Source organism: Microcoleus sp. SVA1B4 (assembly GCF_036700545.1).
Classification (GTDB): domain Bacteria; phylum Cyanobacteriota; class Cyanobacteriia; order Cyanobacteriales; family Microcoleaceae; genus Microcoleus.
The window spans coordinates 6,975-122,317 of record NZ_JAUBPB010000003.1; the positions used below are offsets into that span (position 1 = coordinate 6,975).

Here is a 115,343-nt window from a genome sequence, read left to right on the forward strand (position 1 = left end):
ATCCCAAGACTGCGATCAAAATCAACTCGGTTTTTAGAGTTCGTACCTCAGATATTGATATGTGACGTTCGGTAGATTGTACGATCACCAAATCCCAAGACTGCGATCAAAATCAACTCGGTTTTTAGAGTTCGTACCTCAGATATTGATATGTGACGTTCGGTAGATCGCAAAGCATTAGGACGATTTTGTTCAGAGCAGCACGATTTGACAGAGCAATGCCGAGCAGAGGTACAGCCGATAATCTGCTAACAACTCACGCTCACTTGATTGTTTACTCCATGCTATCGGCTGTACCTGTCTGTACGTAACGACAGATGCGGGTTCGATCCGCAGTAGCAAGTCAGCGGATTTGGTCTGGGTGGAATGTGGCAGCGGGTCGAGCAGATTAGCGCTCAGCTAAAGCCGCAGGAGCCTCACGCTGTACCCTCTTAGGGTCAGCGTTGAGAGGAATGCGGGTCAAAGAGGGGGGTTCAACACCCCCTTCTTTGACAATTTCTTTTGTAATGTTCGTAGGAATTCTCTAAACACATCGCTTTGGGTTCGAGATGTTAACTCGCAATACTTGACCAGAACCTCTTTTTCTTCTGAAGTAAGCCTAAACGTTGTTGTTTCTGTTTGTTTCACGATTGTATTTACATTAAATATGCAGTACAATTGTCTCATGAAACTAGCCTACCAGTTCAAACTACTGCCAACGTCCGACCAAAGACGCCGTATGAGCAAATGGCTCGATATGCTACGGCATCAATACAATTTTTTGTTGGCAGACAGATTTGATTGGTTTGAAATGAACAGGTGTTCAGTTAATGCCTGTCCACTGGTATGCAGTATTGCATCCCCAAGGGAACATCCTGAGTATTACGGACAGAAACGCTCACTTGTGTCTCTCAAGACAGAAAGAGAATGGTACAAAGATATCCATGCCGATGTCTTGCAGGACATGGTGAAGCGAGTAGACCTGGCATTTGCTCGTTTTATCAAAGGTGATATCAATGGTAAGCGGAGCGGGAAGCCTCGATTTAAAGGCAAAAACCGCTATCGCACTTTCGCTTATCAGCGAGTGAAGTCTGACTGCATCCAAGGGAATCGAATTGAACTTCCCAAGCTAGGAAAAATCAAATTCATTCAACATCGCCCTATTCCTGACAGTTTTGTCATTAAGAGAGCATTGGTTACTCTCAAAGCAGATGGTTGGTATGCGACACTGACTCTAGAAGATGCATCAGTCCCTGACACTCCTACTATTGGCATTGAACCGACTGAAACTAACAGTATTGGCGTTGACGCGGGATTGGAATATTTTGCCGTCTGCTCAGACGGCACGATGGTAGAACCTCCTAAATTTTATCGGCAAGCCGAAGAGAAATTAGCCAAACTGCAAACCAAAAGAGAGCTAAGAAAAAAAGGTTCTACTGCACGTCGCAAACTTGGGTCACGCATTGCAAAGTTACATCAACAGGTAGCTAGACAACGCAAACAATGGCATTTTGAGCTTGCAGGTGAGTTGGTCAACAAGGCTGAGGTTATCTTTGTAGAAGACCTTAAAGTTTCCAATATGGCAAAACGCAACAAACCCAAGCAAGATGAATCGGGTAAGTTTTTGCCTAATGGTCAATCCGCAAAGTCCGGGTTGAACAAGAGTTTTGCTGATGCGGGGATAGCTGGGTTCTTGAACGAAATCCTTCCGTACAAGGCCCAAAGAGCTGGGCGGTTGGTCGTGAAAGTTAATCCTGCTGGAACATCTCAACATTGTGCAATGTGCCTCAACAGAGTTTCAAAGGAGTTAAGTGATAGGTGGCATGAATGCTCTTGTGGTACATCCATGCCTCGTGACCTGAACTCTGGAATTCTAATAAAGAAAGTGGGGTTGGGCGTTCGCCTCACTATAAAACGCGAATCCGGGAATTCTCGGAGGAGAAGCCCACACTCTAGTCTTTGATTGAGTGTGGGAGTACGTCACTTGGAGATTCAGAGCGAACTGGGAGGGGGAACAAAGGTTATTATTGTTGTATCTGTTAGGATTATCCCAATTTAGTAAAAACAGGAGTGCGAGCCGGAGTTCTCTTTCGCGAGATAGAAATGCAAGCGAGCAGGATGCTTGCACTCCTAAAAAACGCTCTTAGGTTAAAACACTGACTGAGAAAATTCAGGTAAATGGCAATGTGTTTATCTAAATCTAAGTATAAAGTTAGAACGACGGAGTGAAAGGGTGCAACTATGTCTTATAGCGAATTTTCCCTAGATGATATTAAAAATAAACTCGGGTTGACAATTCGAGAAGTCTCTGAAGTTATTACGGCTGTAGAACCGATAGAACCCAGTCAGCTTTTAAAGGAAACCTTAGCAGAAAATATTCCCTTAGCCTTGGGAATCGACACGGAAAAAGCGCGCTCTGAGATGATTGTCGCTCCGGTATTGATTGAACTCCGCAGGCGCTGCGATCGTCAAATCAGCCTGTTTTCCGGTACGGAATTCAATATCGATCGAGTCAAAGGACTCAACGGTGTCTGTGACTTTATGATTAGCCATTCACCAGAACAATTATCTTTAAACGCCCCTGTGTTTACACTTGTCGAAGCCAAGAATGACAATATCAAATCGGGAATTGGCCAGTGCATTGCTGAAATGTTGGCAGCCCAGATGTTTAATGTTCAAAAAAACAACAGTATTTCTTGTGTTTATGGTGCCGTTACAACCGGCAGTATTTGGAAGTTTATGAAACTCGAAAAAAGTACGGTTTATATTGAAACAACAGAGCATTTTATTGAAAATATTCAACTCATTCTAGGTATTTTAATGCAAATTGTTCAGTTGACTCGCCCAACCCTTCCGTGCCTTTGAAGTTCCCTAGTACATTGTACGCTCGCACCGTCCCAAGACTGCGATCGAAGTTAACTCGGCGGTTAGATCCCATACCTCAGATATCGATATATGACGTTCCGTGTTTCAGTCGAGCGATCAAACTTAAATTCTTTTCAACAATCTTCCCCGTACTAAACTTGACGATAATCTGCTCGTCAGACTAAATATTAACTTGCTGTTTCAACGTGGGGCCCAACGGTGGTTTACCGCGATGCTCTCATATATCGATATCTGATGCCGACTCTCGATATATGATACTTAAATCATCTACTTAATTCAAAACCATGCAAATTCGACTAGCAGTCATCAGCAATGCTGGCGGCACTGGCAAAACCACACTTTCAGTTCACCTCGCCTACGAACTGGGGTTAAGGGGTTTGAAAGTAGCCATTATGGATCTCGACCCCCAAGGCTCCCTGACCCTTTTTTGCGGTCTAAATCCGCCAGAGCCAGAACACACACTGTCCGCCATAATGCGAGAAAGCTTCAACGGCTCTTGGCCTCTTACTCCTACCTGGAGTTCCCACACCAATAATGTAACCGTTTGTCAAGGCGGAATGACGCTGACACAAACAGCAGACGAGTTAGTTCTGCACAAACGTGGCGCTTATCTTCTAGGCGATTGCCTGAGCGACTATCCAATGGATCACGACCTAATTATCTTCGACTGCCCCGCTACCCTCGGCCCCTTGCCCTTAATGGCACTAACTGCTTGCACTCATATAATAGTGCCCGTACAGCTCGAACCAAAATCAATTCAAGGAGCAGCTCACCTGCTGGAGTGGTACTATCACCATTGCAAACAATTACGCCTCAAGCCGCAACCAGAAATCTTAGGGTTTGTACCCAACCAATACGATACGAAACGAGCCGTCCACCGACAACTTTTAGAGTCCTTGCCAGCCCAGCTAGAGCAGATGAATATCCGCGTTTTTCCACCTATTCGGGACAGTGCAGAATTTGTTAATGCCAGCGGTCAAGGGTTGCCATTACACCTTTATCGCCCGCTTCACCCAGCTTTAGGCGATTTCAAAGAAATTGTTAAGCACCTGGCTACTTTAATGGGAAATGGAGTTGCTCCGGCTATTGCCAAAAAAGGAAAAAAAAAGAAATAGTGTTTGATTCACAGTCACAACTTGCGCCGGCGAAAACGAATCCTTCGTTTTTGGCTTATAGCCATGAACTGACTTCTTCCAATCCCCAATTTAAAATCTAAAATCGCTATGGCTACCCGTAAAGCTCCCGACTTGGGAAATTATTTTTCATCCGCCAAGCAGTCAATGCACCTCTCTGAAGCTGAATCCGAGATTCAGGAACTCAAAGCAGAAATTGAAGAACTGCGAAAATCGGGTTCAACGGAATTGGAATCTCAATTGACTGCACTGCGAGAACAACTAGAATCCGCCAGCGGTATCCTCTCCATTTCACTCTTACAAATTCAGCCTAATCCTGAACAACCCAGACAGACATTTTTGGCGGAAAGTATCGAGTCCATGTCCCGTTCCCTCGCTAGTGACGGACAACTGCAACCCATTATCTTGATTCAACGGGGGGATTTGGTGATATTCGATGGAGAGCGGCGCTGGCGCAGCGCTAAAAATCTGGGCTGGGAAACTTTACAAGCTGTGATCGTTCCAGAACCCGCGGCTTTGCACCGCAAAGCACTGCTGACTTCCCTGCACCGGGAAGATCTCAATCCCCTCGATAAAGCAGAAGCTATTGTGCGGGAGTTGTCTGAAAATACGGGTTTGGAAGCTGCAACTATCCCCCGCATTCTCTCGACAGTGGTGCGACGCTTGAACGCGCAAAAACGGATGAACTTGGTTTCCGAGTTGGTGACGGTGGCACCTGACGAGCAGCAACAGGGTTTGGCAGCTTTGGGTTTGGATGAACAAGAGTTGGCCGTTTTGCGGACACTGTTGGATTTGCAGCTCAATCCCGCTTCTATCGATGCCAACATTTTCCCGATGCTGTCTTTGGCTGATGACCTTAAGACTGCTATCAGGCAATTAGGACTTAAAGGGGTTCATGCAATGGCTCTTTCTAAACTCTCTGCTAAAAATTTAGTCTTGCCAGAGGAAGAAGCGCAGCCGATTAGAGTTCAAGCAACCGATCGAGTTATTGCCGAGAAATTGTCGGTGACTCAAACTCGTAAATTGGTGCAAGAAATTATCAATTCTAATCTGGATGATTTCCCAGGGGCAGCCCGCCAATTCAAGCAGGTTAAGTTGGCAGCCGGGAATTTGAAAAAGCTGTCACCGCAAGTGTTGGAGCAAGCTGAGGTTGAACAACTGGTGGAGTTGCAGGAGGTTTTGCGCCAAAAGCTGGCGGAAATTGAGGCGGTTTTGAAACAAAATACTGAGAAATAACGGCAAAGTTTCGATCGGTCTGCTTGCTAAAATCGATCGAGTGGAAACACTCGCCGTTTTCATCGCTCCGTATGCCTCTAATCTTGGCAAACCAGGGTACGAGAAAACCGCTGAGATACCAGCGGGAAGGGGGTTGGTTGATGATTTCTGCGGCGTGGGCTTCGTCGTCGGGGATGGGGCCGATCAGGTCGAGTTGTAAAGCGTTGATTAGGTGTTGGCGGACTTCGGCGGGGGTTGTCATATAGCAGTTAGTAGAGTGCGTCAGACCCCAATATTTTCTCACATTACCGATATTTTTTTACCTGAGGCGCGCTACCAATAAAATGTTGTCGCCGACAAATTAGGTAAAAAACCCGGTTTCTTTAGCAGCACGGGCATTGTTTTTATGCGGTAATAAGGACTTGCGGCGGTGACAGAAAAGCTAAGATGATATCGTTTTGAGGAATGCCTTCCTCAATTAAATTTTGGGTAATGCCGCATTCCATACCGTCATATTCAATATAGATTTTACCAGCTTCCAACGTGATATAAATGAGGTTTCCTCTGATTCGCCGCCCCCGATCCCAACCAACTTGCATCAAGGCGTAGCGATCGTGAGTTTCGTCAAACACGGGATCAAGTCGGATCTCTCCGTGAGAAGGCTTTAATTGGGCATATTTCCCGATTACCTGTTTGACAATTTCTCGGTATGTGGTTGGATTATCCGTTAAGTTATCCATTGTTGAACCTCTATTTTTTCTAAATCGATTACTACCAAATTTAAGGGTATTTCTGTAATGGCGAGTTCGCCAATAGGTTCGCTGAAAATACTGAGATTCCTGTTGTGATTCGGGAACTGACAGACGCAGAGGCCCTGCAATTTGCACTCGTCGGGAAGTACACTCCAGAGAGTTTCCGAACCAATCGCCTCCCCTTGCTGAACCTGCCAGATGATGTGATTGGAGCGCTGCGGAAAGGACGGATTGAGTATACCAAAGCCAGAGCGATCGCCCGAATTAAGGATAGCTCAGAGCGCTCCCAATTGTTAGAAGAGGCGATCGCTCTCGACCTCTCTCTGACCCAAATCAAACAGCGCATGGCCGATTTAAAAGCCAAAAGTATAGGGGAGGCGACTGCACCGGATCGATCGCTTAAAAGCCGCGTAGATGCAGCTTATGACAGAGTGAAGAAGTCTACACTGTGCCTTGCGGGTACAATGTAGGCTTCTGTTGTTTTAGGAAAACTCCAAAAACGCTCTAAATTCCTTGGGCTAAACACGCCTTTGAGGCGGTTTTTATGGGTTTAAAGCGAACGACCTCAAAAAAGAGCTTTTCGAGGCGTAAGGTTGCTGCAATCCGATCGGCTGCTGGTGTCCGAAATAAGGCAGTGCCTACTACATCCGAAACAGCACACCTAGCACCCAGTGCATCCGAAACAGTAAATCTAGCGTCCACTACATCCAAAACAGCACACCTAGCACCCAGTTACGATCATGCTTCCAGTCTGGGGCGCGACCTCTCAGATCGACAAAGGCAAAAACGCTCAGTTGAGGCTTATGCTAACAAATGTTTCTCGGCGTTTTATGGCAGCGTTGATGATAAAAAGCCTCTCAAAACAATTGATGTATTTGACTGCGCTGCACGTCGATTTCCGAATGCAGCGCATATATGGCTTGAGCGACTTGAAAGTATCTCAAAGGCGAGTATAGTGGATATTTTTCATCGAATTCCTAACACTCGTATCTCACCGATTGCAGCCGAGTTTGCCCAAAAGATTCTTGAATTCAATCAACACAGACTGCTTAACTTGAGGAAAACGCTACCGTGAAAACACACTCAACGCTTTTTTTGGCTTGGCAAGATCCAAACACCCCTTCCTGGTTTCCCATTGGCAGGCTAACATTTGATGGAACCAACTACGAATTTACCTACACGCAAGGCGTTTTAGAAGCTCAACAGAAGTGCGGTTTTGAACCCTTACCCTCGTTTCCGCGCTTAGGTGAAGTATATACATCAACCTACTTATTTCCCGTATTTGCTAATCGGTTGATGCCGAAAAATCGCCCCGATTACTCAAGTTTTCTTCACTGGCTAAATCTGACTCAAAATGAAAGCGATCCAATTGCCATGTTAGCTCGTAGCGGTGGGCGGCGAGAAACAGATACTCTAACTGTTTTTCTCATTCCTGAGCCAGATTCAGAAGGGCGGTATCGCCTTCACTTTTTCTTGCACGGACTGCGGTATTTGCCACCCTGTGCAATTGAGCGAATTAACCGTTTAGAGACAGGAGAAAAGTTGTGGTTGACTCACGAATTTCAAAACCCCTATGATTCTAAAGCATTGACTTTAAATACAGAAGACCACCAGATCGTCGGGTATTGTCCGCGATATTTGAATAGTGAGATTTTTGAAGTTCTATTGAGGAATCCCAGTTTGGTAGAGGTGCGCGTAGAGCGTGTCAATCAACCGCCGACACCACTCCAGTTTCGCCTGCTGTGTAATATAACTGCTCAAGACTCTAATGACTTTTGCCCCTTTTCAAGTTATGAATATCAGCCGCTCAGCAGTTCTTGGGTACTGGAAAACCCCCGCAACTTCGAGTTAGACTCCTCTTGCCAAAGTTGAGCCAAACCATTCATCACCGCAAGTCGCTCAGGAGCCTTTTCGCAATCCGGCTTGCTCGATCAGCGCTTTCTTCCCCAATCCGGTCTCACCGGAGTGCTACTGAAGTGGGGACTTATAGCAATTTAGTATCAATTGCTACCTTCTGCACCAAATATCCGAGAGATCCCGACTGCTAAAAGCCGATCGACTTCTCGCGAGCGATCGCCCTCAAGATCTCAAAGCGGTTCTATACTGGGCTTTTTTCTTGTTGGTGCAAAGATTCGGCTTCTTCACGAAGTTGGGCAAGCGCTTCTTCGGATAAGTTTTCAAGCATTGAATTTAGCTGCTTTTTATTACCATTTTCGGGGCTGCTGGTGGCGAGAGATTGTGTCGGCATCAAGCGAGGATTCGCGCTGTAAAAAATTTTCAAATAGCTGAAAAAATGTATCAAGCGCTTGGAATTCATCTTCTGAATACAAAAGGATAATTCGCGCCCAAGACTGGGTAGATGGCTGGTTAAATTGTTTTTCAATCCAGTCTTTAAATTCTGCAAATTCTTGTTCCTTTTCAGTAACAGGAATTCCGAGTTGGCGACAGGCTAAAGTGTAACCCTCTAAAAAAGCTTGCAGACTAAAGATAGAACGCTTGCCGAGATAAAGGGCGGTTCTAGTTTTGATTTTATCTAAAAGCTGATCAAAATTGTTTTCTGCTGTAATTGGGGGTGTAGCTTGAGGATTTTTCCAGGCATATTCTTTGAGGGATGGCAGGGTGGATTAATTGTCGAAAAAATAAACTAAGCTGATTGGGCTATTTGTTGATGCTACGTGAAGGATTTAACTGGTTGATCTCGGTTATAAAAACCGAAAAGCAACTCACTGATATTTTCAAGTTGGTTAGCCATAAATCTTAAAGCTTGAGGAAGAGTATTCGTACCACTCATCCGAACTCTCTTATACTAAAAGTGGAATAATAGTGAGGAAGGCGTTAAGAGATATGGAATATTGAGCAAATTTACTGCACTCTTTGACTTGATGGCTTCCGAGTGAGGGTAACAAAAGCGATCGCCGCAAGAGTGAGAAATGAGCTATGACAAAACCCCAGAGGTATCCCGACAATTGGCACTCTTATTGCGCTCTCCGTGAAAGAAAGTGCGCTCTGGCGCTGTACTAAATGCAACCAACAATGCCTCCGACCCGGTAAGAAAAGTGGCTTAACCAAGTCCGAACGATGTTCCCTAACTTTGACAGTGCACCACCGCAACCGGATACCGGAGGACAATCGCCCAGAAAACTTCATAGGCCTTTGTACTGCGTGTCATCTTTCTTACCACAACCGCGGGCAATCCAACGTCTCGCCTGGACAATTATCGCTGTTCCCCGATGATGACATTGATTGGAATATAATGGGTGGTTCTCTGGAATCGGCACGAGGCGATTTATCAGCTCGTAATCCGCCTCCATTAGTTTGACAAGCTCGAAGGCGGTCATGCAATCGAGCGAGTATAATAAACTTAACAGATCGCTACTCACTACCCCACAAAACTTCTAATTAAGCTACCTCCCATTAAAAAATAACCTATGACATACACCCCATCCAAACTACTTAGCTTTGAGGAGTTTATTGCCCTATATGGGGATAATACACGATATGAACTCATTGATGGAGAACTCAGAGATATGGAACCTACTGGTCCTCACGAAGCGGTTGCAGGTAGTATTGCTGGTAGAATTTACGTAGAAATTTTTCGTGGTAATTTCAATTGGTTGGTTCCAAAAACTTGTTTAATAAAACCCCTATACGCTGAGGCCACAGCACTGCGTCCTGATGTAGTTGTTTTAGATAAAGCAGAACTTAGTAGTGAACCCCTTTGGCAAAAAGAACCAGTGATTTGTAAAGATAGTACAATTAAGCTTGTTGCCGAAGTTGTCAGCACTAATTGGCAAGATGATTATGCAAGAAAAGTGGAAGAATACGCTTTCTTGAAGATTGCAGAATATTGGATTGTGGACTTTCGAGGCTTGGGGGGTTTGCAATTTATCGGCAATCCCAAGCAACCTACTTTCACGGTCTGCCAGTTGATTGATGGAGTTTACCAGCAGCAACAATATCGCTTGGGAGAGCCGATTTCTTCTTACCTCTTTCCCAATTTACAATTGCAACTTGACGACATTATGCCGACTTAAAATTCTAGAATTTATTAAAAATCCAGTGATTAAAATACTAGGTTCTAACTATTGACTAAAACTATGAGTGACAGCACCAGCTCAGAAAGTCTGGCTGAAGTTAGAGATACCCCAGACAAACCCATTACAGAACCTCGTCTGTACCAGAGTAGACCGATCGCCCCTGTTGCGACACCCCCTCCTATGGTATCCAGCCTCCACGCACAACTCAGAACAGACTTGTGGCAAGAATACCCTTCAGGTGTCGGCTACTTCCAACACCGAGCCAAGGGCAACCCCAACAACATCATTGAGCATTACATTGCCAGCCCCGGCGACATCACGCTGTTGCCTTTAGACGAGGCAATGCAAATTATTGACAGATTTGGGCTAACTGCTGCCAAATTGCACCTGATTTTTGCGGCTCACATTATGAGACAAGAAGAGCCGTGGGAAAGCTTATTCACTCTCGAAGGCAGTGACTTAATCAAGGAAATGGGCTGGGACAAACGCACAGACTTGCCCGCGTCTAAAAAACTGAATGAACTAGCTAAAACTGCGTATGCTCTAGGTTGCCTAGCAATCAAAGCCACATGGGTTGAAGGCCAACACAAAAAAGGTGGAATTAGAGCCAGCGTTGACATCTCGCGAATGTGGAATATTCAAATTCAGTTAACAGGTCAGCAGAATCTGGAGGGCAAAATAGAGCAGCCTGATGAAGTCTACATCACAGTCCAACCGGGGCTCTGGACTCATGCCTTCTTGAACAAAGCAGGTTACTTCGCCAAAGAAGCCTTGTATCAGTTTGGCTATTTAGCTCAGGAGATTCTCAAAATCGATACCTACCATGATGAACTGGCTTTGCGCTTAGCACTTCATCTGACGATGGAAAGCCGATTTCACACCAGTGGCAGTTACAAAGTGGAAACCCTTCTAAAAGCGCTCCTACCCCAAACGGTAATCGATATAGCCCGGTCTGACCGTAGAAAAGCTTACACGCTGATGAATAGCTGGAATCACACCCTGGAAGTGCTGTGGAAACTCCAGCGAGCGTTTCAAATCGAGTTTGACCAAGAGACCTACCCAGAATGGCTGAGACCCGGTAGCAAGTATCGAAAAAAACGAGGATACTTTGACACGCTATTGGCAGCCAAAATTACCATCCATCCGCCAGCACCTATCCCCCAACTCCTGGCAACCAAAGCTGAACTCAAACAGGTTCAACCCCGCCTGAAACAAGCTCTCAAACCTAAACTGACAAGCAATGAGATAAAAGAAGCAAGAACAGCCAAAGGTTGGAGTCAAGCACAATTGGCTGGCTGGCTAGGGGTGTCGCAGCGTTATGTATCTATGTTGGAACGTGGGGAGCGAATCCCTGCACCAGAACTAGAATCCCAAATCTGGCATCTGTTAAGCATTTCAGATTGACATATTTAGGACTTACGCACAGCCTCAATATACGGTGTGAAAGTAGGGGCAACCCCCCCTGAAGAGCCTCTATCCTGATGATGCTTAGCCTTAGTCCTAATTTGACATACTCCCCGCTAGTCAAGAGACGGGGATTCTACGCTCAAACAGCGACAGCAAGCAGAGCTTGACTAACATCGCCATAACCTTAGTTTTTTCCCCGGTTCAAGGGCTGTAGCCTCTGTATTCTCGTCCATCAAACTCAGGTGATGACCACTAGCCCTGTCTGGCGTGAGGAACGAGGTTACTAAGTTTCAGCGTTTTGATTGTGAGTCCAAGTTCCGAAAAACAATTTTTTTTGATCGAAGTCTCAAAAACCCGAACGTGAAATAGCGGTTTTATCCTTTTTCTCCGGTTCAGATTTAACACGCCAGACAGGGCTAGGTGATGACCACCCGTGTGTCCAGGACATAACTCTCACCAAAGCGACCCTACAAACCCACCTTTCCCGGCTGGTTTTTTTTTCAGCAAAGAATGCTCGGACTGTTCTGAAACTTGTTCTAAAAAAAATAGGTATTGAAAATAGCTCTCAAATCCATACCCAATATAAGTTTGACCGTTAGAACAAAACCTCTAGAATGCCGCGACAAAACCTCTAGAATGCCGCGACAAAACCTCTAGAATGCCGCGACAAGTCATTTTTGAAACTCTTGCTACGTAAAGTTTTCAGCCTTTAGAACAACTCTTATCAGTCTTATTAGACTGATTCGCCACCAAATCCCGTATCGGCTGGTCTGGCAGGATTGAAAAAATAGTCGCGCACCCTTTCTCATCTTTTAGCAGGGCGGTCAGTCTCAACACTGCTGGACTTAGGACAACTGCATCGCTACAAAAAAGCGATCGCAAAAGTACAAGACCTTAAAACCGCTTCACTAAAGTTTGCCGATAGTTCAAGCGACGGCGCTATGAATCGGGTTCCGGCGCAACTACCACACCTGGTTGTTGAAGCCAACCCGAAATCCTATTGAGTGCAGCGAGCGCTGCATTAGCGCTCAATAGCCCGCGGTCAAATTCACAACAACCCCTCTGGCAAACCTTGCGGCTGTCACAGTCGCATGAAAGGACATTTACGCTCATTTTTACCTCGGAACAAAAAATGGTTGCAGATACAACTACCTGGCACAAACCGCCATTCGCCCGACACGCCGCAGTTTACGAAGCCCTAGCCGACATACTAGAAGGCGCTACCCCCAGCGCCCTCAAACTCGCCCTCTACCTCTACAGAACCTGCATCGGTGGCAAACCAGAGGAAATCGACATCAACTGCATCCCCTTGGGCGAAAAACGAGCCACCCCAGTCAGAAACGGCAAACCCTATAGCCCTAACACCAGGCGGGCAGCCCTCAGACAGCTCGAAAAACTCGGCTTAGTCAAAATCCTCAAAAACTACGGGCGTGGCATTTTCCGCATAGCAGTGCAGCACCTGGGCGACGTTCGCCCCTTCACTCATACCCATTCAAAATTCCAAAAACTGAGCAAGCAGTCAAAAAATCGACTGAACCAGCCAAAAATTGAGCAAACAGGGGGTTCAAACCCTGATGGTGCCGTACTCTTTACAGAGGATAAAAAAGGACAGCAAAGCACTGAAAATGTTGCTGCTGTTTTTTTAAATTTTTATCAAGAGGGAGAAAATTTAACATCACCAGATAAAAAACCACAGGTTATAACTGGGCTCAAATCTAAAAACACTGAATTAAATAAAAATTCAGAACAAGAACTAAAAACCCTTACTGAAAACAAATATTCCGCCGCAACCGCTGAATGTCTGACTATTAATTCAGATAACAGTCAGGCAGTCGATGTGGCAATGCCTTGCACTTCAGAACAAATAGGTTTGACCTCTAAACCCCCGCAAAAACTGCTGACAGAACTCAACAGCCTCGACAATCCAACAATCTCTGCCGCCAAATCACCAATACCTATCAATAAAGCTGTTCCGTTAAGTCCTGAAATATCTTCGACCGTTACTCCCCAAGTTCCTGAAATTGTCGAAGCGGTTGCAATTGCCAACCCCGATACAACAGAGATTGTCGAAGCGGTTGCAATTGCCAACCCTGATGCGACTGAAACTGTCAAAGCCGTTCCAATTACTAATCCTGATGCGACTGAGATTATCGAAGCGGTTGCAATTGCCAACCCCGATGCAACTGAAACTGTCGAACCAATTGCAATTGCCAATTCCGATGCAACTGAAACTGTCCAACCAATTGCAATTGCCAATTCCGATGCAACTGAAATTCTCGAAGCTGGTCTAATTACTAATCCTGATGCGACTGAAATTCTCGAAGCTGTTCCAATTGCCAATCCCGATGCAACTGAAATTGTCGAAGCCGTTACGCGAGCTACAGGAGGCATGAATCCCGAATTAAAAATTTGTGTACTCCAGCACAGCTTAAACGAAATCCAAGCCGCCATAAACTTGCTGCAAGTCCGAAGCCAAACAAAGCAAATATCCAACCCTTCAGGGTGGGTCGTTGATTGTTTACGCGGTCGCTGGTGGGAAAAAACTAACGGTTTTCAAAACTCAAACCCAACAAATGTTGTTTCGTCTCCAGCTTCAACAGGCTCTTGTCCAACTCCAAAAGATTCTCCTTCTGCACAGACAACAAGAATAACTGAGGATTATGTTGACCCTCATTATATGCCATTAGAAACTCACCGAACGTTATGCGAACAGTTCCAGCAACTAGGCAAAGAAGCTTTTGCAGCGCTAGGTATTCAGCAGCAAATTTACTTGCAGTGGATGCATCGATTTCCTCAGCAACTAAAACAAATTTTGAACAAATTGTCTACTACTTAGCTATGAGGTTTAGCTGTGAAAACACTGATTATTCAATTCCTGTAGACAGTTTCCAATTCTGTAGGCAACTAACAACACAGTTCAAGTAACAACAATTTCAAAGGAGAGTACCAGATATGGGAGTCAGTTTTGTTGACAAAATTATGCCGACTAACATTGATGCAGAGGAAGCAATTTTAGGCGGAATTCTGATTGATCCAATCGCGATTAACCGAGTCGCAAATATTCTGCGTCCCGAAGCGTTAGCAATTACAGTCCACCAACACATTTATCGGGCCGCTTTAGCGCTGCACTCTAAAGAGCAGCCCACAGACTTGATGAACGTCACCACTTTTCTCGACGACCACAACCTGCTGGAAGTAGTAGGGGGTCAAACCAAACTGGTAATGCTGGTAGACCGAACTGTTTCAGCCGTCAACATCGACCAATATGCCTTGCTAGTCGTGGACAAATTTGTCCGGCGCGAACTCATCAAAATTGGTAATGACCTGGTGCAGCTTGGCTACGAAACTTCCACCGAATTGGATGCCATACTAAATGAAGCCGAGCAAAAGATTTTTGTCCTCAATAAGTACAAAGAAGAGCGACAGAAAGCTATTCGGCCTCTTTCGGAATACTGCCACGAACTTTGGCGATATCTAGATGAAATTGAGGAACAGCGCTTGGAGACTGCTAACTACTGTCCTGGAATCAGCACGGGGTTTTACGACCTCGACGACCTCTTGGGAGGGGGATTTTATCGAGGCGAATTGATTGTCATAGGAGGTCGCCCCGGCAGCGGCAAAACAGCTTTGGCTTGCGCGCTTGGGTACAACATTGCTTCTCTCCCCAGGAACGGTCGGGTTTTGATGTTTTCGATGGAAATGCCGGGTCGGGACTTGGCAGCGCGGTTAATGGCACTTGAGAGTGGGGTGTCGGTGAAAGATATCAGGCAAGTTAACCTAGCTGGTAAGTACGAAGTGCTAGCTTCGGCTTTGGGGAAAGTTAGCGATGCTGATTTTTGGATAGACGAAAGTTTGGAACCGTCTCCCTTGGAGATTCGTTCCAGAGTTAGGGAGTTTGTTTGTGAGCGCGGCCCCTTGGGTTTGGTAATTGTTGATTACTTGCAATTGATGGTCAATTCGGCGGATGAAAATGTTGTCAATAAAATCAGCGAAATTACGCGACAGATGAAGATTTTGGCTCGCGAGGTTGACGCGCCGGTTGTGCTGCTTTCTCAGCTCAATCGGGGGGTAGAGACTCGCACGAACAAGCGTCCGAGTTTATCGGATTTGCGTGGCTCTGGTGGGATTGAACAGGATGCGGATGTTGTGCTTGGAGTTTACAGGGACGATTATTACAATCCTGATTCTCCCGATAGGGGACTCGCTGAAATTATTGGATTGAAAGGGCGCAATAGCGGAACGGGAACAGTTAAGTTGCTATTTGATGCTGAATGCTGTCGGTTTCGGAATATCTATAAACTGCCGTAATATTAAAGGACAGGAAAATATTGATCTCTGTCGCCTTACTTCAAAAGCCCGATCGCCTTGACGAGCTGTTCCGGCTGTACCTCCAAATAGCGCTGGAGACTCGACAAATTTTTGTGTCCCGAAATCTCCATAATCACCCGCAGCGGCACCCCCGCATTGCTCAAATTAGTCAGAGCCGTCCGCCGCATCGAATGTGTTGAAGCCCCCTTAATTCTTACCCGCTTGCAAGCTTCTTTAAAAATCACATCCGATGCGGCGCGAGTCAAAGGCTTCGTATTGTCTCGGCCCGGAAACAAAAAACCCACATCTGGATTGTAAGCCTTTAAATACTTAGCCAGCATAGGATGGAGCGGCAGCGTTCGCGTTGCTGATTTCCCCTTTGTCGTCGCTTTCCGCAACGTGACTGACCCCCCAACAATGTCGTGAGTTGTTAAAGCTAACGCCTCTGAAATGCGGCAGGCACAGTAAAAAGTTACAGCAAACAAAAGCCTGTCCCTTGCTGTAATAAAACCCCGGTCAAACAGTCGGTCAATTTCTGCGGGCGTCAAAATCTTAGCGCGCCCATTCCCTTGAACCTTCACGGCGCAGCCTCTTAGAGTAAATTCCTTCATTATTGGACGAAAGGGATGTTACGTCAAGTAGGCTAACTGGCTTCTATTCTTTGATAGCCAACCAAATCCGGCTCAATCGCTTTCTGGACAATCGGAGGCGCTTGTTGCAACTCACTTCCCGCTTATTGCTATTCAACTGACTCGAATTCTCGGGAAAGTTGATAATCGGCAAGGTGGCGATCGCGTCTATGAGGTCTCTGAAGGTAACAGGTTTTTGGGCGTTCATAACACCGCGCCACCAAGAAAATTATTAGTAACTAATCTAATTATACTATTGTTTGATTCTACCTGCAACCTTTTTTGCTGGCTGGTTATATTCTGAAGAACAAGTCATCAATATTCTCCAATAGTTCTTCTACTTCCCGGTGTGGTTCGATTTGGAGACGTTTGTCGATCATCGCACCTCGCTGACGAAAGCAACTACACCTTTACTATACCAGTCTGCTGCAACCGGATTTGATATCAACGCGATTGGGCGGGATTTCAAAAAATTGATAACCTAGCCAGAGTTTAAATTGGGAAATAGTCGGTCAAATATAGATTCCAATTGATTGATTTAAGGAAATATCGCGCTGCAATTTCTTTATCAAGAAATTGGCCTAAAAACCTATCAAAACAAATCTGTTGCAGTCGATGCACAGTTGAGAACTCATGTCAATCTCAAAAGGAAAGCGAGATTTGATTTCAATTTTGCCACTAAAACATTTGAAGGATATGCCGCCTGCAATTGAATTGCCTGCCAACTTTGCCAAAATTCATCCCCCGCGCTTTAACTGTGGCGAAATGGTGCGCTGGACGGGTGTTAGCGAAGAAGCTGACAGAGGAATGGTTATCGGCAAATTTTACAACTACGAACAATGTCAATGCTGTTGGATGTGGTGTTATATCATTTGCCTTACTCCTGATTCCAAAAGTGCAACGTGGTGTCAGTTTGATACTGCCTGGGAGGAAGATTTGGAGAAGTTTGAGGATAATAAAAAAGCAGCCGACTTTGACAGATAGAGAACGCAATTTGATTGCAGTTTACAGTCAATGCCAATTCGGAATGACACCGAGGCAGTTTTATGCAAAGTGGGGAGTGAGTTATGAGGAAATTGCTTTTATTTGTTCTCGTTCTGATTCTACAGTGCGGGGTTGGTTTAGAAAGGGGAAAAATCGCAGATTTCCTACTGCTGTCGATTTGCGTCATTTGGCTTTAATGGATTTTCTGCTGGAACACTTTGAGGAAATTCCAGAGACATTGGTGGCTTTCCTGTGTCCGCCTTGCGAAGAGAATAGCCTGGATTAATAGTGGCGCGTATAACGGAAAGACTGTTAACGGAAAGACTGTTTAGGGCAACGACTGTATACGTTGTCGCAATCATATACTGCTGACTTGTTCTAACAGTTTTGTTGGCTGCTATACATGAAGCTTTTTCAGCCTCAAAAAATAATTGGAGCTTGTCTTAGCACAAACCTTGTCAAATATCAATGTCACCGTGACCTGTCTTTGACAAGATTATTCAATTACTGTCTTGGCAAGCAATGAAACAAGAGCACAATCTGTTACTTTTAATGCTGAGGTACTAAAATGACCTACTCTGAAAAATTGCACCCGTGGTGTATCATTAGCCTGCTTCCTAATTGTCAGCGTGTTATTGTGGCACGATTTCGTAAGAGAAACGATGCAGACGATCATCTACGGGTTTTGCAGCGGTTAGTGAAAACCCGCACATTTGTGATTATTTTTGACATCCAACCAAAGCCTACTGTGCCTCAAGAATAACGGCGAATGCAGCGAAGGTTTGAAATCGAATTAATCAAGATACCTGCGTTAGTTGAATAAACCGACTTTCCAGCGATTTCTCCCAGCGACAGAACCTACTGATAGCTGGGAGAAGTTTTTATCAATTGAATGGTGTTAACTCAATAAATTGTCAGTAGCCGACTTTTTAAAGTGTACTAACTACAACTTGTTATCATAGTCTAGATTGACGCTCTAGAGCTATCGCATTTGTACGGATAGTTACAATTGTATGAGTAAATATACTCGGATTGATAGCTGTGCGATCGTAGATGTGGCTAATAGTAGTATAGCTTGCGAGCGCAACAGCTTCTCCCTCTAACAACAGCTAATTTATTTCCTGCAATTGGAGCAAGAATCCTTTGTTAAGGAGACCTCCAAATTAAAAGCTACCCCCTAGCGGGAGAAGTTAAGCGATAACCAAATTCTTGCCATTATGAATGCTAACAACTCTCTTATAACCCCCCACAACACTTTTCCTGAATCAGCCAGCCAGGAATCCCCTCAAGTTAAAGAAGTAGTTGCAGTAATTTTCCCTTTCCTTATTCCCGCACCTGCTGAAGAACATCCCTTCAGGTTAAATGATATCGTTAAAACTGGTAACCAATACGGTACTGTTACTTCTCTCAATCAAACTGAAAAACCTGTGACAATTACTTGGGACGCAAGTTCGGGCGAAGATTCATTTTCTTGGACTTATAACCTCGACGAAATCCGCGCCCTCACAATCTCTCTCGTTCCTCAGTTTATCCCTAAAAATACTGCGGGAGAACTTCCAGCTTGCACAACTATCGTACTCGCTAATTCCGAACAGATACAATTTAGTAACGCAACTCGTTTCAAAGTAGAATCGCTGAGCGAACACCACATTCTCATCTCTACTCTCGACCAATCTTATCTCTTTCCCATCAACTTGTTTCCAGGCTACCCGACAAGTTGTACTATAGATATTCCTGCACCCCAGCAATTAAAAGACGCCCGCTGTTTGTCTGTCAATGAACTCAGAATCAGAGCTAAGACGCATTTAGCTCTTGAAGTACCCGACTACTTTTTAGAATTCGCTATGCCAATCCACAACCAGCAGTTAAAAGAAAAACTGGCTCGACAATTGAGCGAAGAAAATTACGAACTTCTCGACTTTGACATAGCTTGGGAAGAAGCCTGGAAGCAGCAGTTAGAAAACCTAACAAAGAAACAAGGCTTCTACGGATTTAGAGAGGGAGATTGCCTTTTACAGCACCGAGAAGGATTTCAACGAATGGGGACAGTTATTACCTTGAACGTTGAAGAGCCACGTCCATTTCACATCCAGTGGAACAGCGGAGAACTTCTAAGTTACAGCTTGACAGAACTCAAAGGTTTGGGTATTGCCCGCATCGAACCCCTGGTTAAATTATCGCCCAATGTGGCTTATCAAATTAGCGAAGACGGCTCCTACTTTACAGCTTGGATTGGGTTCCGTACTAAAGCGTTAGCTAAAGCGTGGCTAATACCTGTCAAAAAGCTAGTCGGCCACTTGAGCAACTTAATTGAGTGCCAAATTTATGAACTGCAACATACAGGTTCTAAATATGAGTATGCTGTAGAATGTCCCCGACATAAAACATTAAACAAGCGTCTTGAAGCTCTGGAAAAAGTTGTTAAACTTGATTTAGAAAGGATGCCATTTAGGAGATGAGTGGGAAGTAGCGAGCACTCCGTAGGGTGTAAACGGTGCTTTTTTGCTGGAACAAAAAACAGAAAAAATTCCTATTTGTCTTAAAAGTTTTATTATTAATAAGACTTAGGAATCTTCCTTGCCCGGAATCTAAAAAACCTACTCTTGAAAGACTCCCCCGTCAAGCTAACGCTTAATCAGAGGTTGATAAAATTAGTAATGGACGCTAACTAATGATTCAAACCTTACTCGAACAACCCCAAAAACTTACACAATTTCCCTTCACACTCAAACCGCAACAGCAGCAAGCCATCGACAAATTAAGAAGCTTTCTAACCACTACCGAGTCATTCTTCTTGCTGTGCGGCTACGCAGGAACTGGAAAATCCACAATCGTCTTTCAAATTATCCAAGAACTCTTGAGTCAAAGCAAACGCATTGCCCTCACAGCACCTACTAACAAAGCAGTCGGCATCCTCAGAAAAATGGCAGCGTCTCAAGGCATTTTCGGAGTTGATTTTATGACAATACACCAGCTTTTAGGATTGGGCATGGTCAGAAAAGAACAAGAAAAAGCCTTGTCACAGACAAGTTCCAGCAGCCTTCACCTCTACGATATCATCTTCCTCGACGAATGTTCGATGGTTGGAAGCGAATTGTGGAAATGGATAGAACGCAATTTTGAACGCACATTCTTCAATCACCGCAAGCTAATTTTAATGGGCGACCCGGCTCAGCTCAATCCTGTAGGAGACAAAAAGTCGCCTGCTTTTAGCGTTGCCAGTAAAGCTGTACTGACCCAAGTTGTCAGGCAAGCAGGGGAAAGCCCTGTACTCGATTTCATAACAGAATGCCGCTCTTTTGTCAATAGCAAAGCAGACATATTTTTGCCGCATTCCAAATACAAAAAAGGAGACAAATCAAACGGTGCATTCAAAGTCAAATCAGAAACGCTGCTGCAATATGCCGTCAAAACGATCGATCGAGAGTTTAGTCAAAATCCCGATCGTTTCAGAATTCTGTGCTGGACTAACAAACGAGTCAAATACTACAATCACCTTATCAGAGAACAAGTCTACGGTCAAGCTGCACCCAGATTTGTACCGGGAGAAAGGCTAATTACCAAAAAACCCGTCATGGCACCTGACGGCAAAACCGTAATTTTGCCGACTTCAACGGAATTTACCGTCAAGGAAGTTGAGATTAACCAGCACGGAGGCTATCGAGTTTGGCTGCTAAAAATTGTGACTGATGACGGTTTATTTCGGCAAATCTTTGTCCTGCACGAGTCCGAAAATAAGCGTTACCAGGCTGAACTTAAAGAAAAGCTAAAGAGTGCTAAACGCAATGGATTTCTTTGGAGAAAATATTACTGGTTCAAAGATGACTTGTTTGCTGAAATTAACAATTGCTTTGCTCTGACTATTCACAATTCGCAAGGCAGCACTTTTGATGAAGTTGGTATTGACGGAAGCGACCTTTTCAGCAGATTGTTAATCGGTCAAGATTTGAGCAGGCAACAGAAACTTAAAGAGTACCATCGACTTTATTATGTCGGTGCAAGCCGCTGCCGATATCGGATATTATTTGTTGCCCCCAATGACTTTTACTCAAACAATAAAATTCTCAAGTACAATGTAAACTTCTCAACCAAGAGGTAAAGTCTTCAACCAAGAGGCACATACGTTTGTAGAAAACAGTCAGTAACACTCAACTTTCAAAAAGCTTCTCCATCAGGACTTAGGCTGCATAAATCAATTTTTACACTATCTGTAGTAGTAACGTGTGCCATCAGCACCTACAAGTACAGTCCTGGGCGCAACTGGCACAATTAGTAAGGTACGTTACTATCCCAAACCCTCGATAATCGCCTTATAACGAAAGTCTGACGCACCCTACAAATCGATTGGACTATGCCAGTTGCGTAATTCCTAAAGTAGAGTCTGTGCGTAAGTCCTATTTATAAAATAAGGCGAACAAGGAAACGAAAGGGCAAGGGGAAAGAGAAGATAAAGAGGGAGAAAAAAACTTTAGTTGTGGGTTGATAGCAACGTTCAAAAAATCAATAATTGTATCGATACCCACCGAGTTAGATACAAAATGTCTACCCTTGAATCCTATGCTTTTAAGCGTGGGTTCCTTCCCCTTATCCTTTTCCTTCTCTTTCTCCTTTTCCTTCTCTTTCTCCTTCTCCTTCCCACTCCTCTTTCTCAACAACCTGAATAAGTGCTGCTACCGCAGCGGCAAATCGCACCCCTGACACCAGGCTAATTATGGCAAAATCTCGACTAACAGGAACACCGCCTCAAGAGGAAAATTTGGAGAGAACAGTTAAGAAAAAACGCTCGACTGCCACAGCACGTAATTCTGCCAAAACTGTGAAGAAATCAGTCAAACCAACAACTGAAACTGACTCGGTTTGCGAACCCTTAACAATCTCTCCACAAAAAGTAGAAACCTCGCAAAATTGCACAAATTTTGCAGCACTTCCAGCCGTCGATGCTCCTTCTCTAGAAACTGTGTCAAATGAGGCACTATTGCCTTCTTCTTATCCTCTCCCATCAGCTATTGAAATTGCCTGCGATTCAAGAGAATTTAACGATTATGTACAGGCTCTGAAAAGCATCATTCCCAGCAATAGCAGCCATCCCATTTTGTCCAATATTTTGATTGAAGCTGATGCTGAAACTCAACATTTGCACCTGACTGCTTACAATTTAGAATTTGGAATGCAAGTGAGCTTTGGTGCGAATGTCAATCAATCTGGAAAGCTTACCCTCCCCGCACCCATACTTGCTGACATTCTGGGAAAATTTCCTAACGGCAGCCTTACCTTAAAGAGTTCTTCTGAAATTATTAAAGGAAGCGACGTTCCATCAGTCAGTGCCACTCTGAGTGCGTCAAGAAGCAAGCACGCCATTCGCGGGCTAGCTGCAGACGAATTTCCGGCTATCCCCAGCGTTCAACAGAAACTTGTAACGCTTCCTGCTAGCGTGTTAATTTCTGTCCTCAAAGCTAGCTTATTTGCTGTCAGTTCTGAGGAAAACAAACGCATTTTAACTGGAGGGAATTTTCAACTCAGTCACGACGCAGACAGAGGACTCGATCAACTGAGAGTTTGGACGACAGATGGGCATCGGGTAGCAATGGTTTTAGGATTGAACGAAAGCAGTAATTCCTATCTTTTGAGCCGTCAAGTAGTTAATTTTACTGTCCCTGCTAAGGTACTCCGGTTATTGGAGCGTTCTTTGAATTCTGCTGACAAAGTTACGATTTACTATGAAGGTTTGCCAGAGCAACTTAGTAATTTTGTCGCATTCGAGTGGAATAATTGGCGGTTGACCACGAAGTTGCTAGAAGGGCAATATCCAATTTGTGACCAAATTATCGCTCCCTATCGACATCAATTTAGCCATCAAGTGGTGGTTGAGAGGCTGAGCTTTTTAAAAGCCTTAGAGAGGTTAGCTTCTCACAGCGACAAGTCTCACCTAACAGCTATTTTAGAATTCGATTTAGATGCCCAACAAGTGCGAGCATCACTCAACAATACTCTCAGTTCAGGAACTGAGACAGTTGATGCCAAACTATGGGGCTGTGAGTTTCGTCTCAAGTGCGACATCCGCTATTTGATTGATACAGCTAAAGCGATTTCCAGCTCAGATTTGCGGGTGTTAATGGCAACTCCTACCGCTCCCCTACTGATTGCACCGTTTGGAACGCCTGCGTCGGGTACAGAGGCTTTAGAGTGCGAATATATTGTCGCTCCGCAAGAATAGTCGTGCATGTGGGAGTGGCATCTAAATTTGATGCCCTCTCCTGCAAAAAATCGAACCTTATTGGTGTATAATTTAGGAGGTTTAAGTGGTTTTTGCCAACAGTAATTTATCTAAAAAAGCCACATAAATTTTACTACTTTTTTTTGATTTAAGCAACGTTTTGGCTGGTAAATTAGTGAGTTTTAATCTTTCTATCCATTGGTTTAAATAAGCTCGCAACCGCCGACAATTTTGCATCTTCAAAACTCCCAACATCGCAAGTAAGCGGGGTGTAAATTGCCCCAGTTTTGCGCTCTGGAATCAGTTTCCACTTGCTCAAACTTTTTGCTTTCGATTTTTCCTTCATGCCGCAATACGCTTGGGTTAATTTTTTTGTGTCCGAAGAGAGCTTTGGGCGAAGCATAAGCCCTTCGGGCAGGCACGCGCCTTCGCAGTATCTATTTTTCACAGTGTTTTGTCTCCATGAGTGTCTTATCCCAAGCGTATTGCTTCATGCCGTGCTTTTTTGCTGTATCTCAGCAGCAGATGGTTTAGCAATTTTTCCTTGTGGTAGTGTGTTCGGCGCGCCAGCGCCAACAACTGAGCCAGGACTTACGCAAAAAATACTTGGTAACACTATTGGTAGCGGTAAAATGCACAATTTTTATACTACAGATAGAGCTTATGCGTAAGTCCTATGAGTTTAACTTCAGGCACGGCTCACGGCTCCCCTATCGGGGAATAGTTACCAGAAGTATTCTAACGACTCAAAATGTACCAACCACTGCACCTCAAATACCGCCCCAAAAACCTACAAGAATTAGTGGGTCAAGACACCATCAAAACCACCTTGACCAATGCCATCACCTCCGACAAAATTGCTCAAGCTTACCTATTTACTGGCCCCAGAGGAACAGGCAAAACCTCAACCGCTCGCATTCAGGCTAAATCCCTCAATTGTTTGAATAGCAAAAAGCCAACCGCCACTCCTTGCGGAGAATGTTCAAGCTGCAAAACCATTGACTCCTGTTCAAGCTTAGACGTAACTGAAATCGATGCTGCCTCTCACAATGGCGTGGATGATGCCAGAGAATTAATACAACACAGCAACTTTGCGCCAGCGATGAGCCCTTACCGCATTTGGATTTTAGACGAGTGTCACCAACTCAGTACCAGCGCTCAAAATGCTCTCCTCAAATGCCTTGAAGAACCTCCGGCTCATGTGGTATTTATTCTCTGTACGACTGAAGCACATAAAGTCCTGCCGACAATTATTTCCCGCTGCCAAACTTTTAACTTCCGAGCCTTGTCAGTTGATGCTATTGTCGGACAATTGCACAAAATTAGCTCCGCTGAATCTATTGAGATCGCAAGTGAGGCCATGCGGGCGATCGCTCGCACCTGCGACGGAGGGTTAAGAGATGCCTTGCAATTACTCTCTCAGCTTTCACTGCTAAACTCAGAGATTACCCTAACTCAAGTTGCAGAAGTATCTGGCAGTATCAGCGAGCAAGAGTCGATCGCCCTTCTCAAAGCCATTCATTCTGGCGATACCCTAAGCGTACTGCAATCTTCGAGAACGCTCATTGACAGCGGCAAAACCCCTAAACTTATTCTCAGCAGATTGCTAGCAGCAATGAGAGATTTGCTCATTGTCAAATCAACGCGCCACTGCCAGAATTTAATTGCAGGGCCAGTAGGCTACTCACAACTGCGATCGCTCGCTCTTCATCTGGATTTTGAAACAATTGATGCGGCTTGTGCACAATTGCAGAAATCAGAATTTCAATTGAGAACTAGCACCAATGCAGCTACGTGGTTAGAAGTTTGCCTGCTGAACTTGATGCTGTCAAGCAAACCTGTAGCCAAGGAAATGCGATTGCCGGCAACTTTCCCATCTAATCAGCCCGACAAATTTGATAAAACCCCTCAAAAAATAGAGGCTGATTCTCCTGACTTTGAGACAACTTGGGCGCAAGTAGTAGCAGCAGCGAAACCAGGCAATCGTAGCCTCTTAAACCGCGCTAAAATTGCCGAACTTTCGGCTGATTCATGTGTGTTAGCAGTAGAAAGAAAATACGCGAACAAGTTTCAGAGTCACCTTGAATCCGTGCAGCGGATCGTTACTAAAGCTTTAGGCCGCTCTGTTACTGTAACTGTCAAACAACAGGAGGAGTTAGCAGCATGATTAGCATCCTAATTGGGAATGATACCTACGCAATTGAACGAGAAGTTGAAAATTTTAAGACTCAAACTCATCCTCTCTGGCGAGATTTCAACATCCACCGCAGAAATGCTTCTTCCCTGGATGCAGCCCTCTCTGCTGCTGCTTCAGTTCCTTTCGGCGGTGGAAACAAACTTATTGTCGTTGAAAATTGCGATTTCAAGCAATTTGGAGAAATGGGGCTAGAATTGCTGCAAATTTTGCCCCAATTACCTGTTACAACGCACTTAGTCTTCACTGCTGCTGTTATCGACAAACGGCTCAAGGTAGTCAAGCATTTGTTGCAGTTTGGTAACCTCAAGGAGTTTACTCTCATTCCTCCTTGGCGTACTGATTTGATTGAAAGTGCGATCGCTGCTACTGCTAAACAGATGAATCTCTCAATTGCCAGAGATGCTGTCAGTTATCTAGCGGTAGCGATTGGCAACGATTCTGCTAGAAGAGTCAGTGAACTAGAGAAATTAGCCATTTATGCAGCAGGCGCTCGCATTACGAAAGAAGCTGCTAAAATCCTCGTTCCAGCTACCACAGCCAACTGTTTTCAACTTGCCGAAGCTCTTTTAAAAGGTCAAGCAGTGGCGGCAATTAAGGTGCTTGATGAATTGCTATCTCGGGCAGAGTTTCCTTTAGCAATTATTGCCACTCTCCAAACTCAGTTTAAAACTTGGCTGTGGGTAAAAGCTACTATCAATTCCGACCAACAACGTTCTGATAGCGAAATTGCTAGTATGTGCGGAATTAGTAACCCCAAACGGCTGTATTTCCTTAAGCAGGAGGTTAAGGAAGTATCTGCGAACTTCTTAAGTCGATCGCTCTCCATTTTGTTGGATTTAGAAATCGCTCTCAAAACAGGAGATAAGCCTGACTCGATGTTGCCTGCTTTGCTCAGCATCACTCAACTCACTCACCTTAAATAACAGGAAAGCGCTGCCGAGTTAATTCGGCAGTCTTTCATTAACAATCCTGGAGGCAAAAACTGCTTTGCAACACTATTACTATTGGTAGCAGTAAGGTGCGCGGCGGTGTACCCTACAGATAGAGTTTATGCGTCCAGAATTAATTAACTGTAGTGATAAAGAAGTTGTTTTTCTCATTAATTTATCAAAGAAGTTTTTGAGTTTATTTATCGCACTAGGTCGCTATTTTTGTTTAATAGCAGCTCACCTTTCTTGCATCATCCAAACGAGAAAGCCCAAGATTTGCTCAACCGGAGGTAGTGGATAATCTGTAAGGTCAATGGACGCGCATTGCTCTTCTAATTTAAGAAAACGCCAAACTGTACCGCTAGTTACCGTTCCGTAAATCGTCGATATCGGCTGTTGCTTTTGTTGGTTAAAGCGTTGAGCTGCAACCATTTCTGCAAGGCATTGCCCAAGAGCCGGTTTAAGGTCTTCTTTTTTGGCTTCCACCAATATAACCGCAGGGGCTTTGATAAATAGTTGCTCCGGGGAACGACTAAGAAGAAAGTCAACATACCCTGTGAGTTCAGCCTCCGGTTCTACATTGAATTCTTCGCCTGAAAAAACGCTAATCTGTCCTTGAAGTTGGCGTTTTACTTCTAGTAACACAGGATTGATAATCCCCTCCGAACGAGCTTTTTCGCTACTCACCGCGATCGCCCAGGGAATCGTTTCTTTAAGAGTATCCTGTAGTAAAACACTAGGAGTCACTGGGAGGATTTCTGGTAAAAAACGCGCTCCTTCAATGATTGTGAGATGAAAATCTTCTACAGCTTTGCTGAGAGTGAATTTACTGTAAGGCATAAGTTTATTATTCTTAATCGGATATTATAACACTTCGGGGTTGAATGAGGTAAGTCTGGTAATTGGTAAAGTGTACTGTACTAATTATATAGCCAGTCTAAATAAGTTGTGAAAAAAACAAGTTTTCAACGAACCGCGAAGACGCGAAGCACGCGAAGGTCGGAAAGAGAAGAGAGTTTCACGACTCCTGCAAGACTCACTATAGTGCCTCACGAGGCGGGGCGATCGCGCCGTGAGCCAGAGACCTACCGTTTCCCTAGTTCCTGGATTAAAACCCATAATTGTTACCAGAATCAGTCCGACTCCCAGTTTTTTTAAAATTACCTCTCTCGTTCTTTTTTTTACCTAGCGGTAGTAAAAGAGAAAAGATTCATTCGTAGAGTGACCAATGCCTCCCAATTATATCAACCTTCTTTCCCAACTAATAGCCAGACATGATTTTCACCAAAATAACTTCCCAGAAGCAAGCCACTTGCAGCCAACTGCAACAGCCGATTTGTGTGAGTTTTTAGGCGAAGAGGTTATTTATCAGACAATCGCGACTGCTACAACTCCTAAGCTCTACAAAATTCCTCAAGACTTGCCGCCTTCAATAATTTCTGCTTTGCACCGCCAAGGCATTCAACAGCTTTATTCGCACCAAATTAAAACACTCAAAGCCGTGCGCCAGGGCAAAGATGTCATCCTCAGCACAGCAACAGCTTCTGGCAAATCTTTAAGTGCGTACTTGCCTATTTTAGAGGGCATTATCCAACATCAATTTACTGCACTCTCTATTTATGGTTTGAAAGCTTTAACAGCCGACCAAAGTCAAAAACTTGCCGATTTGCTCCAACTGATTCCTGAGCCTGCGCGCCCGCGCCTTGCCCTTCTAACTGGGGATACTCCTCCCAAAACCCGAGAACAATTATTAGCTGCAAATCCCAGCATAATCAGCGCCACACCAGAGTTAATTCACTATGCGCTGAAAGGCGTTCACTGGAGTCAGCCTTGGCAGCATTTTTTAAGTCGCCTCCGCTATATTGTCCTAGATGAAGCTCACACTTTTAACGGAGTTTACGGAGCTAACATGGCTAGCTTAATTCGCCGCTTAAAATTGGCAGTAGACGAGCGCGGAGGTTCTTCTCAAAAACTGCAATTCCTGATATTGAGTGCTACCGTTGGCAATCCCGTTAAATTAGCGAAGTTACTATCTGGTAGAAGTCGAAAGCGAAATATCAATAAACCCGAGCGGTTAGTTTGGATTAACTCTAGCGGAGCTGCTGTCCCAGAACGGCAATTAATTGTTACTAAACCGACTCATGATGCTAATTCAGATGTTGCTCGCATCATTATGTTTTTGTTGCAGCAAGGGCAAAGCGGAATTTGCTTCGGTAACGGCAGACAAGCAATTAAGAACTTGTGGGCAACTTTTAAGCAAGAAGCTGTAACTCAAACTAACTCGGGAATTGAGTCGCAAGTAGCAATTTTCTACGGCAGTTTAACAAGCGAGCGCCGCATGGAAATTATTAACTCTTTGCAGTCAGGAACAGTTAAGTGTATCCTCAGCACTAGCGCTCTCGAAGCGGGAATTGATTTGCCTCAACTTGATTTTGCTATTATTAGGGGATGGCCGGGAAGCTTGCAAGCTTTTAGGCAGAGGGCTGGCAGGGCTGGTCGCGCAAACTCCGGTTTAATTGTCTTCATTCCCATTGCACAATCACCTTTGGATAACTATTTTGCCGAACGCCCTGAATTGTTGCTGTCGGCCGAATCTGAATTGGTGAGCTTTAATGCCAATTATCCCATAGATATTGCCAAACATTTGATGTGCGCGGCTGTCGAAACAGGCATTCCTGCCAGTAAGCTCAAGCACTACTTTGGCAAGAGCGCTCCTCAAATTGCAACGGCTTTAATTGAGCAAGGTGTTCTTCACAGAAGCCGGGATAAATTATGGGCTAAGGGCTTTCCCCATAAAGATGTAAACTTTCGAGGGGGAACGGGTTCTAGCACGATACAACTGGTGGATGCGGAGACTCAAGAAGAGATTGAACTCCTCAGTGCGGAGATTGCTTATCGAGAGGTATTTCCTGGTGCTATTTACCGCACGCAAAACTCAGACGGCTGTTTGGTGACTTATACTTCGCGCTCGCTCTTGAATGGCAAAGCTATTTTGCAAAACACCCCTGAAACTCGACTGTTTACTGTAGCGATTAGCCACACTCATACCAGCCTCAAGCAGAATTTGAGTTTGCCTCAACAAATCCCGTTGGTCATTCCAGAAGTTGAAGGAAATGTTCAAACCAATTCAACGGATAGTAAGGCAATTCCAGCTCAAGCTATTCTGGAACTGGTTTGGGGAGAAATTAGCCAACTCGTCACTGGTTATCAATTATTAACTCGCAATTACGAGTTAACTTGTCTCAATAGAAAGTGTGTCAATTACAGAGAGCATTTACCAAAATGTACTGCCTGTCCTGTTTGTGGCAAGAGAACTCGCTCTGCTGAGCTAACATCGGTTCTTAATGAGGTAAACTTTGAGCAACCTTACGAAATAAAATTTGCGACTCCTGTACTGCAAATTAGTTTTAATTCCCCGGTTGAATGTTATCTGCAACAGGTAGTAACAGCTACTCGCCAGGAATTGCTTCAATCTCAACAGCAGATTCCGCCCGGATATCAGCAGTTGTGGGAGTACCCCGCGAATTTGTTGGCTATTCACAGTTTCGGCCATCAAATTTTAGCAGCTTTACCTCTGACTATTTTGGCTTCACCTAATGATGTGAATTTTCTGGTAGAGAAGAGAGGTGCAAATGACTATGCAGGACTCTTTTACGATTTAGCAGAAGGGGGTTCGGGAACCTCGGAAGCTATTTTTCGTTCTCTCCCTCAATTAGCTCATGCGGCTGCTGAGTTAGCCCGCAGTTGTTCTTGCAGTTCTGGCTGTCCTAAATGTTTGATTCAGTCGGGATGCCCTGATGGTAACAAAGCTTTACTCAAGCAGGTGGGGCTGCTGCTGTGCGAAGCATTTTCTACTCCTCAAATATCAAAATAATTGGTGGAATAGACGGCTGAGAAATGGGAATGGGGAGAGAGAAATAGGGAAAATGGGAGTGGGGAATAGAGTGTAGCTTTTTTCACACAAAAAAGCTACGCTCTATTCCCAATTTGTTTTTACTGTTTTTATTAAACAAGACGCTGCTTGCATCAACATAAAATTGTGCGAACCGCTACTGCGGTTTTTAGGGGTGCATTTTTCAGACTTGTACTCATGAAAAACAAGCTTGTCTTGCCAATCATTGACTCCAAAACTAGAGAGTCAATGCTGTTACATTTCAGAAATCAACCCTATAAACCAAAGAAAAAGCAAGCTTTAATCCCCAACCTAAAACGAGATTTAAAGCCGGGCTGGCTTTTAACAATTCTCGCACAAATAGACCGATGTTTGTGGGGAAGGTGGGATTATTGGGCTTTGTGTCAAGCTGTCCCCGCTCATGCCTGGATGCGGTGGAAGATGGAGCCAATGCTAGCCATTCTGGAAAACAGAAAACCCGAAATTTTACCCAAATTTGTAATTGAGGAAACTTTGCCAGCAGAACCGATTCCCCAAATCGAATGGCAGCATTCTCCTACCGCAGAAGCCATGCTAGATAACACTCTCAATTGCATTCCTCAACATGGAGAATGGAAAACTTGGTCAGCTTGGGACTATTTGGAGTTTTTCTTGGACTGGGTTTTGTTCGCATTCGGACATCCAGCTTACAAGATTTTACCCAAAGAACCCGCCGGCTGTGAAGGTGCATCAATGCGTCTCTATCAGATGTTTGACCTGTCAATTCTCATGCTGTATCCTGAAGATTATATGGGCAGACTGCTACCCCAAATTTGCGGAAAGACTGCTCAAAAAAGTTCAGGGTTTTATCCGACACCCTTAGCTTTGTGTCAGTTCATATCTAAGTTAGTCAGTGGTGATAAAACAGAGCGAATTTCCAGCTTCAATGAACCTGCGTGCGGTACGGGTGCTTTAATGTTAACACAGTCGAATTACTGTCTGAGCGGTATCGGTCAAGATATAGACCCTACTCTGTTAAAATGCGCTTTGTTTCAGTTTTATATGTTTTCACCTTGGCTGGCTGTTCCGATTTGGTGGTTGGGTCAAACTGATTTGCTCCTTGGCAATACTTTAAGTAGCGATCGACCTCAATCAATGAACGCCACTTATTGGTACAATGAGTGGTTTGAGCCTGTCGAGTCCCCGGCTAAAAATGATACTGATTATCCAGTCGAACATGAAATAAGTTCAGGAGAAAGCTCAGAAGTTATTGACTTGAATGATCAGACATCAATTCACTCAAATCCAGTAGTTCAAGAAGTTGTTAAGGGCAAACGCCGATCCAGAAAAACGACAACATCTCCTCACCAATTTACGCTGTTTAATTTGGACGATTTCTAGCCCAATACGTACCTAATTCTCACTTGTGGCGGCCGGCGTAATGTTATGAGTAGGCTGGACTTCAGAAGCAAAACTGATTGTAGAAGCTGCTGCTTTGAGGACTTGTGCTGCCCAATCTACTACAGCCAGCCCTTGAGTTTTAGCCGCATCTTGCATCTGGGCTTGCAGGTGTATCGGGAGCTGTAGAGTTAAGGTAAAAGTATCTCGTTGGGCTCGTTTTGCCTTTTTGACTAACTCTGGTTCGATCCATCGATCGAGCCACAATTTACATTTAGATCCTCGTTCGTTACCATCTTTCTCAATAAAGCTTAGTTTGCCTAGCTTTTGACAATAAAAACTGTGAGGGTCGTCTTGAACAGGCTCAAAACTGCAATGATAGCAATTCCAGCAGCTTCGGCATTGAGTTTCTGACTGACTGGATGTTGCTCCCAATCCCTCAGCATTCTCTTGAGTGGCTGCTGAAATCTCACGGTTTGACGATGGATGATTGGCCCAGAGAGTTCGTTGGTTTTTGGAACTGTTCTCGTTGTTAGACTTATTCCTCGAATTTTTTTTCTGGTGTTCTTCAACAACTCGGGCAACGTGAAAAGCCGTAAGTTTGCCGTTCGGAGCAGTAGAAACGGCTTGGGCCCAAGCCCTAGGCTGCTCTTGGGAGGGTAGTGCTGTTAGAGGGCGAACTTGGCGCTCATTGGCGGGAAGGATTTGTGCGCCATGGCGCACATTTTCATAGACGGTTGCCGCCTCGATCAATTGGTAAGCCCAGCGACGAGACATTTCCCACCGATTAGTGCAATAGTCTTCAAACGTCGAGAAGTCTTGTCGGTAGAGGCGGCGATCCCGGATTTGGCGCAAAGCTTGCCCTATTTCCCAGAAAGCTTTCAAGCTCCGTTCGACTGTAGCTTCCAAGCTGCTTAATTCTAATGCTTCAGCATCAGTGAGCGTACTGCTCTGAGCAGACAAATCTTTAGCGTCGACTTTGTTTAGGTGGCAGTCCTGTGCAACTCTCGCAGGGAGTTCAGCGCTGGGAACAACAGAGAAGTTATGTGCATCAGAACCGCGAACTGTTTTGGAGGTTGACATTGATGTTCCGTCCGTCTTGCGCGGTGCAAGATTAAGTATTGCATAGTGCAAGGGTAGTTGCGTAATCGATTAAGGCTTTGATGGCTCAAATTTTGTAGAAAGGGCGTAAAATAGCGAAAAAGTATCGGCTTCAACGCAGCAGAAAGTAAAATAGTGTACGGTAAAAGCGTTAGTTGACATCCTCCGGGTGCGTTCGCGCGCGGGGATTCCCAAGACCACTCTTTGGGCTTCCTCTTTCCACTACTCGGCTTACACTCGGAGGAGTCTCCTCAGCCCAACTCTTGTCGGTGTCTCGCAAGGGCGTTAGTTCCCGTGTGCCCCAGGACTTTAAACCTAAATTTTCGGTAAGCAATTGTGACTGTTAGCTCTGTATCTTCTCTTATACTCGATCGCCAAAAGCGGCTGACTCAGTTGATCGAGCTGCTGCTGAAAGAAGGCTGGACTCAAAGCGCTTTAGCGTCCGCTATCGGAGTAGATTTTTCAACCGTATATCGGTGGTTAAAAGGGAAAACGATACCCGAATCCGATTCTAAGAACTTTCGGCAACTGGCAAAGTTAAGCGGTGGCAGTACCAAGACTCTGCAACTTTATTTGGATGGAGAAATATCCCTATCAGTTTATCAACGCGGTTTGGATGAGGTGGCGATCGGTCAAGTGAGTGGCAGCAAAAGGATAGGCTCTGAAAAAATTAAAAAAGAAGTTTTAGCAAAGATTTATTCCCTCGATCCAGATGATATTGCCGATATCATTTCTTCCTCAGTAGCATTTTTAGCCAAACTTGTATAGTTGGTAACAAGCAGCCTGCACCCTTACGGTTTTCAGTTGAGAAGCCGGAAAAGTCAGCGTCTCATTCCCCACTCCCCCTGACTTCTGGCGATCGCCGCTATTGCTCAGTCTTTTATGCTCTGAGCAATGTACCTCCTTACTCTATCCGACCTCAATCAAACTATTCATACTAGCCCACTACAAGAGCCACCTCTTGTTTCTTCCTATCTGCAAGAACGCTTGCAACTGCTTGTCAAGCAAATTTTAATGGGATTACCTGTCGAGCCAATTCTCAACAGTCACCCCCAGTTCCAGCAGTGGGTTTTCCAGCTCAAAGAACTATCGCCATCACTGTTTTTACCGCAGCGAAAACTGTTTGTTGACATTCCACTTCAAACAAAACTAGACCGAACAAAAAGGGGAGTGACAGAAGAAAATTCTTCCCCTTCTCCTCCATTTAAAGTGATACAAGTCCGTACAAATGTGGGTTTAGTCAAAGGAACACCCAGACTATTTGAGTGGGCGATTCGCCATCCTGTACTGACTTGGCAAGACCGAGTTAAGTTATGGGTAGCTGCCGAATTCTTCGAGATCGAGCCTCACAAGCTACAACTGATTATTTTGGCACTGCACCCGACTCAACCAGCAGAAAAAGTTCAGTTTGCCTGGGACAGCAAGCAACACCGAAAAACTCAAAATTGGCTTTTGACTACCATTGAACGAGAGACAGAACAAACAGTTGTCAAACTCAACGGTTATCTAACCTCTCAACCGAAGGAAGTAGCAACAGCTATCAATTTGGATGAAATCAATTTGGATGAAATCAATTTGGATGAAATCAACGAAGTGTCGATATAATCTGTTTACATTTTATCAAGAATTTAGGTTTAAAACCCCGTCCTTCTAGGACGGCCTTTTGAAAGTGCTGCGACATCTCACTGTAAAGATTTGTGGACAATGCTGGTAGTGTTAAGCTGACGCTGTTAGCCTAAGAGTATCGTGATCAGGTCGAAGTCATGCTAGTTTTTGAATTCAAAGCATATGGTAAAAAGCAGCAATTTGACGCTGTAGATGAAGCAATTAAAACAGTGCAGTTCATCCGCAACAAAGCATTGCGCTTTTGGATGGACAACCAAAAAGTTAATAAATACGACTTAAATAAGTACAGCGCGGTTTTAGCTAAAGAATTTCCGTTTTGCGATGAGTTGAACAGCATGGCTCGGCAATCTAGCGCAGAAAGAGCGTGGTCGGCAATCGCCCGATTTTACGACAACTGTAAAAAGAAGACTCCGGGGAAAAAGGGGTTTCCGCAGTTTCAGAAAGACAACCGATCAGTCGAATATAAAACAAGCGGATGGCGGATGGCACCAGACCGAAAAACTATCACTTTTACCGACAATAAAGGAGTCGGAAAACTCAAATTAAAAGGGACGCGCGACTTACATTTCTATCAGCTTGCTCAAATTAAGCGAGTACGCTTAGTAAAGCGAGCAGACGGGTATTTCGTCCAGTTTTGCGTTCAAGTTGACAGATCGGAAAAAATTGAAGTCACTGGCAATGCCATTGGATTAGACGTGGGGCTAAAAGAGTTCTATACAGACTCTAATGGCGTTGCCGTCGAAAATCCGCGATTTCTCCGCAAGGGAGAGCGTAGGTTAAAGAAAGCCCAAAGACGAGTTTCAAAACGAGTCAAGGGTTCGCAGAACAGAAAAAAAGCTAGAGTGATTTTAGGAAAGCGCCACCTCAAAATAAGTAGACAGCGTAAAGATTTTGCCGTGAAATTGGCAAGATGCGTCATCCAGTCAAACGACTGTGTAGCCTACGAAGATTTGAGGATTAAAAATATGGTGAAGAATCACTGTTTAGCTAAATCGATTAACGACGCATCTTGGTATATGTTCCGAGTCGGGCTGGAGTATTTCGGCAAAGTATTCGGAAGGATTACGATTGCCGTGCCAGCCAGCGGAACAAGCCAAGAATGCTCTAGCTGCGGGACAATTGTTAAGAAAAATCTATCAACGCGAACCCATACCTGTCGGTGTGGATGCGTACTTGATAGGGATTGGAATGCAGCTAAAAATATCCTGAGTCGCGGATTGAGTACGGTGGGGCACACCGGAACTTGGATCTTAGATCCGAACGCTTGTGGAGAATTGACCGCTACTGATGTTGAAGTAATTCTGCATCAGCAAGTCGATTCTGCGAAACAAGAATCCCCTCGGCTTTAGCCAGGGGAGTGTCAATACCATCCTCCTATCGAGAGACATCCACTCTATTCCAGACGAAATTGCCCAAAAATCAATACTTTTCTTCTCTCGATAGGAGGATGACACTCTTTAATGTCAAGAAAAACAATATAGAATGGATAAAATGTAGTAGGAATGTTAGCCGTGACTGCAACTACCGCCACCCAACCAAAAACAAGCCAACTAAAAACCATCCTGATAGTTGAAGATGACCCGATGATGCAGCTCGGTCTACAGCATATCCTCAATAACCAACCCCATTTAACAGTTGTCGCACAAGCTGTTAACGGCAACGAAGCCGTCAGTGCCGCACTGCAACACCAACCAGACATCGTGCTGATGGACATTGACTTGCCCGGAATCGATGGTATTGCAGCCGCGCAGCAAATCAGAGCCGCCCTGCTACATACTCGTATCCTGATGCTCACCCACCACAGCAATCCAACTCAGGTAATGGCGGCTTTGTCCAGCGGCGCTCACGGTTACTGCGTTAAAGGCACTAACGCAGAACAACTTCTAGCAGCGATTACGGCTGTGCAAGAAGGTGGCAGCTACTTAGACCCTAAAATTGCCGACTGCGTACTGCAAAATCTCAAAACGCCACTGCCCGATAGCTATGCGAAGGACGACATCAAGCTGACTGAACGGGAAATGCAGGTTTTGCAGCAGCTAGTTGAGGGTAAAAGCAATAAACAAATCGCTGCTCAACTAGGAATGAGCGTCCACACCGCCAAAGGTCATGTAGAGATGATTATAGCTAAATTTGAAGCGAGCGATCGCACCCAGGCTGCCGTTAAAGCACTGCGTTTGGGGCTGGTTTAGCCGTTGGAATGCAGCTTCTAATTGTTCTAAAAAAAGTGGTTTTTGAGGCGTAGCTATCGCGTAGCAAATTATAACAGCTTGTCAATCTTCAAACTTTGGCAATGTCAACCAAAACCTCGCTCCTTTTCCCAATTCGCTATCAACGCCAATCTCTCCGCCGTGAGCCTCAACAATTTGCCTGCAAATGAAAAGTCCCAATCCCAACCCTTGCCTTAAACTAACTCCAACTCCCCTCGTATAAGGCTCGAATAATCTTGCACATTGCTGAAGAGAAATTCCTGCCCCATTGTCTGCAACCGTACAGCGAACCATCTCACCTTCCTTTTTAGCTTCTACCGTCAAAATAAACCCAGACTGATTGTATTTAACAGCATTGTCGATCAGATTGCCAAACACCCGCCAGAGCTGCTGGGCATCAGCATTGACTAAAGGCAAATCGGCTGCAAAAAGCTGCTTAACCTTGACTCGATGCTGGTTGAGAATTGGTAATCTTTCAATAAGAATATTTTGGACTAAAGTGGGCAGCGACAGCGGCTTCATGGCTAAAGAAGCACTTTTCACATCAAACTGTTGTGTTGCTGTTAGTGACTCAATCAACTGGAGTTGGCGCGAACAACTTTGCACCATAACCTCCATAGTCCGCCTATCAATAGCAATGTTACTGCCAGCATCATTGAGGCGACTTCGCAGCAGCAGCGACATTCCCGATAGAGGCGATCGCAAATCGTGCGAAACAGCGTGCAACAGCATTCTTAAATTGGCTTCTGCTTGCTGTCTTTCTTGAATTTCCTGGCTGAGCTGAACATTTTGTGTAGCCAATTGCACGTTAGCGCAGCGAAGTTGTTGCTGTAAACGCTGCATTTTAAGTTGGGCAGATACCCGCGCTAACACTTCAACAGGCTCAAAAGGTTTTATAATGTAGTCAGCACCGCCCGCCTCAAACCCTTTTACTTTGTCAAATACGTCATCTAAAGCGCTGATAAAAATTATAGGGATATCACAAGTAGCTTCAGATGCTTTAAGTTGACGACAGACTTCATAACCATCCATACCGGGCATTTTTATGTCTAGCAAAATCAAGTCTGGCGCTTGCAACTCTACTGCTTTTAAAGCTCGCTGTCCACTAATCAACTTCCTGACTTTGTAACCGTTTTCAATTAGCAATTGAGAAAGTAGTTGAATGTTAGCGGGAATATCGTCAACAATCAAAATGTCAGCCAAAAATTGTTTAGTTTGCTCCATCATCTATCGCCACCAAATGACAGATTTTTAAGTTTTGTCCGAATATTGCCAACCGCTATTTTCCCAGCCGCGCTGTTCGCACCAGCAGCATTAACAGGCGACTTAACATCAGCCACAGTCACGGGTTCTTCTGGATCGTTCGGATGTGGCAGCAATTGGTAAGCGAATCGAATCCGCTGATCCAGCTCTTCATCTATATTGAGCAGTTTACCCGTCTGCTGCTCTACTGACAAAGCTTTCGCCCGCCTTTCAAGCTGCGGTCTGATGCGGCTGTCCCACAGTTGTTCAGACTCTTTAGCTCGCTTTATGTCGCCGGGCCGCACCGGAATCTTGAGAGGGTAGGGAAATAAAGCTTCCGTCCCCGTTGCGTAGGCCGGTGAAGTGATGACGCACTTGCCTTGAGGAAACCTCAGAATTTCGTCAGGACTAATCAGCGGTTTCTTTTGCAACTGTTCGCTCCAGTTGACAGAACGGCTCGTTTGCTGCCCCGTCGAGCTGCCGGTCGATCGATTTTTTACCAGCACTTCCACTTCCCCGTACCGCTTAGAATATTTCTCGGCTGTCTCAAAATCGCCGGGGTTGAAGAGGACATGAGTTGACAGAGCACTGGCGATCGCAGCCCCTTTTTTATCCCCATAGAGATTATAGAGTTGATTGAGTGATTGAATGCCAACAATCGGCACGCCGCCAGCAGAACGATATTCGTTAGCCCACTGATCCATTCTGTCGAACTTGAGAGACGGAAACTCGTCTAAGCAGTACAAAAATGGGTCAGAACGTACCCGACTCAAATTAGACACCACACATAAGTGAATAGCAGCAGCTAACAGCGGCCCCACTACAGTGCGTCTTTGGTCATCTAATTTGAAAATAATGCACTTTTTGCCTTCTAAAGCAATTGGAATGGTGCTGCGACCAATAAATGCCCGCAGCAAATCTTTTTGAATGAAACTGGAGTAGGTTGCCTCTGCGGTTGCCTTAATGCCCGCCACTGTTTTTTCAGCATCTTTTGAACTTAATAACTGCGAAAAACTAGAGGCAATCCACCTGTCCATTTTGAGGGGATGACCGTCGGGTCGGTGAACGGCGTGGTCGATGCGCTTGACCAAATCAGGCAGTTGAATAATTGCGTACACAAAAGCTAAATCCGGGTAAGGACTGCTTTTTGCCAACTGCACTAAACCCTTCGCCATCAACTCGCCTGCTTTCTCAAAAAACTCATTGCCTTTACTCTCCCCCGGACTAGCATTTCGAGCAATAACTTGTCCAATTTCTGCTGCCATTACTGCATCTTGTGCATCTCTCATAAAATCCAGAGGATTGATAGTGCCGCTGTAAGCTTCCCCTGGCGCAAACACTTGCACGTCGTAGCCGTAGCGCACTGCAAGGGGTGCAAGCAGTTTCATCTGGTCTCCTTTTTTGTCGTAAATAATGGCAGGAAAACCTTGCTGGAATGCACTTTCAACCATCCGGTCAATGACGCTGAATGTTTTGCCAGAACCCGGAGCACCAATGACTAAAGTTCCGCGTTCTGCGTGGGGAAACCAAACCGTCGGATTTGCACCTAATAGCGTTTGCAATCGAGCACTCAATCCCTGACAACCTTTAAACCAATAACTCGGCGTACCGCTCCACAAAGTAACGGGCTGCCGTTTTTTTTCTTTCATTTGCTTGAGGGCAGAGCCTGTGGCTGCCAATTTTTCAGCCGTCCCGCACAGCCGCCCGGAGGTAATTTTCCCTTTCCCGTTTCCAACTAATTTGGAAGCAATAAGTAAGCCTGCCATTAGCCCTAACATTGCCAGTCCCTCTGGCTTCATAAACTGACCCAACAACCCGCCAAAATCTATGCTAGTTAACGAACGTTTAGGAGGTTGAACTGCCATTGGTATCAAGGTAGCTTTGTTAATTTTAGGCAGAAATTGCAAATTGTTCATTTTTTTTAGCTCTTAAAAAAACTAAATGTTTCAGATAGCGGCTATCGCCTCAAGGGGGAGACTATGACAAAAATAGGTAAACAATGGTAAGAAGCAATAACGCGAAATCTCCCAGTAAGACAGTACAGAATTCTAGTGGAAAGTCCCACACGCAAAAGAACAAGAGTGCTGATTATTACGAGATAGATCCGGAGCTATTCAACAGTGATTACAACCAAACTCGCAAGCCCTCTTTGCCCTATGGAATCGTGATTAACGATAACCCAGCAGGTATTTTGCTCCCGAACGACCAGCTTGTCAAAGCGGAATGGCACGTAATACCTAATGTTGAGGAATTGACAACGGTCGAACTAAGCGAACAAGTGACAGGCTTACTGCTCCCAAAAGCGAGAATGTTGGTATTAGCTTTTGTGCCTGAGTACATCCGCTACAAAGATATTGAAGAAAATGGAGAATTAGCAGGTACTTTTATTGGGCTTTACGACGAATATCGCGATTCCCTCGATAAAAAGACGCAGGAAGTGTGTTCCGAACACGCTCTCATCTTTCTAAATCCCAAAAACCAACCCCTGCATCAGGTACCGATTGTCGTCCGCTTCAAGAATGTAGCCCTCTGGAGCTTTAAGAGCGCTAGAGAAGAATTTTACCGCAATTTGGAACGGGCATTTGCTGATTGCTTTGGGAGAGATTACAGCGGTAAAAATGACAAGTGGCGCTCTTTGGGAGTGTTGAATGTCGAGTTTAGAGCTCTTAAAGAAGGGGAAGGCAAAAATAAATCCTTTTGCTGCAAAACTCACAGCATTACTCAGCCAACTGATGCTAATTTTCACAAGCTATTTCTCGGTCAAAAACCACAAAAGAAATTGATTTGGGGACTGCACAATAGCATTGCTGGGTTCATTGACGCTAGCGAGGCCGGGTTGCCAGCTATAGCTGCTGGTGTCGAACCTGAAGTCCAGGCGTTGCCCGAAAGCGTAACTAACCGCAAAAATCGAGGTAAATTGTCACCCCCTCGCAAAATTGCACAAGTTGAAGGAGGAACAGACTCAGAATTAGAGGAATTAGATGAATGTTCCGAGGCTGCTGAGGTTGAAGTTGAGGTTGATTCAGCAGAAGATTTTGACTTCGATGAACCCGCAGACTACTAAACACTAACTACTGAAAAGCTGGCTGTCAGCAAGTTGATAGGTAAGGCCGTCGTAGCAAAATTGAAGCTGGCGGCGGCCTTCTTTGGAAAGCTGATTCACTCCTAGACAAGGCAAACCCTGGTGCGAAGAACTGTCAGCCTTAAACAAAGGAGTTTTCTGCGGTTTATGGGGGTCGAGATAAGCTGCAAATACTTCTGTTGGCATTTGACTTGAATCATTAGGAATTAAGTAGCCAACATAAAGGCAGCCTTTTGTGCCGCACAGAGTGGAATTATTGAAATCATAAAGGTTCAGCCGTCCTACCGAGCCATTAACTTGCCACACTCGCATTCTCTTAATTGCTTCCGCCGCTGCACTTTGCCCAGCCGCTACTTTGAGTTCTGGAAGGCTGCTGTGTTCCTTTACAATTAGGGTTAAAGTTTCTTTTGGAGTGACTCGCAAAGCTTGTTGCCAAGAAGCTGGTGCGGTTGTTGCTGAACTAGAATTCGTGCAAGCAACTGTCCCCAATAATAGCGACAGGGCGGTAAAAACTGTCAAACCAATGCGAAACCAGTAACCAAGTTGATTTAACCAAACCGGGGGGTTGACAATCTTTTGGGTGCCTGCTGTTTGTTGCTTAACTCTATTTTGTTTAACCATTTGTTACTTCACTCCTACAAAATACAAGAAAAAACAGGACACTAAAGCAGAAGAAAAAGACAATAAAATAGAGATTGTTTTGCTGAACTAAGCTGTTGTATGTCTAAATCTTACAGTCAATTTTTATGACTGACTTCGGGGAATACAAAACGACTCTACAATTTATATCCTGAACAGCTTAGAAGTCATATCTAATCCGTTGACATCGGAATTATTATCTCTCTCTTCTTTTTCTCTGTGTCCTCTGTGTCCTCTGTGGTTTAATCATTCGGAAGCATCTCAATGAAAGCAGCCAAGCCCAAAATTGGAGTTAAGAGCCAGGAGCCAGGAGTCAGGAGGAAAGAGTCCGAAAGAAGAAGGAAGAAGAAGTGTTTTTACCAATATGAGATGCTCCCAATCATTCCGATACAACCGGAATTGATATCAGTGCTATAAAATCAATGGTTTCAGCAATTAAAAACGTCCTGGTTGCGGAGAAGGTTGTTAGAGTTGTTAATACCTTGCTTTTCCACCTCCTCTTTCCCCTGGTTCAATGGGAGAGCGCAGCCGTGCCAAGAGTAACTGCTATCCCCAAACCGATTAGAATCATAAAAAATTGCTGCTTTCGCTTGTGAAAAGCTCGAATTAAAAACCACATTCCCATCAAAAAAGAGCTGATGAACGGCGCAACCTTAATACTCCAACTAGCATTTAAAGTAATGCCGGAGCCGACCGAGTTGGTGATGCCATTGCTGTCACCAGAATTGGCTTGGCAATTGTCGCGGGTATTGTGGTTATAAAGCTCTCGAACTTTTTCCCCGTACTGTTTGAGAGAGTAGCCACCTAAAATGTTGGAATAGCTGGCATCAATTTTACTGCCAGAACCCCCAAAGTGTTTCTGTGCTACTCGCTCAATTAAGCGATCGCCCTTGAACACCTGCCCAGTTTTAGGGTCAATTTCCTGTTGCCTGCTGACTACGTTCTCAGCTAGAGAATTTTGCAAGACTTTATCCTGAACAGCAGGAGGAAAATATTGGAAGAGTTCCTCTCTTGTAGGTTTTTGGCCTTTGTTGACGTTCAGGAGAAAGTTAGCCCCCCCTGGAATTGAGCTGACAGCACGCTGCACCTCTTCCCGGTAACTCATCAACTGATAGCGACCGATCGCCCGCCCGCAGTTGCGAGATCCTTCAGTACAAACCATCTCGCCAATAGCTTCGTAATCGCCACTGGCTGCATTTTCCAAATTGGTGATTCCTTCGGAAAGCTTTGCTAACGCCTCCCCTAATGAAGCTACATCCACACCGTTAACGTAAGTTGCGGGGCGCGCGCACTCTCGCTTGGATTCAGGTAGAGGCTGAGTTGGTAAAGGGTTTTCTTTAGCGTGATTTGAACTCAACGGTTTTGAAGGTTTTGTTTCAGATGCGACACCTTTTGAACGCGAAATACTGTTAGAAGAACCGCCCTCTAATCGACCGACAAACATAGGTGAATTAACGCTGTAACTGAGAAACGGAACCGGACCAATAATGTAAGGCGATTTGCCGCAGGGCAAACTAAACCTGAAGTACAGGGCCGTGTCAACAGTATCGCTGGTTTCTGACGGTTCCATTACCACTACTTTAAACACTTCCCCAAAAGGATGCCGGCCCGTCGGTTCCCAACCGGTCAAACAGCCAGAACCACCTCGCACTTCCTGATATTTGCCGCTAATCCACTGCTTGCCTTCTAGTGGCCCTGTGGCGCGGCGACCGGCGTTTTCCATGTCGTCGAGTTCGATATAAGCGCAATCTTTCTCGCAGGCTACCGCAAATCCTTCTACATCAGAACCAGAAATTGTGTTATTGCGTTTGCTTTCGTACCGACTGTAAATCATGTCAATTCGCATGATTGTGCTGCCAATAGACGCAATAGGAACCGGAAAATTAGAAAGCGGGACTTGACTCAGCAGCGGAATATTGCTGATGAGTTCCTCTGACCAGCCAGAGAACTGTTCTAAATTTACGTTGTTAAGGTTGGGGATTTGGGCGATCGCAAATTCAGATAGGTCAATTTGGTTAAGTTTTGCCTGCGCTAATTGCGGTACTTGTTTTACAGCTTGACCAATTGGCAATTGGCTGATGTTAGGGTTCACTCCGGCTATTTGAGAAGATAAAGAAGCAATTGGAGGAACATCGCTCAATTGAAATTGACCCAGATTCGGAACAATTTCAGCCAAGTGACCGACAGTTTGCTTACCAGCTAAGGGAAATGCTGACAAGCTGATATTCTCTAAATTGATATCCCCTAACGCCAACTGTTCAATTCCTTGCAAAGACAGAATTTCAGGTTTTACATCGTTGATGTCCCCCAGCTTCAAGATGTTGTCAACAGAAGTGCCGCCTTGCCAGCTTCGACCGCCTGAACTTCCAGAACTAACAACGGCGGGCAGGGAACTAAAGGTAATCTGGCTCCAATCTGGCAGCAAAACTCTAGATTGTTCTTTTTCCCAAATTTTAGTAGGTAAGGAACTAGCACTAGCAATTGATGGAAAGCTTAAGAAAGTAATGCAGATGAAAGCAAAAATTAGGCAGAGTGTACTGGCAGCTATTAAAGCCGAGCCTACCTGGCTTAATTTTATTAACTGCTTTGGACTGTTCATGGGAATCCTATGGATGTTAACTAAAATTAGGTAAAAAAAGCTGCTCTATTCTTTCTAAGTTGGAAAAACTTTAAACGGTTTTTAAAACATTACAAAAAATAGAGCAGTATGACAGAAATAACCCATCAGCTAAATCTCCCTATCCCCTCTCTCCCCCTCTCCCTCTCTTCCTCTCTCCCTCTCTTCCTCTCTCCCTCTCTTCCTCTCTCCCTCTTTTCCTCTCCATTTTAGGAATTACCCAAAAACCCGCTATTTCTAGGTAATTCCGTCATTTTAGGTTGAGGCTGAGAACGAGAAACTGGGTGTTTTAGGTTGATAGTGTGTCCAGGACTGCATTTCTCCATCTTCGCTTTTTTCTTTAATCAAGCTCCAGCTCAAGCTGTGGATTCGGGCGGACTGCTGAATCTGTCCAAGGAGTATCTGCTAGGTTAGACAAGTCATACACATTTTCTTGGTAAGCGTTGTCAAAATTACCTTGACGAACTTCTTTAGATGACGAGTAACCGACTGTCAAATCGGGTGCCGATTCGTAACCGGAGTTGTTATAGCCGGAATTAGGTTCAACTGATGGAGTGTGCATGGTTCTTTTTAGTTTATGTGGTGAACAATTCCAATTTAAATCGCATCGAGTTCCTGCAACTTCATTCCTATGAGCGATTTTGTTCAGTAAAAATTACCCCCTCCACATGGAGGGGGCAGCTCTATGAAAGTTGCCTAACGGCTCTCAGCAGTGGGCAATTCTACGAAGTCGAGAAAAATGTCTTTTAAGAAAGTGACAAAGTGCGATCGCGCACTAAATTCTCTGATTTGTCAGTAATCGCGGTGTAAGAAACCGAATTCTAACCCGAGAGCGCGTTTCATCTAATAAAATTAATGCCCCTGATTCAATCTCTGACTCAAATTTATGCAACACTTCCACAATTAAACTCTCTCTATTGGCAGGCAGTACGCCTTGAATACGCACTTGCATTACAAGGAGTTAGCCGCGACTGAAAATGTCTTCTATGTCCCGTGAACCATGCAGAACACGAATTACATCTATTCCATTTTCAATTTCCCGGTAGAACACCACATAGTTCCCAATCGGAAAGCTGTGCAACCCAGCTAACAGTTCCTCACGCCTTCTGCCCAATCCTGGATTACGTGCCAAGGTTTGCAGTTTTCCTTCAACGCGATCTAAAAACTCGTCAGCCCGATCTAAACTATCATCAGCGATGTAGTCCCAAATATCTAGCAAATCCAGTTCAGCACGCGGGCGTTTAACGATCGTGGCCATTACTGCGGTTTCCTCCGCCGACGCTGCCGCGCTTTTGCCTTGATTGCTGGCATATCCAAGGGAGTTGCCTCACCGCTGTCTAGCCCTACCTGAATTTCCTGCCGCAATTCCTGTAAGCGAGTTTGCTGGAATTGTTCCCGTTCTTTCAGCAGGCGCAACCCTTCACGGATTACCTCGCTAGCAGAATAATACAGTCCGCTTGAGACTTTCTCCTGGACATACTGCTCTAACTCCGGTGTCAAAGACACGTTCATGCCTGAGTCCTCCTGTAATTTGGGCTATTCCATTTTCGCTTTAATAACAGGGAATAGCAATCGTTGTTATTATTGTACTAAAAAACTCGCTCTTGTGTACAAGCGAGTTGAGCAATTGCTAAAGTAACTCTCGCGATCGGTCGAAATGAACCAATAGACATCTCCAAAAATGAATCTGAAACCCTTATCCTGCTTAGACTTATCTGTAATTTATGGAGATGTATAATCAGGCCCCAAGTGGGTTTCCAACTAATCAGAATCTACAAGGATTACCTACAGTTGACCTGGAGAGAGCGATCGTACCCAACATTTTGAGCAAGTTCATTTTTCCAACCGCGCTCGCGCTCGCATCGCTGAAAACTTTTTGCGATCGTGCAATGAAACTGCTAACTGCACAAGACATACTCCAGCGTTACTCAGAATACCGGACATATTCTGCATTTTTTATTAATTGTTCATTAAGTCCAAGCAAATCACTTGGTTTGGTGCGAGAACACCTCCGACTTTGATTACTTGCAGCTCTCCGGTTTCGTCGGGATATTGTCCTTTAACTTGAGCAATTGCTGCATCTAAACTAGATGCCTGAGCAATATACACCTTCTCAAGAGCACTTAGTACCCAAATAGGTTTTGGCCACTTATGTCGAGGTTGAAGAATTGAATTGTGAATCACTTGACCAGTATACTGAACAATTTGCTCGATCGCAGTTTCCGAACAAAACTCCCCCAATTCTGACTCAATACATTGTTTGAGTTCTTTCGCAGGAATTTGCTCAAAAACTGATTCTAAGAGCATTAATGCTGGTCTTGTCTGCTCTAATTGAGTGTGTTCCTGCACGACTAATGACTCTACGAAATGACTCACCTGGTTGATGATTGAGTCAAAATCTAGCTCCATCAATAAATGACCTAAATACTCCCTTAACAAATTTCTTAGGTTTTCATCAGAGATATTGATACCGCAGGTTTTCAGATAAACTGAAGGTTTATTACCCAAATTTCGACCGCAGCCAAATTCTCCATTAGCTGCATCTTCTGCTTCTATCAGTTCCCTCAAGCGCGGATAACGGGTTGTATCATCTATTGTGGATTGCGGCTGGGAGGGAATTGAGTTACTCATAAAAAAGCTCGGTAAGTGGGAAACTTAGTTACATTATATATCCTAATCTTTAAATTTAAATTCAAGCAATATTTTTCCACCACCTCTATATAAAAATCTTTTTTACAATCTAATCGTTCCGAATTAAAGTCGCACTTAACAGTGCTGCATCGGTGAAGTTCATACATCTGAGTTCACCGTTATGAAAAAACTGCTCGCTATCGCTCTAACAAGCATTTTGCTCTTAATGGCAACAGATGCTAACGCAGTCGTCTGTAAAAAGATTACAGATGGCAAACCAGGCTGCGACCTTTTAGGCGGCACTTGGGATAGCCAAAACAACTGTTGCGGACTTTAAAGTTTGCAACTCTTTTAAATCAAAACCAGGCAACCACTGGTTTTTTTTAGACCAACCGCCATCCTTTATGTCTCTTACCTTATTCCTAAAGTTCAGGACTTAAATTGATTTACCAAAAACCGACTTATAACTCAATACGCTTGGGTTAGCGCTTTCAGACGAATTTAATTTCACGGATTGTTGGTAATTCCCGATTTGTGAAAGGAAGTCAAATTGTTCTGAACCCAAGCGTATTGACTTAAAACTCGTATACTTCCCAAATAAAACCCATCACCCTCAAGATACCTAATGTCGAAAAAATCCTGAAAAATAGTAAAATTTCCTGCATTATTGACACTTCGATATTCTTTCACTATTTTTATGAACGGAACTAATTATGAAATATAACCCGCTAAACAAGCCGAAAAAATCAACCGCTATTCCAAATCTTTTGACCACCGAAAAAATTAAAATAGCTCAGTTGCACGTTACACTTAAAACTCCTTACCAACTGATCGATACTGCTTTCAATCTTGAAACAGCCCTTCAACCATTCCAACAAGCAAAAATTATCGGCATAGACTGCGAAACAACAGGGCTTGACCCATATCAAGCCAAAATTAGATTGTTACAACTTGCCATTCCTGACCATCCAGTAATCATTGTAGATTTATGGGCAATTGAACCGAGTTCCCTGGAACCATTACGCTTGCTCCTAGCCAGTCCTGCACTGAAGGTAGGTCACAACCTCAAATTTGAATGGCAAATGCTCACTTTTGCCGGACTGGAACCATCCAAACCTTTTTTCGATACCTATTTGGCTTACCGAGTGCTGACGGCTGGACTAAAACGCCATTTGTCCCTAGATGCTGTTACTGAGAATTTGCTTAAAGTAAAGCTAGACAAAACGCAGCAAGTTAGCGATTGGTCGGGAAACTTAACACTCGCTCAACTGCAATATGCTGCTACCGATGCTGCAATTTTACTCCCGCTGGCTGCTGCTCTCAAACAAAAATTGAAAGCTTCTAAGCTTTGGAAAACTGCTTTACTAGAGTTTGCTTGTCTGCCTGCGGTGGCTTCTATGGAACTCAACGGAATGCTTTTAGATAGAGAACAGTGGAGAGTTTTGGGAGTGAAGCTCTGTCATCAACGCGACTCTCTTTTAAAACAAATTAATTCGCAACTCCATCGACCTAACCCTCACCAACAAATCTCTCTGCTGCCGGAATTTACGGATACAATTAATCCTCGCTCTCCCAAGCAAGTTCTAGCGGCTTTGCAACAGAAAGGCATTCCTGTTACTTCCACTAACTCTCAACATTTAATTCCTTTGCAAGGCGAGTATCCTGTTATTCAAGCACTGTTAGAATACCGCAGCTTATCTACTCGCATCGACACTTTTACTCTGGGTTTACCAGAACGCATTCACCCGATTACAGGGCGCATTCATCCTAATTGGTTTCAGATTGGTGCTAGGTCAGGACGATTTAGTTGTCGAGAGCCAAATTTAACGAATATCCCCAGAGATAAGGAAACCAGGCAGTGTTTTAAAGTAGCACCCGGTTGTGTCCTGCTAAAAGCGGATTACAGCCAGATTGAACTGCGGATTATGGCGAAGGTTTCGGGCGATCGCAGAATGGTGAAAGCCTATTCTGAAGGGGAAGATTTGCACTCTCTGACAGCTTCTTTGGTGCTGGCCAAACCCTTATCGGAAATTACTCTCGAAGACAGACAGCTCGGTAAAATTATTAACTTCGGTTTAATTTATGGCATGGGAGCACAGAAATTTAAGAATATGGCTCAAGCAGAGCATGGAGTCACTTTAACGCTGCAACAAGCTTCACACTTTCGTAAGAAGTTCTTTGAATCCTATACAGGTATCAAACAATTTCACAGCAAAGTTCGGAGCGCCTGGAGCCGAGGTATTCGAGAGAGTCGCACAGTCTTAGGCAGAAGGAGATTATGGTCAAAAGATACTAAACCGCTGCTTAATGAAATGCTAAATAACCCAATTCAAGGGATGAGTGCTGACATTACTAAACTCGCTCTTGCTCTACTTTTTCTGCCTCTGAGCAGCACTGGTGGTAAACTGATTTGTGTCGTTCACGATGAAATTTTAATAGAGTGTCCTCTTGAAGAAGTGAGGCCAGTTAAAGCCTTGCTTAAAAAATGTATGGTGAGAGCAGGGAATAAGTTCCTCTCTCCGATTCCTTGCGAGGTAGAAATTAAGGTGATGGAAAGTTGGGGAGGTTAGCGGGGAAAGATTGAGCAGCGGGCAGTAGGCGAAGAAGGGATAAGAGTGGAGGAGTGAGGAGTGGGGAAAGAAGTAATGAAGAACCACGCTTCTCGCCACTCCCTACTCCCCTTTTTGCCACTCCTACTCGATCCAGAAATAGGGTTTGCTGAATAATTGATCGCTGTACAGAACTTGCAGGAGTCTTAAGCTCAGATGATTTCAGCGTTTATAATGTTGGCAAAGTAGCAGCCCAACAGAAGTGTCTGGCTCACTTACGACGGCATTTCCAGAAAGTGCTGGGACTTCCTGGCAACAATAATGCAGCGGTCGCTCAAATATTTCTGTCATTGGCGTTGCTGATTTACGGTATGAAACGCTAAATATGACCGTCATAGAAACCAGTATCCACAAAGCTTTTGGATTTTAAAGTGATTTTTTTAATACCCTGATTACGCAACGCCCTGTCATTAATTGATGAAGCTTTTATCGCCCATGAGTCGGGAGCGAAAGACAAAGGAGCGACTGTTCTCGATCGCGGATTCATCCCTCCGATATGTCGCTCGCTTTTTAAATTTTGCGCTATAACTGGAAATTGCAACACCATCAAGCACGATCCGAACACAGCTTTAAGTTTTAGGAGAATTTTCATGGCAACGCAAAACCAATCTCAAACCTCACAGCAAATTTCAGCTAGCGACGATCGCCCTGAATCTCGGCAGCCGATCCGCACTTCTGAAGATTGGGAAAAACCAGAGCTCGAAGAATTCGATTTGTGTTTGGAAGTCACCGCCTACATCTACAACCAGCAATAGCAAGAAATAACTATCATGCTTTTGTTGATAAAACACTCAATTCGGAGGATTGGGCTGGCAAGTGCTGGAATCACGATCGCCGCTTGTTCTGCCGCTCCCCCAAATACGGCTGCTGTTGCCCCTAATGTTGCCCCTACTGCTGCCCCTACTGCTGAAGCATCGCCCCTTCAAGCAGTATCTCCAAGCAGCACGGCTCGGGGGTTCAAGCAAGCGACGGTTGCGGAAGGGTTAGAACGCCCCTGGGGCATGGCATGGCTGCCCGATGGCAGTATGTTGATTTCGGAAAAAGCAGGGCGACTGCGGTTGCTGAAAAATGGGGTGTTGGAACCAACTCCGATCGCGGGCGTGCCGTCCGTGATGTCATCAGGCCAAGGTGGACTGATGGATGTTTCCATTCACCCTCGATTTGCCGAAAATCGATTTGTGTATCTGACTTACGCCTCGGGCACCGCCGATGCGAATCAAACTCGCATTGCGAGAGCGAGATTTGACGGCAAAGCTTTGCAGGATTTGCGCGTCATCTTCGAGGTGTCTCAAGTCAAGTCGGGTACGCAACATTTTGGATCGCGCATCCTGTGGCTGCCGGATGGCACCATGTTAGTCGCGATCGGAGATGGCGGAAATCCACCGGTGCAGCTAGAAGGCGATCTGATTCGGAAGCAAGCACAGAATTTACGCAGCCGTCTGGGCAAAATAGTGCGGTTAAACGATGATGGTTCAATTCCTCGCGATAATCCCTTCGCAACAAATGCCAATGCAGATCCGGCTATTTGGAGTTACGGACACCGCAATATTCAAGGGATAGCCTTCGATCCGGGAACAAAACGAGTTTGGATAACGGAACATGGGGCGCGCGGCGGCGATGAATTGAATCTAGCTGAAGCGGGCAAAAACTATGGATGGCCGCTCGTTACCCACAGTCAGGAGTATGCAGGCGGCGAGATTTCACAGGAGCGATCGCGCCCCGGTATGGTAGATCCAAAAGTCGTTTGGACTCCGGCAACGGCTCCTTCTGGACTGGCATTTTATACTGGCGATCGTTTTCCTGCTTGGAGGGGCAATCTGTTTGCCGGGGGCTTAGTTTCTCAAGACGTGCGGCGGATCGAGCTCGATGCAGCAGGAAATGTCCGCAGCCAGGAAGAAATTAGCATCGGGCAGCGGGTGCGGGACGTGCGGCAAAGTCCAGATGGGTTGCTGTACGTTCTCACAGATGACTCGAACGGTAAATTGATTCGGCTGGAACCGACTAATAACTGAGGTCGATTAATCAAACAGAATTCAGGAGTCAAAAGTCAAGATGAATTTAGGAGTCAGAATTCAGAATTAAATTCTGTAAGACGGGCGCATGAATAAATCGGTTCCGCGTTCCACACTAACAGGATTTACGCCTCAAGTAGTTTGACAAACTATTAGTAGCGGTAAGGTGCGCCACAAGCACCCTACATATAGAGCTGGTGCGTAAGTTCCGACCAAATTGAAAACTGGTGGTCTAGAATTATTGGCAGGTCTAAATCTCTTACTAATGGATTCTGACTTCTGAATTCTTCTTGATTCTGACTTCTGAATTCTTCTTGATTCTGACTTCTGAATTCTTCTTGATTCTGACTTCTGAATTCTGAATTCAGAATTCTTATTTTTAACGGATTTTGATAGATGATCGTGAGAATTTTGGGAGCAGCGGCGGGCGGGGGATTTCCCCAGTGGAACTGTCATTGTCGGGGCTGTGAAGCGAGTCGATCGGGTCGGGCAACAGCGCTCACTCAATCATCGATCGCAATTCGATCGAACGGCGGGGATTGGTTTTTAATTAATGCTTCGCCGGACGTGCGCCAGCAAATTGAACTAATGAGAGCGCACAACTGTTTTGCTCCGCAAAACGGGCGCTCGCTGCCTTTTGCTGGCATCATTTTAACGGATGCTGAAATCGACCATACGACTGGGTTGATGCTGTTGCGGGAATCATCGCATCCTTTAAAAATTTACAGTTCCGAGCGAGTCAAATTCGCCCTGACAACCGGCTATCCATTATTTTCGACACTGCAAAATTATTGCGGTGTCGATTGGTCGCCTCTAGATGCTGCCATCTCGCTGGCATCCGATCTGGAAGTCGAGGCTTTTGCACTTTCGACAAAACCGCCGAAATATATGCAGAACGAAGATCGATCGCCGGATGAAGTTTGGGGTGTAGGATTGACAATTCGCGATCTCAGCACTGGTAAAACTCTAACTTATGCACCGGGATTGGCGGCGATCGACGAGACAATGCAGCGCCGTTTAAATGCCAGCGATTGCATCGCGATCGACGGCACGTTTTGGACTGATGACGAACTTCCAGCCTTAGCTGTTGGAGCGCGATCGGCACTGCAAATGGGACATTTACCTTTATCGGGAGACCGAGGCAGTTTGCGGCAGCTTGAAGGACTAACTGGGCCGCGCAAAATTCTAGTTCATATCAACAATACCAATCCAATTCTAATTCCAAATTCTCCTGAGCGACAAACAGTTGAAAGTCAAGGGGTTGAAATTGGTTGTGATGGATTAATGTTTGATTTGTGATATGGCAATTATAAATGATTCATAAATTTTTTACCCGACCCCAATTCCCCAAACTCGCTGGGGAGTAAGAACTTCACAAATGATTTCCCGTAATGCAAGCCTTTTTTATTAGGCCGAGCGAGCGGACGCGAGATATAGCAATCCTGAAAATATGCAATGATAAATTCATCACAAACTAGATCAGATCGAACCATGCAAGAATTATTGTCACCGCTCGAATTCGAGAATTTGCTGCGCCAGCAACACCACCGCTACCACCACCTGCACCCGTTTCACCAACGCATGAATGCAGGAGAATTGACTCCAGAAGAAGTGCGGCGCTGGGTAATTAATCGCTTTTATTATCAACGCAATATTCCGCTTAAAGATGCTGCAATTTTATCGAATTGTTCCGATCGAGAAGTGCGGCGCGAGTGGATTCAACGCATTATCGACCATGACGGCCGGAATATCGATCGCGACGGTAGGGGTGCGGAAGCAGGAGGAATTGAAGCATGGTTGCGATTGGGTGAAGCGGTGGGACTGTCGCGCGATCGACTGTTGGACGATGGAAATGTTTTGCCCGGAGTGCGATATGCTGTCGATGCTTATGTCAATTTCTGCAAGACTAAACCTTGGATTGAAGCGATCGCATCTTCGCTGACAGAGTTGTTTGGACCTGATGCAATTCGCGATCGATTGGTTGCGTTGGAAAAATACTATTCATGGATCGATCCGAGTGGATTTGATTATTTCCGAGTGCGATTGCATCAAGCCCCTCAAGATGCTCGCTATGCACTGAAATTAGTGGTGCAAAACTGTCAGACTGTTGAGATGCAACAGAAAGCTGTTCGGGCATTAATTTTCAAATGCGATCTGTTGTGGAGCCAGCTTGAAGCGATCGAACTAGGAGACACTCGTCCCTCAGAAACATGAGGGGAGAGGGGAAGAGGGGAAGATTTTAGATTTTAGATTGGGGGATTGGGAGATTGGGACAATTACTAACTGTCAACTGTCAACTATCAACTGTCAACTATCTTGAAAACTAATGAATGGTAACAGTTATCCCTATCTTGCTTGTGGAGTGCGGCTGTTTTGGGATGAGATCAGGCAACAGCATTTTCTCTTGTTTCCCGAAGGCGCAGTCAAACTGAATAAAACGGCTTGGGCAATTTTAAAACTGTGCGATCGCCACCATACGACCGACGAAATTATTACAGAGTTATCCGCGCAGTTTGCTAGCCCCAATGTAGAAGCAGATGTCCGCCAACTAATCGCTCAAATTTCGCAGCGAGGTTTTTTAAATGAATGAAATTGCGCTACCTTTTAGCTTGGTTGCAGAGTTAACCTATCGCTGTCCTTTGCGCTGTCCCTACTGCTCGAATCCGATAAATTGGAGCGATAATTCTTACCAGCAAGAACTCCAGACAGAGGATTGGTTGCGAGTAATCCGGCAAGCTCGAAAGTTGGGTATTTTGCAGTTGGGGCTGACTGGTGGAGAACCTTTGCTGCGCAAAGACTTAGAAATATTGGTGGAAACCGCGGCCGAGTTAGGCCTTTACACGACATTAGTTACGGCCGGAACTTTACTCACAAAAGAACGGGCTGCAAATTTAAAAAACCGGGGTTTAGATCACGTTCAAATTAGCATTCAAGATAGCCTCGCGGCGCAGTCCGATCGCATTGCCGGAGCGCGATCGTTCGACCAAAAAATCGCTGCGTCTCAACTGGTAAAAGAGTTAGGTTTGCCGCTAACATTGAACTTTGTTTTACACCGTCAGAATCTAGATCGCCTTGAGGAAATGCTATCGCTAGCCGAGATGTTGCAAGCCGATCGCGTTGAATTAGCAAACACTCAATACTACGGTTGGGCGCTGCACAATCGGGATGCTTTATTGCCGAGTCGCGAACAGTTAGCCCGCGCGGAACAAGTGGTGAAAGCAGCTCAACAAAGGCGCAAAATTCCGATGGGAATTCTCTATGTTATTCCAGATTACTACGCTCAATATCCCAAACCTTGCATGGGCGGTTGGGGGAATCGGACGTTAATTATTACTCCCAATGGCGACGGTTTACCGTGCCAAGCGGCAATGGCAATTCCCGATATTGAGTTTGGCAATATTCGCGATCGCGCGCTTGATTGGATTTGGTTTGAGTCTGCGGGAATGAATCGATTTCGCGGCACGAATTGGATGCCGGAACCTTGTCAGAGTTGCGATCGTAAAACCTTGGATTGGGGTGGTTGTCGCTGTCAAGCATTTCTGTTAACCCAAGATGCACGGGCTACCGATCCTGTTTGCCATCTTTCACCGCAACACTCTCAAATTCGATCGGTGTTAGATAGATTGTCCGTGCACAAAGAAGATTTTGTCTACCGCGATCGATCGGCAGGAACAAAAGGATTTAATTAAAAAGAGACAATCTGGAATTGCAACCTCTATTAATCTAATTTTAAACAGAATGGCGATCGCCATTCTTCCACCGCTTAAACAATTCCTGCTTCACGGGGTGAGAACGCCGTCAAAACGTCGGTATCATCAGGGACATAGCCCTCAAACCCCTCTGAAAAAATTGTAGCTTGTTCCGTCTTATTGCCATTAATTCCTCAATTATTTTGTAAGGATTCAGGTCAAGAAAAACTTCAGTGGCAAAAGCTGGTAAAATAAAGGAATGAAAAAGCCCACAGCCACCAGAGAGCAGAAAAAAACCGAGATAGAGCAGTTGAGCCAAGCTGAACTGGTGGAAATGGTGTTGGGGCTGCAAAAAATCATTGAAGAATTGCAAGAAAAACTAGCTATTGCCGAGGGCAAAAGTCGAACCACCAGTCAGACTTCATCAAAACCCCCATCAACGGATCTACTCCAAAAACCAGAGAAACCAACAGTTAAACCAGAAGCAGACCCAAAAAAGAAACCAGGCGGACAACCGGGTCATCAGGGGAAAACCCGCAAAGGGTTTGGACGAGTAGACAGAACTGAAATTAGCTCACCCGACATCTGTCTCAATTGTGGCAGTAAAGAATTAAGTGAAGTAATTAACATCCACAGACAACAAGTAGCAAGTCTAGTAGCAAAACCAATCGAGGTCGTTGAATATCAGACACAATCGTGTAAATGCCTCGAATGTGGTGCAGTAGTCACAGGAGAACCGCCCCTAGGAATAGTTCCAGGACAAGACTTGAGCGTTAATCTCCAAGCACTCTTAGTCTGGCTAGGCAATTATGGGCATCTTTCCTACTCCAAGCTGACTGAGTTGTTGTGGGAACTCGGCAGGATAGAAGTGTCCGTAGGAACACTCCAAAAAACCAATCAACGAGTAGCAGCAGCAGTTAAACCAGCTCTCAAAGCACTGTGGGAATGGGCACCTCTACAATCAAACGTTCATGTAGATGAAACACCGTGGTGTGTGATGGGGGTTAAAGAATGGTTATGGACAGCGAGTATCGAAGGATTCTGTTTATTTCATGCCGCAGATACCAGGGGGCGGGTGGAATTGGAAACCATGCTGGGCAAAGAATTTGCGGGAGTCTTAAGCTCAGATGATTTCAGCGTTTATAATGGCGGGAACATCGCAGCCCAACAGAAGTGTCTGGCCCATTTACGGCGGCATTTCAAGAAAGTGCTGGAACTTCCTGGCAACAATAATGCAGCAGTCGCTCAAGTATTTCTGTCATTAATAGATGAAGCTTTTATCGCCCATGAGTCCTGGCGAAAGACGAAGGCTCGACTCACCTACGACTTCTGGGCTGAGGATTTCACAATACGATTGAATCAAGCTTTGACCACTTGGTTGGGCAAAGTTGGTTATGCAGCAGGTCTGTTACTAAAATCCTTACGAGATAAGGCAGAACAATGGTGGTATTTTCTCAATGACCCCTCGGTTCCTCCAGATAATAATTTAGCAGAACGTTCCCTACGGCTAGCTGTAACGAAACGGAAAGTTTCTGGCGGCTCTCGTTCGATGAAACGATTTGAGGAAACGGCTAATCTGCTGAGTGTGATTCAAACCTGTCGTTTTCAAGCTCGTTCAGTAATGGCTTTTTTCCGTGAGGCTATTTCTGCCCATTCTTGTGACTACTTTCCTATGCCTGACCTCATTCCCTTCTTTGGGACCTGAATCCTTACAATGGAGGTAACATTGTATATAGATGGGGTTGCTTATAAAAATTGACCCCATCTTTTTTTACCATAAATCGGTCTAACCTTTGTTAGCTATGGGTCAAGACGGGGTTGTCACCCCCTGAATTCTCTTGTTTGCACCGCACCATCTAATGCGGCAGAAATCTTGGAATTGATTTTCGATGCCAATAAAACCCTGCTATTGCTGTCGATCGTACACTCAAGTTTTCTCGTAAGCAGGTGGTCGATACTCGAATAATTCTTGCTCTGCCGCCGCAAATTTAGACCGATCGCCCCCAGAAGCAGGCCGCGCAAAGGACGCTTTGTTGCGAATCCCCTGGATATCTTCAGAAGAACGCTCAGACGACAGCACAAACTGAGTTCTCTGATAACGCAGATCGACCAATTCAATTTTACCAGGTCGTCCTTCACAATAGGCTCGTTCAGCACAGCGTTTAACTGCGATCGCAATTTCAGCACTCGTTGCTCCGGCATAATCAGATAGTAGCGAATACCACTGTCTGTCGCTCCAAAGATTCTCTTTTCCTTCCCCAAACTGCTCTGGGAAATACTTAGCTAAGTGCAAATTGAAAATCTCATAGCGAGCGCCGCTGTGTGGCAAATCCACAAACCAGATTCCGCCGTCGTCAAATCTGCGGATAAGTTCAGCCGGCAGCATTTCTAAGCGGTTAACAGTAGCTAACATTAACACGGGGCTTTCATGCTCCTGCATCCAGGTGAGCAATTTCTGCGACAGTCGCCTAGCTACACCGCCATCAGCATTTGATTCCCAGCCAGAAAAACCCTTGTCAAAATCGTCAAAGAACAACACGCAGCCGCCCAAATTATCTGCTGTATCCAGCATTTTGTTGAGAGCGCGATCTGGATTAGAGGAACCTAGAATATTGCCCCAACTTGCTGCTAAAAGCGCATAACCTAGCTTCTTAGCAGCTAGCTTTGCACTCAAACTTTTGCCCGTCCCCGGCGGCCCCCACAGCAGCATTCCTTTGGGAGGTCTGAGGTGATATTTCTTGGCATCAGGTTCTGACAGCTTTACGACTTCGCTCAAATAAGCATCTAATAAATCTAAACCGCCAGCATGAGGCACGTCGGGAGAAGCAATGAACTCCAACCCCTGGTCTCGAAGTTGCGATATTTTATGCTCTAATACCAACTCAGCGATATGGACAACTGAAGTAGTCACAGAGAGCGATCGATCTAATACTAATTCAATTTCAGCCTGTGGTAGCCCTAGACTAGAAACAGCCAGCCGTTTTTTAGCAGCTACCGCATCTGAACCAAAATCAAGGGAACAATTGCGATCGCAAAAATTATCTACAAGAACTTCGACTTCAAAACGATCGGGTAACGGACATTTGAGTAGAGGAATTAATGGACTTAGCTTTGATGGCAATTGGATGTACTCGCCCAGCAGTACCCAATATTGGTCGGCCCAACGCCCTTTCAGCTCAAAGAATGCGTTAGCCAATTGAGAATAACGTCGGACAAGAGGCTGTTCGGTACTGTCTGACTCCAAAATATCCTCTAACAAAAAGATACCGGGGCAGTCATTTTCCAGCAGAAATTGCAGGACATCACTCTCGACAGATAGCTCAGTTTTACATAGGACGCATTCACTGTTATACGTTTCCGAAATATCTGAAACGCTTGTCAAGTCTGAATGACAACCTAATTTCGCGAGATGTTTATCCAAACACCGCACCTGTTGAAGAGTTGCATAGCCGGGATTCCAATAATAAACAGGTAAACAACACTCACTGGCGTACTGATGAAATGATGACAAGATTTTTTGGCGATCGGCACTGTAACATTCAAGGGCAACTATGGGAGTTTGAATGACTCTTAACTTAGACAAACTATTGAAAAGTTTCATGAGCTGATACAACTAAATAGACGACTTTGAACATAATAATTTAACTAAAATAATTAAAATTTAACTTCCTGCTAATGAGCGAAATACCCCCCTCAACTGGAGGGGGTAATTGTGCCTAACGGCACTCATTAATTGATGTTATGTAAGTTAAATTGTCAATCATGACCACAACTAAAAAACAAACAGCAGCCACTCCAAATCGCTCTCAGTCAACAGTTCCTGCTAAATCAAAACCGCCTGAAAAGCAGAACAGTCAAACTGTCGGCAGTAACAATGGAGCTAAATCAAAACCTCAACCTAACCTCAGCCCGGAGCAACTTGCTGGCGAGCTAGTCAAACAGATTCGGAATACAATTCATAAGAAGTACGGTGTGACAATTCAGCGTCGCGATAGCCGTATTTCGACAAAGGTTGGCCACGCAATTCGCGAAAAACTGGGATTGGATATTCAAGCTCAGTTGAATAAGCGCAACGGTAATGGCAATGGTAAAAAGTTCGACTGGCAAGAGTGGAACAATACTGTGTTTCCCAAGCTAGTTGGCCGACCCGATGAACTCAAGTATGATGTCGAAGTTGTTGCCTTAGCGATGAGCCAACTTTACGATACAATTGCTGACAATCCACAAGCTGCCATTGCCGATTTAATGGAGTTCAATGCTCAAAGCTTAAAGCGTCGCAACGAGTTAGCTAAATCCTCTGAAGAAGATACTGAAGAACTCGATGAGGACGACGAACTCGATGATGAAGATGATGAAATTGATGACATACTCGATGAAATTGATGAGGAGGACGAAGACTCCGAAAGCGATGAGGACGAGGATGAGGAAAGCGATGAGGAGGATGATTTTAGTTTAGACGAAGACGAAGAATTTGAGGAAGACGACGAATAATCGCTAAAGTTTGATTAGAAAGCTCTGCTGAAAAAGCAGAGCATTTTTTTGCCTCTATCGAGGCCTTTTCCACGAATCGCGCTCCTGGGTAATGATTGTCGCCACCGTCCGAATTAGGGCGCTCTGGGAGGCATACCCAAAAAATTCACAATCAATGAAATCTTGGCATTGGTTGTGAATTTAATTTTACCCACCCACCAACCCCAGGAATTTTTTGAATTAATTCTAATTAGCGAACTGTCGTCGCTTTAGTTGTGAATAAAAAACACAAGGAGTGTTAATCATGGCTAATCGCAAATCAGCTCCAACTCCGATGCAAAAGCAATTTGCAGAAACTCTTGAAGAACAGCGCTTCGAGATGTTTTTGCACGTTGCCCGCGAGTTAACGGGACGTGCCAAACAACGACAGTTGCAGAAAGGTAAAGCTCTTGACTGGGAAGCGTTCAATACTTGGTTTAACAAGCAATATGAAGGCTACTCGGCTGACGAGATCCTTGAAGAAATCTTGAGCAACGTTTACTGGCTTTCATCTGAGCAAGCAGTGATTGACTTGCACTTCCGTTATATCGAATCGGCAGTCAAAGCTTCTCACAAGAAAAAGGCAACTGACGATAATGAAGAGATTGATGATTTTGTCAAGTAATCAATGACGACCCCCGATAAAGGGGATAAAATCCTGCTCCAAGCAGGATTTTATTTGCCCGCCCACCCACCGCACCAGTTCCCTTTGCGATATTTGCGATCGCTACGCCTCTAATTGCCGATTTACTGGACGCAAGTAGACAATGTATACGTATAACCATCATTATGGTGAATTGCCCTACAGTATTTGTGACGTACTGGGCTAACTTTTCCCGTTGGTGAAATCATCTCAAAAACTCCACTCGCTCGAACAATTAGCCTGCCTCTATGAGTACCCGCAAATTTTCCTGTAGGCAGAGTTGCTTGTACCATGTCGCCAGTTTTAAAGCCGAAAAATTCCTTGCACCGTGTCTTGTGTCTGATTGGGAAGCCATATTTATTTGGCTGGCAGATCTGACGGCTGCCCCATCCTGAAGCTTGAATTAACAAAGGCCCGGCAGTCAAAATTTTTAATTGGGACACGAGTCCCACACAAGCTGCATCTAACCAATGAGTTTTTGGTAATTCCAATCGAGTACGATTGTATTTGGTCTGACCGCCTGTTCCGATTTCAACTGGTAATGATGTTTCTTTCAGTCTGTTAAAGAGTTGCCAGCGGGTGCTATTGACTGCTGCTGCATCTTTCAATGGTTGTTTGGCTTGTTTTGCGATTCGATCGAACAACTCAGGTTGCTGTGCTAAGAAATCTTTAAGCTCCTGATTTCCCTTGGCTTCGTTGCACTGACGGCAAGCAATTGTGAGATTTGAAACTCGGGAACTTCCGCCTTTCGATCGGGGGTGGATATGCTCAATTTCTAATGGGATATTTTGGGCGTTGCAATAAGCACATTTTCGACCCCATTTTTCTAGTAAATATTCTCTGATTTCGTAGCCTGCTAGTTCTCCTTGTTGGTACTGGATGCCTGAGATTTCTGGGTTTTGCATCGCCTGAGTGTCAAATTTCACTAACTCTTGAGATATTCCTGTAATTGGAACGTATCTGCGTATGCGGTTGACCCAAGTCAGAATATTTTCTACTCTTGATTCTAGACTGGGTGGCAACCATCCTGATTTTCGCGTCCGGTTTAAAAACCGGGGTTGTCGATACCTGGTTTTGCGGTTTCTCCGGTGACTGCGCAGGGCGCGACGCGATGCTAAATCGTGCTTAATTTGTTGTCCCCTGTGGGTTAATTCAGCACCCCAGATTACTTTGTCGTCTCGGACAATTGCTAATCCACTAACTTTGGCACCCGGATCGATTTTTAATTGATGGGGTTGTATTTGGGGAGCGGATACTGTGTATTTGAGTACGATCGTCAAGGGGTAACGTCGATAAATAGCAGCTTTTTGGAGTTTTAACAATCGCCTTGCTTGTCCCGGTGGTACTGGGTTAAGCGGTTGTCCATTGGTATCGACAACAAAGACAAAATTAGACATGGATGTCCTCCCTTGCGGGGTAATGTTTTCCTCGCCAATGTTTTGAGGGCTTGTTATGCCAATCGCACTTCCTTAACCAAATAGGGATGTTTAACTATTGACGACAGGGCTACAAGCTGGAAAGCACCTGTAGGTGTCATGACCCTCGAAACGTAGTTTGTAACTGAGGCTGGCTATCTCTCCAGCGTTGGAAGTGGTTGTCCACTCTTGTCTGCTGTTTGGTGGATAGCATTCTCAGAAGGCTTTAGTTAATAGAACTTACGCAGTAATAGCCTAATTATGTCATTCTGAGTCCTTCAAGCAGTTTACCACGAGCGTAGCGAAGGTTCCGCAAGTAATGCGAAGAATCTCAAACTCTTGCCACACCATTACAAAGCCTAAGCCCTGGTTAATTAGTTTTATGCGAGAATGCAAGCCACTTAATAATAGATCGTAAAACCGTTTTGCAATAAATCAAATAACTGTTTTTATTAAAAGGTTTGGATATTAAACGCGAGCGCGTTTGAGAGATGTTCCACTTGCAATTTATAATCATGTATCAACCTATTCAGCATTCTCTCACCCTCGCAATTGAAACTGTGGTAATTTTTGGTTACGGTGGCTTAATTGTTCACTATATCGCTACGCTGTTAGCATCGAAGCGGATGAATCCTTCTGAAAAATTCTCAGCAGAACTGGCCCCCGATTTTGTGCCTCTTCTCAATGAAATTGCTTCCTTTCCTGCTGTTGCCGAATGTGCAGCAACTCCAGAACCCACAGAAGAACAGCGCCTCACCTCTTCGCGACAAGTTAAAGCCGAATTTGCTTCTAATATTCAACTCGATACCGACACATTAAATCTACCCTTCATTCAAGTCGATAGCCTCACTCTCCGACAATGCCGCACCGTTATTCGAGCGCTCAATTCCACTGTCCCACGAAGTGAGCATATTCGCCTTAAACTCAACAAAAAAGATGTGCCAGCAGATTCGTTAAAATTTCAAATCAAGAAGCAGTTTGAGCATCGACCGCAGCAAGTTGTCTCCCTAATTGAGCAAATTTTGAGAGCGAGTTAGCACGATCGGGGAATCAACAAGCCAATTATTGCTTTCTATCAATAAAACTTTTGGTAACGAGTTGATAGAAAGTTTTTTGAGTGGAACCCTCCTTTTCCTGACCAAGCTATTAGTTACTTTCTTCAGGGCCAAGGGGAATCAGACCCTTGCCAATCTGTTTGCTCAACTCATTGAAACTCAATCCCCGTTCACTTGCGACCGCACGAATTCTCTCCATCCTACCGACGTTACCTGGATATAAGCTAGATAGCAGCATATCTGCCTGCCGCGAAGATTTGTTGTGCGGTTAATTGCAACTCTGGAAACATTGACGAAATAAGCCGATCGTCATTTTGAAACAACTGTTTTTGATACTCGTCTTCTCGCAGCGTACAAATAGTAACTGTCGGCTGTTTGGGCTTGCCAATATATTCTCTGCCACCAATGCCCAAATAGTCAACAATCCAATACTCAGGCACTCCTAGTATGGCGTAATCTTCAACTTTGCGGGCGTAATCATTCTGCCAGTTGGTACTAACAACTTCAGCAATCAGTTTAATAGAAGAACCTGATGTAATTACAGGTTCTTGTTGCCACAAAGGTTCATTAATTAGTCGAGTTTGGTCTAATACAAGCACATCGGGGCGAAAGGCTGTTGCTGTTCCTAATAGTTTGATGAGACAGCGAGGGGTAAGGTAGGGTAGATCCAGGCGGTCAATTTCTACATTCAGTTTTCGTCCCAGAAAACCGGATATTTGTTCGTGCGGCCCTGTTGGTTCCATTTCGGTTAATTCACCATCAATCAGTTCGTAGCAATCGCTGTCGCCGTAGTTTGTAATAAATTCATTAACAGTTATAAGTTTTGGAGGTGATTGAACCATTATATTTTTTTCTGATACATTGGCAGGGCACAATACCGTAAGTTGGAACATTTTTTTATCTATAAAAACACCGTTGTTACTATCAATAAAACTTTTAGTAACGAGTTGATAGAAAGTTTTTTTGCTCTAACCTCCCTTTCCATATCTGGCAATTAGTTACTTTTTTCACCAGTGTCAAGGGGAATCAGACCCCTGCCAATCTGTTCTATCAACTCGTTGAGACTCAATCCGCGTTCAATGGCGATCGCGCGAATTCCTTCCCATCCTACCGATGTTACCTGAATATTTCTTTGCTTCTTGGGTTCTTCATAGCGGGGTTGTCCCCCAGAGCGGTTGAGATTGGCTAACGAGTTGGGATGAGGCTGGATTCCTTTACTAGGTGGCATAGCGTTGATAACGTTTCCCTTTTTCAACTATTTTCGCATTTTCTGGAGGCTTTTCGACGATAACTATGTTAGTGTTGAATACTTCAAGAAAATTCCTGCCCGCGCTGACTCCCCTACTCCGGTTGCGGTCGAGCGCGGGCGAGCCTTGCATTCAACAAACTCGCCAGGAATGCGTCAAATGCAATCAGAAGCAGACGATCGGGAGCCGCAAGCGTTAATTGTTTTGCCGGGGGGTATTGGAGGGTGTACCTCTTGTGCTGCGAAACAACTGCGAATCGACCCCGAATTTCAATCTCTCATTCCTCCCCTGAGTAAAGACCAAAAAGCCGCCCTGCAAGCGAGCATTCTGGAGGAAGGATGCCACGATCCGTTAGTAGTCTGGGCCGAGGAAAAGCTTCTCATCGACGGCCACAACAGGTTCGCCATCTGTACCGCGCACGGCATACCATACAAAATTGTAGAGATGTCTTTTGACAGTCGGAATGCAGTCAAGGTCTGGACGATCGCCAACCAACTGGGACGGCGCAGCTTGACGCCAGAATCCGTTAGCTACCTGCGCGGCACCTGGTACGAGCTGACCAAGGAATCTCACGGGGGCAAGCGTTCGGCAAACTGTCAAAATGACAGTTTGACAGACAAAGTATCGCCAGATAGAGCAAGCTGTCAAAATGGCAGCTTGACAGACAAAACAATGCCAGATGAGGCAAGCTGTCAAAATGACCACTTGACAGACAAAACAATGCCAGAAGGAGCAAGCTCTCAAAATGGCAGCTTGACAGACAAAACAGCACGAGAGTTAGGAGAACGGTTCAAAGCTTCCCCCAGAACGATTTACCGGGATGCCCAATTTACTCGAGCTGTGGATGCTCTCAGTTTTATTGGAGGGGACGAAGTGAAGTGGAAAATACTGAATCGCTCTGCTGGGCTGACCAAGAAGCAGGTCATCGCTTTGGCAAACGACACTCGCAGCAATCCCGCTCAGGTTGCCAAAACTTTACAGGGGCGCGACAAAAAAGTAAAACCTGAAGGCGAACCTAAGATCGCCCACCACCTGACGCTCAAAATTGGTTCCTTGGTGGAAGTGTACGCGCCCGATCGCCAAGACGTTAACGGCAGGTTAGGCCGCATTCAGTCAGTGGGCGAGAAAACGGCTACCGTGTGGATGCGGCACATCCCTACTCTTGCCATGAATTTGCATACCTTCAAACACTCGGCTCTCACCGCCAGGCCGCTCGAAAATCAACCCGGACTTCAAGAAATTTGCGATCGCACTGACCGACTTCACAAATTAGGAAATCTAGATCCTTTTGAGATAGAAATCCTCAACTTGTTAGAAAGAACAACGGCTCTTACTCCCACCGAATTGCAGTATTTAGAACAGATTGAGAACAAACACAAGCTTGATTGAGTACCTTGCAACTATTTTTCCTTTTGGGAACAGCAATAACTTCGGAAATTTTAGTTGATTCACTTGACAGTTCAAACACTGAGTCAATCAATTTTTGTTGAGCTGCTAATTGTTGCAGTGAATAACAAGCTATTGCTCGCACTCGCTCAGGAGACTTGCTAGCATTTTTGGCAGCAAACGGCCCCCAGAAAGCACTCAGTACAATATTAATCTGTTCCGATATTGGGTATGTTTGACTCAAACAGTAATCCCAAACCATCTCATCGAATGGGTCGTTTAGTGCAACTAAAACACCCGATATTTGCGACTGCACTTGCTTCTGATTTTGGTCAGGTAACGGCTGATTGTTCAAATTGGCAATCATAGATTTCTCCTGTTAAGCTAACTTATTTACATCCCACTCAAGACTTTAGTATTTGCCCTCAAGGAACAAACTCTCGTTCTTGAGGGGAGCGAATCCACAAAGTACAAAATCCTTTTTGTGCAGGTTTACCCTCTACTGTCAGCGTCACCCCCAATCGATTTATCTCAGTTTCACACAGTTTTTTGCCACCTTTCTCGCTCAACAAAGCTTGATTCCAGCTCATAAATTGGCGAGCATATTTCCCTTCATTGCTTGTTGCCCACTGAATTGTATCCGCGTTCTTGCGAGCAAACTGACCCTCTTTGCTCAGCCCCCATTCGAGCGCTACGGCTTGTTCTAAAGTGAGCTGGCGCGGCCCTTTTGGGTCGAGTTCAGGCGCTGGAATGAACCGGGGCAGCGCTAACCCGATAAACGCGCCAATCGCCATTGCCCCTAACACTACCCCGCTCCCAAAAATCACCGACCAAATATCGTGAGCAACTTTCTCTAAAGCTGCTTGTCGCACTAGGGTGTAAACTGAGTTGGAAATGTGGCGATGTTGCACCTTAACAGCCGCTTTTCCCTGCCGTTCTAAAAACTCCCTGCTTTCTTTTTCCCAATTTTCAGTAAGCTGGCGAACTTGTTCCAGTTCTTGAGAAATAACAGCTTGAGAATCTTTCAAATCACCTTGCCATTGAGATTGCCAATTCTTGAAAAACTGGTCAATCTCTTGCGGTTTTTTTTCTAACAGCAGTTCGAGTTGACCTGTAGCCAGCAATACGATAAAAAGCGGGTCATTTTTATTGAGACCGTATCGGTAAGCTGTCTGAATGACATGAGAGCGAAATTTGGAGTCTTTGCCCTTGAGTACCTGGCTGATTAGTGACTCAGTATCTCTCTCGTACATGGGAGGGGCAGATAAAGGATCTCTGTTCAGAGCTTCTCTTTCCCTCGAATCATCGTCTATGAGTTCCCAAAACTGCTCTTCATTTAGCTTACTCCCATTTGATTTCAACTTTTCTTCTACTGCATCTTCTAGGACTGTATCTGGAGAATCGGGCAAATTTTGCGAATTTTCAGCGGATTGTATGGAATTATTTTTGGTATTATTAAGTCTGCCCTGTTCCCTTGGCGTTTCCAATATCTCGCCAAACTCTTCAGAGTCAACTTCGGAAAGTTCTTCTAAAAGTCGATCGGACATTTAACCTCCTACCTAATCAAAATCCTAATCTTTATGCTGTTCTGCATCGCGCATTCTATAGTGTGAACTCATATTTTGTCCGTCTCCTAACGAGTTCATCACCCATTGACTGTAAAATTTACAGGAATACCCGCAAATTATCGGTTTAGACACTATCTGTAGTATTAAGATGTGTTTCGGCACACCCAGCCCGCTGACCCAGTGGTGAAGAAGTTTTTGAAACCCTGGAAATTTCGTAGCGGGCGATCGATCAATCTTCTTCTTTTCAGAATTTAAACGCAATAAACAACGTTTATTGCTAATATCCAACGCCTGGGATAACACAACTGCGTTGATTGCACTCAGCCAGCGGGCTGGTTTCGGCACACCCTATCAGTAGAGTGTGTGCGTAAGCCTTAATTTAGATTCTTAAAAGCTTACGATACCTTTTTTACAAATTACAGCCTCCTGAGACTTTACAACCTGTTGCTTATTTAGTTACTCATTTTGTTGCTCATTTTCTCTCTGCATTTCCTCATTTTTTTTTTGTTCATAGGGAGCGATAACTTCTTTTTTATTGCGATTGGGTGCGTTGTTAAACAAACCTACATCTTCTATCAGACGGAAACAGTCTTCCAGAAAAGTATGCAATCGCTGCTGACTAATCAAGAAGAATTCAGAGTGTTTCATTGCTTGAGAAAATGACAACCGCTTCGTATCAATAAACTTGCGCTCTCTTGCACTCAGCGCCGGCAAGTCTACCACAGGAATTCGGTAATTATTAATGAGCTTGTTCATTTCCTTATGGCTTTGTACGTGCGACCAATCTTTGCAAACTCCAAAATTGCGGACAAAAATGTGATTAAGCTGACCTTCAAAGTAGTTGAAAGAGTCAATAAACATCTCAATGCTGTCCGTCGTGCCACCGCAAATAAACCACTTGCATACATCAACTCCTGACTGCTCTTTAAAATCAGGAGAGGTTAAATTAGCTTCGTCAATCCATTTGTTGATAATGCTGTAAACCCGAGCTGGTAAATTGACAATCACAGGAGTTTCTACTGCTGTTTCAAAAATAATATCGATATCGAAAAACTTCTCTTCATCTTCAACTAAAGCTACGATTTTTGCATTGTGTTCAGGATAGCGCTGCTGCACGTCAGGATTTTGAAAATCACCATCAATTAACGTGTACAGCAGTTCATACTTCTGATTGAATTCAACCAGAATCCGAGTTAGCATCGACTTGCCAACGCCACCTTTCTCGCCGTCAACCAAGTGAATCATGTTAGTCATTTCATTCCTCCTTGCTGGATGTCTATTCAAGACTTAATAATTTTTAACTAAAGCTAGGCCCGACCATTGCTGGATCGAAACCAGCTAAGTTAAATGCGCTGTTTTCAAACTCAACTTCTCCCGAAAATTCCTCTGCTTCTTTTTCTTCGGGCAAACTTGCGGGATTTGAACTCTCAAGGGCAGTTAATTCCGTAGCAATAGATGCACCTGAATTCGATAAGTGAGGGAAAGTAGCTAAAGGAATTAAACCCGAAGAAATACCAGGGGCAATTGCTCCTAACTCGGTACAGTTAAATCCCGCATCTCGGCAAACTTCATCTATCTGCCTAAGCAAAAAATTAATGCTTTCTCGCCTCAAATACTCTAACTCTGTACTAGAATGACTACCGCTATTGCGTAATGATGCTAACAGCCACCGCGCTTTGATTAGAGGTAAAATCGTTTCCTGTAAACTAAAAAAAGGATGATTTTGCAGGTAAGATAGCAAGATAGCGTCTTCGGAATCTGGCAAAACTTGACAGCGCCAGCAAAATTCCTTGTAACGTTTTCTAGGCATAATTCCTCACCTTCTTTCCAGCACCTCGGTAGGGTCCTCCCAATAAGAGAGCTGCATCTAAGTTTGCTTCTGATTCCTCTAATGAAGGTTCTGTATTGGACGACTCCTCCTCCTCACTCCATTTATTAGAATCATCTAAGCAGCTATGTTTGATACTTGAATCAGCCTTTTGTTGAGCGCCGTTTTTACTGTTTTGTTCAGTAATATCTTCAGTCTTTTGTTCAGTGGCTTCCTCAAATTTTTGTTCAGCGGGTTCTTCAATTTTTTGTTCAGTAATATCTTCAGTCTTTTGTTCAGTAGATTCCTCAAATTTTTGTTCAGTAGATTGCTCCGATTTAGCGTGAGTAAATTGCTCAATTTTTAATTGAGTAGGTGGCTCGGATTTTGGGTGAGTAGGTTGTTCAGATTTTGGCTTGGCAGATTGTTCAGATTTGGGCTTGATAGATTGTTCAGCACATTCTTTTACACTCTGTATATCAGTTGGAGGAAGTGGAGCATCTCCTGAAGTAGAAGTTGTATCTTCTGCCCTCTGAGAAGTTGCCGCAACAGAGCTTTGCCTCAGTACCTCAAACTGAGATTTGAAGTAAGAAAATAGTCCGTAAACATCAGCTATGCGGCAACCTAAACCATCCGGGTCAAGTGTTTTTGGCACTGTTATGCCTGCGTGCCAAGACAGCGAATAATGAGAAAACTGATTTCGCAGTTCTGGCTTCATATATTCAGAAGTCCCCCCGCAAAATACAATTTCATCTAAATCGGGCGGCAGCACTTCATTAATCCAATGAGATAGCATTCGAGCGTAGTCGAAGCGAGACAGCTTGACTGCTTCAATCAATTGGTCAACTTCTCGATCTTTCGCTGTCTCCTCTCGATTCCGAGCAATTCGGTAAAAGTAAGGGCGGTTGTAGCTTACGCCCGCTTGAGCGATTGATAAAGCCAAACGGGAAGCATCGTAGTTAGATGTTCGCTCTTGAACTAGATCCACCAACCTTACCATTCCTAAGTCTGAAGTTTTGCCCTTACCGACAGCACCGCGTGCCGAAACTATTACCGAAGCATTGCGAAATCCTACCATAACAAAGGCAGTTACCCGCTGCTTGAAGGCTGAACCTAAGTTGCTGTTGTGGATCAAAGCAATGCCGCCACCTTCTTGCAAAGCTTGGGTTTTGTCTAGGGTGACGGATAGCTTGCCTGTGGGTGTTTCAAATAAAGCAGAGTATTGACTTAATAGCTCAAAAAATTGCTTGGAATCATTAAATTCGCCTGGGGGCAAGAAAACGGAGATCGCAGCGCTAAATTGATTGCCTAAATCTAACTTCCGCGACACTACCCACAAAGCTGCTAGAGCTTTGTACAAAGCGCTACTGTACTTCAGTCCCGCTAAACCGATGTGAGCATTGAATTGCGCTGCTGCCAGGTAGCCAACGGCTCGGCATTCATTACCAATTGCCACCCAAGCAATATTTTCGGGAGATGCTGATGCGAGGTTGGGTTGTGTGAAACAATTGGCTATGTCTTGGCTCACTGGCCCCACCTGCGATTCCATTACAAAGGAGTTTGCTTTACTGCCTGCTTGTGAGCTTTGGCAGAAAACTCTAGTAGATAAGCCGCCAAAATCTATAGCCAGAATCGCATCTGGTATTGATGGTTTTTTCTTCATAAATGCTGGCTTTTATTACGTTATAAAATGATAGTATTGGCTTCAGTTTAAGTCTGACCTCACCAAATCCGGTGGTTTTGGATAATTAAAATAGCCCCCTCCAAATGGCGGGGACAGGCTGCCTTTCAAGGAAAAAATCTTGGGTAGATTATCAGGGAAAGAGCTTTAGAGTTGTAAGAAACGGTGTAGGTATTGTGAGTGAGATACCGAGCAGGTACACCCAAAGTATCTTCAATAAAGTGTTTGAGTTCGGTGTGGGAGTAGCACTTATCGAACGTACCCCACTTGGTAATTACGCCATCGTTATAAGCAATACCCGCATGATTGGTCGATCGCGGGCGTGATAGCACTAACCACCAGAGTTGGGCGGGTTAAGTGGTAAGCAGAGGTCATACTAAATCAACTTAATATCAAGAGTAATTTTAAATATACAAATAATTTAAATTAAAGGGCTACCGCTAGGGTGTAAAAAATAGGGAGTAAGCTATGCTCTACGCTTTGATTAATTCAACAGGAATCCACCGGCTGGAAGTAGAAGAAAAGTTGGAACTGGCAGATTTGCAAAACCGAGTGGGCATTGCAGGTGAACCTGCGTTCATAGAATATGTCCCGAATCAATTTCCAGATCCCGCGATAGACCTAATCTGTGATGAGGAATTCTTATACAAGGAATTGCCCTTAACCTGCATTACTCGTCGCAGTATTGCACTTGGCGGTCAAGTGATTGCTACTGCCTGTACGGATGATGGTGAAACAATAGGGTTGACCGAAGTTCAGTTTCAATTAGTCGCGACAAATCTGATTATTGCGAGCAGGATCTAATCTATCATGCCTCAAGTTTGCGCTTGGGGCAACTTCCTTACCCCGAAACTCCTGAAACCGACTCAATTGTGCAGCAAGCATGGCAACACATGAACCCAGACCAACGTGCTCTGATTTCCAGTCGCTGTGAGGCTCACCGAGGGCGCACTAAGTCATTGCATTTACTTACTGTAGAACTGGAGGACTTGGATAAGCTAATCGACAACATCGAAGGTGAAGAAATCACACCCGAATTAGAAGTAGCGGTGCAACAACTCTTAGAACAACGGGGTAGTACCTACGAGCAATGGCTTTCCAAGGTTGATAACTACTGCGCTGCCATTACCAACCGCCATGCCCTGAGCCAACAACGTAAATCTGAAGCAGAACGCCTGAATAAACTCGCAGCTACCGACAGCAAACGAGTGAATTGGATGAAACAGCAACTCAAGAGCTGTCTCAAATCTCAGGGTGTCAAGAAACTAAGGCTGCGCCGCATCCACTTAACTATCAGCAACAATGGCGGAGTTTTGCCCCTCAAACTCCCTTGTGAAGTAAATCAACTTCCTCCCCAGTTTCAACGCATTGAAGTATCGCCCGATAATTCAGTCATCCGACAAGCCTTGGAAGCGGGAGATATCGAAGCTCAGAAAGTTGCACAATTCGGAGGACGCGAAACTCATTTGAGCGTTTTATAGATTGCCATTAAGCAGCAAATAATCACTTTTTACCAAGGACTATTTCCTGCTGAATGTTAACATAAAAACAAAAGTAATTTTAATAAGATAGCTGTCGCTAGTGTAGAAAAAACACTAAGTTAAAGGTACACAATGCACTGCTGTTTAGGGTTAGATTGTCCTCAAATGGGTTTAGATGAAGGCGGAGAGTGGGGAGCCTCTCATAGTTGTAAAAACACTTATTCTGGCTCCTTCCTTCTTCCTTCTTCCTCTTTCCTCCTGGCTCCTGGCTCCTAACTCCAATTTCTAGCTTGGCTGCAAAAGTGAGATGTTCCCGGAGAGTGCATCAACGAAGAAAGTTGCTACCGTTACACAGAAGCTGGGAATTTGTACGAAATAGTGCTACTCAAAGGATTCCCAGGTGCGGTGTATCTTTGCTGGCATAGCAAGGATAATGCGAACACCGAATGGACTGATGAAAAGTGGGGGTTCAAGCACCTCAACAACTGCGATTGGTTGCTGCACAGCAGCGCATCATTGAATGCCTTTGCAGAATGGCAACACGCCTATTACAAACTAAGCTCTAGAAACAATACCAAGTATGTCCGCAGTGACTTATTTGATGACTTTGAGTATTTGAGAAAGCAGGTAGACCCAGACTACGGGAAACGCCAAGAAAGCAGCGCTCTCATCCTATTTGAATAACAGAACACATAAAAATGACCAGAAACATTCACACATTCCTCAGAACGGCTTGCTTCGTGAGATGCCGTCACCCTTCCCATCACGAACGAGGATACACCTTAAAGCATCATAAACTTGAGGGCATCATTCAAGTTTGGTTCAACTCTTTTGAGCTGTTGGATGAGGCAGAAAAAGTTTTGAGAACAGAAGGGCTTGAACTAAAGATAACTTTGGCTGATCAATCTAACGGCTGTTTTCTTTCGCTCGATTGTTAGATAACTACTACACTCTGGGATTAATGGAGTCATAAAAGATGCAGATTTTCTCATTGAGGAAGTACAATCCCATGTCTCATTCCAATCGGATGGTATCGCGCTATGAGTATCCCAACTGCTATCACGACAATGTGTATAACTTCAAAAAAATGATTTATCCAATCAACCCGTTTGATGATGGGGTATGGATTGAAGCTAGTCGGGTTCCGCCTGAAGTGTTCGTGCAGTCTATTAAAGTAGAGTTTATTCTGAGAGATGCGAAAAATCCTTGGCTGAATGTCATCAAAAATGATTCATCAGAAATGATGGTTCGTGTTGATGCCCAATGGATTCAAACATTTAAAATACCCCGATATCTGGGAGGTAACTCAAATGAAATAACAACAAAATAAAGAGCAATTCGTTGTTGAGCATTGACTAAAACAACGGTAGATATTGAATACACGAAAGGCCAAAAAACCAGCGTTTCCATGCCCTTTTACTTGAACAAGGAGGAATCATGTTAGGAACACACTTCATCGAATTACCCGTAGCGATGCCACCCATGTTACCGGGGATGGTGGGAGTCAACAACACTCAATACTTTGCTCTTTATTACCAAGGAAGCAAAGCCACCTGGAGTAATGGCAGAGCAATGGCTACATTTAGCTACTACGCCGTGTATGCGCCACTGATAGAACACATAACTCTCGCAATCCACTTAGAATCTTACAACTTAGGCTCTGATGATGAATTGCCCGAACACGCAATTTTATGCGACACTGTTCGCCATAAAATGTATGTCGGCGCGTACAAAGAAATCGATTATTTCCTGTTACAGCAGCATCCCCATGAGCCGTCCCAGTTGACCGCCCAAGAGTTTGAAGAAGCCGTGAAAGCGGTGGAAAGTATGACCTTAGAGCAAATGCAGCGTTTGGGAATGTTCGAGATGTTCGGCAACACCAATCCCCAAGCGCGCCTCGCAACCGCAGAATTGGTGCAGTGGCTAGACCAACAAATCACCGAAGAATTGATACAGCAATATATCCAATTAGCTAATCTGGGTAATTGGACAGCGGTGAGGGCATTAGACACCCTCAAGCGTAGAATCTCAGAAGGTAAGAAATACCACCAGCAATTAGAGAGCAACTAAATTATCTATGCCGGAGAAGTCTCGATATTACAGCCCCGGCATGGGTACAAAACACCCATAGTGTAGCAAACGCGGAGTTAGCCCATGAAGCGATTGACTTGGAGGGATAAAGCAATTTATTCAGTAATTTTCTCGATGCTTGGCAGCTTTCTAAGAGTAACGAAGACCTTTAACAACCAGCCGGGAAGTCCCTCGGTATATTTAGAGGGGATTAATCTGAGCGCTGCGCGAAGTACCCCGAATAAATTACCGCAGGGACTTCCCGGCTGGTTGTTAAACAAAAATACGAAATTTCCTCTTCAACGGCGAACACGCTCGCGCTGGAAAACTGTAAAGCTACCTTTAAACAAAGTAAACGGACACCAGCGGATTCGGATCGGATACATTGTTTCATGCCGATTCCAGAGAGCACTCCATAATATCCCAGTCAATGCCATCATCGGGGAACAAGGATAATTGCCCTGGCGATACGTTTGATTGACCGCGATTGTGATAGGACAGTGCGAATCGTTGGCTAGAAACTAAAGCCTGAAAGGGTTTGGAGGATTAGCCGCAAGGATTAGAACCTTGACAACTGAATGACCATGTAGGTGAGAAATAGTATCCTAGAACCCTCAAATCCTACCCCGCAGGTGCAGCGGTGAAAGCATCACCCCTACGGTAGCGAATAGTCATCAATCCGTAAAGCGGGGTGAAAAGGTGTGATTACTGACAGCCTAAGTTGGTAAAGCATTGAGCAAAGTACCCATGAGTAAAGTCCTGGCTTGAAGATGCAACTGAATCGTCGTCACACAAAACCAGCGAAATAAGGCTTAATGCGCTGGAGCCAAAAGGCAAAGGATAAGGAGTTGGCAAGTTGTCTATTGACCAACAAGCACTTCCAATAAACCCGGCGAACAGTATCACTCTAACGGTACACAGTATGGTCATTCGGAACGAGATAACCTCTCGTCTGCTCTCAGGTGGTCGAATACCTGAGTAGGTGCTAACCGTATGCAGCGAGCAGGAGAGATTAAGTCAGAAGCGAACGTCTGGGGTAATGCCCAGAATATGCAAACAGACTTACGATGATTTGGAAGATCAAGTCTCAAGTAGTGAGTATATATGTCTAATACACAGTCTAAAAAACTGATGGTGGAATGGCACAAAATTAACTGGCGCAAGCTAGAGCGTAATGTGTATAAGCTCCAGAAGAGAATTTATCAAGCCTCTATTCGTGGTGATGTAAAAGCATTTCGCAGACTCCAAAAGACGTTGATGAAGTCTTGGTCAGCAAGAGCCTTATCGGTTCGTAGAGTTACCCAGGATAATTGCGGCAAAAAGACGGCGGGTGTAGATGGCGTTAAGTCGCTAACTCCAAAGCAACGTTTAGACCTAACTCAAAAATTAAACCTGGGGTCAAAGGTCAGTCCAACTAGGAGGGTATGGATTCCTAAGCCTGGGACGGAAGAGAAGCGACCTTTGGGTATACCTACAATGGAAGACCGAGCCTTGCAAGCACTTGTCAAGCTGGCACTAGAGCCAGAATGGGAAGCGCGATTTGAACCTAACTCATACGGGTTCAGAGCCGGAGTGCGATTCGTTGGGTAGAAACTAACCCTGAAATGGGTAGAGGATTACCCGCAAGCTACACAAGAACCTTCTCCCAAAGGGAGAGGCTTCGCCAAGACAATTTGATAGTCATGTGGGTGAGGTAAGTATCCTAGAAAACTAAGTCCCACCCTCCAGGTGCAGGAGTGAAAGCACACAGAGCGCAGTCAAGAATTGCGTCCCCCAGGGTAGCGACTAGCCATCAATCCCTGAAGCGGGGGTGAAAGGTGTCAATACTGGAAGCCTAACCTGGTAAACACCGAGCAAGAGTTCATGAGTAGGAATACAAAGGTACATTTGAACCATCGTCATGAATAACCAGCGAAATCAGGCTTTTTACGTTGGGAGTCCCAAAATGGGCAAGGATAATGGGGAGTTGGCAAGTTCCTGGTTGACCAACAAGCACTTCCTCTAAACCCGGTGGAGAGTACCGCTCTAAAAACTCAAACAATGACTATCAGAAACGAAGTAACCTCTCGTCTGTTCTCAGTCTTCAATGATTGAGTAGGTGCTAACTAATACGAAGAGTAGGCAAGATTGATTCAAAAGCAAAACGCCTGACTGTAATGGTGAGGATAGGCAGACAGAATCACGGTGATTTGGAAGATGAAGTTTCCAGTAGCAGTAAATATGTCTAATACGAGTTTAAAGACTACGGGGGAATGGCGTTCTATTAACTGGCGAAAGCTAGAACGTAGAGTGTATAAGCTGCAACAGAGAATTTATCAAGCCTCGATTCGTGGCGATGTAAAAACATATCGCAGACTCCAAAAAACGTTGATGAAGTCTTGGTCAGCAAGAGCGTTAGCGGTTCGTAGAGTTACCCAGGATAATTGCGGCAAAAAGACGGCAGGTGTAGACGGCGTTAAATCGCTGACTCCTAATCTCCGTCTGGCCTTGATAAATCAAATAAAACTGGGTTCTAAGGTCAGCCCGACCAGGCGTGTATGGATTCCCAAGCCTGGACGTGATGAGAAGCGACCTTTAGGAATACCTACAATGGATGACCGCGCCTTGCAAACGCTAGTCAAACTGGCACTAGAGCCAGAATGGGAAGCGCGATTTGAACCTAACTCATACGGGTTCAGAGCCGGAAGGTCATGTCATGATGCAATCGAGGCAATCTTTAACTCCATCAGGTATAAACAAAAGTTTGTATTTGATGCTGACATATCGAAGTGTTTCGACTGTATCGACCATGAAACACTGCTTTTAAAACTGAATACATCTCCCACCATTCGCCGTCAAATTCGTGCATGGTTAAAAGCGGGGGTGATGGATGGTAAGCAGTTGTTTGCTACATCTGAGGGAACGCCACAAGGTGGATGTCTCTCGCCACTTTTGGCAAACATAGCCCTCCACGGGATGGAAAACCGGATAAAAAGCGCCTTTCCTAGTGGCACAATTGTCAAGAAAGGTCAATACGCTGGCTATCAGCCAGGAGCTACTTTAATCAGGTACGCCGATGACTTCGTGATTCTCCATGAAGACATAACCGTTGTTCAAAGATGCCGGGAAATAATCTCGGAATGGTTAATGGGCATAGGCTTGGAATTAAAACCCAGTAAAACTCGGCTGACGCACACTCTTTCAACTTTTGTTGAGGAAAAGCCAGGATTCAACTTCCTTGGATTTAATATACGTCAGTTCCCCAAAGGGAAACACCATACAGGTAAAAATACGAAAGGGGAATTACTTGGTTTTAAGACCATCATTACCCCAAGTCAGGAAAAAGTGAAGGCACATTATGACCGTCTGTCGGATGTAATTGACTCCCATAAGTCAGCACCGCAAGCGGCGCTAATTAAGCGACTAAACCCTATCATTAGGGGTTGGGCTAACTACTATTCGACTGTCATAAGTAAGGAAATCTACGCTCAGTTAGATGACCTAGTGTATCAAAAGCTTGTCTCTTGGGCAAAATTCCGCCACCCAAAGAAATCAAAGGGATGGGTGTCAAAGAAATATTGGCATTCCATAGGCGATGATAACTGGGTATTTGCAACCACTGAAGTTGGGAAAAACCCACTTCGGTTACTTGACCATGCCCGCATTAAAATAGTGCGTCATGTAAAAGTTAAAGGCAAACTATCCCCATTTGACGGGAACCTGGTTTATTGGAGTACAAGAATGGGCAACAACCCAGAAATGCCGACAAGAGTCTCATCACTCTTGAAATGGCAAAAGGGAAAATGCGCCCACTGTGGATTGTTTTTCCGTGAAAACGATGTGATGGAAATTGACCATATTATCCCCAAATCGCAAGGTGGAAAGGATGATTATAAAAATTGGCAACTTCTACACAGACATTGCCATGATATAAAGACAGCCAATGATGGCAGTTCTGGCAGCAAATCCGACTGCAATAGTGTCGAGCCTAAACCCACCAAAAGACTTGAAAGAGTCGCGGACAAATGGGTAATGAGGTATGCGTGACAAGCACCAAAACATTGAGGAGCCGTGTGAAAAGAAATTTTCACGCACGGTTTTGAAGACCAGCGAGGCTGGTGACAGTCTCGCTGAGTTTAATCGCTCATGCCATGATGCGATAGAGCAAATATTCACGGTAATTAGTCAGAAATCTAAATACGTGCTAGATGCTGACATTGCCAAGTGTTTCGACCGCATCGACCATGAAGCACTGCTCAAAAAATTAAATACATTCCCCACCATCCGCCGACAAGTTCGAGCCTGGTTAAAAGCGGGAGTGATGGATGATAAGCAGTTGTTTCCAACATCTGAGGGTACGCCACAGGGCGGGGTAATTTCTCCACTACTGGCAAATATTGCCCTCCACGGGATGGAAGAACGAATTAAAAAGTATGCTGATACTTTGCCCACCCGAAGTGGTCATGGTAAGCGGGACAACCGTAAAAGCCTAAGCCTAATTCGTTATGCCGATGACTTCGTTATTCTTCACGAAGACATAACCGTTGTCCAAAGATGTAAAGAGATTATCTCTGAATGGTTACAAGGCATGGGTTTAGAACTAAAACCCAGCAAAACGAGACTTACTCACACTCTCAACCAGTATGAGCAAGAAAAACCAGGGTTCGATTTCCTTGGTTTTAGGATACAACAATTCACTGTGGGAAAGTATCACTCTAATCAGGGTTTTAAAACAATCATCACCCCAAGCAAGCATTCGCAAAAGGTACATTACGATCAAATCGCTAGAGTTATCGAAGCCCATAAGGCAGCACCACAAGTGGCGCTAATCAACCATCTAAACCCAATCATTAGGGGATGGGCAAACTACTATGCGACTGTGGTAAGTAAGGTGGCTTACTCAGATATCGATAGCCTCACGTACCAAAAGTTAAGCGCTTGGGCAAAACGCCGCCACCCAAAAAAGAGCAGGGAATGGGTGTCAAACAAATATTGGCATTCCATAGGCGGTGATAACTGGGTATTCGCAACGAAGAAGGATGGATTAACCTCATTTCGGTTACTTGACCATGCCGTCACCCCAATAGTGCGTCATGTGAAAGTTAAAGGCGAATCGTCACCATATGACGGAAACCTAGTTTATTGGAGTTCAAGAATGGGTAAAAACCCGGAAATGCCGTCTAGAGTGGCAACGCTCCTGAAAAAGCAAAAAGGGAAATGCACCCACTGCGGTTTGTTCTTCCGTGAAGATGATGTAATGGAAGTTGACCATATCATCCCCAAATCGAAAGGTGAAAAGGATGAGTATAAAAATTTTCAACTTCTACATAGACATTGCCATGATATAAAGACAGCCAATGATGGCAGTTCTGGCAGCAAATCCGACTGCAACAGTGTCGAGCCTAAACCCACCAAAAGACTTGAAAGAGTCGAGGATAAATGGGTAATGAGGTATGCGTAACAAGCACCAAATCATTGAGGAGCCGTGTGAAATTAAAGTTTCATGCACGGTTTTGAAGACCAACGGGGCTGGTGACAGTCTCGTTGAGTTTAATGGTGACACGCGGTACACAGAGCGATTAAGTTTTCTGGGCGATTGTCCTCCGGTATCCGATTGCGATGGTGCACCGCTAAAGTTAAGGCACATCGTTCAGATTTGGTTAAGCCGCTTTGTTTACCGGGTCGGAGTTTACCGGGTCGGAGGCATTGTTGATGGCACTTTGCACAACGCCACCCCGCGTTTTCTTTCACCGAAAGCGCAATCTCTTGCCAATTGTCGGGATATCTCTTTGGTTTAGGCATAGCGGTAAAAGCTCATCTTTTCAAAATAGGGCGATCGCTCTGTTATCGAAGTAAATTCAATTCAAAGTTGTCAGCAGTCAATGTCAACTTCAACGCTGTCTTAATTCTCCCACAGGAATTCTGCCAATAAGCGAAAATCTTCAACGGTGGGCTTATACTCGCAAGCTACTTCCCATGCTTCGGTTAAAATAGCCCATTGTTCGGGAGTCTTAGGTTTTTGGCGCACCAGACAGAGTGAGGAAATTGGTTTTGATGCGGGCTTCTGATGGGTTAACCCCCGATTTTACCAGTTGTAGTTCAAATGATGGATGGATGCTGCTGGCAAGGATGTCGGCATAGTCCATTTCCAGCAAATTGATTTGTTCGATCGGCCAGTCAGTCATTCTCTGCATTCCATATTTCTTAGTGCCTATCTGCCATCATTTCACGCTTGTCTCATTCTTGAGCGATCGCCAAGTAAGAACACACAAAGTACACAGCAGCAGAAACTCGCTTGACGATCGCACACAGTCCCAGCGACCCCTGGGTTTTTTAGTTGGTGACTTTTGGGATGACGAGCGTTGGTGAGGAAACTTGAAAAGCAGTGGCTACACAACTTCTGTTAAGCTTGCTAGATTAGCGAGTAGTCTAAAAAATCAACCCTATGAATTCACTAACCTTTTTGCACAACATCAACATCAACAGCGCCATCATCAGCGTTTTGAACTTGGTGCTGTTTCTTGAATTGACGATCGCCTGTTGCCGGGGAATGTACCGGGGTTGGACGATCGGTGAAGCAACTGTTGGCAAAATATTCTTACTAACAATGATCGCTGCAATCCTGTTTCGCTTCTGGCAATCGTGGCCGCATGAGTTTGCGGTGTTAAGTGTGTGGCCTCAAGGCGCGTTTTGGGTGTTTGTTGGGGGATTAGTCGGCTGCACTTCCAAGTGGGGTGTCGAGCGAGTGTTTTCCCGTTGCTAAGAAATTAAGAGTACCGTTCCGAACTATCGCTTTACATCGAATCTCTAGCTCGCAACACTTGGAATAGCCCAGTGCAGAGGGGGTTTCGTACTTGGAATAAGTTATTCCGCATTGGGGACATCAATTAGTAAACAGCGGGTAAGCGCCTAAAAGTTCTAAGTGTTGCAGGATAAGTTCGCCATTCTAGTAGCTCGCGCTCTCTTCCATAAATTATCCATCCAGTTTTGTGTTGGGGCTTTCTTAAAAATCCAGTTAAGTGCTGCTGGTGTTGTGATCTGTTAGCACTTGTGTTATATTCTGAAGTCTTTATCCTTCTAAAATGCTTAATTTTCGTGCAAGTACCGGGTGTGACAGTAATAGCCAGCACAACCCTTGCTGGTCATAGGATGTAGCCATGACATCCTACTGATAGGACTATGCAAGTAGCATACGCGAATCACCTTGCAACGTGTGTCAGATTTTGATTATGGATAGATTATCAGATTATCATGGGTTTCTTATCGGATCCACCTTATTAATTGGGATACTGGCATAGATTCTGGTTAAGTAAGTTATTCTATAAAACTATTAACTAATCAAGATGTAATGTTTTAATCAAAGAATTTATTAATGCAAAAGTTTAATAAAGTCGTAAAAGTACAATACAATTAATTGTATAAATTTTACCACAAGCAACAAGTGTAAAATTAACAGGTGCGGACATCGGCTACACTTGTCTACGTTCGTTGGTTGGAAGAAGTGAGGTATGTGTGCAGACTAGGTGTTTAGAGTCAGAGGTGGTATTTGCTTCGAGCGAGGAGCTAGTTCAGATTAAGGTGCTTGCCGATGTGCATCGGCAAGAGATAGGCTTTGTGAATCGGGCAGTCCTGGCTTCTGCGATCGCAAGCGGTGAAATTCTTTACCACCCCTTCGGCTTTCTCCATTTTCATCACCGTCGAGACAAAATCTCTACTCTTTACCATCTTTGCGTTTCCCCCGACCACCGCAGGCTAGGCATGGGTCGTCAGCTTATTTGTGCATGGGAAAAACACAGTAGGAAGTGCGGTATTACAAAACTGCGCCTAAAATGCCCCCTGGACATAGAAGCTAACGGGTTTTACAACAAGATGGGATTTGATCGAGTACAAATTGAACCTGGTAAACGCCGCTCTTTGGTTGTTTGGGAAAAGATATTATGCTCTAATATTCTCCTGACAATTCCCAAGTTTGTGGCTGCCGTAAGTGCTGGCGGCCCTGAGATTGAACGCAGTCGGCAGTTGTGGAATTCTAGCGGTGATCGGCGTAATCCTTTTGAAAACGTTCTTTACTCACCGATAACGTGCCCAGCTTCTACTACAGAATACTTTCGTCAACAAAAAGATGTGGGAAACATTTCGGAAGTCTGGCTAGATTGCGGTGCATATCAGGTGCAACAGGGGAAATTTACTTACGATCAACTGCTGGAATTTTTAGATAATTTTTATCGCAATAATACTTGGGCAGATGGGTATGTATTGCCCGATATTGTACCCATCTCAACTGATTCAGATGAAATAGTGGAGTACAAAGTTCGCGAAACGCTTTACCATTGCGAAAAATTTTTCGGTAAAATGCCTGTTTATGTACAAGAACGCGCGATCGCCCCCGTACACGGACGCACTATCAACCAAATCAATCGCTGCATTGAAACCTATGCAAAAATGGGTATTACCCGTATCGGCTTTGGCTCTTGGGGAACGTCAGGACCCAACGGCAGCGTTAATATGATTTCTGAATCTAGTTTGGCATTGTTTAAGATTGTTGGCAGTATCGCCCGCGAAAAAAACATGAAAGTTCACTGCTTTGGCATTGGCGGTCCAAACAGCTTTTATCGCCTCCGCAACAACTCCCTTGTACCCCATAGCTTAGATAGCTCAACCTGGTCAAAAGCAGGAGCCTTCGGCAGCATCTTTTTTCCGGGTACTTCTCAAATTCAAATTACCGTTAGACGCGGTTTTGAAACTACTAAAACTGGTCTAGAGGAACTCAAAAAATCTACGCAACATTCATGTTTCTTTTGTCAAAGTATTGATAAATTGAGAACCAGCCGAGAATATCGGATTATGCACAATTTGACTGCTTGGTTAGATACTTTAGAACGCGCTTTATGAGCAATAAATTAACTTTACATATTCAGCAAAATACTACCCTAGAAAGAGTAGCTATAATTCTTGATTTTTTGAGAAAGAAAGAAACAAATTTTGAACAGCTTGGAGCTAGTTGTAATTTAGGGCTTTCCGTTCTCCAAAAGGTGGTATTTCCATTCTTGCGGAATCTTTCAATTATTTCAAAAAAAAATCCCCCCTCACTGACACCTCTTGGTCAAGTTGCAGCTAAAATTCAAGAGTCTAACCCCGAATTGCTAGGAGATTTTTTACATTTAGTAATTTATAATCTACACCAAGAAGAAGCTGAAAAAAGGTTTTCTTGGACTTATGCTACAGTTGTACAACAACTATGGTTGCGAAAAGAAGTTGTTTTATCACCGCCAGAAAAAAAGTCCCTAGTTGGAGAAGTAATTGAAAAGGCTGCTGTGAAGTTTGAACTACCTACCAGTGAAATAGCATTTAGTGATACGAGTGTGGCTGGTGCCCTCAATTGGCTGCGATCGTTATCACCCAGTGTTATAGAACCAGAAGGCAAATACGAACACTTCACCCGTCGCTACTTCAGTGCCGCTCCTATTTTACTTCAGGCAGTAGATACAATCTACAAACAGCAACAACGAACCTATGGGGTCAAGATTTTCTTGCGAGAAGAAGTTCAAGAGGCTATTTGTCAAATGTTGTTGCTAGATCCGAGCGGATTAGATGGTAGCATAGATAATGCTAAATGCACCTATGATTATGATCGAGGTGGCTTCTTTGACTGTGGCTATGAAGGGGGATACGGACAATGGGTAATGCTAACTCAATCCCCTGAGTGGACTCAATTGCTTTAGCTAAGTATTAGCATTCTCCGAGACACACTTTATATTTACAATCCATGAAAAGATTATTAGAACAACTAGACTCTATCCAAGCAATTGTTGATACAGTCAATCCCTCCCAGATAGAAAATGAGCCTCAAGAAGTAGCCAGAGTTTATAATCTATATGCAAGCAGCTATAACCCAATTGAACCCGTAAAAACTCTAAAAGACCATTTGATTGAGGAAATTGGTAAGGGTAAACCTGTTACTGGCTACCTTAGTGCCGACTATGGGTATGGTAAGACAGCAACACTAATTTATTTATGGCAGCAGTGTCAGGATCATAAGATAATGGCGGTGCCACCTTTCAAGTTTAAAGAGCTGGGAGATTTGATGGTTGCCACTTATGGCTGGATAAAAACGCGCCTCAAACCAGAATTTCTTCCTCAGATTGAGGGACTGTATCGCAAATATGGCTTGAAGTCTCAGCAAAATATAGCAGCAGAAATAGCGCTTAAGTACAAGTTATCTGAAGACAAAGCTTTAAAAATTATTCAACAATTAAATACTGACACCACAAATACTGATAATGTTTTGAATTTTTGGCAGGAAACAGTTTCTATCCTTCGACAAGCAGGTTTTGCAGGTTTAGCAATATTTGCGGATGAAAGCCAAGAATTTTTGCGAACAGAAGAAGGTGCTAGCGTTCGCATCCAGATTTTGAGCGATTTAGTTAAAGGAATGCGAGCTTTGGGTTCTACGCCTGTTGCATTAATTCTAAGTATGCCGACTACTCCGACTGAATCAGCTATTGAAGAACAAGCTGGTGATATTATTCACCGTATGAAGGAACAGAAAGTATCTCTTAGATTAGCTGGTGCGTACAGCTCTGAGTTCCCAGCAAAACTGTGGAATTATTTGTGTACTAATTTTCTGGAAGACAAGGCGCAGCAAAATCACTTGGCACATCCAGCAACAATTGAAAGTTTAGGGCAATTATGCGATCGACAAAACTTCAGCAATGGTCCTCGCACCGTCATTGAAGTATTTAAACGCATCGTCCATTTTGCCCAAAATAATCAGCATCCCTATACTCCTTTAGATTTGATTCAGGATTATCTAGAAGGACAAGTACAGTTATATGGTACGGAACAACACAAAATTAGCAATACTATCAAAACCTTGGAGCCGTTGATCTCCTTTCCAAAACACCCCAAAGGACGAGACGTAATCAAGCTACTCGCGGGTTTCCCTTCAGGTCTTTCTGAAAATGTAGCTAAACAATTTCACCTCTTAAAGGAGTTAAAAAAACTAGCCGAAGATGACAATTTTTACGGACTGCACATTATACAGCCGACTGAGCGCACTTTTGCTTTAGTCGCCCTTCTTCAGACAAGCATTCCCACAGTTGTAGATAAAATTCTAAATCGATTTCGTCAGCAATGGTTTGGAGAGTGGAATGATACTCAAAAAGAAGAGATGGCTACAACGATTTTTAAGTCGGAAATTATTTCTTTACTCTTCCCAGTTTCTAGAACGGGTCAGAAAGCCAATTGGTCATGGCGCTATAAAGGGGAGTGGAAGCAGGATAGGTTTGGAGTTTTTAATTTATTAGATGGGGCTCCAGAAAGATATAATGCGGATTTTCCTAAGCGTTCTCTTGTTATCAGTGTCGGGAGTAAAGAATCTGGTTTAATGAGGTTTCAATCCCCAGAAGAAACTCACTTAGATTGGCGCTTTTACTTTAGCTATGAGCGAAAAGCAACCGTCGTTCCACAGGTTTTAACTGCGATCGCCGGAACTAATCAAGTAGACTTCCATCTTCAGTTAGGTCGAAGTTTTGAAGGCGAATATCCCACATCCTTCGGCTTACTCCGCAAAGTCATGCCTTCCGAACAATGTTCTGTTTGTACGCTGCTGAGTCTGTCTCATTATATTCAAGACTGGCTCTCAAAAAATCCTGAAGTCAGTAAAGCCGATCGCTCTAGATTAGAACACCATCGCCAAGAGTGTCACCAGTATGCCATGCGATTGCTGTTTCCGGCGATTTCGCCTCAAACTTGGGAAATTGGGGGCCTCCAGGGGGTAAATGGCTCAGACAGTAAACTTATCGAATCAGTGTTCTATCAAAAATGTAAAGCCTTATTTACCGATTATAAGTCTTTCTATAATAGTCTGAACCCGACGTTACGTAAATATAAGTTCCTCTTGGAAAAAATACCTTTATCTGTTCGCAAAGGTCGTCAGTTATATCAAGTTTCCAAAGAAGAATTTGAAAATTTGTTTGAAATGGGGAGTTCTAGCCTACCCAGTGTTTTAGCAGTTTTCAAACAACATGGCTTGATGAGTGGGGAGAAAATTGCCAAACGGAAGGAAGGAAATTCCCAAGTTAAATTTACAGAACATCCTTTGGAATCGTTTATTAAAGAAAAACTGCAATCACAAGGCAGAACACAGACAGTTGAGACGGCGTGGAGACAGCAAGATGTTAAAGCATTAGAGTATTCAAAGTTATGGAAAGCAGTTAAACTGCTTGGCTATCTTGAAGACGAGTTCCAAGAAGCTCTTGAATGGTTGCAGCGGCGACGCTACATAGAGTGGGCGCGTTCAACGGATGTTATCCGCGAAGCCAGTTTGGAATTAGAGCCAGAGGAGTTAAATGGTCAATTAAAAGAACTCCGCGTTCGGGTTACTTCGTTACTTGAAAGTTTTGATGAGACGATTTTACATGAAATCAATGAAAAGATAAATGAGGAGGAAAAAATTCTTGAGGCTAACCATGAGTCTGAGGTAGCTCTCGACCAAGTTCATAGAAATATTCAAGCCGAACGGGAGCTTCTAGAAAATTTTTGCATTGAGAGGCGCTCAACCCTGCAAAAAGAACTGCGTGGAATTAAACTCAGGCTAGAAAAATTTACCCTAGACTTGAATGCTTCTAAAATTAGTCAAATGATTGAAAGTGATAGCGACCTAGAATCTTGTCTCAATGACTACCGGATAATTTTGGAAAGGCAAGTAAATCAGCTAGATAAAGATTGCCAAAGCCTAGCTAGTTCGCTTAAAGTAAATGAAATTGATATACTTGCATTGCATCATCAGCTAAAGCAGTGTCAGCAGTTTTTGCTAACTTACGAAACCACTAAATTAAGGCTTGAGGAGTTGGTAGATGGTTTAGAGAAGTGGCGAATTATTCTAAATCGAGCACAGATTTTACGAGAGAATTTGAATAAAGACCCAGTTCGCTTGATGCGTTATAATGATGACTTTGTTGACCGGGTTGTTAAGCATTTTAGCAACAATCAGCTTGAGAGTTTTAGACAGTACGATTTACTGCAACAACCTTTGGTTGAACTTGAAGAGGAAATTAATGGTGAACAGCGCTCCCGTCGAGAGGCTTTCGAGCAAATGCTTAGTCGTTACGAAGTCTTACTCGATCTAATTTCAATTAATGAATCTCCTTTGAAAAATAGATGCAAATTTGATGATGAAGACCGGGATGGATCTTACCACATTATGAAAGGAGTTTTGTGGAAAAATTTGCAAAAATTCTGCGAAGGTTTGGTTTCAGAATGGGAGCAATTGGAGCGTGATTTTTCCTTTATTTCCCAAGAACGCGACCACGATATGACAGAGTTTTTGAGTCAACTCACTGATTTAAAAACACAGCTATCATTACAAAGAGAACAGTTGCCATCTGCGATCGACAACTTAACTAACCTTGAAGAACGAATAATCCAACTCAAATCTATTTTTGAAAAGGGTCAGGTTCTTCAGGATAAATTGAAAGAAATTCATTTTAAAAGAGATGAAAGCCTTCTGGAGGAAGAAAGACAGCTTTTAAATGCCATTAGCTCTGACAGCAGTGCGATCGCCATTAGCCAACTTCGTCAAAATTTGCCACATAATCAGGAGGTATGGGAACTCTTAAAGACTTTGTACAAAAAGGGACATCTAGAGATTATGCTTCGCCGCCGGGACTAATTTTTAAAGGGTGAGAGGCTCTCACTCACTTGTTGGCAGACCTGAGTCCGAGCACTTGACCTGTTCTGACGGATGGTGCTTCTATCACCTTACCTGCAGCAAGATTGTCGGCAGGGGCTTACTGGTAGAGGAGCGTCTGTTCGCACAAGGTTACGTTAGCGAAGTTTAAGAAGGGGCTCTGGTTTATGGGTTCTCCTCTCAAAGCGAGAGCGTAATGCTCTAACAGATCAGTTCGGAAGCCAAATTGGGTGATAACTGTGAGAAAGTAAGTTGTTTTCACTTTTGTTTTAACCTGTCTAGTTGAGAAGACTAAAGTAAAGTATGATGGTATTGGTGATTATTGCAGAAGCAATATTCTGCTTATAGGCTTAGAACGTAGTATGTCTAAGGTAATCCCGATTTTCTACTTGCCCAAAGAGTATGAAGAAGACATGAAGCTGCTGGCAGAGGGAATTTTAGCCAATGATGGACTAACTATCAAGTCTGCTGTCTCATGGCTTCAAGGCAAACTTATTGCTCATAGTGGCCCCAAAGCAGGAAGCCCGATGTCAGCCACAACCATTAAAAACTATTTAGCTGGTTTTTACGTTCTTGACTTATTCAAGGCTAATAATAATTTTTACCGCGACTTAACTCCTGGTAGAACGGTTCCACTTTCGCTTCAATCCAAAATCGAAGTTATTCAAGCTTTGAAGTGGGTTTTAGAAGCCACGTCATTTAACGAAAAGTTAACTCAGGTTTGCTCACAGTATTCACAAATAGTTAAAACATATAGCTCGGACCGACAACTACTTAAAGATAAGTATCAACTGGGTGATAACCCGGCTCCTGCCTTGATTCGCCAACTATTAATAGAGCATTGTGGCTATAGCTTTATTGGAAATCATAAAAAAAATCCTGTTGGTTATTTAGAGCTAGTTTACAGCGAGCAAATTGAAATAAATAATTATCTACAGCTCATGAATTTTGTTATTAGTAACTATCAAGAATATGCAAAAAAAAATATGGGATTAGTTCCGGTTAGCCATGTTGTGAATCGATTAAAAGAAGTTTCGGATTACCGGGATGATGAAATTAAAAGCTTTTTAGTAAGACTTCGCATTACCAATCGAATTGAACTGAGAATGACTAAATCACAACTTGCTGAGAACCTTGGTATCGAGTTAATCGATATTCAAGGTATTAAGTATGGATTTATGAAGATACTTGACTATACTATGGTGGGTTGAATATGGCTTACACAGATATCAATGGCGGCTTACTCTCTCCTGCACAAAATCCCTATGCAGCTAAAGGATCTGCTTCATCAGTAGCAGGTTATGAGCTGTTTCACCCTATTGTAGAAAGAGGGACAGTATCTGATTTACTGAAGACAGTGAGATATAGCATCAAATATAAAACAGAACCAATCAGGTTTTTCTTTGCGGGAGATTATGGCTCTGGTAAAACAACTCGACTGAATCTTGTCAGACGAGAGGTACTTCAAGCTGAACGCAGCCTTTGTATTCCAATCAGATTTCAAGAAATAGCAAATCAAATTTCTATGTCTGGCGATCCAAATAAGAGCGAAATTACTAATTTTTATGGAATGGTTTTGGATAATATTCGGAGGAGCTTGATTTCTCAGGGAGCTTTAAGTAGGGAGGAATGCTTGACTTTAATCAAGCAAGCTGATAAACCTGAATTTATAGATTTAATTATGAGAATGTTTGCCGCTACTACCAAAAGTCATATTTTGCTGATTTTTGATGAAGTAGAAATTTTATTTTCAAGCCTAAAAATTAATGTCTCCCAATTGATGACTTTCCTGCACGACTTGTCTGAAAAGTGCTTTTCTACGAATCGAAGCTGGGGAATATGTGTTAGTGTGACAGGAGATTACTTGATTAACATTCAAGCAGAAGCAGCTCAATTGAAAGATGGCAGATTTGATTTTAGATTGGTTGAGCCATTAAGTGAAACAGAAATCAAGGATTATATAGAAGAAAAAAATAGTAAGATCACACTAAGATTTAAGGATAAAAGTTATCCTTTTAATCAAGATATTATTGATTTTGTATCTATTGTTTCTGGAGGAATGCCGAGAAATATAGAAGTTTTGTGTCATCTGATTTGGGCTTCTAAAGCTGATGAGAATTCTAATGGTTCAGTAGATATCAACACAGCCCGAAGACTTTTTGTTAATCAGTACCGCGCTCAAGCATTTAGCTACTTTGAATATGTTTGTAAAAATCTGGGACTTGATCGAGATGTTCAAGGATTTTTAAAAGTCCTATTCGCGGAAGGTGGATATAGGTTATCAGTTAATGAACTGATTTCAAAAAGAAATAATAGTTTCGATAATTATCTTTACAATCGCACTGATTCAGAAGCCCGCTATATTTTATACAATAAAGCAAGTTTTAAAATTAGAGAAACACCAGAATTATCTGACATAATAGAAATTTCAGGAAGAAGACCATTTTGTTTTTCTTTAACCAAGAAAACGTTTAATAATATTTATACATTTGAAAGTCAAACTCACTAATAACTTATCCCAAATATGACTCAGGAAAAAAATCAGTTAAGTAGTTTCTCGAATTCAGATGACGAAGATGATTTGAGAAAGTATTTAGAATCACTACAAGAAAATTGGTATGATTTAACTGCGCTTTATCGCACACCAATTTCTTCTATTCTTCCTCAAGAAAGAGAAGTAGATGAAAGAGAAATCTATGATATTCATCACATAGATGCCATCGCTGAGCGACTGAGACAAGCACCTGGAACTATATCTACTAATACACTCAGGGAATGGCTAAATCAATTTGACACTTCTCTTGAAAAAAATATAGCCTATTTGCTTCTGAGAGAGATTCAGTTTTTTTCAGAAGGCACTATTAAAACAGACGTTAAAAACTTACGAGACCAACTTCTGAATTTTCTGCTCGATCAAGAACATTTAATTGAAGCATTTCATTCTCTCGAAAACCCACCAACGAAGAGTGAAATAAAATTTAAAAGGTGGCTGCGTAATAAAGTTATCCGGTATGCTTGGCTTCCTCAACCTAAAAAAAAGGGTGTTGAAAGCCAGCATACACTTTGGGGCTATTACGAAAATCATGCTCTCACTGGTTCTGAGACTGGTTGCCCTCCTGCCAGTAAACCTAGACTACTAAAAGACTATTTTGAAAACCCTGGGTACAATGATCCTGAAGTCGATGTAGATCCAGAAAATAGTGTTTTTGTTTTTATGGATTACATAAATGGAACTGGTAAACAGTTATCCGGCTGTGTCTCCCTAATCAACGATTTATTGGATCAGTTCCCAAAATGGAAAAAATCATTTTTTATTATCATGTATATTGCTCAATCAAAAACCTTTAAAAAAGAAATAATACAGTTTTCTACCGACAACTGGCAAACAATTTATGCTGAACAAATGCTTTACTATAAGGATTTAAAAATTTTGGCTGCTCTATCTAATTATAAGATATCAGAAACAGAATATGAAGAATTTGTTAATAAATATTGTCGGCGAGCTGGAAGCACATCATTGGGGTATCTTGACTCTGCCTCTCTAACTTGTCATCACCGTAATTGCCCTAACAATACCTTGACATTTTTTTGGAAATCTTCTCGTGACTGGACAGCAATTTTTGACCACAGCCAGACTCCAAACGCAACACCCTATGGAAAACGCTAAATTCCATCGTGATTCGTTTGAAAATATCTGCTCCCACATCACGCACAATCTCCCGGTCGCCGGAGAACCATAAACGGGTTGACAGCCTCCACCTGATAACCAGGATACTGCGATCGCGCGCTCGCCACCGCTGCAATCCACTCTGGATGGTCATCATTCCATAAAGGATGTCGAATCATTTTGATTGTCCGCCGTCGAGCATTCTGGTGCACGTAGCCAGTGAGAGTCTCAAACTGCACTGGTGCACCATAACCCAAGCGTTGAAGTGCGGCTGGAATTGGAACTTGCACTAAGTTAAGCCAAGGATTCTGGAAATTGCCCCAAGAAGAGTTGAGATCGATCGCCGACGCAGGATTAGACACCAATCGTGCCATATCTAAAGCCAGTCGCCAATCCAATAACCCGTGATAAGCCAGATTTTGATAGTCCCGCAAACACAAATTGCAGGAAGTATCACAATCACTTCCGTGCTCGTGAGGATTCGTCCATTTCCAGGCAATGCTGTTTGAAATTGTTGGATCTGCCCGATCCATCAGTCGTTGAAACTCATTCGGTTGGGCGAGAAATTGGCAATATCCAGCTCCATTTTCCAATTGATCGCAAAGAAAAGCTTGACCTATAATCGCTCCATTCTGCTCTAATGAACGAAAACCCGCCTGCAACTCCAGTGCATCCACATCGAGAAGAGAAGCAGCCGCTACCCGCAGCCAAAACGCGAAAGAATACCAAGCAGCACGACCTTCAACTGTAGTTGGATTGGCAAATATGCCATTAGGCCATTCCTGAATATTTACTAATAGGATATCTGTTTTACGTCGAGATAGTAGAGCTACCCGATAAACCGCTCCAGATGTACTAACCGAACTGTTTTGCTTAGATACAGCATAAGCTCCTGATTTATGTCGATTATCAATCCTAACTCTTTCGTAGAAGTCAAACCCTCCAGTGCCACCATTATCATTAACCGAAATGATATTGTCATTGAATGCAGATACAGAAGCATTAAGGACAGATGCAGGCGTGCCATTATTTGCAGGCGTGCCATCATTCGGAGGGATACTCAAAGAAGGTCGTGTCGATCGCGGTTGCCACTCAAATTGCCCATCAAAGTCCTCTGGTTGCAAGTCTGTAAAAAATGCCTTGGGTTCCCTGGCATCAATGTAACGCATCGCATCATTTACACCACAAACTGGACATTGAGTTGTTGGCGATCGCTGACCGCCAGGGAGTGGTTCATTTAAGGTTATGTACGGGTAGATTACCGCTTGACAGTTACTACAAAGTCCGAGAGATTCGTTGCCCTGAGTGAGTGCTGGGACTAAGCCTGGTGCGGTCGCAATTGTGTTGCCTTGAGGATACAATTCAACCACACCACAAGCAGTGTGAACCGCCTTATCTTTGACAGTCTCAGATCCTGGTGCAAATTGGCTGATAGCCACATCAAGGTTGCGATCGACTATTCCCGTCTCTGGTGGCCATTGAGCGCCCGGTGAGGGCCAGCGCGTGTAAAGCAAACGCACCCGCGTTGGAAAACCAAACATCGGTAATAACCCCGCATTTGCCAAACGTTCGCTCAGCGCATTATGAGTGTATGTAGGGTCATTTACAACATTTTGAATGGCATTTATCAGGTTTTGGCGGAGATAATTCAACATTTGAGAATTACTAGCATTCGATAATGTTGTTTGCACCCGCAAAATATCCAAAACTGACAAAATCTTCGGTTCATTGGCTGGATTGTTTAACCAATTGGCGATCGCTACTTCATAATTAGCCCAATTAGCAACATCACCAAACTCACCGTGTACGTTGTCAGTCCCACCTAAAGACGCAGTGATTCCTGTGTCTGTGAAAGCTTGCCTTAACACTTCTTTGATGAGGACGCGCTGGAAAATTTCTTGACTCTTCATCTCAACGTAGGGCGGTGGCGGCGGATCGCCTGTGATGCTTTCAGGACGCTGGAAGTAAAAGTCATCGTGACTTCGGCCTCGACAGAAGGTAACAGCTAATGAAACTCCCGCAGAACGTCTGCCAGCACGACCAACTCGTTGCTGATAATTAAATCGGCGGGGCGGCATATTTGCCATCATTACTGCTAGCAATGCACCAATATCTACCCCCGCTTCCATTGTCGTTGTGACGCTCAATAAGTCGATACCCTGAACCCGCAGAATTTCTTGATTGATAGGGATGTCTTGAAATAACTCCTGGCGCCTAGTTCGCTCTTTTTTGTCAGTTTGACCCGTTAATTCCTCTGCATTCATGCGGAACGGCTGACCTGATTGCTCTGAAAGATAGGTATAGTAATCAAAGTCGCTTGTTGTCTGTCCTGGTGTCAGATGAATTGTGGAAGTATTCGGATTGTCAAAACGGCGATCGCTGTTACATTCGGGGCAAACTCCAGCAGCAGGTTGAATAAAGAAAGCATTGCATTGCGGACAACGGAATCCCGGACGCGAACCATCAGAATTTGCCGGGGGTGGTAAAACGAGATAGAGGCGATCTGGATCGAGTATAAATCGTTGACTTTGAGATTGATTTGAAGGTTGGATTGGAATGACTTGTTGTAACTGATGCTGCACGTCGCTTAGTTCAAGGCCCGTTCTACTAATGTACCGTTGAGCAAACTTAGGCAAATCAGAATTATTGTCGAGACGGACATGGGGAAAATAGCGATGTAATTTCCGAATTCCTAATTGTCGAATCACTGCTTCAGTTGCTTCAATCAACGGAGTTCGGTTTCCTTGATATTGATAGCTAACCCAACCCTGTGCCAGTCCTTCAATAGTCCGAGCAATGTGGGGGAAAAGAGCATACATCAACTCTTCAGTTAAGAGAGCTTCCAACAGGTCAGCATGAGCTCTCTGTTCCTGGGTGCCGGGAATAACTCGTGCGATTGGATTAGCATTCCAGTTGTAGCAATCAAACCAAGGAAACCTTTCTACTCCCCTTCCCTGTCCGACTGTATAGGTCATAGTCCGAAAGCTGGGTCTGCCCGGACAAATGCCATAATTGAGAAGGCCATCTCGAATCTTATCCCGCAAATTCAGAAGAGGAATTCCCCCTGGGTAGCGCTCTAGTAATCCTAGCCATTCGTCACGAGCCTGCTGATTACTTGAGGGCAAATCATCAATCCAGTCTCTTGCTTCATTTACCAAAGCCTGATTAGTATTGCGAAATCGGTTGCGCCGAACCATATCATCAGGCTGCGGATTCGCAACAACAGCAGTGTAAAGATCTGGGTTCAATGCCTGCAACCTAGTAAGTGCTGTTTGGTTATTTGCACAAGTAATGCGGAGGAAGCCTACAAAGTCATTCCAATAATCTTGAAAAGACTGAATCAGCAACATCCGCGCCATGTCGCGATAATGATCGCGCTCCATCCCTGCAGCTAGCTTGGCGGCATCTTGACGGCTGTCGGAAAATATGACCAGCTTGCGAGACGATCGACTGGTGGGGCTTATTGGTGCTGGCATTTCTCTCAGAAGTCCACTGGCAAGCACTTGGCAAGCTTTCTGAAATCCGGTGCGGTGGAAACGCAGGGGAGTAGGAAATTTGTCTCGTCTTCCGTAGTCAGCATCACAGCGAGGACATTTACTTGGCAATGCTCGTTCTTCTGGATGATTGCCTGTCACTTGATAGAGCCACCCTGGTATTTCTTCATCTACTTGTGGTTGAGTGCTATTCTGCGTAAGTGCGCCTGTAGTCCGATTTAACTTGGCACGAACCCATCGGCGTTTTATTTTATCAAGCGTCCATTCTGGGTCTTGTGGCTGCGTATCCCAAACAGGTGTCTCTCCAGGCAAAGGCCAAAAAACTCTATAATTTCCGTAGCGTTGATTGAGAGTAATACGGTCAGGGATTCCCTCTAAATCGGGTTGATCGGGTGTAAGAATTTCTACATTTGTGTTTCCTATTGGTTGAGTAGTTTTGTTGTAGCCTCCAAGAAAAACCTCTCCACACACTTCACAAATAATTAAGTCCAAAACACGAGAACCACAGGAGCAGCTAAGGCGATGAGTGGCATGAATTGCACCAACAGTCGGAGGATTCGGAGTGTTCTGCCTTATATTTCGATCGACTGGTGAATGGGTACAGTTAGGATTACAGCAAGCCCATAAGTTTTGCAGGTTGCGGAAGAATAGATGACCGCGTACAGGTTGAGGCGATCGCCCCGTACTCACTCGTTGAGACATTCCCAGTCCTAGAAGTAGCCCCCGCATCGCATCAGATACCAACCCATTACTCGCAGCACCAGAGAAAATTTGACGGTCTAAATCTGTTGGATCATTTAAGTGTTCTGCATCTATAACTTTCGTAGCCCTCACTGTAGGGTTAGGATTACTTGGATTAAGCAGACGATCGACTTCGCGACAAGCATCTCTCAGTACATCGGCTGCGCCTAAAGTAGCCAGTGCTTCTCCAAGATGTTGTTCCGCACTTAGTCCAGATCCTGCCGGTTGTCCAAGCTGCATAGCCAAATTAGACATAGCATTCCGCACTTGATTAGATGCTGAATTTGGCGGTTGCATTTCCTGCAATGGGTCAGCTTGTACTGACTGAGCAAACTGGGCAAAAGCATTTTGATAGGCCGAAAGATTGAATCTTGCCCCTGGTGTTGGTGGGGTTTGTTGTCCTGTGATGAAGTCAAAATTATCGCGGCCAAAAAACTCACGCAAAAAGTCTCTGCCCTGTTGATTTGGCTCAAGGCTAGCTGTAGTCGTCAAAATCCGTAGTTGTGGCGAGTCTGGTGTCAATCCCAAACGCGAATACAACAATCGCAGAATATAAGCAACCTCTGTCCCCGGCGTACCGCGATAAGCATGAAGTTCATCAATAATGAGGAAAAATTGGTGGTCGGGATTGTCAGCAAGCCAGTCACGAGTAGCATCAAAAATATTGTTCTCAATACTCCGCATCATCATAATGTTGAGCATCGAGTAATTAGTAATTAGAATATCCGGCGGACTATCTTGCATATCCCACCGAGACCACATTTCACCGCCATCAAGTAGCGGTTTGTAGTAAGGCAAATCGGGCATATCCTGAAGCCAAGACGGATTGTTTTGGATATCCGTATCTCTCTGTCGGCGCTGCTGTTCTAGTTCCCTTAATTCATTTTTCAGTCGTCTGATACTATCGTCTTTCTGTATGCCTGAAACTGGTGTTTGTCCGGTGTAGCGTCCAAAGGTAATTCTATTTCCCCCTCTGTTTTGATTTAACCACTGGTGTACTGATGGCGCTTCTAGCGCTTTTCTCAGCCGCCGCAACTGGTCTTCAACTAGCGCGTTAAGAGGATAGAGAATCAAGGCACGGAGGGCTTTTGGTCGGGGTGTATGCGCCCATTGAGAGATACGGTCGCCATTAGAATTTACATTGTTATCCCACCAACGATGATTTGATGGCGGTTGGCGATTAGCCCCCCAAGTTTGGGATTCCCTTGCTAACTGTGCGAAAAGCGGTAAGAGGAAACATTCGGTTTTACCGGAACCCGTACCAGTAGTCACGACTAAATCTCGCTGGTTAACCAACACTTCCCGCAGGCTTTCCCATTGGTGTTGGTAAAGCTGGACTCCCGGATCGAAAATCATTTGCCCAAGTTGTGCCAAATTGTGGTATTCGGAGGGCAGTTGATTGGCTGCGGCTGACAAATTCATCCCCGATGATGGATAAATCGGGACAGGCTCAACTAAGGGAGGCTGACTCAAGATACCTGGTTGCTGGAGGAGGCGATCGCGTTCATCAGCCAAAGCGCGGTAACGCAGGGGAAAGGCACTTTTGATATATAGCTGATAAATGCGATCAAGTCTTTGATATGCGCCAACTAAGTCATGCACTGGCAGGTACCTCTTCGCACTTTACATTAAGTTTATCAGTTAGCAGAGAAATTACTTCCATCGGCACGTTCTCGTAGAGCAACCAGGATTTTTGATAAGTTGGGAGTTGTCCAGATGCTAGCACTAGCGCACGTTCGTAAATTTCCGGCCAACGCTGGGAGACAGGTATTGCTAAACGCCCGCTAGCGTGATCGTAACGTGCAATACATTCAAAGCCACTGTGCTGCAATGCTAAAAATCGTAGACCATACCAGTCGCCCTGTCGCCAACTAGCGCTTTCTTGGTCATAAAAGAGTGTATAGCCAGGACGATCGCTCTCCTCTATCCTCCACATCTGGTACATACCTGTTTGATTGGGAGAGATACAGCTAATAAAATCATTACCATCAAAGCGCTTCCACTCGTATATACTCGGCACAATTCCCTGCAAGCTTCTGAGATTCTGCTTCCAAATGTCAAGATTTGGTATAATTTCAGCAAGTCGGCTCGATACTTCCCCAGCGTAAAGGATAGAAAACTGGCTTGTAATTATATTAAAGTCACTCAAATTGAGACGAATGCAAGGCGGTGCGTCTCTTCTTGATTGATGACTGGAAATTATATCTGTATATTTTTCCAACTCCTTCAGCAACTTGATGCTGCGTTGACCGCAAAGAAGAAATTCTGGAGAGTCTGATTTAATCTTAACGAGGGCTGTAGGAGCCATAGACCATCGTGTACCGTCTGAAGAAGACTCAATATGCCCAAGCAACCTAAGCCTCCGTAAAATGCGTTTTGGTTCCTCAAGTCTCAGAGTATCGCAGGCTTTTTTGAAGGATTCCCACGTTCCGCTACCAAGGGTAGATAGCCAGTAGAGAAGGTGTTCGTAACGCTGGGAAAGTGCCTCAATATCTGGTGACGATTGATTGATAGGCGATGAGGCGCTCGCCTCAAATGGGTTATCATAGGTAACTTTCTCTACAGGCTGATAAGGAATAGGGTTCGTGTAATCGTAAACTTCATGGGCTGCCCCAACCATAGATTTTATTTGTTCATAGGTGAAGCTCTTATTGCCGGGAACTGCCGAAGTTTTAAAACAGGGAAATTTGAGCAAATTAGAGTTTACAATTTCTTGAGGTATTTCTCCTAGGGTACTACTTTCAATTGCTAGAAAAAAATAAAAGCTTTTTCTAGAAGTAGCTCCTTTTTCCAGTCGCAGAAGTGGCACATATTGACTGATATTTTGGTGTTGTATGTGTTTGGAAACTTCCTGGATAAGTTGTTTTGGGTTCCCTTTGTATGAAAATCCTCTGTACCAACGTTGAATTTTGGTCATTTTACTTTTGAATTTATTTAACTTTATTGAGCCAATGACTGAAGGACGCTGCCACAAATATTATGACTTGAACCGATCGGCATCACTTCACAACTTGATGGTTCTACTATTGACAGACCACTCCAATCAACAATTCTGACAAAGCGCTCGCTAGATTCACCTCCACAAGTAGCTTTTACGAGATAGTCACCTACACTAGGAAAGTTAACTACAATGGGAATATTTGTACTTTGCTGTAACTTTTCCCAAATTTGGGAATCATCCGATAATCGAGTTACTTGTAACTCAACTGTGGGATGGAAACCAAAGATAGTTACTAGAGGGCTATGTCCCTCTAGCCATGCACCCAATTGAGGTACGCGCAAACCACCTGAAAAGCTAATAGATAAACGGACACTGGGTTGCAAAGCATCTTTAAGTTCTTGACTTTTGATAAAGACTGCATCCCAAGCTTGGGAAACAACCATGCAGGTGTGAATTTCAAACCAGGTAGAATTTTTAAATACTGGTTGTGCTCCACCCTGCCATTTCAATAGCTGCTCATCTTGCAACCGTTGAATATCTGAGAGCAGTTCTTTTTTGTAGAGTAGGATAAATGGCGTACCGAGGGATGGCGTTCCCCAAGAAGCATAGGCTCCTGAATCTGGGTTATCGGGATCTGGAATTAATATCCAAAAGTTACGCTCGGGCAAAATTAGGGAATCCAGGTCTGTAGAACAACTAATTTGGTATCTTGCACCGCGATCCAATTCATTCATATTTATTGGATTTTTTAGAGGGAAATACCATCCAGCGCGTTCGTCCCGAAGCTGGTGAACGTTATCTCTGTACTGAACTTGTACCGATTCTACTGGTCGCCCTTTTAGCTGTTTCGGGTAGAGATAGTAATCAATCTGGCCCAAGAATGGATCTTCAGTGCGATATAAACCTGCAAAAAGGTAGCGGCTCCAGGTGCGTACTCCTTGTTTTAGTGTTACTGGTTTCCCCTCATTTTGCCATTGTTCGTAAACTTCGTGAATTGCTTCGGCAACGGCTTCATAGCGCTGCCTGTTGTCCGTCAGTAACTCTTTTAAGTGTTGGCAAAGCCTCGGCGTCTCGCGGCGGACATGAGTAAATAAAGTTTGGGCATCCCATTGGGCTGTCCATTGCTTTTCGTTAAATATATCTAGAAGTCGGTTTTTATCAGCGTGGCGTAGAAGAGATTGCGAAATTGGATAATTTATATAGGTAGTTGGACCACCGCGACCCCGAACTGCTGAAGGTAAAAATCCCTGTTGCCTTAGCCAAAGATTCCATTCTTTCCATAGCGGTTCTTCAGCAGCGGAACCAGATTCCATGCCCGGTGGACGACGAGCGTCGGACAGACCTAAAATTTTCTGCAATCGCCGGAAGTAGTTTAGTTCTGATATTTTTTCTTCCTCAGCCATCTGATAGGCGGCTAGGACTGTGGCACTGAGAAAGGCAATACTTTTGGGTAAACCGTCAGAATCACACCCTCGCAAGTTGCTCAAATTAACTTGTTGGTCAATGATGACTCTTTTCCTTACGGCAATCAAAAAGTCATCGCGACCGTTGTTGACGCCCGTATCCTTTCCAAATTCTAGACCAATACGCTCGAGTACATCGTCGTCAACGCTTACGTAAAGTTTAGTACCGCGCGGTACGCCACTGGTAAAGTAAGACACTAATGCTTGGTTCCATTCTCTGTAGCTTGCCATTGCTGTTTTCGCTTCTTTGGCTTACCATCTGAGCCGTTTGTTTAAATTATCCCAGGTTTGTGTGACTATTGGTAGTTAATGAGATTCAGCCTGGCGTTGCTGAATACAGGTATAAATTCAAGATTTCGGAATGGGTATAAGCTAAGTAGGGTGAGTTTTGTAACATCAAGCGAAAAGTTGATTCATACCGTGAATCAGCAACGCCTAGAAACCATTAATTCGATAGGTTTCGATTACCAGAGTAATTACCAACCCAATACAAATAAAACCCCTCACCTGATTTTATGATTAAAAAGCTCTTCTTACTTCTTGTTTGCTTATTTGTAGTCATGATTGGCTTCGGAGTAAGCCTGCCTGTACTTCCTTTCTACGCCCAACATTTACATACAGCAGTTGTTCCGCGTGAGACGATCGCCATTCACATTACCTTATTAACCAGCATTTACGCCTTCGCTCAGTTAATTACAGCACCGTTTTGGGGGCAATGGTCAGATCGAGTCGGCAGGCGACCCTTAATTTTGATCGGAATTGCCGGTTCCGCGATCGCTCAACTACTATTTGGGTTTGCATCATCCCTCGCAATGCTGTATGTTGCTCGATCGGTCGGTGGGGTTCTAGCCGCTGCGATGCTGCCTGCTGCTGCGGCTTATGTTTCGGATGTAACGACTGAGCGCGATCGCACCCAAGGAATGGCTTGGCTCGGTACAGCAGTGAGTCTTGGAGCAATTGCTGGACCAGCTTTTGGTGGTTTGACAACTCGTGAAGACTTACATTTTACCCTCGGTCTTTTCGATCTCAAAATTGAAAATTATGCTCCTCCCTTTTTTCTAGCTGCGGGTTTGATGTTCTTAACGCTGCTAGTCGCTCTCCGCTGGTTGCCAGAATCGTTACCATCGAGATCCGCAACTGTAGTCCCTCGTCAGCCAGCACTAGATTGGAAAAGGCTGGATAAACCATTATTACTGCTGTTGGGTTTAGCCACGATCGCCCAGTTTGGACTCACGATGTTTGAAGCCGTTTTTGCATTATATGCTCAAGAAATATTGGGATACGGGCCCGTCCAAACAGGCTTTGTATTTATGATGTGTGGCTCAGTGATGGCAGTCTTTCAAATCATTGCAGTGAGCTTTTTGTCTCGATATATGAATGAGATCGCCCAAGTTGCTCTGGGATTTGCACTCATGGGAAGCGGAATCTTCCTGCTGCTAATGGCGCGATCGCTTCCGATTGTGCTGGGAGTTGTCGCTATATTGGCATTCGGTATGGCATTGATTACCCCAAATGTAGCTGCTTTGATTTCAAAACGGGGCGGTCAACACACGGGAACAGTGTTAGGAATTCAAAATGCCGCTAATAGCCTCGGACAAGTTGGGGGATCAATGTTAGGGGGCGTTTTATTTGCATGGCAGGTAAGCGCCCCTTATAGCTTTGCTGGCTTTTTACTAATGGGAACTGGCTTAATGCTGGGTTGGATGCAGAAACATCAGCATTGATGATTCAGGCACAACACTACCTCACGTCTGGCATCAAGCTTGAGTTAGTGAGAAAAATTCAGGTTCAGGGTTACTGACTAAACTCCCGCTTTGGAACCTCAGAGCGGAACAAAGAAATTGCCGCGACGGTGGCTAACACCTGAACGGCAACAAAAATTCTTAGATTCTTGACTGCTTGTTTGAAGCCTTCTGGTGTGAATAGATTTATATTAGGATGCTCCAACCACCAACAAAGCAGTAAACAGAGCAGTAAAACTGTTAGGGCGACACCGTTTTTCTGATTCCAAAGAACGCCTTGTCTGTTAGTTCTTTTCACAGCATCCTAAATATTTCCCAAAAGGCGATCGCATGGCGATCGCCATAACCGTCTATCTGGAGCGGTTGCTTTAATTTCCTCTCATCCCAGACATACCAGGCATATTTTTCATCATATCCTTGCAACAGCTACATCCGCCTTCAGTAGGCTGCTGCGGAGCCTGATTGGTTTGCGCTATTGTTTGACTAGCAGTCTGGTTGTGAGTGTCTGCAAACGAGGGATTAGCTGTCAAAGCTAACAACGTTAAGCCAGCTATAGTTCCACCGATTACTGTTTTAGCAAGTGTGAGCATACTCATCTTTATCCTCAATTGAGTGACTAATTTTCTTAGAACTAAGTCCATACTAAACTCTCAACCTCACTAGAGAGTCAAGGCCTAGATTCAAAAATTCGAGTAAATATGCCTGAAGAATGATGTTGACTTCTCTACTTGACTCTCTACTCGACTAAAGAGTTTAAGATAATAGAACAGAAATTTTGGTAAAGATAATGAAAAAACGGCGTTGCTGATTGACGGTATGAATCAACTTTTCTGGGAAGTTACAAAACTCATTTAAACGCTTTGATTAAAGCCTCAAACTGCACTCGCAGTGACTTATCATGAGGCGAAACGGGCGGGATTTGGCGGTTAATACCTAAAAATTCATAAACTGCCATTTGAGCAACTCGCACCGAATACTCAACCGTGAAGACAACATCATCAGGAATTTCGACAAACTGGCTGATGAAAGCAAGGTTCTTCGAGCTGCGAGGAATCGGCAACGGTCGATCCGTGCCTAAACGAGGCATAAACATACTTGTGATGTACGGCATCCTGCAAGGAATGCAGTTTGCCGATTCCACAGTATGCAGATCGAATCGTAGATGACCGCAGAGTTCTCGCAGAATTTCTTCACCGTTACACTCGCTCATCGGCTTGGGCACAAAATCACCCACGCGATCGGGGAAAAGAGCGTATCCCCAGAAGACCTGTATATCAACAGGTTGATTTATAAAGTGGGGTTGATAGGCGAGCACGATAGACATCAGCCAGTTGGAGTCTTTAAACGTGACAAGCCCACCAGTTCCCGGTTGATTGCTGCTAAATTCAAGCATTTTGTTGAAGAATGTAGGGGTTTTTAGTGTGACTGTAAAAGACTCCCACAGTGACTCGGCAATGCTGTTGTTAAAAGCAGAAGGATTACCGAAATCTGGGCGTTCTGCCGCCAGCTTTTCCCACAAATTCCAACTGTCGCTGTCCTGTTTGGTCAGCTTCTTGGGCGCACTTGTCATAGAACCCAAACTTGAGGCATCAGTCATCGATCCGTTTTGCAGAAAAACCAGGTCGCCGTCTTTAAGCGCGATCGCTTTACTTTCACCCTTCTGCTGATAATGAATGCCTGTCACCACAAACTTGCCTTCTTCGGTGTTGCGATCGAGATCTGTGACCTTGCAATCGACGATGAAATTGACACCTTGATCTGCGAGCCAACTCTGAAGTGGACGAACCAATGAATCGTACTGATTGTAAATGGTTCGCTTCACCCCAGCAAGGGTTTCAATCCGAGAGAATTCGAGCATGAAGCGATGCAAGTAACGCTTGAATTCAACGGCACTGTGCCACGGCTGGAAGGCGAATGTAGTTGCCCACATAAACCAGAATTCAGTCTTGAAGAATTCTGGAGAAAGCCAATCAGTGATACGACTAGCAGCCAATTCGTCTTCATCAGCTTGGCTAAGCTTCAGCAACTCTTGACGATCTTGCATGGAAAAGCCCATTGAACTCACAGGGACTTTTGCTCGGCGGCTGTCAACGAGACGCGCCATAGAATTTGACTTATGCCGTTCATTAAACTCCATAGTTTCGTCAAACACTGTTTTACCGGGCGAACTTAGGGAGGGGATGGACTTGTAAAGATCCCAAGTGCATTCATAATTGTCACTCGTCAACATCCGTCCCCCCCGCATCGAATAACCGTCTACAGGGTTCCCGGCTCCATCCAAACTCCCGCCCAAGATGGGCTTTACTTCTAGGATAAAAATATTTCTGCCAGGGAGTCCGCCGTCGCGAATCATGAAGGCTGCGGCTGCTAAAGAGCCGATACCACCACCCAACAGATAGGCATTAAATTCCTTGTCCATGTCGATTAATTAGCTCCGCTTTTCGAGATAACCCAACATATGACGGCGAGCCAGATAAAGGATGAATGGTGGTAAAACGATCCACTGAATTACGGCCAGTAAACTCATCCCTAGAATGGGTACTGCCAGCACCGGAACCCCATAGACTTTAGAAACATTAACTCGATAGGTTTCGATTACCAGAGTAATCACCAACCCAATACTGGTAAACAGGAACGCCAGCTTCGAGGTGGGATAAAGCACCCACTTCCGCGAACGAACTAACACACTCACCACCCAACTACTAAATAGAATAATGACCCCATCGCCGAAGGAGCAGTGAGTCAAGTCATTGATTTTGTCGGCTAAAGAGGGACTTCGGTAGAACTCGTAATAGGGAGCCTGCCAAACTTCGTAAACAAAGTTGAGCAAAAAGGCAAAGAGAAACAGGTTGGTTTCTGGTGCCGCCAGAATTTGGAAGATTCTCTTGGACATAAACTCTTACTCCTCCAAGATATGCAGTTAATCACTCAAACGAACGCGACGTAACGACATTGCATTAATTGAAACAACGACCGTCGAAACACTCATTAATATTGCGCCCAATGCTGGCGTTAATAGAAGGCCGAACGGTACACCAATTCCTGCTGCTAAAGGAATTGCAACGACGTTGTACCCAGTTGCCCAAAGCAAGTTCTGAGTCATTTTGTTGTAGGTCGCTTTCGCAAGTTTAAGCGCGTAGGTTGCATCAAGCGGATCGCTTTTAACCAAAATTAAATCAGCCGACTCGATCGCCACATTGGTTCCAGCGCCGATCGCCAGTCCTAAATCCGACTCGGTTAAAGCCGGTGCATCATTGATTCCATCGCCCACAAAGGCGGTTGGCTTCTCAGCTTTGAGCTTACGAATCAATGCAGCTTTATCCTGTGGTAGGACACGAGCATAGTAGCGATCGATCTGCAAATCCCCAGCAACCGCCTTGGCAACCGCTTCGGCATCGCCTGTAATCATGACCACTTGCACGTCCATTTTCTGTAATTTCACAACCGCTTCTCGTGCAGATGCCCGCACCTGGTCTGCTAACCCGAATAGGGCGAGAACTTGCTTGTCGTCCATCAGCACGATCGCACTTTCACCACGAGATTCACGTTCTTGTAGTCCCTTTTGCAACGCTGGCGGAAACTGCAATTTCAACTCTTGAACCCATTCTGGTCTGCCAACCCGATAGCGCTGACCGTTTACCACGCCTTCAACGCCCTGACCGGGAACTGCTTTGAAGTCACTGGCTTTTGAAAGCTCGATTTTGCGATGGCTGGCTTCTTCTACGATCGATTGTCCAAGCGGGTGTTCTGATAAAGATTCGAGAGAAGCAGAAATGCCCAAAGCTTTTAACTCATCTATACTATCTGTATAAATTCGTTGCACGCCAAAATGTCCGGTTGTCAATGTCCCCGTCTTATCAAATGCGATTGTTTTAATGTCTTTGGCTCGTTCAAACGCTTCTCGATTTCGTACCAGAATGCCGTTTTTAGCGGACATTCCAGTAGCGTTAACTAGAACTAAGGGAATCGCTAAACCTAACGCATGAGGACAAGCAATCACCAATACAGTAACGGCGCGATTAATTGCAAATGTTAAACCATCTGGTTTAACAGATAGCCAAATGATGAACGCTAGCGTAGCGATCGCGATCGCTGTATAAGTTAGCCAATAGGCGAGTCGATCGGCTAGTGTTTGAAATTTACTTTTAGATGCCTGCGCTTCCTCAACTAGGCGCATAATTTGGCTCAAGGTTGTTTTATCTCCGGTGCGAGTGACTTTGATTGTCAAAGCGCCTTCTCCATTGACTGCTCCGGCGATCGCTTCATCGTTGGCTTTTTTGACCACCGGGCGCGACTCCCCAGTGAGAAAAGCTTCGTTGACGTTGGAAGTACCCTCGATGACCTCACCATCAATTGGGACTTGTTCACCGGGACGAATCAGAATTAGATCGCCCTCAACTAATGCGCTTACTTGGACATCTTCTATCTGCCCATTCGCCTGCTTCTTGTGAGCGACAGAAGGTACTAACTTGGCAAGTTCTTGTAGAGCATTGCTGGCTCCCAGCACAGAAGCCATTTCCATCCAGTGACCGAGCAGCATGATATCGACTAAGGTGGCCAGTTCCCAGTAGAAAGAATCTCCCGCCAATCCAAGAGTCACTGCCACACTGTAGACAAACGCCACGGTGATTGCTAGAGCAACCAGAGTCATCATGCCAATTTTACTGCGGAGTTCGTAGTAAGCTCCCTTCAGAAAAACCCAGCCACCATAGAAATAAATAATCGTTGAGAAAATGGGAATCACCCAATTCGCACCTGAAAACTGGATGGCTTCATAACTAAACCAATCCTGAAACATGGGCGCAAAATAGAGAACGGGCAGCGTTAGTAAGAGGCAAATAAAGAAGCGTCGTTTGAAAATCTCTGGGCTGTGTCCAGCGTGTTTGTCGTGACCTGCGTGTTGAGCGTGATTAGGCTGTTTACCGTGAGCACTATGATTGCTGTGTGGGTCAGGTAGATTCCTTTCAAGTTGCTGTTTGTGTTCGTGGTGCCCAGCGTGTCCTGGCTTGGGTTGGGTTTGTCCATGTTGATGGCGATCGTGGTTCATAAATTAATCCTCCTAATTTAATGTGATGCCCTGGTTGGCAGATTTACAGAGAAGGAAGCTAGGGCGAAATTTTAGAGAGGCGATCGCCGAATTAAAATCAGCCTTCTAAAATAAGTTTGTCCAAATTTTTCGATTTCACTGACTGCTAACTCCATCAGTCGTGCGTCCGCTCATTTCATTCTCGTGAATGCGGTAGATTGCAATCACCTCTGCTCGTCCCCAAGCATCGATCCAGGTTCGATTGATCGCAGGCGAAAGTGTTGGATTCTGCGTTTTGACAAATTGCATCACCCGATCAATATCTTGCTGCTCAGTGAGGCGTTCAGCGCGACCATTCACAACAACGCTGCGCCAGTGCACCAGATCGTGAACTTCTTCGATCTGTAAGCAAACTTTTGGATTTGCATCCATATACTCAGTCTTCATTCCCACCGTTGTGAAGATATATATTTCTGAGTCTTTAAGGTAATAGTGCATAGGCACAATATATGGATACCCTTCGCCTATGCAGCCGAGGTGTCCATATCCTACTTTATGTAGCAGTTCGTGTATTTCTTTTTGTCCCATTTCATCGATATCTAACATTACTGTTCTCCACTGCTAATTTCAAAATCATCGATCGCTACTAAAACTCTCTGATATACAAAACCTTCCCCAATGCCAGAATGCGCGCGATCGGAGGTGATTGTATGCAACAGTCCTTGCATACCCACTTTGACTGTAATAAAACAATCTGAGGAACTTATGAGGAGTTAAGAAAAGTTTGAGTTTGAGAATGTTAATAATGAATTAAGACTTCGTTTATTGGAGAATAGCCCTAGAGTCTCCCGCAGAAAAAATACAAGCACACCCAGCAACTTTAGACTGATGCAAGGCTTCGGATGCGGCTTGATAAAGAGAAGGCAAATCCGTTCCATTATCTGGATATTGAGCAATTCCAGCGCTAAATGTGATCCGAAATTGAGTTTGCTCGGGAGCAACGAATTTTCTGTGGTGGAGCGTTGCTAATAATTGAGTGAGTCTTTGAATACCATCTGCCTTAATCATGCTAGATAAGGCAACCACAAATTCATCGCTCTCCCAGCGAGCAACGACTGCATTTTGCCTAAAAGTTTGCCGGAGCAATTGTCCCCACTGACGCATCACCATGTCGCCAGTATTGTACCCGTGACGATCGTTGATCTGTTTGAGATTGTCTAAGTCCAGAACTGCTAGACAGAGCGGCTGCTCCTGTTGATTTGCAAGTTGAAGGTATTTGTTTAAGTCTTGGGTTGACTTATTGCGGTTAGAGAGTTTGGTTAAATAATCTGTCTCAGCAGCATTCTGAAGGAGTTTGATCCGTTCTAGGCGATTGATGATGCGACTGACCAATTCTGGCCCTACGATCGGCTTGCTCACAAAGTCATCTGCACCCACTGAAAACATTTGATTGACGATCGCAGCATCGGTATGCGCCGTCAAAAAAATGATCGGCAAGCGCCCCCAGCGCGAATTGTTGCGGATAATTTTGCAAAGCTCCACGCCGCTCACACCAGGCATTTTCACATCTAAAATTAGCAGATCCGGTGAGCATGATTTCAACGTTTCCCAAAATCGTTGAGGAGCGTTGAGCGTTGTTACGCTCAATCCCCAGGGTTCTAGGAACTCCTTCAGAGTTGCAAGAATCTGGGGCTCAGCATCAACGACCATCACCCGTTGCTTTGCTGTCTCTGCTTGTTGTGCCGCTTGTGCGATCGCTTTCAGCACTTGAGCCGGGGGCAAGGGTTTGTGTAAAAAACTATGTCCGCCGAGTTGGGCAACTTCTAGGCGATCGGTTAATTGATCGTGACTGGTTAAAACTAGAACTGGCACAGAAGGAGTTTGATGACTGAGCTTTGCCAGCAGCCTTAAACTCTCTGTTGTGGGATGAGTAATATCGGGATCGAGTAGCACAACGGTAGGCGCATCCTGCTCAATTTTCGTTTCGGCTTCGGAAAGTGTCGTTGCGATCGCGCTCCGAAATCCCCAGTCCACCGCTTCATTTATCAACTGTTGGGCCAGTTGGCGATCGGGATCGACGATCAATAACAAAGGACGCTCATCCACAAACAGAGACTCTTCCGGCTCGATTCGTTCTGTAGTTAAGTCGTTTGAGGCGGGATCAATTTCTTGACGCTTGGATAAGGCGCTGAGGGTTTGTTGTTGAATCGGTTGAGTCGCTTCATTAGACGTGAGTTGAGCCGTCTTGGTTGAATCAGCGATTGGTTTAAGCCGATAACCCAGTCCATAAACCGTTTCAATCAAATCTGTGGGAGCGCCGACCCCTCTAAATTTCTGCCGTAGCCCCTTAATATGAGTTCTCACGGCATCTTCGCTAGGAGTCTCTCCATACGCCCAGATTTGATCCAAAATTACGCTGTAGGTAAAGACTTGACGACCATTCCGCAAAAAGAACTCTAGGATCGAAAACTCCTTGGGACTTAAGGATAGAAGTTGCCCTGCGTAAGTAACTTCACGACTTGTCGGATCGAGCCGCAAACTACCCTTCTCCAGCACAGATTGAAAAGCCGTGTCTCCGCGACGCAGCAAGGCTCGAATTCGAGCAATCAATACCTCCTGATCGAGCGGTTTCACCATGTATCCATCAGCACCTGCATCTAGCCCGATCGCTTGGTCGTGACCACTGCCTCGCCCTGTTACCAGCATAATTGGCATTTTATAGTCGTGCGCTCTGACTCTACGACAGAGACTGATTCCGTCTAAACGAGGGAGCGTAATATCTATCAGCAGTAAATCATAGTTATAAACAACAATCAGTTCCCAAGCTGCCTCACCATCGTTAGCAACTTCAACCACGTAATTTTGGTTGGAGAGAATGCAAGTAAGTAGGTCGGCAATGGCCTCATCATCTTCTACCACCAAAATTTTCATCAGTCTAAATCCTTTACAGGCTGGTTGCGGTGTCAGATGGGCGGAATCCTCCCATAATGATGAGAAATCATGAAATCAGGATGAAATGAATTGCTCATCGCCAAAAATCTGGAAAAATCTTCCTAAAGACGTAAACCTTGAATCGCTCATAGGTTTCTCATAGTCTGAGCGTAGCTTGAGAGATATAAGAACTTAGTCATCCCCTAACCAAGGTGAAGGGCATAACAATCCGTTCTTCGTTGTGTTGATTCTTTAGGAGCTTAAAACCATGACTACTACTACTACTAAATCTCATCAATCTCTGCTAGAAACCTGCATTCAGAATTGCCTCGACTGTCTTCGTGAGTGTGAGCAATGCGGAACCGCTTGCTTAACCAGTGACATGGTGCAGATGATGGCTCAATGTATTCAGCTATGCCGCGATTGCGCTGATACCTGTGCTCTCTGCGCTCGGTTCATGGCTCGTAATTCTGACCTGCACGCTCAAATGTGTGCGGTTTGTGCAGAAGCGTGCGATCGCTGTGCGACTGAGTGTGAGAAGCACGACCACGATCAGTGTAAGAAATGCGCTCAAGCCTGCCGTCGTTGTGCTGAATCTTGCCGTCAAATGGCTAAAGCAACGGCATAAAACCATTTATTTAGCACGTTGGCTGCTGCATGAGCGATCGCGCTCAACCATTATCCTACGCAACAGCCATCAGTGCAGAATCAGTACCCGCTTTAGCTGAGTTTTATCAAATGGAGCCATGCAAAATTGTTCTTATTGCTCCGATAAACTTCTCCGACACATCCAAGGTGGATCTATCCACTGGTTTTGTCGAAGTTGCTGGCAAAAAATGCCCGTTCCTACATCAAAAGCTGGACAAGCAAAAAGTTCTCTCTCTAGCTTTACATCGCTCATAAGTTTCTCACAATCTAAGCGTAGTTTAAAAAGTAGAATAACGTGATCATCCCTTAGCCAAGGTAAGTTTATGAATAAGAAGTTTTTGGTTTACAGTTTAGTCGGGCTACTCAGTAGTGGTGCTGTGACGGGGTTTGTTCTTGGTAACAGCAAACAGGCTCAGTCATTACCTGCACCAGGAAATCCTCAACAACCCAGATCAGTCCGAGTCGATCAGCATTTTATCGAAATGATGATCCCGCATCACCAAGATGCGATCGCAATGGCTGATCTTGCTTTTAGTCGCGCCAAACGCCCAGAAGTTAAAAAATTAGCCCAAGCGATTAAAAAAGACCAAACTCGTGAAATTCAAGAGATGCGTAGCTGGTACAAACAGTGGTTCGGCAAAGAAGTCCCTGCACCTTCAATGAATGACATGGGCATGATGGGAGAGCACCACAACCAAGGGCAGGGCACAGGCTCAGGCATGATGGGTGAGGGCATGATGAGCATGAAAACTGACCTCGACGCGCTCAAGAAAGCCCCGGACTTTGACAAAGAATTTGTGCGCCAAATGATTCCCCATCATCAAATGGCGGTGATGATGGCGAAGATGGCATCTGAGCGTGCTTCTCATCCAGAAATCCGTACTTTGGCTCAGTCAATCATCACATCTCAGAGCGCTGAAATCGCACAGATGCAAGGGTGGTAACAAGCCTGGAATCGCGAGTTGTTCTATTCACAAGGAGGTCTTTATGCACCAACATGGTTCATCAAATCAGTCCCAGCCCGATCGTCAGCCAACTCGTCTCAGCTTGCCAATTAAGGTTGTGCTGTATGTGTCGATCGGGATTATTGCGTACTTTTTGATTACAGAACATTGGGCGCATTTAGCGGGATTCTTACCGTACTCTTTACTGTTCATCTGTATATTCATGCACCTATTTATGCACGGAGCACATGGGGGACATGGAGGACATGGAGACGGTAACAGCGGCAATAGCCCATCTCGCTGAAGGCAATTATTCGTACTCTGTAAATCAATTTATGTCCAGGAGATCGAACCATGAGAGATATGAGTAACGTTCCTGCTTACGGACTGTGGGGATTAGTGATTATTAATTCCCTGATATTTATCATCTTTGCCTTTAGTTTCACCAAGCCGCGTAACCCTAGAGATTGGCGATCGTTCGGGGCATTTTCAGCATTCATTGTGGCATTGTTCACAGAAATGTATGGGTTCCCCTTAACGCTTTACTTATTCTCAGGCTGGCTGCAAACCCGCTATCCAGGATTGAACATTTTTTCCCATGATGCTGGGCATCTGTGGTGGACATTCCTGGGGTGGAAAGGCGATCCTCATTGGAATCCGATTCACCTTCTGAGTAATGTACTAATTTTTGGTGGACTGATTTATTTAGGAAATGCTTGGGAAGTTCTCTACAAAGCTCAACGAAGTCATACATTGGCGGTTTCAGGGCCATATTCAACCATTCGCCATCCGCAGTATGTCGGCTTCATTGTCATCATGTTGGGCTTTTTGCTGGAATGGCCTACTCTCGTGACGTTGCTCATGTTCCCCATTTTGGTCGCGATGTATATCCGATTAGCTCACCAAGAAGAACGGGATGCCTTAGCAGAATTTGGTGAGGAGTATGCCCGTTATGCCGCACTGACACCTGCATTTGTCCCCTGGGGTCATCGCAACATTCAGAAAAAACTAGCTCATTCACAGGAGTCTCACCATGACATCTAGTATTTTTTTCTAGGACTAGGAACTGTGATTACCTTCGTGCAAGTTTTTCCTTTTCAAAGTTGAGTGTTCATTTAAACAGGTAGAAAAATATGAGTGATCTAATTGTGATTGGCTTTCCTGATGAATTTAAGGCAGATGAAGTGTTGCTCGATCTCAGAAAAATGGAGCGGGAATATCTGATCGATCTAGAAGATGCAGCGATCGTGGTCAGAAAGAAAGATGGCAAAGTCAAGATTAAACAAACTCAAGAACTCGTCACCGGTGGCGCGTTAAGTGGCGGCTTCTGGGGACTGTTAATCGGCTTGATGTTTTTTGAACCCATACTGGGAATTGTGGGTGCAGCAGTGGGTGCCCTTTCCGGTGCCTTAACGGATATCGGCATTGATGACAATTTCATTCAAGAACTAGGCAACACGATCGAACCTGGAACCTCTGCCATTTTTGTTTTGGTGAGAAAGTCTACACCTGACAAGGTTTTGGACGACTTGAGCAAATTTGAGGGAAAAGTCCTACGAACTTCGTTATCCCACGAAGATGAGGCACAACTTCAGGCAGTTCTTACGAAAACCGAAGCAGGGTAAGTCGTAACTCCAAGAAATCTCGAAGCCACCACGTATCATTCTGAAAGGAGATTCTATGTTTCACAAAATTCTAGTGGCGATCGATCAATCCGATCTGACCGATCATGTTGTTGAAATCGCGATCGATCAGGCAAAAACGACCGGAGGCAGTTTGCTCCTGCTCCATATTATCCATATGCAGGAGAAAGGGTTTCCCCAGATCGAAGGACTTATCAGCGGAAGTTACAATCCTGAGTATTTTAATACAGAAGTACAGTTCTACGAACAGCATTGGAAAACCTACAAACAGATGGGCTTGAAGTTACTGCAAGCCTCTAGTGAACGGGCGATCGCAGCGGGTGTAGGTGCAGAATCTATGCAAAAAACTGGCGACTTTGTGGATAACCCCGGTGAAACCATCTGTGCGATCGCCCAAGACTGGGAAGCGGATCTGATCGTCATCGGGCATCGGGGACTGTCCGGTGTCAAAGAGTTAATTCAGGGGAGCGTCAGTAACTATGTGTTTCACCATGCCCCCTGCTCTGTTTTGAGTGTGCAACATCCCATCACGATAAAAACTGAAAAAACTGAACCTACTCTCGCTCACACATAGGTCAGAGACTTACAGCAAATGGAAGCAAAATCGAATCAAGCCAACCTCATGTTGGTGCATATTATGTCACCTGGTGAGAAGGGTGTCCAGACATTAGCAGCAGCTACTAGCATTATTACTCCATATCAATGAGGTTTCACAATGGAATGGACGGTTGGATGGTGGCAGGTTTCAGTTCAACGAGTTTATCCAACAACTACACAACTGTCTCAAACCTATAACAAAGCTGCCATCTGGTGGCATCAACTTGTTCGTCTTCTGGGTTATCGTCATGCTTATCGAGAGCTATGGCGATCGCTAAAAAACGCTGATATTTTGCTTCACTGGCCTGATAACCTGAACATTTGTGATTGTGGTATTGGCACAGCGGACTTCAGTCTGGCATTTGCTCAAACTATTAATCCAACAATACAGATTACTGGAGTCGATGTCTCATCGGAGATGCTCAAAATAGCCGATCAACAACTCAGTCAGGCAAATATTCGTCATGAAATCTGTCAAAGTGATGTGAATACGTTGCCATTTGCAGACCATTCTTTTGATGGTGTCATGAGTGCCTATATGCTTGAACATTTACTGAATCCAGCACAGGGATTACAAGAAATGGTCAGAGTTTTGCGTCCGGGCGCACCATTAGTTCTTGTGGTGACTCGATCGGGACTACTCGGCTCACTCATTCAGTGGCATTGGGGCACTCGATGTTTCAACCAGGAAAAACTCTCAGCGCTGATACGTGAAGCCGGGTTAAATCGCGTTCAGTTTTTATCGTTCCCAATAGGATTAGCTCGCTTCACCAGTATGGCTTGTATCGGCTTTAAGAAATCATGATATTTCTAAAAATCTGGTGTTTGGCGATCGCCTTTCCCCTGATCTATTTTATGTGGCTCAAATCTGTCAGTGAAACTATCCTTGAACTGGATGCAGGCTTCCTAATTATTATTAGCTTTGTGGTACTCGTACTCACCCAACAAGCATAAGTGGGTAGTGCTTTTATGTAAAGGATGGAGGATAATAACTTTAGGTTCGGTATTTTGAGGAGTCTGATCATGAAACCCTATCTGATTTGTCCCACTTGTGGTTCTGACGATGTGATGAAAAATGGCATGACTCGTCGGGGCAAACAAAATCACAAATGTCGCGACTGTGGCCGTCAGTTTGTCGAAAACCCTCAGTGGCAAGCCAAGGACACGGACACCTTGGTAAAAATTGAATTGCTTCTTCTGGAGCGGATTTCCCTCGCTGGTATTGCCCGAGTCATGGATGTTTCTGAGAGCTGGCTCCAAAATTATGTGAACCACCTGTACGCTGCCGTAGAACAAAAGGCCACAGTCATCCCGAAACAAGTCGGAAAACATACCATCCAAATCGATGAACTTTGGTCTTTTGTAGACGACAAAGGGACTAAACAATGGGTCTGGTTAGCGATTGACGCCAAGACTCGGGAAGTGATTGGATGTCATATTGGAGACCGTTCCTTGAAGTCGGCTCAAGCATTATGGGATTCCCTACCGAGTGTCTATCGCCAATGTGCCAAGATTTATACTGACCATTGGGAAGCCTATGCTGCGGTTTTACCCAGTAAACGGCATAAGTCTGTCGGCAAA

General features: G+C 44.5%; 100 protein-coding genes and 2 pseudogenes (1 of these 102 only partly in view). 65 read left to right on the forward strand and 37 right to left on the reverse strand.

All coding sequences use genetic code 11. The annotated features are described in order from the left end of the window. Positions 1 to 664 precede the first annotated feature (664 nt). The 4 genes from QT987_RS02115 (at position 665) to QT987_RS02130 (ending at position 5,234) form a co-directional block, all read left to right on the forward strand. A complete protein-coding gene (locus QT987_RS02115; RefSeq protein ID WP_333236872.1) occupies positions 665 to 1,942 on the forward strand; it encodes an RNA-guided endonuclease InsQ/TnpB family protein in 1,278 nt (425 codons plus the stop codon). Positions 1,943 to 2,220: 278 nt separating this feature from the next. Further along, the gene (locus QT987_RS02120; protein WP_333236874.1) at positions 2,221 to 2,844 is read left to right on the forward strand and encodes a hypothetical protein; all 624 of its coding nucleotides are present in this window, start codon (positions 2,221 to 2,223) and stop codon (positions 2,842 to 2,844) included. 305 nt (positions 2,845 to 3,149) lie between these two features. Then, positions 3,150 to 3,980 (forward strand): ParA family protein, encoded by an 831-nt coding sequence (locus QT987_RS02125; RefSeq protein ID WP_333236876.1) that lies wholly within the window; start codon positions 3,150 to 3,152, stop codon positions 3,978 to 3,980. Between the two features lie 108 nt (positions 3,981 to 4,088). Next, positions 4,089 to 5,234, forward strand: a complete 1,146-nt coding sequence (locus tag QT987_RS02130) for a ParB/RepB/Spo0J family partition protein (protein WP_333236878.1) — start codon at positions 4,089 to 4,091, stop codon at positions 5,232 to 5,234. A 383-nt stretch (positions 5,235 to 5,617) separates the two neighbouring features. Here the strand turns inward: QT987_RS02130 and QT987_RS02135 are convergent, their stop codons facing one another. After that, positions 5,618 to 5,953, reverse strand: coding sequence for a XisI protein (locus QT987_RS02135; RefSeq protein WP_333205719.1), 336 nt, complete (start codon positions 5,951 to 5,953; stop codon positions 5,618 to 5,620). Positions 5,954 to 6,057: 104 nt separating this feature from the next. Here QT987_RS02135 and QT987_RS02140 point away from each other — a divergent pair, with 104 nt between their 5' ends. The 3 genes from QT987_RS02140 (at position 6,058) to QT987_RS02150 (ending at position 7,837) form a co-directional block, all read left to right on the forward strand. Beyond that, positions 6,058 to 6,435 carry a hypothetical protein gene (locus tag QT987_RS02140; RefSeq protein ID WP_333205720.1) on the forward strand — a complete coding sequence of 126 codons (378 nt, stop codon included), beginning with the start codon at positions 6,058 to 6,060 and terminating at the stop codon, positions 6,433 to 6,435. Between the two features lie 164 nt (positions 6,436 to 6,599). Continuing rightward, a complete protein-coding gene (locus QT987_RS02145; protein ID WP_333236881.1) occupies positions 6,600 to 7,040 on the forward strand; it encodes a hypothetical protein in 441 nt (146 codons plus the stop codon). Beyond that, complete coding sequence (locus QT987_RS02150) at positions 7,037 to 7,837, forward strand: HIRAN domain-containing protein (RefSeq protein WP_333205723.1); 801 nt, start codon at positions 7,037 to 7,039, stop codon at positions 7,835 to 7,837. The genes QT987_RS02145 and QT987_RS02150 overlap by 4 nt, the downstream gene beginning before the upstream one ends. Positions 7,838 to 8,063: 226 nt before the next feature. Here QT987_RS02150 and QT987_RS02155 read toward each other — a convergent pair whose 3' ends face one another. Then, the gene (locus QT987_RS02155) at positions 8,064 to 8,213 is read right to left on the reverse strand and encodes a hypothetical protein (RefSeq protein WP_333236883.1); all 150 of its coding nucleotides are present in this window, start codon (positions 8,211 to 8,213) and stop codon (positions 8,064 to 8,066) included. A 1,180-nt stretch (positions 8,214 to 9,393) separates the two neighbouring features. On the opposite strand from QT987_RS02155, the gene QT987_RS02160 reads away from it, so the two are divergent. From QT987_RS02160 to dnaB, 4 genes are all read left to right on the forward strand, one after another. Further along, positions 9,394 to 9,999 carry a Uma2 family endonuclease gene (locus tag QT987_RS02160; RefSeq protein WP_333183569.1) on the forward strand — a complete coding sequence of 202 codons (606 nt, stop codon included), beginning with the start codon at positions 9,394 to 9,396 and terminating at the stop codon, positions 9,997 to 9,999. Positions 10,000 to 10,062: 63 nt separating this feature from the next. Next, a complete protein-coding gene (locus QT987_RS02165; protein ID WP_333205725.1) occupies positions 10,063 to 11,406 on the forward strand; it encodes a helix-turn-helix domain-containing protein in 1,344 nt (447 codons plus the stop codon). Positions 11,407 to 12,541: 1,135 nt separating this feature from the next. Next, complete coding sequence (locus QT987_RS02170) at positions 12,542 to 14,245, forward strand: hypothetical protein (RefSeq protein WP_333205726.1); 1,704 nt, start codon at positions 12,542 to 12,544, stop codon at positions 14,243 to 14,245. 116 nt (positions 14,246 to 14,361) lie between these two features. Next, positions 14,362 to 15,717: a replicative DNA helicase gene (gene dnaB, locus QT987_RS02175; RefSeq protein ID WP_333236886.1), complete on the forward strand. Its 1,356-nt coding sequence runs from the start codon at positions 14,362 to 14,364 to the stop codon at positions 15,715 to 15,717. A 35-nt stretch (positions 15,718 to 15,752) separates the two neighbouring features. Here the strand turns inward: dnaB and QT987_RS02180 are convergent, their stop codons facing one another. Continuing rightward, positions 15,753 to 16,328 carry a site-specific integrase gene (locus tag QT987_RS02180; RefSeq protein ID WP_333121273.1) on the reverse strand — a complete coding sequence of 192 codons (576 nt, stop codon included), beginning with the start codon at positions 16,326 to 16,328 and terminating at the stop codon, positions 15,753 to 15,755. 43 nt (positions 16,329 to 16,371) lie between these two features. Continuing rightward, positions 16,372 to 16,554 (reverse strand): hypothetical protein, encoded by a 183-nt coding sequence (locus QT987_RS02185; RefSeq protein ID WP_333236888.1) that lies wholly within the window; start codon positions 16,552 to 16,554, stop codon positions 16,372 to 16,374. A gap of 425 nt (positions 16,555 to 16,979) precedes the next feature. Between QT987_RS02185 and QT987_RS02190 the strand changes: the two genes are divergently transcribed. The 6 genes from QT987_RS02190 (at position 16,980) to dnaN (ending at position 23,544) form a co-directional block, all read left to right on the forward strand. Beyond that, positions 16,980 to 17,330, forward strand: a complete 351-nt coding sequence (locus tag QT987_RS02190; RefSeq protein ID WP_333236890.1) for a hypothetical protein — start codon at positions 16,980 to 16,982, stop codon at positions 17,328 to 17,330. A gap of 43 nt (positions 17,331 to 17,373) precedes the next feature. Beyond that, entirely contained in the window at positions 17,374 to 17,616 is a 243-nt protein-coding gene (locus QT987_RS02195; RefSeq protein ID WP_333151810.1) for a helix-turn-helix domain-containing protein, read from the forward strand. A gap of 282 nt (positions 17,617 to 17,898) precedes the next feature. Then, positions 17,899 to 18,093 carry a hypothetical protein gene (locus QT987_RS02200; protein WP_293228717.1) on the forward strand — a complete coding sequence of 65 codons (195 nt, stop codon included), beginning with the start codon at positions 17,899 to 17,901 and terminating at the stop codon, positions 18,091 to 18,093. Between the two features lie 454 nt (positions 18,094 to 18,547). Beyond that, the gene (locus tag QT987_RS02205) at positions 18,548 to 19,789 is read left to right on the forward strand and encodes a hypothetical protein (protein WP_333236895.1); all 1,242 of its coding nucleotides are present in this window, start codon (positions 18,548 to 18,550) and stop codon (positions 19,787 to 19,789) included. Between the two features lie 212 nt (positions 19,790 to 20,001). Next, positions 20,002 to 21,429, forward strand: a complete 1,428-nt coding sequence (locus QT987_RS02210; protein ID WP_333236897.1) for a DEAD/DEAH box helicase — start codon at positions 20,002 to 20,004, stop codon at positions 21,427 to 21,429. A gap of 612 nt (positions 21,430 to 22,041) precedes the next feature. Beyond that, positions 22,042 to 23,544, forward strand: a complete 1,503-nt coding sequence (dnaN, locus tag QT987_RS02215) for a DNA polymerase III subunit beta (protein WP_333236898.1) — start codon at positions 22,042 to 22,044, stop codon at positions 23,542 to 23,544. Positions 23,545 to 23,716: 172 nt separating this feature from the next. On the opposite strand, the gene QT987_RS02220 is transcribed toward dnaN, so the two are convergent. Then, positions 23,717 to 23,992, reverse strand: a complete 276-nt coding sequence (locus QT987_RS02220; protein WP_333061445.1) for a hypothetical protein — start codon at positions 23,990 to 23,992, stop codon at positions 23,717 to 23,719. A gap of 303 nt (positions 23,993 to 24,295) precedes the next feature. On the opposite strand from QT987_RS02220, the gene dnaX reads away from it, so the two are divergent. Both dnaX and holA read left to right on the forward strand, forming a co-directional pair. Further along, positions 24,296 to 25,711: a DNA polymerase III subunit gamma/tau gene (dnaX, locus tag QT987_RS02225; protein ID WP_333236901.1), complete on the forward strand. Its 1,416-nt coding sequence runs from the start codon at positions 24,296 to 24,298 to the stop codon at positions 25,709 to 25,711. Further along, complete coding sequence (gene holA / locus QT987_RS02230) at positions 25,708 to 26,664, forward strand: DNA polymerase III subunit delta (protein ID WP_333236904.1); 957 nt, start codon at positions 25,708 to 25,710, stop codon at positions 26,662 to 26,664. Before dnaX ends, holA begins: the two co-directional genes overlap by 4 nt. Positions 26,665 to 26,907: 243 nt before the next feature. Here the strand turns inward: holA and QT987_RS02235 are convergent, their stop codons facing one another. Further along, on the reverse strand, positions 26,908 to 27,510 hold the full coding sequence (locus tag QT987_RS02235) for a hypothetical protein (protein WP_333236906.1): 603 nt from the start codon (positions 27,508 to 27,510) through the stop codon (positions 26,908 to 26,910). Positions 27,511 to 27,898: 388 nt separating this feature from the next. On the opposite strand from QT987_RS02235, the gene QT987_RS02240 reads away from it, so the two are divergent. Continuing rightward, positions 27,899 to 30,544, forward strand: coding sequence for a DEAD/DEAH box helicase (locus tag QT987_RS02240; protein WP_333236908.1), 2,646 nt, complete (start codon positions 27,899 to 27,901; stop codon positions 30,542 to 30,544). A 216-nt stretch (positions 30,545 to 30,760) separates the two neighbouring features. Then, entirely contained in the window at positions 30,761 to 31,942 is a 1,182-nt protein-coding gene (locus QT987_RS02245; protein ID WP_333236909.1) for a hypothetical protein, read from the forward strand. Positions 31,943 to 31,954: 12 nt separating this feature from the next. Here QT987_RS02245 and QT987_RS02250 read toward each other — a convergent pair whose 3' ends face one another. Continuing rightward, on the reverse strand, positions 31,955 to 33,022 hold the full coding sequence (locus tag QT987_RS02250) for a hypothetical protein (RefSeq protein WP_333236911.1): 1,068 nt from the start codon (positions 33,020 to 33,022) through the stop codon (positions 31,955 to 31,957). 354 nt (positions 33,023 to 33,376) lie between these two features. Between QT987_RS02250 and QT987_RS02255 the strand changes: the two genes are divergently transcribed. From QT987_RS02255 to QT987_RS02270, 4 genes are all read left to right on the forward strand, one after another. Beyond that, positions 33,377 to 33,808, forward strand: coding sequence for a helix-turn-helix domain-containing protein (locus QT987_RS02255; protein WP_193975537.1), 432 nt, complete (start codon positions 33,377 to 33,379; stop codon positions 33,806 to 33,808). A 126-nt stretch (positions 33,809 to 33,934) separates the two neighbouring features. After that, positions 33,935 to 34,645, forward strand: a complete 711-nt coding sequence (locus tag QT987_RS02260; protein ID WP_333236913.1) for a hypothetical protein — start codon at positions 33,935 to 33,937, stop codon at positions 34,643 to 34,645. Between the two features lie 158 nt (positions 34,646 to 34,803). Further along, positions 34,804 to 36,015, forward strand: coding sequence for a transposase (locus tag QT987_RS02265; RefSeq protein WP_333236915.1), 1,212 nt, complete (start codon positions 34,804 to 34,806; stop codon positions 36,013 to 36,015). Positions 36,016 to 36,168: 153 nt separating this feature from the next. Further along, complete coding sequence (locus tag QT987_RS02270) at positions 36,169 to 36,855, forward strand: response regulator transcription factor (RefSeq protein ID WP_333236918.1); 687 nt, start codon at positions 36,169 to 36,171, stop codon at positions 36,853 to 36,855. 81 nt (positions 36,856 to 36,936) lie between these two features. Here QT987_RS02270 and QT987_RS02275 read toward each other — a convergent pair whose 3' ends face one another. Further along, positions 36,937 to 38,100 (reverse strand): hybrid sensor histidine kinase/response regulator, encoded by a 1,164-nt coding sequence (locus tag QT987_RS02275; RefSeq protein ID WP_333236920.1) that lies wholly within the window; start codon positions 38,098 to 38,100, stop codon positions 36,937 to 36,939. Next, entirely contained in the window at positions 38,097 to 40,031 is a 1,935-nt protein-coding gene (locus QT987_RS02280; protein ID WP_333236922.1) for a type IV secretion system DNA-binding domain-containing protein, read from the reverse strand. Before QT987_RS02280 ends, QT987_RS02275 begins: the two co-directional genes overlap by 4 nt. A gap of 83 nt (positions 40,032 to 40,114) precedes the next feature. Here QT987_RS02280 and QT987_RS02285 point away from each other — a divergent pair, with 83 nt between their 5' ends. Further along, positions 40,115 to 41,179, forward strand: a complete 1,065-nt coding sequence (locus tag QT987_RS02285; RefSeq protein ID WP_333236924.1) for a DUF5895 domain-containing protein — start codon at positions 40,115 to 40,117, stop codon at positions 41,177 to 41,179. A gap of 3 nt (positions 41,180 to 41,182) precedes the next feature. On the opposite strand, the gene QT987_RS02290 is transcribed toward QT987_RS02285, so the two are convergent. The 6 genes from QT987_RS02290 to QT987_RS02315 form a co-directional block, all read right to left on the reverse strand. After that, on the reverse strand, positions 41,183 to 41,818 hold the full coding sequence (locus QT987_RS02290; protein ID WP_333236926.1) for a hypothetical protein: 636 nt from the start codon (positions 41,816 to 41,818) through the stop codon (positions 41,183 to 41,185). Between the two features lie 529 nt (positions 41,819 to 42,347). After that, positions 42,348 to 44,435, reverse strand: coding sequence for a hypothetical protein (locus tag QT987_RS02295; protein ID WP_333236928.1), 2,088 nt, complete (start codon positions 44,433 to 44,435; stop codon positions 42,348 to 42,350). Positions 44,436 to 44,793: 358 nt separating this feature from the next. Further along, positions 44,794 to 45,015, reverse strand: a complete 222-nt coding sequence (locus QT987_RS02300) for a hypothetical protein (protein WP_333236930.1) — start codon at positions 45,013 to 45,015, stop codon at positions 44,794 to 44,796. Positions 45,016 to 45,414: 399 nt separating this feature from the next. Then, positions 45,415 to 45,711, reverse strand: a complete 297-nt coding sequence (locus QT987_RS02305) for a type II toxin-antitoxin system RelE/ParE family toxin (RefSeq protein WP_333058482.1) — start codon at positions 45,709 to 45,711, stop codon at positions 45,415 to 45,417. Then, positions 45,711 to 45,965, reverse strand: coding sequence for a type II toxin-antitoxin system ParD family antitoxin (locus tag QT987_RS02310; RefSeq protein ID WP_015179693.1), 255 nt, complete (start codon positions 45,963 to 45,965; stop codon positions 45,711 to 45,713). Before QT987_RS02310 ends, QT987_RS02305 begins: the two co-directional genes overlap by 1 nt. A gap of 447 nt (positions 45,966 to 46,412) precedes the next feature. After that, entirely contained in the window at positions 46,413 to 47,084 is a 672-nt protein-coding gene (locus tag QT987_RS02315) for a hypothetical protein (RefSeq protein ID WP_333236932.1), read from the reverse strand. A gap of 767 nt (positions 47,085 to 47,851) precedes the next feature. On the opposite strand from QT987_RS02315, the gene QT987_RS02320 reads away from it, so the two are divergent. Together QT987_RS02320 and QT987_RS02325 are read left to right on the forward strand one after the other, a co-directional pair. After that, complete coding sequence (locus QT987_RS02320; RefSeq protein WP_333236934.1) at positions 47,852 to 49,654, forward strand: bifunctional 3'-5' exonuclease/DNA polymerase; 1,803 nt, start codon at positions 47,852 to 47,854, stop codon at positions 49,652 to 49,654. Positions 49,655 to 49,821: 167 nt separating this feature from the next. Further along, positions 49,822 to 49,986, forward strand: a pseudogene (locus QT987_RS02325) (IS66 family transposase); the annotation flags it as partial. A gap of 26 nt (positions 49,987 to 50,012) precedes the next feature. On the opposite strand, the gene QT987_RS02330 reads toward QT987_RS02325, so the two are convergent. Next, positions 50,013 to 50,285, reverse strand: coding sequence for a hypothetical protein (locus QT987_RS02330; RefSeq protein WP_333236936.1), 273 nt, complete (start codon positions 50,283 to 50,285; stop codon positions 50,013 to 50,015). Between QT987_RS02330 and pqqA the strand changes: the two genes are divergently transcribed. From pqqA to tnpC, 7 genes are all read left to right on the forward strand, one after another. Continuing rightward, positions 50,284 to 50,448, forward strand: a complete 165-nt coding sequence (gene pqqA / locus QT987_RS02335) for a pyrroloquinoline quinone precursor peptide PqqA (RefSeq protein ID WP_333236938.1) — start codon at positions 50,284 to 50,286, stop codon at positions 50,446 to 50,448. The two genes, QT987_RS02330 and pqqA, sit on opposite strands and share 2 nt — an antisense overlap. Positions 50,449 to 50,463: 15 nt before the next feature. Beyond that, positions 50,464 to 51,705: a PQQ-dependent sugar dehydrogenase gene (locus tag QT987_RS02340; protein ID WP_333236941.1), complete on the forward strand. Its 1,242-nt coding sequence runs from the start codon at positions 50,464 to 50,466 to the stop codon at positions 51,703 to 51,705. 396 nt (positions 51,706 to 52,101) lie between these two features. Further along, on the forward strand, positions 52,102 to 53,004 hold the full coding sequence (gene pqqB / locus QT987_RS02345) for a pyrroloquinoline quinone biosynthesis protein PqqB (RefSeq protein WP_333236943.1): 903 nt from the start codon (positions 52,102 to 52,104) through the stop codon (positions 53,002 to 53,004). 192 nt (positions 53,005 to 53,196) lie between these two features. Beyond that, on the forward strand, positions 53,197 to 53,919 hold the full coding sequence (gene pqqC / locus QT987_RS02350) for a pyrroloquinoline-quinone synthase PqqC (protein ID WP_333236945.1): 723 nt from the start codon (positions 53,197 to 53,199) through the stop codon (positions 53,917 to 53,919). Between the two features lie 112 nt (positions 53,920 to 54,031). Then, positions 54,032 to 54,295, forward strand: coding sequence for a pyrroloquinoline quinone biosynthesis peptide chaperone PqqD (pqqD, locus tag QT987_RS02355; RefSeq protein ID WP_333236947.1), 264 nt, complete (start codon positions 54,032 to 54,034; stop codon positions 54,293 to 54,295). After that, positions 54,288 to 55,394: a pyrroloquinoline quinone biosynthesis protein PqqE gene (gene pqqE / locus QT987_RS02360; RefSeq protein WP_333236949.1), complete on the forward strand. Its 1,107-nt coding sequence runs from the start codon at positions 54,288 to 54,290 to the stop codon at positions 55,392 to 55,394. Before pqqD ends, pqqE begins: the two co-directional genes overlap by 8 nt. Positions 55,395 to 55,653: 259 nt before the next feature. Next, positions 55,654 to 57,099 carry an IS66 family transposase gene (gene tnpC, locus QT987_RS02365; protein WP_333236951.1) on the forward strand — a complete coding sequence of 482 codons (1,446 nt, stop codon included), beginning with the start codon at positions 55,654 to 55,656 and terminating at the stop codon, positions 57,097 to 57,099. A 222-nt stretch (positions 57,100 to 57,321) separates the two neighbouring features. Here tnpC and QT987_RS02370 read toward each other — a convergent pair whose 3' ends face one another. Then, positions 57,322 to 58,995, reverse strand: a complete 1,674-nt coding sequence (locus QT987_RS02370; RefSeq protein WP_333236954.1) for an AAA family ATPase — start codon at positions 58,993 to 58,995, stop codon at positions 57,322 to 57,324. A gap of 161 nt (positions 58,996 to 59,156) precedes the next feature. Here QT987_RS02370 and QT987_RS02375 point away from each other — a divergent pair, with 161 nt between their 5' ends. Both QT987_RS02375 and QT987_RS02380 read left to right on the forward strand, forming a co-directional pair. Continuing rightward, positions 59,157 to 59,885, forward strand: coding sequence for a hypothetical protein (locus QT987_RS02375; RefSeq protein WP_333236957.1), 729 nt, complete (start codon positions 59,157 to 59,159; stop codon positions 59,883 to 59,885). A gap of 283 nt (positions 59,886 to 60,168) precedes the next feature. Next, entirely contained in the window at positions 60,169 to 60,528 is a 360-nt protein-coding gene (locus QT987_RS02380; protein WP_333236959.1) for a hypothetical protein, read from the forward strand. 122 nt (positions 60,529 to 60,650) lie between these two features. On the opposite strand, the gene iscB is transcribed toward QT987_RS02380, so the two are convergent. Continuing rightward, positions 60,651 to 61,943 (reverse strand): RNA-guided endonuclease IscB, encoded by a 1,293-nt coding sequence (iscB, locus tag QT987_RS02385; protein ID WP_333236961.1) that lies wholly within the window; start codon positions 61,941 to 61,943, stop codon positions 60,651 to 60,653. Positions 61,944 to 62,476: 533 nt separating this feature from the next. Between iscB and QT987_RS02390 the strand changes: the two genes are divergently transcribed. Next, positions 62,477 to 62,998 (forward strand): hypothetical protein, encoded by a 522-nt coding sequence (locus tag QT987_RS02390; RefSeq protein ID WP_333236963.1) that lies wholly within the window; start codon positions 62,477 to 62,479, stop codon positions 62,996 to 62,998. A gap of 242 nt (positions 62,999 to 63,240) precedes the next feature. On the opposite strand, the gene QT987_RS02395 is transcribed toward QT987_RS02390, so the two are convergent. Continuing rightward, a complete protein-coding gene (locus QT987_RS02395) occupies positions 63,241 to 63,858 on the reverse strand; it encodes a Uma2 family endonuclease (protein ID WP_333236964.1) in 618 nt (205 codons plus the stop codon). 152 nt (positions 63,859 to 64,010) lie between these two features. Then, a complete protein-coding gene (locus tag QT987_RS02400; RefSeq protein WP_333236967.1) occupies positions 64,011 to 64,244 on the reverse strand; it encodes a hypothetical protein in 234 nt (77 codons plus the stop codon). Positions 64,245 to 64,422: 178 nt separating this feature from the next. Here QT987_RS02400 and QT987_RS02405 point away from each other — a divergent pair, with 178 nt between their 5' ends. Further along, the gene (locus tag QT987_RS02405; RefSeq protein WP_333236969.1) at positions 64,423 to 65,652 is read left to right on the forward strand and encodes a hypothetical protein; all 1,230 of its coding nucleotides are present in this window, start codon (positions 64,423 to 64,425) and stop codon (positions 65,650 to 65,652) included. Here the strand turns inward: QT987_RS02405 and QT987_RS02410 are convergent. From QT987_RS02410 to QT987_RS02430, 5 genes are all read right to left on the reverse strand, one after another. Beyond that, the gene (locus QT987_RS02410; RefSeq protein ID WP_333236971.1) at positions 65,594 to 66,016 is read right to left on the reverse strand and encodes a hypothetical protein; all 423 of its coding nucleotides are present in this window, start codon (positions 66,014 to 66,016) and stop codon (positions 65,594 to 65,596) included. The genes QT987_RS02405 and QT987_RS02410 overlap by 59 nt on opposite strands. 58 nt (positions 66,017 to 66,074) lie before the next feature. Next, positions 66,075 to 67,196 (reverse strand): DUF6753 family protein, encoded by a 1,122-nt coding sequence (locus QT987_RS02415; protein ID WP_333236973.1) that lies wholly within the window; start codon positions 67,194 to 67,196, stop codon positions 66,075 to 66,077. 477 nt (positions 67,197 to 67,673) lie between these two features. Beyond that, positions 67,674 to 68,471, reverse strand: coding sequence for a mobilization protein MobD-like protein (locus tag QT987_RS02420; protein ID WP_333103598.1), 798 nt, complete (start codon positions 68,469 to 68,471; stop codon positions 67,674 to 67,676). 43 nt (positions 68,472 to 68,514) lie between these two features. Beyond that, positions 68,515 to 69,027: a hypothetical protein gene (locus QT987_RS02425; protein WP_333236975.1), complete on the reverse strand. Its 513-nt coding sequence runs from the start codon at positions 69,025 to 69,027 to the stop codon at positions 68,515 to 68,517. Beyond that, positions 69,020 to 70,687, reverse strand: coding sequence for a hypothetical protein (locus QT987_RS02430; protein ID WP_333236977.1), 1,668 nt, complete (start codon positions 70,685 to 70,687; stop codon positions 69,020 to 69,022). Before QT987_RS02430 ends, QT987_RS02425 begins: the two co-directional genes overlap by 8 nt. Before the next feature lie 486 nt (positions 70,688 to 71,173). On the opposite strand from QT987_RS02430, the gene QT987_RS02435 reads away from it, so the two are divergent. The 8 genes and pseudogenes from QT987_RS02435 (at position 71,174) to QT987_RS02470 (ending at position 79,696) form a co-directional block, all read left to right on the forward strand. Then, positions 71,174 to 71,509: a DUF3846 domain-containing protein gene (locus tag QT987_RS02435; protein ID WP_333236980.1), complete on the forward strand. Its 336-nt coding sequence runs from the start codon at positions 71,174 to 71,176 to the stop codon at positions 71,507 to 71,509. 23 nt (positions 71,510 to 71,532) lie between these two features. Next, positions 71,533 to 72,186 (forward strand): siphovirus Gp157 family protein, encoded by a 654-nt coding sequence (locus tag QT987_RS02440; protein WP_333151705.1) that lies wholly within the window; start codon positions 71,533 to 71,535, stop codon positions 72,184 to 72,186. 366 nt (positions 72,187 to 72,552) lie between these two features. After that, positions 72,553 to 72,870, forward strand: a complete 318-nt coding sequence (locus QT987_RS02445; RefSeq protein ID WP_333151707.1) for a hypothetical protein — start codon at positions 72,553 to 72,555, stop codon at positions 72,868 to 72,870. 325 nt (positions 72,871 to 73,195) lie between these two features. After that, entirely contained in the window at positions 73,196 to 73,516 is a 321-nt protein-coding gene (locus QT987_RS02450) for a hypothetical protein (protein ID WP_333151711.1), read from the forward strand. Positions 73,517 to 73,623: 107 nt separating this feature from the next. Further along, on the forward strand, positions 73,624 to 74,256 hold the full coding sequence (locus QT987_RS02455) for a hypothetical protein (protein WP_333151713.1): 633 nt from the start codon (positions 73,624 to 73,626) through the stop codon (positions 74,254 to 74,256). Positions 74,257 to 75,360: 1,104 nt separating this feature from the next. Further along, positions 75,361 to 75,828, forward strand: a pseudogene (locus tag QT987_RS02460) (reverse transcriptase N-terminal domain-containing protein); the annotation flags it as partial. 648 nt (positions 75,829 to 76,476) lie between these two features. Further along, positions 76,477 to 78,282 (forward strand): group II intron reverse transcriptase/maturase, encoded by a 1,806-nt coding sequence (gene ltrA / locus QT987_RS02465; protein ID WP_445299700.1) that lies wholly within the window; start codon positions 76,477 to 76,479, stop codon positions 78,280 to 78,282. After that, the gene (locus tag QT987_RS02470; protein ID WP_333236985.1) at positions 78,275 to 79,696 is read left to right on the forward strand and encodes a reverse transcriptase domain-containing protein; all 1,422 of its coding nucleotides are present in this window, start codon (positions 78,275 to 78,277) and stop codon (positions 79,694 to 79,696) included. The genes ltrA and QT987_RS02470 overlap by 8 nt, the downstream gene beginning before the upstream one ends. Positions 79,697 to 80,246: 550 nt before the next feature. Here QT987_RS02470 and QT987_RS02475 read toward each other — a convergent pair. Further along, the gene (locus tag QT987_RS02475; RefSeq protein ID WP_333142813.1) at positions 80,247 to 80,429 is read right to left on the reverse strand and encodes a hypothetical protein; all 183 of its coding nucleotides are present in this window, start codon (positions 80,427 to 80,429) and stop codon (positions 80,247 to 80,249) included. A 251-nt stretch (positions 80,430 to 80,680) separates the two neighbouring features. Between QT987_RS02475 and QT987_RS02480 the strand changes: the two genes are divergently transcribed. The 7 genes from QT987_RS02480 to QT987_RS02510 all read left to right on the forward strand — a co-directional run bounded on the left by QT987_RS02480 (position 80,681) and on the right by QT987_RS02510 (position 91,592). Then, a complete protein-coding gene (locus QT987_RS02480; RefSeq protein ID WP_333236988.1) occupies positions 80,681 to 80,998 on the forward strand; it encodes a hypothetical protein in 318 nt (105 codons plus the stop codon). 749 nt (positions 80,999 to 81,747) lie between these two features. Further along, positions 81,748 to 83,127, forward strand: coding sequence for a GNAT family N-acetyltransferase (locus tag QT987_RS02485; RefSeq protein WP_333236990.1), 1,380 nt, complete (start codon positions 81,748 to 81,750; stop codon positions 83,125 to 83,127). Next, the gene (locus QT987_RS02490; RefSeq protein WP_333236992.1) at positions 83,124 to 83,957 is read left to right on the forward strand and encodes a hypothetical protein; all 834 of its coding nucleotides are present in this window, start codon (positions 83,124 to 83,126) and stop codon (positions 83,955 to 83,957) included. The genes QT987_RS02485 and QT987_RS02490 overlap by 4 nt, the downstream gene beginning before the upstream one ends. A gap of 44 nt (positions 83,958 to 84,001) precedes the next feature. After that, entirely contained in the window at positions 84,002 to 87,907 is a 3,906-nt protein-coding gene (locus QT987_RS02495) for a hypothetical protein (protein ID WP_333236993.1), read from the forward strand. A 380-nt stretch (positions 87,908 to 88,287) separates the two neighbouring features. Then, positions 88,288 to 89,136, forward strand: a complete 849-nt coding sequence (locus tag QT987_RS02500) for a hypothetical protein (protein ID WP_333236995.1) — start codon at positions 88,288 to 88,290, stop codon at positions 89,134 to 89,136. Positions 89,137 to 89,138: 2 nt separating this feature from the next. Further along, positions 89,139 to 90,434 (forward strand): hypothetical protein, encoded by a 1,296-nt coding sequence (locus QT987_RS02505; protein ID WP_333236997.1) that lies wholly within the window; start codon positions 89,139 to 89,141, stop codon positions 90,432 to 90,434. Between the two features lie 15 nt (positions 90,435 to 90,449). Beyond that, entirely contained in the window at positions 90,450 to 91,592 is a 1,143-nt protein-coding gene (locus QT987_RS02510; RefSeq protein ID WP_333237000.1) for a phosphoribosyltransferase-like protein, read from the forward strand. 38 nt (positions 91,593 to 91,630) lie between these two features. Here the strand turns inward: QT987_RS02510 and QT987_RS02515 are convergent, their stop codons facing one another. The 3 genes from QT987_RS02515 to QT987_RS02525 are packed head-to-tail and all read right to left on the reverse strand — an operon-like array spanning position 91,631 to position 100,462. Beyond that, complete coding sequence (locus tag QT987_RS02515; RefSeq protein WP_333237002.1) at positions 91,631 to 97,429, reverse strand: DEAD/DEAH box helicase; 5,799 nt, start codon at positions 97,427 to 97,429, stop codon at positions 91,631 to 91,633. Further along, the gene (locus QT987_RS02520; RefSeq protein ID WP_333237004.1) at positions 97,422 to 98,744 is read right to left on the reverse strand and encodes a hypothetical protein; all 1,323 of its coding nucleotides are present in this window, start codon (positions 98,742 to 98,744) and stop codon (positions 97,422 to 97,424) included. The genes QT987_RS02515 and QT987_RS02520 overlap by 8 nt, the downstream gene beginning before the upstream one ends. A gap of 23 nt (positions 98,745 to 98,767) precedes the next feature. Continuing rightward, on the reverse strand, positions 98,768 to 100,462 hold the full coding sequence (locus QT987_RS02525; protein ID WP_333142803.1) for a hypothetical protein: 1,695 nt from the start codon (positions 100,460 to 100,462) through the stop codon (positions 98,768 to 98,770). A 284-nt stretch (positions 100,463 to 100,746) separates the two neighbouring features. On the opposite strand from QT987_RS02525, the gene QT987_RS02530 reads away from it, so the two are divergent. Next, on the forward strand, positions 100,747 to 101,955 hold the full coding sequence (locus tag QT987_RS02530) for an MFS transporter (RefSeq protein ID WP_333237006.1): 1,209 nt from the start codon (positions 100,747 to 100,749) through the stop codon (positions 101,953 to 101,955). Between the two features lie 70 nt (positions 101,956 to 102,025). Here the strand turns inward: QT987_RS02530 and QT987_RS02535 are convergent, their stop codons facing one another. From QT987_RS02535 to QT987_RS02570, 8 genes are all read right to left on the reverse strand, one after another. After that, a complete protein-coding gene (locus QT987_RS02535; RefSeq protein WP_333237008.1) occupies positions 102,026 to 102,271 on the reverse strand; it encodes a hypothetical protein in 246 nt (81 codons plus the stop codon). Between the two features lie 70 nt (positions 102,272 to 102,341). Then, complete coding sequence (locus QT987_RS02540; protein ID WP_333237010.1) at positions 102,342 to 102,569, reverse strand: hypothetical protein; 228 nt, start codon at positions 102,567 to 102,569, stop codon at positions 102,342 to 102,344. A 251-nt stretch (positions 102,570 to 102,820) separates the two neighbouring features. Beyond that, positions 102,821 to 104,392, reverse strand: a complete 1,572-nt coding sequence (locus QT987_RS02545; protein ID WP_333237012.1) for an oleate hydratase — start codon at positions 104,390 to 104,392, stop codon at positions 102,821 to 102,823. Positions 104,393 to 104,401: 9 nt separating this feature from the next. After that, positions 104,402 to 104,866 carry a hypothetical protein gene (locus QT987_RS02550; RefSeq protein ID WP_333237014.1) on the reverse strand — a complete coding sequence of 155 codons (465 nt, stop codon included), beginning with the start codon at positions 104,864 to 104,866 and terminating at the stop codon, positions 104,402 to 104,404. A gap of 27 nt (positions 104,867 to 104,893) precedes the next feature. Further along, a complete protein-coding gene (locus tag QT987_RS02555) occupies positions 104,894 to 107,020 on the reverse strand; it encodes a heavy metal translocating P-type ATPase (RefSeq protein ID WP_333237019.1) in 2,127 nt (708 codons plus the stop codon). Positions 107,021 to 107,155: 135 nt separating this feature from the next. Continuing rightward, positions 107,156 to 107,605 (reverse strand): pyridoxamine 5'-phosphate oxidase family protein, encoded by a 450-nt coding sequence (locus tag QT987_RS02560; RefSeq protein WP_333142796.1) that lies wholly within the window; start codon positions 107,603 to 107,605, stop codon positions 107,156 to 107,158. After that, positions 107,605 to 107,727: a hypothetical protein gene (locus tag QT987_RS02565; RefSeq protein ID WP_333151715.1), complete on the reverse strand. Its 123-nt coding sequence runs from the start codon at positions 107,725 to 107,727 to the stop codon at positions 107,605 to 107,607. Before QT987_RS02565 ends, QT987_RS02560 begins: the two co-directional genes overlap by 1 nt. Before the next feature lie 94 nt (positions 107,728 to 107,821). Then, positions 107,822 to 109,930: a response regulator gene (locus QT987_RS02570; protein ID WP_333237023.1), complete on the reverse strand. Its 2,109-nt coding sequence runs from the start codon at positions 109,928 to 109,930 to the stop codon at positions 107,822 to 107,824. Positions 109,931 to 110,198: 268 nt separating this feature from the next. Here QT987_RS02570 and QT987_RS02575 point away from each other — a divergent pair, with 268 nt between their 5' ends. The 10 genes from QT987_RS02575 to QT987_RS02620 form a co-directional block, all read left to right on the forward strand. Beyond that, positions 110,199 to 110,558: a four-helix bundle copper-binding protein gene (locus QT987_RS02575; protein ID WP_333142793.1), complete on the forward strand. Its 360-nt coding sequence runs from the start codon at positions 110,199 to 110,201 to the stop codon at positions 110,556 to 110,558. 29 nt (positions 110,559 to 110,587) lie between these two features. After that, positions 110,588 to 110,833, forward strand: coding sequence for a hypothetical protein (locus QT987_RS02580; RefSeq protein WP_333237026.1), 246 nt, complete (start codon positions 110,588 to 110,590; stop codon positions 110,831 to 110,833). A gap of 68 nt (positions 110,834 to 110,901) precedes the next feature. Then, complete coding sequence (locus QT987_RS02585; RefSeq protein ID WP_333237028.1) at positions 110,902 to 111,522, forward strand: DUF305 domain-containing protein; 621 nt, start codon at positions 110,902 to 110,904, stop codon at positions 111,520 to 111,522. Positions 111,523 to 111,565: 43 nt separating this feature from the next. Next, the gene (locus QT987_RS02590) at positions 111,566 to 111,826 is read left to right on the forward strand and encodes a DUF2933 domain-containing protein (protein WP_333237030.1); all 261 of its coding nucleotides are present in this window, start codon (positions 111,566 to 111,568) and stop codon (positions 111,824 to 111,826) included. A 59-nt stretch (positions 111,827 to 111,885) separates the two neighbouring features. Then, complete coding sequence (locus QT987_RS02595; RefSeq protein WP_333237032.1) at positions 111,886 to 112,566, forward strand: isoprenylcysteine carboxylmethyltransferase family protein; 681 nt, start codon at positions 111,886 to 111,888, stop codon at positions 112,564 to 112,566. Positions 112,567 to 112,655: 89 nt separating this feature from the next. Further along, on the forward strand, positions 112,656 to 113,147 hold the full coding sequence (locus tag QT987_RS02600) for a DUF1269 domain-containing protein (protein ID WP_333237034.1): 492 nt from the start codon (positions 112,656 to 112,658) through the stop codon (positions 113,145 to 113,147). Between the two features lie 55 nt (positions 113,148 to 113,202). Then, entirely contained in the window at positions 113,203 to 113,739 is a 537-nt protein-coding gene (locus QT987_RS02605) for a universal stress protein (RefSeq protein WP_333237036.1), read from the forward strand. A gap of 141 nt (positions 113,740 to 113,880) precedes the next feature. Then, positions 113,881 to 114,567: a class I SAM-dependent methyltransferase gene (locus QT987_RS02610; protein ID WP_333237038.1), complete on the forward strand. Its 687-nt coding sequence runs from the start codon at positions 113,881 to 113,883 to the stop codon at positions 114,565 to 114,567. Continuing rightward, positions 114,564 to 114,716, forward strand: a complete 153-nt coding sequence (locus tag QT987_RS02615) for a hypothetical protein (protein WP_333237040.1) — start codon at positions 114,564 to 114,566, stop codon at positions 114,714 to 114,716. The genes QT987_RS02610 and QT987_RS02615 overlap by 4 nt, the downstream gene beginning before the upstream one ends. 69 nt (positions 114,717 to 114,785) lie before the next feature. After that, positions 114,786 to 115,343, forward strand: the 5' portion of a protein-coding gene (locus QT987_RS02620) for an IS1 family transposase (RefSeq protein WP_333237042.1). 207 nt of this gene lie beyond the right edge of the window; the window shows 558 of its 765 coding nt (coding positions 1-558); the start codon lies at positions 114,786 to 114,788; the stop codon falls past the right edge of the window.

Coding starts and splice junctions, on each gene's coding strand:
- QT987_RS02590 (WP_333237030.1), top strand. CDS start 111,566: ATGCACCAACATGGTTCATCAAATCAGTCCCAGCCCGATCGTCAGCCA.
- holA (WP_333236904.1), top strand. CDS start 25,708: ATGATTAGCATCCTAATTGGGAATGATACCTACGCAATTGAACGAGAA.
- QT987_RS02125 (WP_333236876.1), top strand. CDS start 3,150: ATGCAAATTCGACTAGCAGTCATCAGCAATGCTGGCGGCACTGGCAAA.
- QT987_RS02295 (WP_333236928.1), bottom strand. CDS start 44,435: ATGAACAGTCCAAAGCAGTTAATAAAATTAAGCCAGGTAGGCTCGGCT.
- QT987_RS02265 (WP_333236915.1), top strand. CDS start 34,804: ATGCTAGTTTTTGAATTCAAAGCATATGGTAAAAAGCAGCAATTTGAC.
- pqqB (WP_333236943.1), top strand. CDS start 52,102: ATGATCGTGAGAATTTTGGGAGCAGCGGCGGGCGGGGGATTTCCCCAG.
- QT987_RS02285 (WP_333236924.1), top strand. CDS start 40,115: ATGGTAAGAAGCAATAACGCGAAATCTCCCAGTAAGACAGTACAGAAT.
- QT987_RS02555 (WP_333237019.1), bottom strand. CDS start 107,020: ATGAACCACGATCGCCATCAACATGGACAAACCCAACCCAAGCCAGGA.
- QT987_RS02290 (WP_333236926.1), bottom strand. CDS start 41,818: ATGGTTAAACAAAATAGAGTTAAGCAACAAACAGCAGGCACCCAAAAG.
- QT987_RS02340 (WP_333236941.1), top strand. CDS start 50,464: ATGCTTTTGTTGATAAAACACTCAATTCGGAGGATTGGGCTGGCAAGT.
- pqqA (WP_333236938.1), top strand. CDS start 50,284: ATGGCAACGCAAAACCAATCTCAAACCTCACAGCAAATTTCAGCTAGC.
- QT987_RS02210 (WP_333236897.1), top strand. CDS start 20,002: ATGATTCAAACCTTACTCGAACAACCCCAAAAACTTACACAATTTCCC.
- QT987_RS02610 (WP_333237038.1), top strand. CDS start 113,881: ATGGAATGGACGGTTGGATGGTGGCAGGTTTCAGTTCAACGAGTTTAT.
- QT987_RS02595 (WP_333237032.1), top strand. CDS start 111,886: ATGAGTAACGTTCCTGCTTACGGACTGTGGGGATTAGTGATTATTAAT.
- QT987_RS02540 (WP_333237010.1), bottom strand. CDS start 102,569: ATGAGTATGCTCACACTTGCTAAAACAGTAATCGGTGGAACTATAGCT.
- QT987_RS02195 (WP_333151810.1), top strand. CDS start 17,374: ATGACACCGAGGCAGTTTTATGCAAAGTGGGGAGTGAGTTATGAGGAA.
- QT987_RS02490 (WP_333236992.1), top strand. CDS start 83,124: ATGAGCAATAAATTAACTTTACATATTCAGCAAAATACTACCCTAGAA.
- QT987_RS02235 (WP_333236906.1), bottom strand. CDS start 27,510: ATGCCTTACAGTAAATTCACTCTCAGCAAAGCTGTAGAAGATTTTCAT.
- QT987_RS02500 (WP_333236995.1), top strand. CDS start 88,288: ATGTCTAAGGTAATCCCGATTTTCTACTTGCCCAAAGAGTATGAAGAA.
- QT987_RS02200 (WP_293228717.1), top strand. CDS start 17,899: ATGACCTACTCTGAAAAATTGCACCCGTGGTGTATCATTAGCCTGCTT.
- QT987_RS02545 (WP_333237012.1), bottom strand. CDS start 104,392: ATGGACAAGGAATTTAATGCCTATCTGTTGGGTGGTGGTATCGGCTCT.
- QT987_RS02405 (WP_333236969.1), top strand. CDS start 64,423: ATGCAATCAGAAGCAGACGATCGGGAGCCGCAAGCGTTAATTGTTTTG.
- QT987_RS02450 (WP_333151711.1), top strand. CDS start 73,196: ATGTCTCATTCCAATCGGATGGTATCGCGCTATGAGTATCCCAACTGC.
- QT987_RS02415 (WP_333236973.1), bottom strand. CDS start 67,196: ATGTCCGATCGACTTTTAGAAGAACTTTCCGAAGTTGACTCTGAAGAG.
- QT987_RS02275 (WP_333236920.1), bottom strand. CDS start 38,100: ATGATGGAGCAAACTAAACAATTTTTGGCTGACATTTTGATTGTTGAC.
- QT987_RS02180 (WP_333121273.1), bottom strand. CDS start 16,328: ATGAAGGAATTTACTCTAAGAGGCTGCGCCGTGAAGGTTCAAGGGAAT.
- QT987_RS02510 (WP_333237000.1), top strand. CDS start 90,450: ATGACTCAGGAAAAAAATCAGTTAAGTAGTTTCTCGAATTCAGATGAC.
- QT987_RS02420 (WP_333103598.1), bottom strand. CDS start 68,471: ATGACTAACATGATTCACTTGGTTGACGGCGAGAAAGGTGGCGTTGGC.
- QT987_RS02270 (WP_333236918.1), top strand. CDS start 36,169: ATGTTAGCCGTGACTGCAACTACCGCCACCCAACCAAAAACAAGCCAA.
- QT987_RS02470 (WP_333236985.1), top strand. CDS start 78,275: ATGCGTGACAAGCACCAAAACATTGAGGAGCCGTGTGAAAAGAAATTT.
- QT987_RS02390 (WP_333236963.1), top strand. CDS start 62,477: ATGTATCAACCTATTCAGCATTCTCTCACCCTCGCAATTGAAACTGTG.
- QT987_RS02580 (WP_333237026.1), top strand. CDS start 110,588: ATGAGCGATCGCGCTCAACCATTATCCTACGCAACAGCCATCAGTGCA.
- QT987_RS02380 (WP_333236959.1), top strand. CDS start 60,169: ATGGCTAATCGCAAATCAGCTCCAACTCCGATGCAAAAGCAATTTGCA.
- QT987_RS02280 (WP_333236922.1), bottom strand. CDS start 40,031: ATGAACAATTTGCAATTTCTGCCTAAAATTAACAAAGCTACCTTGATA.
- QT987_RS02570 (WP_333237023.1), bottom strand. CDS start 109,930: ATGAAAATTTTGGTGGTAGAAGATGATGAGGCCATTGCCGACCTACTT.
- QT987_RS02560 (WP_333142796.1), bottom strand. CDS start 107,605: ATGTTAGATATCGATGAAATGGGACAAAAAGAAATACACGAACTGCTA.
- QT987_RS02550 (WP_333237014.1), bottom strand. CDS start 104,866: ATGTCCAAGAGAATCTTCCAAATTCTGGCGGCACCAGAAACCAACCTG.
- QT987_RS02115 (WP_333236872.1), top strand. CDS start 665: ATGAAACTAGCCTACCAGTTCAAACTACTGCCAACGTCCGACCAAAGA.
- QT987_RS02300 (WP_333236930.1), bottom strand. CDS start 45,015: ATGCACACTCCATCAGTTGAACCTAATTCCGGCTATAACAACTCCGGT.
- QT987_RS02520 (WP_333237004.1), bottom strand. CDS start 98,744: ATGACCAAAATTCAACGTTGGTACAGAGGATTTTCATACAAAGGGAAC.
- QT987_RS02135 (WP_333205719.1), bottom strand. CDS start 5,953: ATGGATAACTTAACGGATAATCCAACCACATACCGAGAAATTGTCAAA.
- iscB (WP_333236961.1), bottom strand. CDS start 61,943: ATGTCTAATTTTGTCTTTGTTGTCGATACCAATGGACAACCGCTTAAC.
- QT987_RS02165 (WP_333205725.1), top strand. CDS start 10,063: ATGAGTGACAGCACCAGCTCAGAAAGTCTGGCTGAAGTTAGAGATACC.
- QT987_RS02615 (WP_333237040.1), top strand. CDS start 114,564: ATGATATTTCTAAAAATCTGGTGTTTGGCGATCGCCTTTCCCCTGATC.
- pqqD (WP_333236947.1), top strand. CDS start 54,032: ATGAATGGTAACAGTTATCCCTATCTTGCTTGTGGAGTGCGGCTGTTT.
- QT987_RS02330 (WP_333236936.1), bottom strand. CDS start 50,285: ATGAAAATTCTCCTAAAACTTAAAGCTGTGTTCGGATCGTGCTTGATG.
- QT987_RS02475 (WP_333142813.1), bottom strand. CDS start 80,429: ATGCAGAGAATGACTGACTGGCCGATCGAACAAATCAATTTGCTGGAA.
- QT987_RS02170 (WP_333205726.1), top strand. CDS start 12,542: ATGGTTGCAGATACAACTACCTGGCACAAACCGCCATTCGCCCGACAC.
- QT987_RS02435 (WP_333236980.1), top strand. CDS start 71,174: ATGCTCTACGCTTTGATTAATTCAACAGGAATCCACCGGCTGGAAGTA.
- QT987_RS02495 (WP_333236993.1), top strand. CDS start 84,002: ATGAAAAGATTATTAGAACAACTAGACTCTATCCAAGCAATTGTTGAT.
- QT987_RS02160 (WP_333183569.1), top strand. CDS start 9,394: ATGACATACACCCCATCCAAACTACTTAGCTTTGAGGAGTTTATTGCC.
- QT987_RS02525 (WP_333142803.1), bottom strand. CDS start 100,462: ATGGCAAGCTACAGAGAATGGAACCAAGCATTAGTGTCTTACTTTACC.
- QT987_RS02260 (WP_333236913.1), top strand. CDS start 33,935: ATGTACCTCCTTACTCTATCCGACCTCAATCAAACTATTCATACTAGC.
- pqqE (WP_333236949.1), top strand. CDS start 54,288: ATGAATGAAATTGCGCTACCTTTTAGCTTGGTTGCAGAGTTAACCTAT.
- QT987_RS02315 (WP_333236932.1), bottom strand. CDS start 47,084: ATGAGTAACTCAATTCCCTCCCAGCCGCAATCCACAATAGATGATACA.
- QT987_RS02190 (WP_333236890.1), top strand. CDS start 16,980: ATGTCAATCTCAAAAGGAAAGCGAGATTTGATTTCAATTTTGCCACTA.
- QT987_RS02130 (WP_333236878.1), top strand. CDS start 4,089: ATGGCTACCCGTAAAGCTCCCGACTTGGGAAATTATTTTTCATCCGCC.
- QT987_RS02410 (WP_333236971.1), bottom strand. CDS start 66,016: ATGATTGCCAATTTGAACAATCAGCCGTTACCTGACCAAAATCAGAAG.
- QT987_RS02455 (WP_333151713.1), top strand. CDS start 73,624: ATGTTAGGAACACACTTCATCGAATTACCCGTAGCGATGCCACCCATG.
- QT987_RS02400 (WP_333236967.1), bottom strand. CDS start 64,244: ATGCCACCTAGTAAAGGAATCCAGCCTCATCCCAACTCGTTAGCCAAT.
- QT987_RS02120 (WP_333236874.1), top strand. CDS start 2,221: ATGTCTTATAGCGAATTTTCCCTAGATGATATTAAAAATAAACTCGGG.
- QT987_RS02310 (WP_015179693.1), bottom strand. CDS start 45,965: ATGAACGTGTCTTTGACACCGGAGTTAGAGCAGTATGTCCAGGAGAAA.
- QT987_RS02530 (WP_333237006.1), top strand. CDS start 100,747: ATGATTAAAAAGCTCTTCTTACTTCTTGTTTGCTTATTTGTAGTCATG.
- ltrA (WP_445299700.1), top strand. CDS start 76,477: ATGTCTAATACGAGTTTAAAGACTACGGGGGAATGGCGTTCTATTAAC.
- QT987_RS02505 (WP_333236997.1), top strand. CDS start 89,139: ATGGCTTACACAGATATCAATGGCGGCTTACTCTCTCCTGCACAAAAT.
- QT987_RS02185 (WP_333236888.1), bottom strand. CDS start 16,554: ATGAACGCCCAAAAACCTGTTACCTTCAGAGACCTCATAGACGCGATC.
- QT987_RS02245 (WP_333236909.1), top strand. CDS start 30,761: ATGAAAAACAAGCTTGTCTTGCCAATCATTGACTCCAAAACTAGAGAG.
- QT987_RS02240 (WP_333236908.1), top strand. CDS start 27,899: ATGCCTCCCAATTATATCAACCTTCTTTCCCAACTAATAGCCAGACAT.
- QT987_RS02205 (WP_333236895.1), top strand. CDS start 18,548: ATGAATGCTAACAACTCTCTTATAACCCCCCACAACACTTTTCCTGAA.
- QT987_RS02305 (WP_333058482.1), bottom strand. CDS start 45,711: ATGGCCACGATCGTTAAACGCCCGCGTGCTGAACTGGATTTGCTAGAT.
- dnaB (WP_333236886.1), top strand. CDS start 14,362: ATGGGAGTCAGTTTTGTTGACAAAATTATGCCGACTAACATTGATGCA.
- QT987_RS02375 (WP_333236957.1), top strand. CDS start 59,157: ATGACCACAACTAAAAAACAAACAGCAGCCACTCCAAATCGCTCTCAG.
- QT987_RS02600 (WP_333237034.1), top strand. CDS start 112,656: ATGAGTGATCTAATTGTGATTGGCTTTCCTGATGAATTTAAGGCAGAT.
- QT987_RS02480 (WP_333236988.1), top strand. CDS start 80,681: ATGAATTCACTAACCTTTTTGCACAACATCAACATCAACAGCGCCATC.
- QT987_RS02565 (WP_333151715.1), bottom strand. CDS start 107,727: ATGCAAGGACTGTTGCATACAATCACCTCCGATCGCGCGCATTCTGGC.
- QT987_RS02370 (WP_333236954.1), bottom strand. CDS start 58,995: ATGAAACTTTTCAATAGTTTGTCTAAGTTAAGAGTCATTCAAACTCCC.
- QT987_RS02155 (WP_333236883.1), bottom strand. CDS start 8,213: ATGCCGACACAATCTCTCGCCACCAGCAGCCCCGAAAATGGTAATAAA.
- QT987_RS02250 (WP_333236911.1), bottom strand. CDS start 33,022: ATGTCAACCTCCAAAACAGTTCGCGGTTCTGATGCACATAACTTCTCT.
- QT987_RS02395 (WP_333236964.1), bottom strand. CDS start 63,858: ATGGTTCAATCACCTCCAAAACTTATAACTGTTAATGAATTTATTACA.
- QT987_RS02430 (WP_333236977.1), bottom strand. CDS start 70,687: ATGAAGAAAAAACCATCAATACCAGATGCGATTCTGGCTATAGATTTT.
- dnaN (WP_333236898.1), top strand. CDS start 22,042: ATGGCAAAATCTCGACTAACAGGAACACCGCCTCAAGAGGAAAATTTG.
- QT987_RS02605 (WP_333237036.1), top strand. CDS start 113,203: ATGTTTCACAAAATTCTAGTGGCGATCGATCAATCCGATCTGACCGAT.
- QT987_RS02575 (WP_333142793.1), top strand. CDS start 110,199: ATGACTACTACTACTACTAAATCTCATCAATCTCTGCTAGAAACCTGC.
- dnaX (WP_333236901.1), top strand. CDS start 24,296: ATGTACCAACCACTGCACCTCAAATACCGCCCCAAAAACCTACAAGAA.
- tnpC (WP_333236951.1), top strand. CDS start 55,654: ATGAAAAAGCCCACAGCCACCAGAGAGCAGAAAAAAACCGAGATAGAG.
- pqqC (WP_333236945.1), top strand. CDS start 53,197: ATGCAAGAATTATTGTCACCGCTCGAATTCGAGAATTTGCTGCGCCAG.
- QT987_RS02585 (WP_333237028.1), top strand. CDS start 110,902: ATGAATAAGAAGTTTTTGGTTTACAGTTTAGTCGGGCTACTCAGTAGT.
- QT987_RS02425 (WP_333236975.1), bottom strand. CDS start 69,027: ATGCCTAGAAAACGTTACAAGGAATTTTGCTGGCGCTGTCAAGTTTTG.